Annotated in this window: 95 protein-coding genes and 3 tRNA genes (2 of these 98 running past the window's edge); 39 read left to right on the top strand and 59 right to left on the bottom strand. The window is 44.3% G+C overall.

Annotated elements, in window-relative coordinates; genetic code table 11:
* The 6 genes from FTD44_RS13655 to FTD44_RS13630 form a co-directional block, all read right to left on the bottom strand.
* Window positions 1-35 carry the 5' end (the start) of a PhoH family protein gene (locus FTD44_RS13655; protein WP_222166961.1) on the bottom strand. The gene continues 1051 nt to the left of window position 1, outside the view, so only the first 35 of its 1086 coding nucleotides appear in the window; its start codon is at window positions 33-35; the stop codon falls past the left edge of the window.
* Between the two features lie 132 nt (window positions 36-167).
* A complete protein-coding gene (locus tag FTD44_RS13650; RefSeq protein WP_222166960.1) occupies window positions 168-419 on the bottom strand; it encodes a hypothetical protein in 252 nt (83 codons plus the stop codon).
* A 52-nt stretch (window positions 420-471) separates the two neighbouring features.
* Entirely contained in the window at window positions 472-708 is a 237-nt protein-coding gene (locus FTD44_RS13645) for a hypothetical protein (protein ID WP_222166959.1), read from the bottom strand.
* A gap of 54 nt (window positions 709-762) precedes the next feature.
* Entirely contained in the window at window positions 763-1539 is a 777-nt protein-coding gene (locus tag FTD44_RS13640) for a (Fe-S)-binding protein (protein ID WP_222166958.1), read from the bottom strand.
* Between the two features lie 41 nt (window positions 1540-1580).
* Window positions 1581-2042, bottom strand: coding sequence for a DinB family protein (locus FTD44_RS13635; RefSeq protein WP_222166957.1), 462 nt, complete (start codon window positions 2040-2042; stop codon window positions 1581-1583).
* A gap of 24 nt (window positions 2043-2066) precedes the next feature.
* Entirely contained in the window at window positions 2067-3389 is a 1323-nt protein-coding gene (locus FTD44_RS13630; RefSeq protein ID WP_222166956.1) for a (Fe-S)-binding protein, read from the bottom strand.
* Window positions 3390-3595: 206 nt separating this feature from the next.
* Between FTD44_RS13630 and FTD44_RS13625 the strand changes: the two genes are divergently transcribed.
* Both FTD44_RS13625 and FTD44_RS13620 read left to right on the top strand, forming a co-directional pair.
* Window positions 3596-5527 (top strand): KUP/HAK/KT family potassium transporter, encoded by a 1932-nt coding sequence (locus FTD44_RS13625; RefSeq protein WP_222166955.1) that lies wholly within the window; start codon window positions 3596-3598, stop codon window positions 5525-5527.
* Between the two features lie 21 nt (window positions 5528-5548).
* Entirely contained in the window at window positions 5549-6472 is a 924-nt protein-coding gene (locus tag FTD44_RS13620; protein ID WP_222166954.1) for a bifunctional riboflavin kinase/FAD synthetase, read from the top strand.
* Here the strand turns inward: FTD44_RS13620 and FTD44_RS13615 are convergent, their stop codons facing one another.
* The 10 genes from FTD44_RS13615 to lysS form a co-directional block, all read right to left on the bottom strand.
* Window positions 6473-7426 (bottom strand): hypothetical protein, encoded by a 954-nt coding sequence (locus tag FTD44_RS13615; RefSeq protein WP_222166953.1) that lies wholly within the window; start codon window positions 7424-7426, stop codon window positions 6473-6475. It lies immediately after the preceding gene.
* 12 nt (window positions 7427-7438) lie between these two features.
* Window positions 7439-9250, bottom strand: a complete 1812-nt coding sequence (gene dnaX / locus FTD44_RS13610; protein WP_222166952.1) for a DNA polymerase III subunit gamma/tau — start codon at window positions 9248-9250, stop codon at window positions 7439-7441.
* Window positions 9251-9403: 153 nt separating this feature from the next.
* A complete protein-coding gene (locus tag FTD44_RS13605) occupies window positions 9404-10126 on the bottom strand; it encodes a hypothetical protein (protein WP_222166951.1) in 723 nt (240 codons plus the stop codon).
* A 27-nt stretch (window positions 10127-10153) separates the two neighbouring features.
* Window positions 10154-10639, bottom strand: coding sequence for a hypothetical protein (locus FTD44_RS13600; protein WP_222166950.1), 486 nt, complete (start codon window positions 10637-10639; stop codon window positions 10154-10156).
* A 122-nt stretch (window positions 10640-10761) separates the two neighbouring features.
* Window positions 10762-13014 carry a T9SS type A sorting domain-containing protein gene (locus FTD44_RS13595; protein WP_222166949.1) on the bottom strand — a complete coding sequence of 751 codons (2253 nt, stop codon included), beginning with the start codon at window positions 13012-13014 and terminating at the stop codon, window positions 10762-10764.
* 167 nt (window positions 13015-13181) lie between these two features.
* Complete coding sequence (locus FTD44_RS13590) at window positions 13182-13697, bottom strand: response regulator (RefSeq protein WP_129019678.1); 516 nt, start codon at window positions 13695-13697, stop codon at window positions 13182-13184.
* A 95-nt stretch (window positions 13698-13792) separates the two neighbouring features.
* The gene (locus tag FTD44_RS13585; RefSeq protein ID WP_222166948.1) at window positions 13793-15103 is read right to left on the bottom strand and encodes a methylmalonyl-CoA mutase family protein; all 1311 of its coding nucleotides are present in this window, start codon (window positions 15101-15103) and stop codon (window positions 13793-13795) included.
* 15 nt (window positions 15104-15118) lie between these two features.
* Window positions 15119-15526 (bottom strand): thiol-disulfide oxidoreductase DCC family protein, encoded by a 408-nt coding sequence (locus FTD44_RS13580; RefSeq protein WP_222166947.1) that lies wholly within the window; start codon window positions 15524-15526, stop codon window positions 15119-15121.
* A 1-nt stretch (window position 15527) separates the two neighbouring features.
* Window positions 15528-16556, bottom strand: a complete 1029-nt coding sequence (gene galE, locus FTD44_RS13575) for a UDP-glucose 4-epimerase GalE (protein ID WP_222166946.1) — start codon at window positions 16554-16556, stop codon at window positions 15528-15530.
* A 681-nt stretch (window positions 16557-17237) separates the two neighbouring features.
* Entirely contained in the window at window positions 17238-18959 is a 1722-nt protein-coding gene (gene lysS / locus FTD44_RS13570) for a lysine--tRNA ligase (RefSeq protein ID WP_222166945.1), read from the bottom strand.
* Window positions 18960-19203: 244 nt separating this feature from the next.
* Here lysS and FTD44_RS13565 point away from each other — a divergent pair, with 244 nt between their 5' ends.
* Window positions 19204-19527 (top strand): hypothetical protein, encoded by a 324-nt coding sequence (locus FTD44_RS13565; RefSeq protein WP_222166944.1) that lies wholly within the window; start codon window positions 19204-19206, stop codon window positions 19525-19527.
* Window positions 19528-19597: 70 nt separating this feature from the next.
* Here the strand turns inward: FTD44_RS13565 and frr are convergent, their stop codons facing one another.
* From frr to FTD44_RS13540, 5 genes are all read right to left on the bottom strand, one after another.
* Entirely contained in the window at window positions 19598-20161 is a 564-nt protein-coding gene (frr, locus tag FTD44_RS13560; protein WP_246625439.1) for a ribosome recycling factor, read from the bottom strand.
* A gap of 80 nt (window positions 20162-20241) precedes the next feature.
* Window positions 20242-21096, bottom strand: a complete 855-nt coding sequence (gene prmC / locus FTD44_RS13555) for a peptide chain release factor N(5)-glutamine methyltransferase (protein WP_222166943.1) — start codon at window positions 21094-21096, stop codon at window positions 20242-20244.
* Entirely contained in the window at window positions 21086-22090 is a 1005-nt protein-coding gene (locus FTD44_RS13550; RefSeq protein ID WP_222166942.1) for a cation diffusion facilitator family transporter, read from the bottom strand. The genes prmC and FTD44_RS13550 overlap by 11 nt, the downstream gene beginning before the upstream one ends.
* A 1-nt stretch (window position 22091) precedes the next feature.
* Window positions 22092-22454: a hypothetical protein gene (locus FTD44_RS13545; protein ID WP_222166941.1), complete on the bottom strand. Its 363-nt coding sequence runs from the start codon at window positions 22452-22454 to the stop codon at window positions 22092-22094.
* A 24-nt stretch (window positions 22455-22478) separates the two neighbouring features.
* Window positions 22479-24872: a penicillin acylase family protein gene (locus FTD44_RS13540; protein ID WP_222166940.1), complete on the bottom strand. Its 2394-nt coding sequence runs from the start codon at window positions 24870-24872 to the stop codon at window positions 22479-22481.
* A 192-nt stretch (window positions 24873-25064) separates the two neighbouring features.
* Here FTD44_RS13540 and FTD44_RS13535 point away from each other — a divergent pair, with 192 nt between their 5' ends.
* The 4 genes from FTD44_RS13535 to FTD44_RS13520 are packed head-to-tail and all read left to right on the top strand — an operon-like array spanning window position 25065 to window position 29069.
* Window positions 25065-25517, top strand: coding sequence for a MarR family winged helix-turn-helix transcriptional regulator (locus tag FTD44_RS13535; protein WP_222166939.1), 453 nt, complete (start codon window positions 25065-25067; stop codon window positions 25515-25517).
* Between the two features lie 3 nt (window positions 25518-25520).
* Entirely contained in the window at window positions 25521-26933 is a 1413-nt protein-coding gene (locus FTD44_RS13530; RefSeq protein WP_222166938.1) for a TolC family protein, read from the top strand.
* A gap of 3 nt (window positions 26934-26936) precedes the next feature.
* A complete protein-coding gene (locus FTD44_RS13525; RefSeq protein ID WP_222166937.1) occupies window positions 26937-27896 on the top strand; it encodes an HlyD family secretion protein in 960 nt (319 codons plus the stop codon).
* A gap of 3 nt (window positions 27897-27899) precedes the next feature.
* Window positions 27900-29069 (top strand): ABC transporter permease, encoded by a 1170-nt coding sequence (locus FTD44_RS13520; RefSeq protein WP_222166936.1) that lies wholly within the window; start codon window positions 27900-27902, stop codon window positions 29067-29069.
* Window positions 29070-29140: 71 nt separating this feature from the next.
* On the opposite strand, the gene FTD44_RS13515 is transcribed toward FTD44_RS13520, so the two are convergent.
* The 4 genes from FTD44_RS13515 to FTD44_RS13500 all read right to left on the bottom strand — a co-directional run bounded on the left by FTD44_RS13515 (window position 29141) and on the right by FTD44_RS13500 (window position 36059).
* Window positions 29141-30796 (bottom strand): T9SS type B sorting domain-containing protein, encoded by a 1656-nt coding sequence (locus FTD44_RS13515; protein ID WP_222166935.1) that lies wholly within the window; start codon window positions 30794-30796, stop codon window positions 29141-29143.
* Between the two features lie 393 nt (window positions 30797-31189).
* Window positions 31190-32458, bottom strand: a complete 1269-nt coding sequence (locus FTD44_RS13510) for an adenylosuccinate synthase (protein WP_129019694.1) — start codon at window positions 32456-32458, stop codon at window positions 31190-31192.
* Window positions 32459-32678: 220 nt separating this feature from the next.
* Window positions 32679-33332, bottom strand: coding sequence for a response regulator transcription factor (locus FTD44_RS16180; protein ID WP_222166934.1), 654 nt, complete (start codon window positions 33330-33332; stop codon window positions 32679-32681).
* 690 nt (window positions 33333-34022) lie between these two features.
* Window positions 34023-36059, bottom strand: coding sequence for an ATP-binding protein (locus FTD44_RS13500; protein WP_222166933.1), 2037 nt, complete (start codon window positions 36057-36059; stop codon window positions 34023-34025).
* 678 nt (window positions 36060-36737) lie between these two features.
* On the opposite strand from FTD44_RS13500, the gene FTD44_RS13495 reads away from it, so the two are divergent.
* Window positions 36738-39833 (top strand): T9SS type A sorting domain-containing protein, encoded by a 3096-nt coding sequence (locus FTD44_RS13495; protein ID WP_222166932.1) that lies wholly within the window; start codon window positions 36738-36740, stop codon window positions 39831-39833.
* Between the two features lie 173 nt (window positions 39834-40006).
* On the opposite strand, the gene FTD44_RS13490 is transcribed toward FTD44_RS13495, so the two are convergent.
* The 3 genes from FTD44_RS13490 to FTD44_RS13480 form a co-directional block, all read right to left on the bottom strand.
* Window positions 40007-40078 (bottom strand) — tRNA-Glu (locus FTD44_RS13490).
* Between the two features lie 27 nt (window positions 40079-40105).
* Window positions 40106-40180: transfer RNA gene (locus FTD44_RS13485), tRNA-Glu, on the bottom strand.
* A gap of 62 nt (window positions 40181-40242) precedes the next feature.
* Window positions 40243-40914 carry a toxin-antitoxin system YwqK family antitoxin gene (locus FTD44_RS13480; protein WP_222166931.1) on the bottom strand — a complete coding sequence of 224 codons (672 nt, stop codon included), beginning with the start codon at window positions 40912-40914 and terminating at the stop codon, window positions 40243-40245.
* Window positions 40915-41017: 103 nt separating this feature from the next.
* On the opposite strand from FTD44_RS13480, the gene FTD44_RS13475 reads away from it, so the two are divergent.
* From FTD44_RS13475 to FTD44_RS13450, 6 genes are all read left to right on the top strand, one after another.
* Window positions 41018-41824, top strand: a complete 807-nt coding sequence (locus tag FTD44_RS13475) for an NHL repeat-containing protein (RefSeq protein WP_222166930.1) — start codon at window positions 41018-41020, stop codon at window positions 41822-41824.
* Window positions 41825-41842: 18 nt separating this feature from the next.
* Window positions 41843-42427 carry a MarC family protein gene (locus FTD44_RS13470; RefSeq protein ID WP_129019697.1) on the top strand — a complete coding sequence of 195 codons (585 nt, stop codon included), beginning with the start codon at window positions 41843-41845 and terminating at the stop codon, window positions 42425-42427.
* Between the two features lie 20 nt (window positions 42428-42447).
* A complete protein-coding gene (locus FTD44_RS13465; RefSeq protein WP_222166929.1) occupies window positions 42448-42957 on the top strand; it encodes a hypothetical protein in 510 nt (169 codons plus the stop codon).
* A gap of 154 nt (window positions 42958-43111) precedes the next feature.
* Window positions 43112-44269 carry a cystathionine gamma-synthase gene (locus FTD44_RS13460; protein ID WP_222166928.1) on the top strand — a complete coding sequence of 386 codons (1158 nt, stop codon included), beginning with the start codon at window positions 43112-43114 and terminating at the stop codon, window positions 44267-44269.
* Complete coding sequence (locus tag FTD44_RS13455) at window positions 44262-46400, top strand: OstA-like protein (protein WP_222166927.1); 2139 nt, start codon at window positions 44262-44264, stop codon at window positions 46398-46400. The genes FTD44_RS13460 and FTD44_RS13455 overlap by 8 nt, the downstream gene beginning before the upstream one ends.
* 348 nt (window positions 46401-46748) lie before the next feature.
* Window positions 46749-48155 (top strand): KAP family P-loop NTPase fold protein, encoded by a 1407-nt coding sequence (locus FTD44_RS13450; protein WP_222166926.1) that lies wholly within the window; start codon window positions 46749-46751, stop codon window positions 48153-48155.
* A gap of 152 nt (window positions 48156-48307) precedes the next feature.
* Here the strand turns inward: FTD44_RS13450 and FTD44_RS13445 are convergent, their stop codons facing one another.
* From FTD44_RS13445 to FTD44_RS13430, 4 genes are all read right to left on the bottom strand, one after another.
* Window positions 48308-49633, bottom strand: a complete 1326-nt coding sequence (locus FTD44_RS13445) for a T9SS type A sorting domain-containing protein (protein WP_222166925.1) — start codon at window positions 49631-49633, stop codon at window positions 48308-48310.
* Window positions 49634-49734: 101 nt separating this feature from the next.
* Window positions 49735-51555, bottom strand: a complete 1821-nt coding sequence (locus tag FTD44_RS13440) for a PorT family protein (RefSeq protein WP_222166924.1) — start codon at window positions 51553-51555, stop codon at window positions 49735-49737.
* 3 nt (window positions 51556-51558) lie between these two features.
* Window positions 51559-52149 carry an RNA polymerase sigma factor gene (locus FTD44_RS13435; RefSeq protein ID WP_222166923.1) on the bottom strand — a complete coding sequence of 197 codons (591 nt, stop codon included), beginning with the start codon at window positions 52147-52149 and terminating at the stop codon, window positions 51559-51561.
* A 259-nt stretch (window positions 52150-52408) separates the two neighbouring features.
* Window positions 52409-56491: a choice-of-anchor I family protein gene (locus FTD44_RS13430; RefSeq protein WP_222166922.1), complete on the bottom strand. Its 4083-nt coding sequence runs from the start codon at window positions 56489-56491 to the stop codon at window positions 52409-52411.
* 182 nt (window positions 56492-56673) lie between these two features.
* On the opposite strand from FTD44_RS13430, the gene FTD44_RS13425 reads away from it, so the two are divergent.
* Genes FTD44_RS13425 through FTD44_RS13415 form a run of 3 tightly spaced genes read left to right on the top strand, consistent with a single transcriptional unit; the run spans window position 56674 to window position 63026 of the window.
* On the top strand, window positions 56674-58752 hold the full coding sequence (locus FTD44_RS13425; protein WP_222166921.1) for a gliding motility-associated C-terminal domain-containing protein: 2079 nt from the start codon (window positions 56674-56676) through the stop codon (window positions 58750-58752).
* Window positions 58753-58790: 38 nt separating this feature from the next.
* Window positions 58791-60920: a gliding motility-associated C-terminal domain-containing protein gene (locus FTD44_RS13420; RefSeq protein WP_222166920.1), complete on the top strand. Its 2130-nt coding sequence runs from the start codon at window positions 58791-58793 to the stop codon at window positions 60918-60920.
* Window positions 60921-60950: 30 nt separating this feature from the next.
* Entirely contained in the window at window positions 60951-63026 is a 2076-nt protein-coding gene (locus FTD44_RS13415; protein WP_222166919.1) for a gliding motility-associated C-terminal domain-containing protein, read from the top strand.
* Between the two features lie 58 nt (window positions 63027-63084).
* On the opposite strand, the gene hppD is transcribed toward FTD44_RS13415, so the two are convergent.
* The 3 genes from hppD to FTD44_RS13400 form a co-directional block, all read right to left on the bottom strand.
* Window positions 63085-64215: a 4-hydroxyphenylpyruvate dioxygenase gene (gene hppD, locus FTD44_RS13410; protein WP_129019705.1), complete on the bottom strand. Its 1131-nt coding sequence runs from the start codon at window positions 64213-64215 to the stop codon at window positions 63085-63087.
* 68 nt (window positions 64216-64283) lie between these two features.
* A complete protein-coding gene (locus FTD44_RS13405; RefSeq protein WP_129019706.1) occupies window positions 64284-64793 on the bottom strand; it encodes a tetratricopeptide repeat protein in 510 nt (169 codons plus the stop codon).
* Window positions 64794-64859: 66 nt separating this feature from the next.
* Window positions 64860-66338 carry a carboxypeptidase-like regulatory domain-containing protein gene (locus FTD44_RS13400; RefSeq protein WP_222166918.1) on the bottom strand — a complete coding sequence of 493 codons (1479 nt, stop codon included), beginning with the start codon at window positions 66336-66338 and terminating at the stop codon, window positions 64860-64862.
* 147 nt (window positions 66339-66485) lie between these two features.
* Here FTD44_RS13400 and FTD44_RS13395 point away from each other — a divergent pair, with 147 nt between their 5' ends.
* The 8 genes from FTD44_RS13395 to FTD44_RS13360 all read left to right on the top strand — a co-directional run bounded on the left by FTD44_RS13395 (window position 66486) and on the right by FTD44_RS13360 (window position 72830).
* The gene (locus tag FTD44_RS13395) at window positions 66486-67475 is read left to right on the top strand and encodes a D-alanine--D-alanine ligase (protein WP_222166917.1); all 990 of its coding nucleotides are present in this window, start codon (window positions 66486-66488) and stop codon (window positions 67473-67475) included.
* Window positions 67476-67516: 41 nt separating this feature from the next.
* The gene (locus tag FTD44_RS13390) at window positions 67517-68308 is read left to right on the top strand and encodes a PASTA domain-containing protein (protein WP_222166916.1); all 792 of its coding nucleotides are present in this window, start codon (window positions 67517-67519) and stop codon (window positions 68306-68308) included.
* A gap of 58 nt (window positions 68309-68366) precedes the next feature.
* Window positions 68367-68846, top strand: a complete 480-nt coding sequence (locus FTD44_RS13385) for a hypothetical protein (RefSeq protein WP_222166915.1) — start codon at window positions 68367-68369, stop codon at window positions 68844-68846.
* Between the two features lie 95 nt (window positions 68847-68941).
* Window positions 68942-69835, top strand: a complete 894-nt coding sequence (locus tag FTD44_RS13380; protein WP_222166914.1) for an alpha/beta fold hydrolase — start codon at window positions 68942-68944, stop codon at window positions 69833-69835.
* Between the two features lie 54 nt (window positions 69836-69889).
* Window positions 69890-70636: an ABC transporter ATP-binding protein gene (locus tag FTD44_RS13375; RefSeq protein WP_222166913.1), complete on the top strand. Its 747-nt coding sequence runs from the start codon at window positions 69890-69892 to the stop codon at window positions 70634-70636.
* On the top strand, window positions 70637-71200 hold the full coding sequence (locus FTD44_RS13370) for a Crp/Fnr family transcriptional regulator (protein WP_222166912.1): 564 nt from the start codon (window positions 70637-70639) through the stop codon (window positions 71198-71200). It begins immediately after the preceding gene.
* A 73-nt stretch (window positions 71201-71273) separates the two neighbouring features.
* Window positions 71274-71600, top strand: a complete 327-nt coding sequence (locus FTD44_RS13365; RefSeq protein WP_129019714.1) for a DMT family transporter — start codon at window positions 71274-71276, stop codon at window positions 71598-71600.
* 336 nt (window positions 71601-71936) lie between these two features.
* Window positions 71937-72830 carry a YihY/virulence factor BrkB family protein gene (locus FTD44_RS13360; protein ID WP_222166911.1) on the top strand — a complete coding sequence of 298 codons (894 nt, stop codon included), beginning with the start codon at window positions 71937-71939 and terminating at the stop codon, window positions 72828-72830.
* Here the strand turns inward: FTD44_RS13360 and FTD44_RS13355 are convergent.
* Together FTD44_RS13355 and FTD44_RS13350 are read right to left on the bottom strand one after the other, a co-directional pair.
* Complete coding sequence (locus FTD44_RS13355; RefSeq protein ID WP_222166910.1) at window positions 72817-74211, bottom strand: dicarboxylate/amino acid:cation symporter; 1395 nt, start codon at window positions 74209-74211, stop codon at window positions 72817-72819. The genes FTD44_RS13360 and FTD44_RS13355 overlap by 14 nt on opposite strands.
* An 889-nt stretch (window positions 74212-75100) precedes the next feature.
* Window positions 75101-75595, bottom strand: a complete 495-nt coding sequence (locus FTD44_RS13350; RefSeq protein WP_222166909.1) for a rhomboid family intramembrane serine protease — start codon at window positions 75593-75595, stop codon at window positions 75101-75103.
* Window positions 75596-75923: 328 nt separating this feature from the next.
* On the opposite strand from FTD44_RS13350, the gene FTD44_RS13345 reads away from it, so the two are divergent.
* The 4 genes from FTD44_RS13345 to FTD44_RS13330 all read left to right on the top strand — a co-directional run bounded on the left by FTD44_RS13345 (window position 75924) and on the right by FTD44_RS13330 (window position 81881).
* Window positions 75924-77087: a DUF4856 domain-containing protein gene (locus tag FTD44_RS13345; protein WP_222166908.1), complete on the top strand. Its 1164-nt coding sequence runs from the start codon at window positions 75924-75926 to the stop codon at window positions 77085-77087.
* 133 nt (window positions 77088-77220) lie between these two features.
* Window positions 77221-78282, top strand: a complete 1062-nt coding sequence (locus tag FTD44_RS13340; RefSeq protein ID WP_222166907.1) for an imelysin family protein — start codon at window positions 77221-77223, stop codon at window positions 78280-78282.
* Between the two features lie 37 nt (window positions 78283-78319).
* Entirely contained in the window at window positions 78320-79696 is a 1377-nt protein-coding gene (locus tag FTD44_RS13335) for an HTTM domain-containing protein (RefSeq protein ID WP_222166906.1), read from the top strand.
* A complete protein-coding gene (locus tag FTD44_RS13330; protein ID WP_222166905.1) occupies window positions 79686-81881 on the top strand; it encodes a TonB-dependent receptor family protein in 2196 nt (731 codons plus the stop codon). Before FTD44_RS13335 ends, FTD44_RS13330 begins: the two co-directional genes overlap by 11 nt.
* A 563-nt stretch (window positions 81882-82444) precedes the next feature.
* Here FTD44_RS13330 and FTD44_RS13325 read toward each other — a convergent pair.
* The 6 genes from FTD44_RS13325 to FTD44_RS13300 form a co-directional block, all read right to left on the bottom strand.
* Complete coding sequence (locus FTD44_RS13325; protein WP_222166904.1) at window positions 82445-84262, bottom strand: PspC domain-containing protein; 1818 nt, start codon at window positions 84260-84262, stop codon at window positions 82445-82447.
* Window positions 84259-84600, bottom strand: coding sequence for a PadR family transcriptional regulator (locus tag FTD44_RS13320; protein WP_129019722.1), 342 nt, complete (start codon window positions 84598-84600; stop codon window positions 84259-84261). Before FTD44_RS13320 ends, FTD44_RS13325 begins: the two co-directional genes overlap by 4 nt.
* Window positions 84597-84935, bottom strand: a complete 339-nt coding sequence (locus tag FTD44_RS13315) for a DUF2752 domain-containing protein (RefSeq protein ID WP_222166903.1) — start codon at window positions 84933-84935, stop codon at window positions 84597-84599. The genes FTD44_RS13320 and FTD44_RS13315 overlap by 4 nt, the downstream gene beginning before the upstream one ends.
* The gene (locus FTD44_RS13310) at window positions 84916-85242 is read right to left on the bottom strand and encodes a TM2 domain-containing protein (RefSeq protein WP_129019724.1); all 327 of its coding nucleotides are present in this window, start codon (window positions 85240-85242) and stop codon (window positions 84916-84918) included. Before FTD44_RS13310 ends, FTD44_RS13315 begins: the two co-directional genes overlap by 20 nt.
* Window positions 85243-85411: 169 nt before the next feature.
* Entirely contained in the window at window positions 85412-86728 is a 1317-nt protein-coding gene (locus FTD44_RS13305; protein WP_222166902.1) for a dihydrolipoamide acetyltransferase family protein, read from the bottom strand.
* 365 nt (window positions 86729-87093) lie between these two features.
* Entirely contained in the window at window positions 87094-87954 is an 861-nt protein-coding gene (locus FTD44_RS13300; protein ID WP_222166901.1) for a mechanosensitive ion channel family protein, read from the bottom strand.
* A gap of 484 nt (window positions 87955-88438) precedes the next feature.
* Between FTD44_RS13300 and FTD44_RS13295 the strand changes: the two genes are divergently transcribed.
* Together FTD44_RS13295 and FTD44_RS13290 are read left to right on the top strand one after the other, a co-directional pair.
* Entirely contained in the window at window positions 88439-89833 is a 1395-nt protein-coding gene (locus tag FTD44_RS13295) for a sigma-54-dependent transcriptional regulator (protein ID WP_222166900.1), read from the top strand.
* Between the two features lie 193 nt (window positions 89834-90026).
* The gene (locus FTD44_RS13290) at window positions 90027-90896 is read left to right on the top strand and encodes an SDR family oxidoreductase (protein WP_222166899.1); all 870 of its coding nucleotides are present in this window, start codon (window positions 90027-90029) and stop codon (window positions 90894-90896) included.
* Between the two features lie 379 nt (window positions 90897-91275).
* On the opposite strand, the gene FTD44_RS13285 is transcribed toward FTD44_RS13290, so the two are convergent.
* Window positions 91276-91359 (bottom strand) — tRNA-Leu (locus FTD44_RS13285).
* Window positions 91360-91451: 92 nt separating this feature from the next.
* Between FTD44_RS13285 and FTD44_RS13280 the strand changes: the two genes are divergently transcribed.
* Complete coding sequence (locus FTD44_RS13280; RefSeq protein WP_222166898.1) at window positions 91452-92276, top strand: outer membrane protein assembly factor BamD; 825 nt, start codon at window positions 91452-91454, stop codon at window positions 92274-92276.
* Window positions 92263-92586, top strand: coding sequence for a DNA-directed RNA polymerase subunit omega (locus tag FTD44_RS13275; RefSeq protein ID WP_129019729.1), 324 nt, complete (start codon window positions 92263-92265; stop codon window positions 92584-92586). The genes FTD44_RS13280 and FTD44_RS13275 overlap by 14 nt, the downstream gene beginning before the upstream one ends.
* Window positions 92587-92663: 77 nt before the next feature.
* Here the strand turns inward: FTD44_RS13275 and FTD44_RS13270 are convergent, their stop codons facing one another.
* The 4 genes from FTD44_RS13270 to FTD44_RS13255 all read right to left on the bottom strand — a co-directional run bounded on the left by FTD44_RS13270 (window position 92664) and on the right by FTD44_RS13255 (window position 95143).
* Window positions 92664-93011: a hypothetical protein gene (locus FTD44_RS13270; protein ID WP_222166897.1), complete on the bottom strand. Its 348-nt coding sequence runs from the start codon at window positions 93009-93011 to the stop codon at window positions 92664-92666.
* Window positions 93004-93576, bottom strand: coding sequence for an RNA polymerase sigma factor (locus tag FTD44_RS13265; protein WP_222166896.1), 573 nt, complete (start codon window positions 93574-93576; stop codon window positions 93004-93006). Before FTD44_RS13265 ends, FTD44_RS13270 begins: the two co-directional genes overlap by 8 nt.
* A 671-nt stretch (window positions 93577-94247) precedes the next feature.
* Window positions 94248-94481 (bottom strand): hypothetical protein, encoded by a 234-nt coding sequence (locus FTD44_RS13260; RefSeq protein WP_222166895.1) that lies wholly within the window; start codon window positions 94479-94481, stop codon window positions 94248-94250.
* Between the two features lie 110 nt (window positions 94482-94591).
* Window positions 94592-95143, bottom strand: coding sequence for a helix-turn-helix domain-containing protein (locus FTD44_RS13255; RefSeq protein WP_222166894.1), 552 nt, complete (start codon window positions 95141-95143; stop codon window positions 94592-94594).
* 857 nt (window positions 95144-96000) lie between these two features.
* Here FTD44_RS13255 and FTD44_RS13250 point away from each other — a divergent pair.
* Window positions 96001-96639 (top strand): response regulator, encoded by a 639-nt coding sequence (locus FTD44_RS13250; protein WP_222166893.1) that lies wholly within the window; start codon window positions 96001-96003, stop codon window positions 96637-96639.
* 657 nt (window positions 96640-97296) lie between these two features.
* Here the strand turns inward: FTD44_RS13250 and FTD44_RS13245 are convergent.
* The 4 genes from FTD44_RS13245 to FTD44_RS13230 all read right to left on the bottom strand — a co-directional run bounded on the left by FTD44_RS13245 (window position 97297) and on the right by FTD44_RS13230 (window position 104516).
* On the bottom strand, window positions 97297-97884 hold the full coding sequence (locus FTD44_RS13245; RefSeq protein WP_222166892.1) for a thioredoxin family protein: 588 nt from the start codon (window positions 97882-97884) through the stop codon (window positions 97297-97299).
* Window positions 97885-97994: 110 nt separating this feature from the next.
* Window positions 97995-99146: a PQQ-binding-like beta-propeller repeat protein gene (locus FTD44_RS13240; protein WP_222166891.1), complete on the bottom strand. Its 1152-nt coding sequence runs from the start codon at window positions 99144-99146 to the stop codon at window positions 97995-97997.
* An 86-nt stretch (window positions 99147-99232) separates the two neighbouring features.
* Window positions 99233-101731 carry a PKD domain-containing protein gene (locus FTD44_RS13235; RefSeq protein WP_222166890.1) on the bottom strand — a complete coding sequence of 833 codons (2499 nt, stop codon included), beginning with the start codon at window positions 101729-101731 and terminating at the stop codon, window positions 99233-99235.
* Window positions 101732-101972: 241 nt separating this feature from the next.
* Window positions 101973-104516, bottom strand: a complete 2544-nt coding sequence (locus FTD44_RS13230) for a T9SS type B sorting domain-containing protein (RefSeq protein ID WP_222166889.1) — start codon at window positions 104514-104516, stop codon at window positions 101973-101975.
* A 256-nt stretch (window positions 104517-104772) separates the two neighbouring features.
* Here FTD44_RS13230 and FTD44_RS13225 point away from each other — a divergent pair, with 256 nt between their 5' ends.
* Together FTD44_RS13225 and FTD44_RS13220 are read left to right on the top strand one after the other, a co-directional pair.
* The gene (locus FTD44_RS13225; RefSeq protein WP_222166888.1) at window positions 104773-105372 is read left to right on the top strand and encodes a hypothetical protein; all 600 of its coding nucleotides are present in this window, start codon (window positions 104773-104775) and stop codon (window positions 105370-105372) included.
* Window positions 105369-106451 (top strand): cytochrome-c peroxidase, encoded by a 1083-nt coding sequence (locus FTD44_RS13220; protein WP_129019739.1) that lies wholly within the window; start codon window positions 105369-105371, stop codon window positions 106449-106451. Before FTD44_RS13225 ends, FTD44_RS13220 begins: the two co-directional genes overlap by 4 nt.
* On the opposite strand, the gene FTD44_RS13215 is transcribed toward FTD44_RS13220, so the two are convergent.
* The 3 genes from FTD44_RS13215 to FTD44_RS13205 are packed head-to-tail and all read right to left on the bottom strand — an operon-like array spanning window position 106430 to window position 109072.
* Window positions 106430-107272 carry an ion transporter gene (locus FTD44_RS13215; protein ID WP_317196840.1) on the bottom strand — a complete coding sequence of 281 codons (843 nt, stop codon included), beginning with the start codon at window positions 107270-107272 and terminating at the stop codon, window positions 106430-106432. The genes FTD44_RS13220 and FTD44_RS13215 overlap by 22 nt on opposite strands.
* Window positions 107273-107299: 27 nt before the next feature.
* Window positions 107300-108343: a uroporphyrinogen decarboxylase gene (gene hemE / locus FTD44_RS13210; RefSeq protein WP_222166887.1), complete on the bottom strand. Its 1044-nt coding sequence runs from the start codon at window positions 108341-108343 to the stop codon at window positions 107300-107302.
* A 24-nt stretch (window positions 108344-108367) separates the two neighbouring features.
* Window positions 108368-109072, bottom strand: coding sequence for a uroporphyrinogen-III synthase (locus FTD44_RS13205; protein WP_222166886.1), 705 nt, complete (start codon window positions 109070-109072; stop codon window positions 108368-108370).
* Window positions 109073-109161: 89 nt separating this feature from the next.
* Here FTD44_RS13205 and FTD44_RS13200 point away from each other — a divergent pair, with 89 nt between their 5' ends.
* A complete protein-coding gene (locus FTD44_RS13200; protein WP_129019743.1) occupies window positions 109162-109527 on the top strand; it encodes a CoA-binding protein in 366 nt (121 codons plus the stop codon).
* Between the two features lie 61 nt (window positions 109528-109588).
* Here the strand turns inward: FTD44_RS13200 and FTD44_RS13195 are convergent, their stop codons facing one another.
* From FTD44_RS13195 to FTD44_RS13185, 3 genes are all read right to left on the bottom strand, one after another.
* Window positions 109589-110194, bottom strand: coding sequence for a hypothetical protein (locus FTD44_RS13195; RefSeq protein ID WP_222166885.1), 606 nt, complete (start codon window positions 110192-110194; stop codon window positions 109589-109591).
* 92 nt (window positions 110195-110286) lie between these two features.
* Complete coding sequence (locus FTD44_RS13190) at window positions 110287-110955, bottom strand: hypothetical protein (protein ID WP_222166884.1); 669 nt, start codon at window positions 110953-110955, stop codon at window positions 110287-110289.
* Window positions 110956-111013: 58 nt separating this feature from the next.
* Entirely contained in the window at window positions 111014-111670 is a 657-nt protein-coding gene (locus FTD44_RS13185) for a hypothetical protein (RefSeq protein WP_222166883.1), read from the bottom strand.
* 61 nt (window positions 111671-111731) lie between these two features.
* On the opposite strand from FTD44_RS13185, the gene scpA reads away from it, so the two are divergent.
* Window positions 111732-113858: a methylmalonyl-CoA mutase gene (scpA, locus tag FTD44_RS13180; RefSeq protein ID WP_222166882.1), complete on the top strand. Its 2127-nt coding sequence runs from the start codon at window positions 111732-111734 to the stop codon at window positions 113856-113858.
* A 77-nt stretch (window positions 113859-113935) separates the two neighbouring features.
* Here scpA and FTD44_RS13175 read toward each other — a convergent pair whose 3' ends face one another.
* Window positions 113936-114754, bottom strand: coding sequence for a hypothetical protein (locus FTD44_RS13175; protein ID WP_222166881.1), 819 nt, complete (start codon window positions 114752-114754; stop codon window positions 113936-113938).
* 113 nt (window positions 114755-114867) lie between these two features.
* Here FTD44_RS13175 and pheS point away from each other — a divergent pair, with 113 nt between their 5' ends.
* Window positions 114868-115343, top strand: the beginning of a protein-coding gene (pheS, locus tag FTD44_RS13170) for a phenylalanine--tRNA ligase subunit alpha (RefSeq protein WP_222166880.1). It continues 556 nt past the right edge of the window; 476 of the gene's 1032 nt are visible here — the first part of the coding sequence; the start codon lies at window positions 114868-114870; its stop codon lies off the right edge, out of view.

The following is a 115343-nucleotide window of genomic DNA, read 5'->3' as shown; positions in this document are numbered from 1 at the left end:
TTTACGGATTCTAAGTTGATGATTTGTTCTGTCAAAATCGTGATGTTTAGTTGTACTAAAAATACGCTTTTTTTCGAACTATACCATTAAGGAAATAATAAATTTAGAAGGGCATTCTCGTAGAGAATGCCCTTCTAAATTTATATGCTTTTTAGTATTTTTAAAACTTAACTTTTATTGAGATTGCAGTATTTAACGGTGTCTTTACTGTCATTTTCAATATAGTCTTTCTGCTTCTGACCTTCGATCAGATTGCAATTAAATATGGCATCTGCTTTTGTAGCATTCTCAATGGCCGTATCTTTTGTACTATACTCACCGTTATTTAAACTCACGCAAGAGCAGGTATAATCTCTTTTACAAGACTGCAGCAGGAGAATTGATGCCACCGCCGTTACATACAATACTTTCTTTTTCATGGCCTAAAGTTACGGAAAAATGAATTCCCAATTTACAAGTTTGCGGTAAACACTATTTCAGCGAGCAGGAAACATCGGAGAAGCTGGACTTCAGACCGATCTCGATTGCATCGCAGGAAGCTTTGGCATCTACACGGGTATATCCTGCCAGAGTAGAGTTGTTGGTTTGTTTAGTACCGCTTCCATCGTCATATGAACATTCACATTCATAGCTTTTAGAGCAGGATACCAGACCAATTGTAGTGCAGATTGCTACTGCACCCAGAGCTGTAAAAATTACTTTTTTCATGTTGAATTTTGTTTTTAGGGTGAATGAATATAGAGCCCTAAGGCCTGTATTTGGTTAAATGCTTTGTGCAATCATTTCGGCAATGTCCAGTACCTGTACACTGTCCTCTTTTTCCTGGTTTTTCACCCCATCCATCAGCATGGTAGTACAGAAAGGACAGTTTGCTGCGATGATCGATGCACCGGTTGCTACCGCCTCTTTTGTACGTTCAAAATTCACACGGGTTGTTCCCTGTTCTTCTTCCTTAAACATCTGTGCTCCACCGGCACCACAGCAAAGGCCATTGGTACGGCAACGCTTCATCTCTACCAGTTCTACATCCATCGCTTCCAGTACGGCTCTCGGTGCTTCATAGATATTATTGGCACGCCCAAGGTAACAGCTGTCATGGTAGGTGATTTTTTTACCTTTAAAGGTACCACCCTCTTTCATAACAATGCGGCCATCATTGATGAGCTGCTGCAGGAAGGTCGCGTGGTGAATCACTTCATACTCGCCACCCAGTGCAGGGTACTCATTTTTAAGCGTATTAAAACAGTGCGGGCAGGCAGTTACGATCTTTTTGATACCGTAGCCATTCAACACCTGTATATTATTATAAGCCATCATCTGGAACAGGAATTCGTTACCGGATCTGCGGGCAGGATCTCCCGTACACCCTTCTTCCTGACCCAGGATTGCGAACTGTATACCTACTTTATTCAGAATCTGTACAAAGGCTTTGGTAATTCTTTGCGCGCGCTGATCGAAACTTCCTGCACATCCAACCCAAAACAATACTTCTGGTTCCGTTCCTTCAGCCATATATTCGGCCATTGTTTTTACCGTCATGCTCTAGCGTAATTTTATGTAAAATTATTTCTTTTTATATTCTATACCAGTTTACTCATGGCACCGGCTTGCCCCAGGTGCAGGAGGTCATGGTGTGTACAGCACTGCAGTACTGTATCTATATTATCCATATCAAAACCGAAAGTCATCGTCTGGAACGGCGTTATTGTGGCAAAACGACCGGCAGCATAATCTGCACTGATCTCTTCCAGCGATACCACCAGGCGGTCTTTCAGGCGTGTAATTTCTTCGGCAGGGATATAGGCTTCCGGCCTGGTACCATGACGGTATTTTTCCACTCCCTCGATTACCCTTTCAGGATCTACACCTGTTTTGTAATAACACAGTATTTCCGTACTGACTACAATATGTCCCAGGTGCCAGGCTATATTGTTTTTAAAGTGCTCCGGTATGGTATTCAGCTGATCTGTACTTAACTCCTCTACCCATTGTGCAAATTTTCTGCGGGCGGTGAGGGCAAAGGCAAACTGATCATTCATCATAATATGTTGTATTGAGGCTGTGGATTAGCTATGTGCCCAGGCATCACGATCGCTAGGACTCATTTTCCACGGAGCCATGTTATTTTCAATATTGTTTGACATCTGCATCCATTCCTGCGGCACATTACTTTCTTCCATATACAGGTTACGGCGCAGCTCCAGGATAATGTTCAACGGATTAATACTTACCGGACAGGCTTCTACACAGGCATTACAGCTGGTACAGGCTCTTAATTCTTCAGTAGTAATATAATCATGCAGCAGCGATTTGTTATCGTCTACAAATTCTTTATTGGCATCAATGTTCTTACCTACTTCCTCCAGGCGATCGCGGGTATCCATCATGATCTTGCGCGGAGACAGTTTTTTACCGGTAATATTAGCCGGACAGCTGGCGGTACAACGACCACATTCTGTACAGGCATAGGCATCCAGCAGGCTTTTCCAGCTCAGGTCCATCACGTCTTTGGCACCGAACTTAGGCATCGCTGCATCTGCAGGTACTTCTGTAGGTGCTTTATCCGGTTCCATAGCATATAACACTTCGTTCTGGATATCTTTCATATTGTTCATTTCGCCAACCGGCTCCAGTGATACATAATAGGCATTAGGGAAGGCCAGTACAATATGTAAGTGCTTAGAATAAGGAAGATAGTTCAGGAAGGCCAGGATACCGATAATGTGGATCCACCAGGCACCACGCTCAACAGCCAGCAGGCTGCTTTCGCTCAGTCCGGAGAATAATGGTGCAATGTATTGAGAGATCAGGAATGGTCCGGTTTGTGCATAATGTTCTGCATGCAGCTGCTGCAGGTTATAGTCACAGGCATTCATGATCAGCAGTAAAGACATGAGTACGATCTCTGTAACCAGGATCAGGTTTGCATCTGTTTTAGGCCATCCTCCGCTCAGTTCGCCTGTAGTCAGGCGTTTCAGCTTCAGTACGTTTCTTCTGATCAGGAAGATCACACAGGATACCAGTACCGTCAGTGCCAGTATCTCGAACATACCTAAGAGTACAGGATATACAACACCCAGGAACGGGGAGAATAAACGGTGGGTACCTAATATACCATCCAGCACAATCTCCAGCATTTCTGCATTGATAATGATGAACCCTGCATATACAAAGAAGTGCAGGATAGCCGGTGTCATGCGTTTAAACATTTTTTTCTGTCCGAAGGCCAGCAGCAAGACATTTTTCCAGCGCAGGCCAGCGTCGCCTCCGAAAACTTCCTCTTTACCGAGGTTGATATTCCGGCGGATGGACATGATCTTTTTATAGAAAACAAACGATGCAAAACCCAGAACGAGAATAAAAAGGACTTGTTGTATAATATGTAGCATACGTGGTATTGAATATATTATTTACAGCGTGCAAGGTACTGATTTCCGGTCGGTAACCGCGTTACAGGACACACCCTGCGAAAATACATCAGTTTTTGCAACTACAAAAGCCTTTGTCATGTTTCTGTAAAAGATTTTACATAGAACAATAATTTTGTAGTTTGGAATTTCCGTATACCTTTGTCGTCTAAAATCTTTTTTAAGCCGTGAGTGCACAGTCTAAAAAGTTATCCTTAGCCGGTATTATTATCGCATTAGGAATTGTCTACGGAGATATCGGTACCTCTCCGCTCTACACTATGAGTGCCATTGTCAGAGACCGCGTGATTGATGAACTGCTCGTTGTGGGTGGTGTATCCCTGATCATCTGGACCCTGACCCTTCAGACCACTATTAAATATGTATGGCTCACTTTGCGGGCAGACAACAATGGTGAAGGTGGCATTTTCTCCCTTTATGCACTGGTAAGGCGGCATTCCAAATGGATTGTAATCATTGGTATGATCGGTGGTGCGGCATTACTGGCCGATGGTCTGATCACGCCCCCCATTACCATCACCTCGGCTATCGAGGGACTGAAGCAATCGCGGAGTACCACTATTTCTATCGTAATCGCAATCCTGGCTGTAGTATTCTTCATGCAGCAGTTCGGTACCAAATCGATCGGTAAACTGTTCGGTCCGGTTATGTTGCTGTGGTTCCTGATGATGGCAGGCATTGGCCTGATCCACATCGGTGATGATGCCGCTATTTTCAAAGCAATCAATCCTTATTACGGTATTCAATTACTGATCACAGAGCCTAAAGGTTTCTGGATATTAGGTGCGGTATTCCTCTGTACTACGGGGGCTGAAGCGCTCTACTCCGACCTGGGTCACTGTGGCCGTGCCAATATACGCATGTCCTGGATCTTTGTTAAGGTCTGCCTGATCCTGAACTACATCGGTCAGGGTGCCTGGATCCTGCATCATTATAATGGTAAGGTAATGCCGAGAGAGGTGAATCCTTTCTTCCAGATTATTCCGGAGCAGTACCGTACTATCGGTATCGTAGTGGCTACTTTTGCGGCGATTATTGCCTCTCAGGCACTGATTTCCGGAGCTTTCTCCCTGGTAAGTGAGGCTATTAAAATGAACTTATGGCCTAAGCTGAAGATCAATTACCCGACTACAGAACGCGGGCAGTTATATATTCCGGCGATCAACTGGTTCCTGTTTGCCGGTTGTTGTATGATCGTATTCTATTTCGGCAGTTCAGAGCATATGGAAGGTGCTTATGGTTTATCCATTACCCTGACGATGATCATGACCTCTACCCTGTTTGCCTTCTATCTGTATACCCGACGCATTTCTAAAATGCTGATCGTGTTATACCTGTTGGTATACCTGACTATTGAGATATCTTTCCTGATCGCCAACCTGGATAAGTTTGAGCATGGCGGTAAGGTGACCCTGGTGATTGCGGTAGTGCTGTTTGCCATTATGTATGTATGGTATCGTGCCCGCAAGATCAAGAACCGTTATGTGGAATTTGTACGCCTGGAAGATTATGTGCCGATTATACAGGATCTGTCCAATGACCGTTCTATTCCAAAATATGCTACCCACCTGGTATACCTGACCAGTGCAGATGACCATAAGGAGCTGGAACATAAAATCATTTACTCTATCCTGTACAAAAAGCCGAAGCGTGCCGACATCTATTGGTTTGTACACGTGCATGTACTGGATGAGCCTTATACTACAGAGTATTCTGTACATACCATTATCCCGAATGAGATCATCCGTATCGAATTCAGACTGGGCTTCCGTGTAGAACAAAAGGTACAACTGATGTTCCGTAAGGTAGTTGAAGACCTAGTGGCCAATAAAGAGGTGAATATCGTGAGCCGATATGAGTCTCTGAGCAGCCATAATGTACGCGGTGATTTCCGCTTCATTGTACTGGAGAAATTCCTGTCAAGAGATAATGAACTGTCTTTATTTGAGAAAATGGTGATGCGCGGATATTTCATCCTGAAAAATATCAGCTTATCTGAAGAGAAAGGCTTCGGACTGGACCCTTCTGATGTAACGATAGAGAAGTTCCCCCTGGTGGTATCTCCAAGTACTACGATCAATTTAAAACGAATCGATTAATCCTGAATAAAAGCGACTAAAGTGAGTGTATTTTTTGCGACCCATGATCTTCCTGCATTCCGTAATCCTGTACTGACGATCGGCTCTTTCGACGGGGTACATGAGGGGCATCAGAAGATCATCAAGCATGTGGTGGACAGGGCGAAGAGTGTAGCGGGAGAAAGCATCCTGCTTACTTTTGAACCGCACCCGCGCAAAATTATACAACCCGACCAGCCGCTGGGCCTGTTATCTTCCCTGGAAGAAAAAATAGCCCGTATTACTGCCGAGGGTATTGATCATATTATCGTCATTCCGTTCTCCCGCGATTTTTCGATGTTGAGTGCAGAGGATTATGTAATCGATTTCTTATACAATACATTCAAACCACATACCATAATAATTGGCTATGACCATCATTTCGGGCATAACCGCTCAGGTAATATCCATACTTTAAAGGAAATGCTGCCGGCTTCTGTACAGGTCATTGAGATTGCAGAACACCTGATCCACGAAGCAGATGTAAGTTCTACCAAGATCCGTAAAGCGATCATGCAGGGCAACATTGCAACTGCTACGGAGATGCTGGGGCGCACTTATGGTTTCGAAGCGGTAGTGGTGCATGGCAATAAAATAGGCCGTACCATCGGCTACCCTACAGCTAACCTGCAACCGACTTATGGTGATATACTGGTGCCGGGTATCGGTATCTATGCCGTAAAGGTACAACACAAGGACCGTGTGTATAAAGGTATGATGAGCATAGGCAAGCGCCCTACAGTAACAGACGACAACATTGTGACGCTGGAAGTAAATATCCTGGACTTCAATGAAGATATTTACGGAGAGAAGTTATATGTGGAGTTTATTGCTTATGTGCGCGGGGAGGAAAAATTCTCCGGCCTGGAAGAGCTGAAAGCACGCATTGCACAGGATGAACTGGAGATACGTGCTATACTTTCCTGATTATTCTACTTTTGAGGTGCCGATGGCTCCACCACCCCATTCTACTAATACAAAACCCTTTCTTACCGTTTGCGGCAATTGCTGCTCCGGAAGCTTTGGCGTTTTGCCATCGTAGGCTTTGTATTCCATAAACACACGGATTACCGTTTCTGGCTTGGGTTCCACCTCCAGCTTTGAGGAATGATCTATATCGTCATTCACCCAGAAGTGGATGAAATTGGTTTCATTTTTGTTTAGTGCTGGTAACCAATACACGATAAAATCATTGATCTCTGTTTCGTTCAGACCCATCTGTGCCAGGCGCTGCTGCAGGAAAGGAATAATCTCTTTGCGCGATACGTAAAAACCGTCTTTGTACGCAAAGTGTTGTTTACCGAAATGGGCTGAACCATCCCAGAACAGGTAATTATAACTGCGCCCGTCAGCCTTGTTTTTAAGCTTGCCATCCGGGCTAGCGACTACATTCCAGCCGTCTTTGTATTCGGGGAAGGTATTGAGCACCGTACCCTTGAAAGTATGCTTTATGGAAACAGCTGTTTCCTGTTCGGGATAGAGGTAGATGGCGGGTTTGTACACATGTACTTCTCCATCATCCTCATAATTAAGCCTCCGTAGGATAACATCTATCGAATCCGGGCCTATTTCCTTTATTTTCAATACACGGTACGTAGCGCCCCAAAAAGACCCAAACTCTATGAACTTATATTTTCGTAGCTGTTCTTTAGTCAGGGTAAATTCAAAAGCTGCTGTATCGCTACCGGCAATTCTTAAACCTTCTTCACTGAATCTATGCTTTCTTAGTACTACATCGTAATAGCGAGCCTCTACAAATTCCTTATTATCTCCTAGAGAGTTTTCTTCGTCCGGCTCATACACCTTTCCCTTAATCGTTTTCTGTGCCATAGCCATATTGGCCAGGCTCAGAAGACAAAGCATTACTACTATTTTCCTCATTGTGTTTATGAATTATCCTATATCCAGGCGCAGCTGGTCTTTCAGTTGTTTTAAAAGTGGATTTTGTCTGACCATCAGATCAAACTGATCTGATTTGGAGATGGATTGTACTTTAGGTGCCTGGCTTACTGCTGTAGGATCAAGGATAGCAATTACCCTCAGGTCTTTATTATTGGTTTCCTGCTTGCAGAAATCACGGATGGCATCTGTATTACCAGAAGCATAGATCAGCCCGATATTACTGTTGCAGACCAGTATGATCTCATCCGGTTCATTGATGCGCACCGAGGCACTGGCCAGGTTTGTGGCCTGCAATACTTTCTCTGAATCATGCTTCAGGCGATCAATATAGCGGGCATACAAATCCTTCGCAATATCCAGTGTCAGGGCTATTGTTTCCTGTGGAACAACGGCCTGTGAGGCCTGCTCTTGTATCTGTTGCAGGAAGTTCTTACCGAATTTAGGCTTAGGAGGGCCGGAAGGTCCTGCCGGTGGCGCAGCCGAAGGGCCAGAGGCCTGTGGAGGAGCACTTACCGGAGCCTGTGCCTGTACTGGTGGCGGCGCTACCGATGGAGGCGGTGCATATACCGGAGCAGGTGCCTGGTAGGCCTCCTGTTGCACTGGTGCTGCCAGAGCTGATGTTGCTACCGCAGCGGCCGGTGCCGGATTATTTACAGGCTGGCTATATTTTTTTTTTGCATCTTCTGCAATAGAAGATGTATCCAGCACATTATTCAGATAACAGAGTTTAATAAAGGTGACTTCGAGATGCAATCTCTTGTTCAGCGTAGTCTTATAATTGATTTCTGCTTCATTAAGGATATTCAGTGCCGACACAATATATTCTGTGGCGATCATCTGTGCTTTTTCGAAGAACATGCGTTTATGTGCTTCGGGAATATCCAGCAGCATAGTCATCTTAGGATCCTTACACAGTAAGAGGTCGCGCAGGTGCTCGGCAAAGCCATTAATGATAGCATCCCCTTCAAACCCACGCTGGTACACCGATTCCAGCTGCAGTAATACACTGGCAATATCGGTACTCATAACTGCATCCAATTGTTTGAAATAGAAACTGGCATCGAGCAGGTTCAGGTGCTCTACAGTCTGATCATAGGTCAGGTGTCCGTTACTGAAGCTGGAGATACGGTCCATTATGGACAGTGCATCGCGCATACAGCCCTCACTCTTCTGAGCAATGATGTGCAGCCCTGCCTCTTCTGCCACCAGGTTTTCTTTGATACAGATACCATTCAGGTGAGCTACAATATCATTGGTCTGGATACGCTTAAAGTCAAATATCTGGCAACGGGACAGGATCGTAGGCAGGATCTTGTGCTTCTCCGTTGTAGCCAGGATAAATATGGCATAAGAAGGCGGTTCCTCCAGTGTCTTCAGGAAGGCATTGAAGGCCGCTGTACTGAGCATGTGTACCTCATCTATGATATACACTTTGTACTTTCCTACCTGCGGGGCAAAGCGCACCTGCTCGGTAAGGGCACGGATATCATCTACAGAGTTGTTAGAGGCCGCATCGAGTTCAAATACGTTGAAAGAGCTGTTTTCATTAAATGTCAGACAGGTATCACAGGTGCCACAGGCTTCTGTTTCTGCAGTGGGACGCTCACAGTTGATCGTCTTGGCCAGGATACGGGCACAGGTCGTCTTCCCTACTCCGCGGGGACCGCAGAAGAGGTAAGCATGTGCCAGATGCTCGGTTTTGATCGCATTTTTCAATGTGGTCGTGATATGCGATTGCCCTACTACCGTTTCAAAGGTTTGGGGGCGGTATTTACGTGCAGAAACTAAGTATTGTGCAGACATCTAATTACAACAGATCAAAATATCAACAGGAGAAACGAAAATGTTCCTTATTATCCCTGCAATTTCTGTCATTTTGAGCAATTTACAAAATAGGGTTTCCCCTATTAAAAAAGAGGGCTGCAATTGCAGCCCTCTTCCTGTATGATCTTTGTTTTACGCTTTAAATGGTATGGCCGTCGGTACACGCAGATGGGGGTATTTCTGCCCCAGTACATATAAGAAATGATTGGCCACTACAATGTTCTCTACCTGTTTATGCGGACTCATGGTCAGTGCATTACCGCCACTAGTGGCAAAATTGAACAGGAGCATGTTGTAAATGTCCATAATTACCTCACCGTCTTCTGTAGGTAAATATAATTTATACAGTTTCAGGTCGAACTTACCGAATTTGGCCTGTGCCTTGGCCATTCCGCTCAAGGGTTTCTCCTCTATGCGGGCCTGTTGCAGGCGGAACGGTTCAAAAACGATGTGCTTGGTAATGTCGCCATCGGTATCGGTATCCATCAGGTGCAGCGCTCCCCCGCTTAATACAAGGTATTTGGGTGTTTGTACTGTTCTGAATTTTACCGTGCCCAGTGTAGCCAGCCCTTTCAGGGTATCTTTGGCAATATCTTTGGCCTGGTCTTTGCCCGTATACTGTGTATTGGCATAGGTAAATGCATCTGCAGGCTGATCGCCCAGTTGCTTTTTCACAAAAGCATACTCTGTTTCTAACAGGCGGTCTTTATAGGACGGTGCCTGCCTTGCCTCTTCATCCATATCCAGGTGTTCCATTACATTCAGCAGCTTTCTGCGGCGCTGATAAGTGATGTAGAAAAAGGCTCCGTAAATGACAGCCATAATGACCACAACATATAAAATAGTATTGTACATATGCGTCCTTTAATTAAAGATAAGAAATTAAGCTGATTGCGGGGTAACCGGAGTTTTTTTAGATGGTATCAGTCCCCAGATAATGAATAGAATAATGAGTACTGCAACAAGCTTTCCGCCATAACGTGTGTAAAATCCCAGTTTATTCAGTTTATTTTTATCCAGTTTATTTTCGTCAAGTATGGTCTGCAGTTCCTGGTCAGATAATTCGTAAAAGCTCTGATCAGCCTCGTTATATCCTACCAGTTTAGGCTCCTGGGTTACCCATAATGGCAATAACCAGGCTATATTAAATTCTTTGTGAAAAGTTGCAAGGTCGAGGTACTGGCTTTTAGTGTTCATCATTTTAGAACCTTCTTTGATCAGGTATTCGTCCGTGTCGGGCAGGTCAGCGACTTTAGTCAGCGCCTCACGCTCTCCGAAAGGTATACGCGCACGGGCTTCGGATTTCTGTACACAACCAAAGATAGCAAGGGATAAGGTCAGGGCAATAGGGATTAAGCGTTTCTTCATGATTTCTTGTTTGAGTTTAGTTATTGATTGGTTATATTTCACGAAGATAAGAGCAAAGCATTAAAAAAATACACCCCAGCTTAAATCTTAAGCTGGGGTGTATTGATTACACTATCAATTAATTATAATTTAACAAATTTAACAGTTTGTACTGTTCCTGCCTCTATACGGATGATATAATTACCCGCAGTCAGGGCACTTACATCCAGGTTATACACCTTGTCGGTAGCCTTGCTTCTGATCAGTTCCTTACCGCTAAGGTCAGTAACAATGATCGTAGCCATGGCATCCGTTCCAAGGTTAATGGTAATATTATCCTGCCCTGAAGGATTAGGATATACCGAAATCTGAGTTGCGCTGGTATTGTTGATCAGTACAATTCCGGAAGTTTTGCTGCTGCCGTCAAAGTCTGTCTGTACCAGTTTGTAATAATGCTTTGCCGCACCTGCATGCTTATGGATAAACTGGTATGCCAGCGCTGCATGGCTGTTGCCCTCTGTAGCCAGAGAAGATACAAAACCGATTTTGCTGAAGTTTTTACCATCTGTTGCGTGCATAATGTCAAAGCCACGGTTATTTTGCTCCATTGCTGTAGACCAGTTCAGGATGTTATTCCCCTGCTGAGCATATCCTTCAAAAGCAGTAAGCTGCACCGGCAGTGGAACAGAGCTGCTTCCGATCGTGAACGGACTGAAGGCTGCTACACCGAATGCCGTTACCGTACCATCGCTGGCCGTACCTGTAACTGTTTCGCCTAAAGGCTCCCAGGCATTAGCAGTGCTGTTGAAGTGCGCCAGACGTACATCTGCCGGATTGATTACATTAGAACTGCTACCCCAGGTCAGGGTCACATTAGCATCGGCTGTACCGCTGCGGTTGATATTCCAGTACTCGCTGTTGGTCACCGCGTCTAAACGTCCGCTTACGGTAGTATTGCCATAACCGGCATTAAAGTATTCGGCAGTATAGGTTGTCGCTGCAGTAGAAACCGGCTTAATGATCACCGGGCGGTATACACCGGCCTTACCTACCGGCAGGGTAAATGTTGTAACGGTATTGCTGCTCTTAGCCACCGGACCATCGATATATGCAGTTGCACTACCACCGGTAATTTGCGCGTCATTGCCCAGTTGTAATAATTCTGTAGCAGTAGTATGCAGGATACCACCCAGGCTTACTGTACCATTAACGGTTACATTACCTGGCAGTTGTTTTTCACCACCGGAAATAACCAGGTTGTTATAGGTCATATCGGAAATAAACTGGGTAACGGTAGCATTATACTCGATCGTAGAGGCATTGTTGATGGTTACATCTGACATACGGAAGGTGCTTATAGTACTGCCGGAAAGACCGTATTCATTGGTGCTTTTTACAGAACCGTTCAGGATAACTGGTTTAGTGGTAGCCAGTACATGATCTGCTGCTACCAGTACACCATCAACCTTCAGTGTATCGGCACTTTCATCAGCAGTCATAGTAACCGTATGTGCAGACTGGATGGTCACTACATTGCCGGAACCCGGTTTCTGTGTTGCATCGGACCAGGTAGGCGGAGTTGTTACAGAAAGATATTGCCAGGTAGCTGCAGTATTGTAATCACCGCTCGCTTTAGATCTGAACGGAGCTGTTCCGATCGGATTGGTTGCTGCCGGTACTGTCCAGTTGATGGTTACATCATCAATAGACAATCCGTGATCATTACCGGAGTGATCCGGATCATCCCATTTCAGCATAATATACTGTCCCGGGGCCAGGCTTAAGCCGGTTAAGGCTGTGGCAGAAATGACCGTTCTGTTAGCAGCCGTATTACCATTAATTGCATTGGCAGTGTTATTGGCACTCGGACCATTTGTCTGTGGACTGGTAAAATTCAGTGCCGAAACCGCTGTCCAACCGCTGGTAGTGGTCGGCTGCAGATCATTGATCACACCGCTAGCTGTTTTGTAATAAAAAGATACGGTTTGCGCACCGGCACTGGCTGCGTTTCTCCATTGCTCTCCTGTATAGGCAACCGTTATATTGGTAATGGTCTGCGTTGAATTATTGCGCAGCAATACACCATAAGCAAAGTCTCCTGCTGCGGCATTGCCGGAACCCAGAGAACCCAGGGCACGGTCACTGTTACTGGTTGTACCGTAACTGTAAAGCCCGCCAGAATTTAATCCTCCGTCAGAAACCATGATACTTGTACCATTACCGGTACGTTGCGCATACCAGCTGGAGATCGTACTGTTGTCCGCCCAGGTACCGTTAGAACTGGCCGGAAGTGTGTTAAAGGCTTGCGTATAGCTGTTTGTGGCAGTCATACTCACTTGTGCAAAACCTGCATTACCGGCCAAAGCCAGTAAAACTAAACTGTAAATCCTCTTCATACAAATTATAATTTTAATATATATTTGCAAAACTAGAAGAGTTATATCACCTTAGAATGTCCATATAATTAATAAATTGTAAAGTATGTTTATAACAAAAAAGAAGCCTTATCTGCGGGCTGCAGATAAGGCTTCTTTTTTGTTATAAATTAATTCCGGCGGTGCGTTTATTGCGCGTCCAGGATAGGCTTCAGGAACATGAAGAATACGGCTCCTAAAACGATCAGTCCGATCACGATGGTCAGCAGGGTGATGGTACGTTTGTATCCTTCATTTACAATTTTCAGCTTATGTATTTCGCTGGCATTGTTAATTACATTTTCAATGCGCGGGAAAGCACTCTCTCCTTTTACAATGTAATCGAAGGCTCCGTACTTCATCGTATCTACAGCCACATCAATTTTATCCTGTCCGGACAGGATGATCACCTGTGTCTCCGGGTTTTTGTCCTTGATTTCTTTAAGTACGTCTACCCCGTTCTTTGCATTTTGCAAATGAGCGTTCAGATGGTAGTCCAGTACAACGATCTCGGGGTTCAGGTGCATTTGCGCCATAGCCTCTTCTCCGTTATCGAATACTTTGATCTCGTAAGTGTATCGTTCTGTTAAAAAGTCTTTCAACATTTCGTTTTGGATAGGCTCGTCGTCTACCAAGAATACGTAACGTTTGTCTGAAAGTGCCATATGAGTGATTGTTTTGTTGTAATTCCCCCGAATATATAACGCATTTTTTTAAAATGCAAGTTTATACTACAATAATTTTATCACGATATAGTGAATTATATTATTGTAGCCAGGCTTAACGGGTATATACCCGGCTGCTTGTGTTGCGGTACCGGTGCCGGTTGTGGCATATCTACCTGATTAGGATACTTGTTCATCCCGATCCATACCAGGCTTCCATTACGGTAACGCTCCAGCAGATCTGCCGCCTGTGCTGCTACCTTTTCGGTCAGTATACCCTCATTAAATGATTGTATAAATCCTCCTGCAGCCTCAATCTCTTTAAAGACATCCCAGCCTTTAGTACCCATCTCAGCAGTTAGTGTCTCCAGGTAATAACTACCATTGGCGACATCGGCAATATGGTGCAGGTAACTTTCTTCTTTAAACAGCAATTGTGTGTTTACACTCATCCTTCTGCTGAAGGCTTCTTTACCTTTAGAATGCCCTTCATCGAACGGGAGAATGTACACGGCATCGCTACCACCCATTACAGCGGCCATACCGGCCAGTGTATCGCGCAGCAGGTTGTTGTATGCATCATATGGTGCTTTATATAAAGTACCGGTTACCGCCTGTATGGCTATTTCCGGATTGATATCGTATTGTGCAGTAAGCAATTGCAACAGCTGTCTTAAAGCGCGTACTTTGGCAATCTCTTCAAAGAATGCAGTACCGGTAGCCACAGTCACATGCAATTGTTTTACTGTATTCAAGGCATTGCGATCGGCCAGTGCCTGCAGGTATTCATTCACCTGCGCAGTAATCAGCCCCAGCTGATATACCGACGGTGATCCGGCATTATAGTACAGGCTGCCATCAACGACCAGCTGCCCTGTACTTTGCGTGATGCGGTTTACCGCTGTGGCAAAGGTCTCGGCTGTAGCCTTAGCCTGTATATAATCAGATAAAGTATCGTGACCTATTGTGGTCTGCATGGCATTATGCGCTTTCAGGTACGCCGTTAATGCCTCTACAGATGCATCTGTTGCATTATGCAGGTTAAAGAAGGTATGGATATAGGCTACCTCTACCCCATTGAGTAGTGCCGCCCAGTCTGTATTTTCGGCAGCCACTTCAAAAATCAGTCCGCTGGCGCCGGTAGCCAGTGTTTGTAAAGCCAGTTTATTGGCTTCCTGCTCCTGGTTTACGACGATGCGCTCCATAATATTCCAGTCGGTATGGGCAAATACAGGTTTGGTATCATGATCTGCAACATCTTCAATCGTATAGAACGGCTCTATAGTGATGCCATTATCATCGATTCTGCTCAGCTGCTCAAAGGTAATTCCTTTCAGATCTTTGGTCAGTTGTGCCTTCCAGTCTGCAGCACCTGCGGGGTCGAACCCTGCTAAAATATCTTCCATTATATATGTAAACTATTATGCAATAAATTTATTTTTCAGCTCGGGAGTTGGTATCCAGCAAGCCTCTTTTTTGCCAAACCAGCGATAGCGGTTGCGGGCAATCCAGCCATACACCGTATTCCTGATCATTCGTGGCAGGATCATAAACCCATACAGTAAAGGATATGCTCCATTAAGTCTGCGGGCGATCATCAATGCTGCGGAAGATTGTGTATATACATTCCCGTCTTCGACCAGCACGATACTGTCTGCAGTTATGTTATGTTGCTTTTTCAGTGCCACGCCCAGATCAGATTGCAGTGAAGCGAAGCGGAAATAATCTTTTCGGTCGTTCTTAATGATCAGCTGCACGCTGTTGCTGCAGAGATTACATACTCCGTCAAAGAGTACCAGGGCGTGATCAGTAGGAATGCCGTTTGTCATATTATTGTGCTGTTTCTTTGGCCAGAGCCTGTTGCCAGTTCCAGGCGGTCTGCATCATCGTGGTTATATCATAACCAGGCTGCCAGCCCAACAGGGTTTTTGCTTTGGTATTGTCTGCATATACTTTAATCACATCGCCTGCTCTGCGCGGACCGATGTTATAATTCAGTTTAAGACCGGATACGGATTCAAAAGCTTTGATCAGTTCCAGTACGGTTACGCCCTCACCCGTTCCCAGGTTAAAGACCTCACAGCCTGATGGCAGTGCATTTTCTATAGATTTCTGCAGGGCCAGTGTATGGGCATGGGCAATATCCATTACATGTATATAATCCCTCACACAAGAGCCATCGCGGGTATCATAATCATCACCAAATACCGTCATTCCGGAACGAATACCGATGGCTGTTTGGGTAACGATAGGCACCAGGTTTTCCGGACGCTGGTTCATCTCACCAATCAGGGTAGACTCATGTGCTCCTACCGGGTTGAAGTAGCGCAGCAGTACGATTTTGAAACCGGGATTACCTTTTACAAAATCAGCACAGATCTGCTCTCCCATTTGTTTTGTAGCAGCGTATGGAGATTCTGCCTCTTTTAAGGGTGCCGTTTCGGTAACCGGCAGCGTATCTGCATTGCCGTATACGGAACAGGAAGAGGAGAATACGACATTCTTCACGCCAAATTCCTTAGCACACTCCAGTATATTGATCAGTGATCCGATATTGTTTTTATAATACATCAGCGGAGCATCTACTGATTCCGGCACCGATTTGTATGCTGCAAAGTGAATGATCCCTTCGATATCAGGATTTGCTTCGAAAATGGTACGGGTAGCTGCAGCATCGCTCAGGTCTACTGCGTAGTTATGAATAGATTTGCCTAATAATTTAGATACTTTATCATTCATCTCACCGAAGCCACGGGAAAGATTGTCTGCAGAGATTACCTCAAAACCATGATCTACCAGGTCTACAATGGTATGGCTGCCGATATAACCGCAACCGCCGGTCACTAATATTTTGCTCATGTAGATGTATTGTAATTTAACAGCACAAATATACAGCATAAAAAAGTCCTGCGCAAAGTCATGGCTGATGTTGACATAATATTAAAACTGACTATCCGCATTTAGGTAACTATTTTATTCGTCCTTTTGTCCGGCAACAAAAGGACCAAAAATGCCTTTGTTTTCATCAAGGCGATTGCATAGCACCGCCATTTTGTACCGTTGCGTGCACTGATCGTCTGAGCTTAACGTGTAATCGGTTCGGTGCTCAACGATCGCAGCTCCAACCAAAATGGCTATCGCTGTGATGAAAACAATAAGCGATCCGTACCATACAGATCGCTAAAAATGGCCTTATAAATCCGGCGTTCATAAAATCATTGGCTCGGTCGATAGAGTTGCAAACCACTGTCTGAACGAAGTGAGTCTGGTTTGCGACCGGCCGACACATTGATTTTTAGCCAGGGATTTATACAGCCTTGATTTTTTGGCGCTACCTTTTGCATCAAGGCAAAAGGTAGCAATAGATATATAAGCTACTTAAATCATAATGCTAGACGTTGTTTCCTTTAAGCGGACACCCAATATATTAAAATACAATTGCTCTTTTGTTCTCTATCAGAATAGTAATGAACATAAACTACATAATAAAAGATAAGGGCTGCAAATTGCAGCCCTTATCTTTTATTATGTTTTGTAAAATTAGTCTCTGTTCAGTACAAAAACGCCTTCTTCATTCTTCTCGATTTTAGCGAGATTGGCAGAAGTCAGTTCTTTAATACCTTTATCCCATTTCTTACCGGACAGTTTACTTTCTGCTTTTAAGGCATCCAGTACTATTTTATCGGCCTGTTGAGATAAAATATCTTTAATAGCTTTAGCCTCATCGCTCAATGGAACGCCACTGTCAAACTTCTCCGGTCTCATCTGAGGGAAGAACAGTACATCCTGGATAGACGGCTGATTGGTCAGCAGCATACACAGACGGTCGATACCGATACCGATACCTGAGGTTGGCGGCATACCGTATTCCAGTGCACGCAGGAAGTCATGGTCGATAAACATGGCTTCATCATCGCCACGCTCCATCAGTGCCATCTGATCCTCAAAACGCTGGCGCTGATCGATCGGATCATTCAGCTCAGAATATGCATTTGCAATCTCTTTACCATTGATCATTAACTCAAAACGCTCTACCAGACCTTCTTTACTACGGTGTTTCTTCGTCAGCGGAGACATCTCTACAGGATAGTCTATGATGAATGTCGGTTGCAGGTAAGTATGTTCAGATGTTTCTCCAAAGATCTCATCGATCAGTTTGCCTTTACCAATGTTAGGGGCAACTTCGATATTCAGGTCTTTACATACCTGGCGCAGACCTTCTTCGTTCATTTCACTTACATCAATACCGGTATTTTCTTTGATAGAATCGAAGATAGAAATACGTTTGAACGGTGCTTTGAAACTGATGATCTTATCGCCTACCGGTACGTCGGTAGTACCATGTACCGCCATGGCCATTTTCTCAAACAGCTGCTCGGTAATGTCCATCATCCAGAAATAATCTTTGTATGCGGTATACCATTCCAGCACGGTAAATTCCGGGTTGTGTGTACGGTCCATACCCTCGTTACGGAAGTTACGGCTGAACTCATATACCCAGTCAAAACCACCTACGATCAGTCGTTTCAGGTATAATTCATTAGCAATACGCAGGTAATAAGGTACATCCAGTGCATTGTGATGGGTAATGAACGGACGTGCCGCTGCCCCACCCGGGATGTTCTGTAATACCGGTGTATCTACTTCTATTGCGCCCTGTCCGTTCAGGAAATCACGAATGGTATTCATGATTTTGGTACGTTTCAGGAATGTTTCTTTAATATGCGGATTCACGATCAGGTCGGCATAGCGCTGACGGTAGCGGAATTCAGGATCGGTAACTTCGTCAAATACATTACCCTCTTCGTCTCTTTTCACTACAGGTAATGGTTTCAGGCATTTCGACAACAGGGTAAACTCTTGTGCATGTACAGAGATCTCACCTTTCATGGTTGCGAATACATAACCTTTAATACCAATGATATCGCCCAGGTCAATGCCTTTGATCGCTACATCCCAAAGGGTGCTGTCTTCTTCAGTAGACAGTTCTTCTTTCTTTACATATATCTGTATGATGCCTTTACTGTCCTGTATCTTCAGGAAGCCTGCCTTACCTTTGTTATTCACGCTCATTACACGGCCGGCCACACATACTGCTGCAAACTCATCCTTCTTCTCCTCTGTATACTGCTTCTTTATGTCTTCTGAATAATGAGATACAGGATACAGTGGCGCAGGATAGGCTTCTATCCCGGCCTGCGTTAGTGCGTTTAATTTCTCTCTGCGCACTAATTCTTGTTCGGATAAGTGTTGAACTTGCATATTTTTTGAATACGTTAAAAAATTTAAGACTGCAAATATAGCGCTAATTTGCTAATACGTCGGTGGCAAGTGGCCTGTAATTTGGTCGCAACTATAAAATACAGCGAATAATCTATAGAAATGCCCGGGTATTCCTGTCCGGGAATACTAATTCCTGTCCGACCCGAAGGATATATTATGTGTCCTATTTGGAGTTTATAACAAAAAAACTACATTTGTATCCGAAAGTAAAACAAACCCCAACATGGATCAATTAAGACAGCAAGCCCTGGCTGTAGATATTCAGAAGCAGATAGACTTAGGCTTCTCGGCTAAGGAAATAAAAGAAAACCTGGTGGCCAATGGCTATTCTAACGAAGAACTGTCGCAGGTAAATACGCTGATGCAAAAAAGCGAACAGGTCGAAAAACAAACTAAATCCAGCCCCTGGACCATCATTATCTCTATTATATTTATCCTGAGAGGGGTAATGTACCTCTCTAAAGGCCAGACGGGTCTTGGTGTACTGATGCTGAGTGTTGGCTTTATAGGCCTTATCATCAAACTGACGGTGGGCCGGAAATTTTAAGATTACAACACCATATATAAAAGAAGAGGGCTAACCGTTGGTTAGCCCTCTTCTTTTATATATGGTATACTTAGATCGTCATGATCTCTTTGTCTTTGTCTTTGCAAGCCTGGTCTACTTTCTCGATATTCTTATCGGTCAGTCCCTGTACGCGGCTCTCTGCTTCTTTCGCAGCATCTTCGCTTACGCCGTCTTTCTGCAGTTTTTTGATTGTTTCAAATGCATCACGACGATTGCTTCTGATCGCAATTTTCGCGGTTTCACCTTCTGCATTCACGCGTTTTACCAGTTCTTTACGACGCTCTTCGGTAAGTGGTGGCAGGAACAGACGAATTACTTCACCATCATTCTGCGGGTTCATACCAATATTAGCCATCATGATTGAACGCTCAATCGGGCTGATCATGTTTTTTTCCCAAGGCTGGATAGAGATCGTTCTTGCATCAGGAGTAGTTACATTGGCTACCTGGCTGATCAGCGTAGGAGAACCGTAATACTCAACGGTAATACCGTCGATCATTGCAGGAGATGCTTTACCAGCGCGTATTTTCAACAATTCAGCATCCAGATGTGCCAGGGCTTTTTTCATACCTGAAGCAGCACTGTCTACTGCCTCGTCTAATAGTTCAATCATCGTTTTCGTTTTGTAAATGAGTTCTGAATCACTTTCAATAGGCACAAAAATAGAAAAATGTGCCACAAAAATGAAATTTTTTATCGGGTGCAGCGCAGCATACGGTCATTATCGTTCAGGTCCCGGAGCAGATCTGCCTGCCAGCCGGCGGCACTATACAGGGCCTTTGTATCTACTGCAAAATACTGGTTCAGCTCCAGGAAAACGGCCCCACCCGCCTGCAAATGAGTCTCTGCAAAATGAGCGATCTTGCGGTAAAACTGCTGCGGATCGCCATCGGTCACAAAAAGTGCCGTATGTGGTTCCTGATCCAGTACATGTACCTGCATGGCTTCCTGCTCCTGCGCTGTAATATAAGGCGGATTACTGACAATGATGTCAAAAGTTCCCAATCCGGGCCATTGTGCCCCATCCAGAAAATCACATTCTATAAAGTTGACTTCAGCCTGCAGACCTGCTGCATTCTGCCGTGCAATAGCCAGTGCATCGGTGGCAATATCTACTGCGGTAATATCCAGCTGAGGCGCCTGCTTCTTTAAAGCGATGCTGATGCAGCCGCTACCTGCTCCGACCTCCAGCACACGCAAAGGCGCTCCGGCACGATGGCGTACATATTGCAATACGAGGTCTACCAGCTCTTCGGTCTCCGGCCGCGGAATCAATACCGCAGGACTTACCACAAAGGTATATCCAAAGAAATAACTTTTACCCAGCACATATTGTACAGGGATATATTGCCGCAGTTGCTGCAGACAGGCTTCCATACGATCAAGCTGTGTTTGCGTAAGCGTATCTTCCCGCTGCATTCTTAAGGAAAGTGTATCCAGACCCGTAAGGTCTTCTATAACCCAGCCTGCAATGGCCTGTGCCTCCCCTGCTTCGTACAGATCGGCTAACTGGTCTGCTATATATTGTGAGGCTGATTTAATTGTCATGGGTCAGACGGTCTCCCTCCAGGAGGTGTTTACTATTCTTCATTACATTATCTATATCCCATTCTATCCTGTAGCGGAATGGGGCTTTGCGTACGGTGCAATGCTCTATGGTACACAAGGGACAGGAAAAGGGCTCGCAGGGATCGAGGTGTATAAACAACTCTACGGTAGTCCCGTATTTATCCACAACCAGGTCTTCCAGGGCCTTCATCTCTTCGTGTGCCTGCACTACAGTATAGTACCAGGGTACGGTAAGGTGTCCGTCCAGGTGTAAAATATTGCCATAGCGTATGATGCGCAGGTTATGCAGATCGATCCAGGCCTGGCGGCGGTGCTCATTTATATAAGTAATCACCTCTTCCAGCAGGCTCATATCGGCCTCATCCATAATGCCCGAAATCGAATTGCGTAATACCCGGTACCCGGTGACTAATATAATAATAGCAAAAACAATGGCCACCACTGCATCCAGCCACAACCAGCCGGTAAACCGGATCAACACCAGCCCGACAACAATACCTATGGTAGAATAGGTATCGGTACGCAGATGACGGCCACTGGCCTCCATTGTGACAGAGCGATTCTTCTTACCGGTATTGACGGCATAGGTGCCCACAATATAATTGACTACTGCTGTAAAGGCCACCAGTACCAGCCCTATATCCAGTTTCTGTAAGGTATGTGGCTTACCTAAGCCTTTTATCGACTCGATGATGATGACCAGCCCGGCTATGGAGATCAGGGTACCTTCTATAGCTGCCGAGATAAACTCGACCTTACCATGACCATAAGGATGATTGGCATCTCGGGGCTTGGCGGCAAGCCAGAGGCTGTACCAGCCGAAGAGGCCGGCAACTACATTGACAATACTCTCCAGTGCATCGGTAAAAATGGCTACAGAACCCGTCAGTAACCAGGCGACCATTTTGAAGGCTAGTAAAAATATAGCGAGGAAGGCTATATTGCGTTGTATACGCACCGGATTATTATTCATATTAATGATTACTTGTTGTACGCGGAGCCATTTGCCCCGGACGTAAAATACGGTTTAGTGCGCTGGCTGTAAATCCACCCAGGGCACCGGAAATAAAGCCTATAAGGCCGGTAATGCATACGACAAAGAGGTATGAGGGTACGCCCATCAATACCGCAATCTGCCGGCTGAGGATATGCTCGTTACCGATATCACGGAACAGGGCGATTACCAGCCAGCAAAGCCCCACGCCCAGAGCTGCCGACAAAATAGCCGGTCCCATGCGTAAAGGCAAGAGCAATACCATCAGGAAGGCAATCACCATCGATACCCACCAGGGGAGAAAATGTAATAACAGGGCTGATGCCAGCGCTGTTATCAGCATAATGATAAAAAACCGCATAATATCTTATTTACTGTTTTTAGGATAGAAGGTCAGCTGGTTATAGGTTCCGTCTGCCCATTGTTGCATATAAGCGCTATAAAACTTACTGCCGGGATGCCCGCTTTGCCCACCGGGATATATACCATAGGCCTTGATGCCGTTCGGATCCATATCCACAACCATTCTCCAGCTGGGACCTTTACGCCCCTGCATCGCATTCAGCGTATTATAATCACCGCCGGTAGCCAGGTTGGTAAAGCTGAAAGCTGCCTGCTCGCTCAGGTGCTTCACTGTAGTCTGTTTAGACAGGTACCAGGCACCACCATTTGCGGCTTTTATTTTTTCAAAACTATCTGTAGCCTGCTTATAGCTTTCCTGTACCAGGGCGCCCATTGCCTTACCCGCGATGGTTTCCAGTATAGGCTTATTCGCAGCTACAGTATCATGCAGCAGCAACTGCAATGTTACGGCATCGTCCGGTCGCACCAGTGCAGGATAGCGCCCCAGGCTGCTCTGCCATATATTGCGTCCTAAAGTATACCAGAGTATATGAAAGAAGGTAGCGTCTTTACTATCCTTACTCAGGAGATAAGGATGTTGCTGATCTTCCCATTTCAGTTGTGGTACATACAATTGCATGGCCGGGTATAGCTGCTCTGCCAGCATAGAGTATGCGCTGTTCTGCAGCTGCATCATATCTTCGACACCGATGCTGCGCGCAGAGTCGGACAGCCATTGCTGTAGTGTACGATTCAGGTACCAGCCCCGCCACTCTGCAAAATCGCCGTTGTACCAGTAGGGATAAGTATTGTCCGTAACATTCTGATTCGCACTGGCTACATAACCCTGCTCCGGGTTCCATACGTGCGGGTTATCCTTCATAGGAATATCATTACCCCAGATCGTTTTGCTGACACTTCCGTTCATCACATATTTACCCTGGTCTTTCCATTTATTAATGAAACGGCCCTGTGCCCAAAGGGCAATATTTCCATGTCTGTCTGCATAGGCAAAGTTCTGTGCCGGACAGGTAAAATTATTGATGGCACTGGTAAAGGCTTCATAATTCTCTGCACGGTTCAGACCATAAAAAGCCTTGAGCTCATTGGAAGGGCGATGCGCCATCCATTGCATGGCCAGTAATTTGCCGGAATGCATAGGATCGGGAAAGCTGCTGTCATACTGCACCGGTCCCTGTATGGTGTACCGCACCGAATCTATGTATGCATTGTCTTCGTCGCGGATATAAATCTCTTCGCGACTGAAATTATATGGCACTTCCTGCTCATCGTAGATATAATAACGCGGATCGGCGGCCTGCTTTATTTCATAATAATCTTTTACATCACGGGCATTGTTGGTAAAGCCCCAGGCTATGCTGTCATTGAATCCTATAACCACAGAGGGGATACCCGGAAAGCTAACCCCATAGCTATTGATACCCGGAGCTGTCAGCTGCACTTCGTACCATAAAGAAGGCAGATTGAGCTGCAGGTGCGGGTCATTGCACAGGATGGCGCCACCAGATTTGGTACGCTGCCCGCTGATCGCCCAGTTATTGGACCCGATACCGGTATTACGTTCGTCCTGGTAGCCGGCACTGGCAACCAAAGAATCTTTAAGGGTAAAGGTCGCCCATAACTTAGCTGCGGGAGTGATGGCCGGCATCTGTGAAGGGGCCGGAAAATGAGTACCTGCGGGAATGACCGGGCTGCTGCCCTGTACCTTCTCCGGGTACAGCAGATCGAACTGCTCCTGCGGAAAGATCTTTTTCAGGTAAGAATAGGCAATATCGTCGGAGTAGCCGGTCAGCTTATCAGCCATAAACTTGATGATGAGTACCGATTTCAGGTTAGTCCATTCTTCCGGCTTAAAATCCATCATTTTATATTCGAAGGGATAATCCATCAGCCTCAGCGAAGCGATGTAGGTGTTTACTCCCCTGGTATAATTATCCAGCATGGCTTTGGTCTGTGCATCCTGCTCCATCATTTTGAGGGCATTCTTAGCGGCAAAGACCATTCCTTTCCTGCGCTGCAGGCGATCATATTCCAGTGTTTTCCGTCCTGCTACCTCGCTCAGGCGGCCTCCGGCAGCCCGGGCCTGCATATCCATCTGCCATAAACGATAATACGCATGAACGTAACCCATCGCAAAGTACAGGTCTGCATCATTCTGTGCTGCTATATGCGGTACCAGCCGCTGATCAAAAGTAACATCAACATTACTGCGTAACTCTTGCTGGGGGATGTGCATTTCCCGGCCATCTTCCGTAACGGCAACAGCATTCTTCCAGAAACCTTTTACCGGTCCGAAGAATTTGCCTAATGGCGGGGTGCTACCCCAGTGATTGTTCAGGAAAAAGATCCATGCAGCACTCAGCAACAGTGCTATTGCAGCCAGTAGTATACGACGCATAGGATATAGTTTGCTTATGCACAAAGATAATGATTGGGCACAGCTTTCACAGTTTTTATTTATCCTGTTCCGCATTTGTATTCCGGCCCTTTCGATCTGCTCCAAAAATGGCTTTAACATTATTTTAAACAAATAGTTGTCTATGCAATCATTTTTATCTCTAATTTTGTAGTTGCATAAACAACTATAATTATGGATACCAAACATATCATCTCGACAGAAGACCGTCATAACCTGCTCACCGGGCGCATATTCATGCATGTGAGCCGCTTTCTTGGACAGCAGTTCAAAGCGAATGATATAGGGCTGACCCGGGAACAATGGACGATACTGGTGGTTTTATGGAAACAGGATGGTGTATCGCAGCAGACAATTGCAGATGAAACCGGAAGGGACAAACCCAGCACTACCCGCCTGATCGATAACCTGGAGAAGGATGGTTATATCAGCCGTCAGCCGGATGCCAAAGACCGCCGCCTGAATATTATCGTCCTTACCGAAAAAGGCAAAGCTCTTGAGGATAAGATTATGCCGGTGGCCAATAAAACCCTGGAAACCCTTACCCATGGCCTGACTGAAGCACAATTACTTACGGTGAAAGAGGTATTTGCTACTATTTACGAAAATATAGATGCACATAAATAAATTATGAAAAAGTATTTATTAAGCAGTATGATCATTGCCGGTATAAGCATGAATACTGCACAGGCACAACCGGTATTAAGTCCTTCCCTGCAGGAGGCTGTTCATGCAGCCCTGAGCCTGAGTACAGACTTAAACACGGAGCGCCTGGAACTGGAGAAGATGGAACTGGAACGCAAGGGCGTATGGAACAAATACATTCCCCGTGTTGAGGCCAGTGCCTTGTACAGCTACCTGGACAATGATCTGACTATTGATATTCCTGCGGCTACCCTGCCCCTGACAGGCAATACCATTTTCGATGGCAAACAAACGTTCCAAAACCAGGGACAGGTGTTTTACGGTGGTGTTACGGCCAAAGCGGTTCTTTTCAGCGGCGGACAGATATATAATGGTGCCAAAGCTATGGAGGCCAAGGCCAAAGGCAGCACTTACCTGCTGGAACCGAAGAAAGATGCGGTGATTAAAGAAGTAATCTTTGTATTTGACCAATTACGCTTACTGGATGAGGCTGATCAGCTGATTGCGGAAAGCCGTAAAAGACTGGACAAGGAACAGGAACGGGTGGAGAAAGCCATATCGCTGGGACTGGCCATTCCTTATGACCGGGACAAAATAAAACTGGCCGGCCTGGAACTGGAAACGCGCCAGGTGGAACTCTCAGGCAAACGAAAAGTGCTGATGCAGAAGATCGGTGACCTGTGTGGTTATGATGAGGCACAGATTGCTGCGGTGGTGTACGAGGTGCATCCGATCATGATTCCGGACCTGGCTGCGCTGAGTACAGAAAACAGGGCAGAGGCCAAAGCGCTATCTTCTTTCCGTGAGGCATATACCTATGCATTGAAAAAGGAAAAAGGATCTCTGCTCCCTACCCTGGGTGCCTTCGGATCGTACAGTTATGCCTCTTTATTTAACGGCAGCACGTCCGCAACAATTCCTTTAACAGCCCTGAATGGTACGGCTTATAACTATAATATGAACCTGCGATTGAATGAGGCTACTTTAAGTCCGAACTGGATGGTGGGTCTGGCTTTTAAATGGGAACTGTTTGGCGGATTTGAACGCAAACATAAAATTGAAGCGGCCAAAATCAATATCGACCAGGTAGACCTGAAGCTTAATGATACAAAGCAGAAAATGAAACTGCAACTCGAAAACAATAAGGCCCGTTATGAGACTTTACTTCGCCAGATTGACCTTGCCGACCAGAGAGAAAAGGTTGCAAGCAACAACCTTACTATGGCGGAGAAACAATACAAAGCAGGCCTGATCAATGTTACCGAACGCCTCTCTGCCGAAACAGATATGTATCAATCCCGCCTGAACAAGATCAATACCCTGATCGAGGAACGTCAGGCAGCACTGGATACGTATGCTGCAACCGGTACTTTACAATCATCTCTTCAAACAAAATAAATCATGAAACAATATATTTTATACATAGCAGGTGCGCTGACCCTGGCCTCCTGTGGCAATAATAAGGATACTGTAAAACCGGTACAAGGCAAGGTAGAACGGGACCAGGTAGCAGTGGTGAGCAAGATCGCCGGACGCATATCGGTACTGAAGGTTCAGGAAGGTGATTTTGTACACAAGGGCGATACCCTGGCAATACTGGATATACCGGAAGTGGCGGCTAAAAAAGCGCAGGCCGAAGGTGCGGTGACCTCTGCGGAGGCGCAGTACCAGATGACGGTACACGGGGCGACCGGCAATCAGCTGAAACAATTACAGGCCAAGAAACAGGCTTTAAAAGAGCAATACGATTTTGCACAGAAATCTATTGATCGTCTGGGGGCTATGGTGAAAGACTCTTTGATTCCGCAACAACAGTATGATGAGGTCTATGCCAAATACCAGGGTGCAAAGGCGCAGCTGATTGCTGTAGATGCAGAAATTGCAGATGTACAGAATGGTGTGCGCATCGAACAGCAGACCATGGCGCTGGGCCAGCAGGACCGTGCCCTGGGTGCCTTGCAGGAAGTGGCTGTTGCTGATAAGGAACGGTATATTATAGCGCCTCAGGATATGCGCATAGAGGGCATTACCCTGAAGACGGGAGAGCTGGCCTTGCCGGGTTATACACTGGTTACGGGTTCACTGCTGGAATCTACTTACTTCCGCTTTACCATACCGGAAAAACAACTGAAAATATACCAGACCGGAAGTACAATTAAAGTAACCGTACCCTACCTGGACAACAAGAGCATTACCGGGACCATCAAACAGGTAAAACAGATCGGGGCCTATGCTAATATCGCTACGGCTTATCCCGACTATGATATGCAGGAATCGCTGTATGAGGTGATCGTTAAGCCGCAGCAGCCCGAAGATGCTGCAAAACTATACACAAAATCTACTGTAATCTTAGCTCCATAAATCATGAAGACATTTTTGAAATTATTACGCAGAGAGTTCGGCATGTTCTGGCAGAACAAGGTACTGCGTATGCTGTTTATCGGTGCGCCATTAATGTATGGTCTCCTGCTGGGCTATGTGTACAGCAAGGGTAAGGTGACCGATCTGCCGATCATCGTGGTAGACCATGATCAGAGCCGTATGAGCCGTAAGGCTATAGAAATGATGGAAGATAACGAGGTATTGCACATCGCTTCACTACAGTTTGATGAAAACCAGCTGAACCGTCTGGCGATTGAAAAAGAAGCGGCCTGTATTGTGATTATTCCAGAAGGTTTTGAGAATGGTGTACTGACCAAACGATACCCCGAGATCACTACTATTGTGAATACGTCTAACGTACTTACGGCCAACTATGCTTCTACGGCCATACAGGTATGTCTGGGTACATTGAAAGCTGGCATGCAGATGGAAACCTTAAGAAAGCAAGGCACGCCGGAGCAATTACTGCTGAGCCAATACGAACCGTTCCGCACTACGTTCATCAAAAAGTTCAACCGCTCGACCAATTATATGTACTTTCTGTGGCCGGGTATCCTGGCTACGGTACTACAACAGGTGTTGCTATTAGGACTAGCCCTTTCTTTCGCCGCCGAGTTTGAGAAAGGTACCTTTATCGACCTGGTGAAACAATCGAAATCCACGTTTATGCTGCTTTGGGTAAAGGTGATTCCTTACCTGGTCATGAGTTTCGGAATATGGATGATGTACTGGGGCTTTACCAAATGGTTCCGTATCCCTTTCGATCATAACCTGGGTACACTGACCCTTATTGCAGGTGTATTTGTACTGGCGGTATGTTTTATGGGTATCCTGTTCAGTATACTGATCCCGAATCAGCTTAAGGCAACGGAGATCCTTATGGTTGTAGCCACGCCGAGCTTTATCCTCTCCGGTTTTACCTGGCCCCTGAGCCAGATGCCCGGCTGGATACAGGCTATTGCAGACATCATTCCCCTGACCCATTTCCTGCCTGCCTTCCGTATCCTGATCATTGAAAACGGTGCAGCAGACCTGACTTATCCATACATCGGTAAACTAGCCCTGATTGCGGTGATCGGTTTTGTATTATCCTTTATCGCACTGCACATCAAGAAGCGCAAAGTGCTGAAAGCGGAGGTGGTTAAAAAATAAAAGAGTGCTAAAAACAAAACAAAAAAAGGCTATACATATTGTATAGCCTTTCCTTTTTGATCTTAAAAAATCTATCTGAATAAAGTAACTTCTCCTTTAAACTCTTCTACACCATCTCTGGTACGCATGCGTGCATAATAGTAATACACACCTGCATCAGTCACTTTACCATTGAAGGTTCCGTCCCATCCGCTTTGTGCTTTAGATCCGTAAGCGCTGTACACCAGTTGACCCCATCTGTTGAAGATATCAAACTCTTCAATAGTGATCAGGTTAGGATAATTGCTCAGTGGTGCAAAGTAATCGTTACGTCCGTCGCCGTTTGGCGTAAAGGCATTCGGGAACATTGTCTTTTTATCTTTGTAATCTACGGTCAGGTTAATGGTAACGGTACTGTCACAACCCAGTGAAGACAGGAAGCTTCCTTTATAAGTACCCGGATCCATCAGCTCCATATCACCAAACTTATAGCTTTCGCCTTCATTGATGGTGATGTTCAGTGTTTTATTATAGCTAGGTATAACTTTAACGGTCATGATACCGGTATCCTTACAACCCTGCGGCGTAGTGCCGATGGCACGATAAGTAGTACTTTGTACCGGATTAGCCACAACAGAAGCACCAGTAGTAGCACTTAACCCATCAGGAGGCGTCCAGGTAATATTAGGGGCACCTACTGCAGTCAGTAATAATGGTGTTCCTTTACAGATCTCTGCATATGCAGGGCTTATAGACATTTCAGGGGCAGGATTAACCGTAACGGTAATCGGCACACGCTGGCTCTCAATAGCACAACCTGCAGCACTTTGCGTTACCCACCATGTAGTGGTACCTGATGTACTGGTATTTGGTGTAGGAGCAGTGCTGCTGCTGGTACCACCGGAAGAGGTCGTATACCAGTGAATATTAGCACCTGGTAAGGTATTAGAAACGGTTAATGGTGCTGAAGTGGCGCCAACACAATAGCTCAGGTCTGCAACCGTAACAGGATCAGGTTGCTGACCACCGGAGATGATTACATTCTTAACAGCATGTGTTTCATAAAGCGCACCGGTAGAAGCGGAGAAACCGAAATAACCTACGTTATTGTTTAAAGCCAGGGCTCCTGTAATGATTGGCGTAGCCGCACCATCCAGGTACACGCTCATCACCCCGCTTTGATAGATCATAGTACAGGTATGCCAGTTACCATTGATCAATGTAGACTGGTTGTATACTTCAGATCCGATAAGGCCGTTATATACGCCCTCTGTATATCCCGTATTTGTAAACTTCCTGAGGGTAATCAGTGGGTTATTGGGTGGATTTACATTGTTATCATTACTGTATACATCGAAGATCAGGGCAAAGCCATTCATATTGGCCGGCATACCCAAACCTGCACCCAGTACGGTACCGGAAGGAGGATTTGCAATATACCAGAATGCAAGGCCATCTGCAGGATCTACACCCGGCGTAACCGTAAATTTAAAATCGAATGATACGCTGAAATAGTCGCAGGCACTGCTCAGGTTCTGGGGGGTGCCATAATAGATACTTCCGTTCTGACTTGTTGTGGCATTATTCAGCATAATGTCTGTAACGTTGTTAAACGCTGTTCCGGTCAGTGTCCATCCGGTAGTATTAATAGGATTGCCATTTAACGTATATGTGTAACTCTGAGCAAAAGCTCCGGGCACGATAGTAGTTAAAAAGCAAGCAATAATGAGTAGAAATTTGCTCTTCATAATGAAAGTGATTTTTTGTTGTCCGTAACAATAAAGACACTAAAATACACTGCTTTGGTTGGATTTCATAGCAATTTGCCCAAATTATGCAAAAAATGAGGTCGAACAATAAGCTGATAATTAGGCCACCATCATTCAAATTTAGAATAAAACAAATATGTAAATAGTTTATTTAACAGAAACGACAATACATTAGACAAATAAATCATTTGACATTTTGCCTGTTCCTGTGCCGGAAAATATCTTTTTACAATACACACAATACCAAAATCACATACTATAATTAAACAATGTGTACTCAAAAAAATACCCTGCTGAGCATAGGCATATAATAAATATAGCCCGGCATATTGCCGGGCTATATTTATTATATATTGTATGTAATTGCTGTTTTTAGAAAAACTTCATCAGGTTATCTCTACCGGTACCATTAGATACATATTGTACTCTGGTGCCCAGGTAGTTCTCGATGAACTTGCAATACTCGGTAAAGGTTTCCGGTAAGTGCTCCAGGCTGGTACATGCACTGATCTTTTGTGCAGTCCATCCAGGGAAAGATTGGTATACCGGCTCGATAGCCATATCGCAGATATCAAAAGGCATTTCTTCCGTAACGGTTTCGCCTACTTTATAAGCAGTCGCCATTTTGATTTCTTCAAATTCATCCATAACGTCTGCCTTAGTAATGATCAGACGGGTAACGCCGCTCAGCATAATAGTATAGCGTAAAGCGACCAGGTCGATCCAGCCACAACGTCTAGGACGTTTAGTCACCGCGCCAAACTCGTTACCGGCTTTGCGTAACGCTTCTCCGGTCTCATCGTGCAGTTCTGTAGGGAAAGGACCACTACCTACGCGGGTACAGTATGCTTTGGTAATACCATATACCTCACCGATTTGGGAAGGGGCAATACCCAGACCTGTACATACGCCGGCTGTAATGGTATTGGAAGAAGTAACGAACGGGTAAGTACCGTAGTCTACATCCAGCATAGAGCCTTGTGCACCTTCAGCCAGTACTTTTTTGCCATTGGCAATATGATTATTCAACCAGTACTCGCCATTCACAATATTTAATTGCTGCAGGTAAGCCACTGCTTCAAAGAAGGCTGCTTCCCATTCCTGCCATTCGACTTCGGTCTGGTACATACGCAGCATTTCTACATGCTTAGCTTTTAATTTTTCATAACGCTGCTTCCAGTCAGAAGCCATTAAATCGCCTACTCTCAGGCCGTTTCTGCCGGTCTTATCCATATAAGCCGGACCGATACCTTTTAAAGTAGAACCGATCTTTTCAGAACCTTTTGCATGCTCAGAAGCGGCATCGAGCGCTCTGTGCGTAGGCAGGATGATGTGTGCTTTATGAGAGATGAAGAGGTTTTCTTCAACAGGAACGCCCAGTGCTTTCAACCCTTCGATTTCTTCTTTTAAAGTTACCGGGTCAATTACCACACCGTTACCGATAAGGTTCAGTTTGTTTTCCTGGAATACGCCGGAAGGAATGGTACGCAGTACAACCTTCTGTCCGTTTACGTAAAGAGTATGGCCTGCATTCGGGCCACCTTGAAAGCGTGCAATAATTTCGTACTGAGCTGCAAGGTAATCTACGATTTTACCTTTACCCTCATCGCCCCATTGCAAACCTATTAATACATCTACCATAGCTTATTAAAGTAAAGCGCAAAATTAAGGAAACTTTTGGGGTAAAAAAGTATTTTTATCAACAAGATCATAAGGTTTCCTTTGAAACACAGCAAAATGCGCTCGTAGCCTGAACCCGCAAAAGTGGCAAGAGCAGACACGGCCGCATCTTCAGGTTATAAGCATCGCATCGGGCAATCCTGTTTTGTGCCCTGGTATTTCCAGAATGAAGATTTTATCCTTAAATACGCTCAATAATGCCCATATCGGAAGCAAAAGCCAGTAACTCGATCACCGAATTACAAGATGCTTTCTTCATCATATTGCGGCGATGAACGACTACGGTATGTGTGCTGATAAATAAGGTCTCGGCTGTTTTAGCAATGCTATAGCCCTTTACGATACACTCCAGCACCTGGAATTCTCTTGAGGTGAAATCGATGTCCTGTACAAGAGCATCTGCACGGAGTTTGCCGGCCAGGTCATCGGAGATATAAAACCTGCCTTCCGAAACAGTACGGATGCAGTTGGCCAGCTCTGTCAGACCTGCTGTTTTACTCATAAAACCGTGTAGCTTCCCTTTAATTAATTTATCTATGAGTTTTGAGTGAGACAGGCTACTCACTATTATGATCCGGATATTGCTGTACAGGTTTAGTAAATCACTTATTAAATGGTTTACATTAACACCTGGAATATAATAATCAAGAAATATATAGGTAACTCCTTTTCCTGTAGAACGGAATAGACTCAATTTCAATTCTTTCTCATTATCCGCGACCGATACGGATTCGAATACTTCTAATTTTTGCAAGATCCCTGCAAATGCCTCTGCAAATAATTTATGATCATCAAATACTATAGCAGTATTATTCGTGTGTTTTAAAATCTTCATATCCGGCCGATCATTTCCTACAAGATACCAAGATATTTCCAAACCACAACGACATAGGGCCATATTTGCGAACTGCTCATTGTCTGTATAATGAAATAATAAAAACTGACTATCCGCATTTAGGTAACTATTTTATTCGTCCTTTTGTCCGGCAACAAAAGGACCAAAAATGCCTGTTTTCATCAAGGCGATTGCGGGGCACCGCCATTTTGTACCGTTGCGTGCATTGATCGTCTGAGCTTAATGTATGATGCGTTCGGTGCTCAACGATCGCAGCTCCACTCCAAAATGGCTATCGCTGTGATGAAAACAATACGCGATCCGTACTGTACAGATCGCTCGAAAGGCCTTATAAATCCGGCGTTAATAAAATCATTGGCTCGGTCGATAAAGTCGGAAACCATTGTCTGAGCGCAGTGAGTCTGGTTTGCGACCGACCGACACATTGATTTTTGGCCAGGGATTTATACAGCCTTGATTTTTTGGCGGTACCTTTTGCATCAAGGCAAAAGGTAGCAAAAGATATAAATAGACTATTTAAATCATAATATTAGTTCTTGTTTCCTTTAAGCGGATACTCAGTTAATAAAAATTGAATATATCCTTTCGGAACACAAAGACTTCCGCTGCCAGGCGATCTGTTCTGTACGAATCACTTGGTCGTATCGACCGAATTGAAGATATCCATTTTTACTGCGAAGTACATGGCAACATGGGCAGTATAACCTCCAGGGTGGTGCCTATATTATTGGGAGAAAATAATTTGTAGTTGCCACCATGTTTGTTAACCCGCTCTTCTATAGAGCGCAAGCCGATTCCTCTTTTGGTTGCCGGTGCATAAATACCCTTGCCATTATCTTTGATCTGTACCACTAACATGCTTTCATCTTCATATATAAGGATATCGACATTTTGTGCACGGGAATGCTTAATAATATTGGTAATCGCTTCTTTAACAATAAAAAACAAGGAAATCTGCAGTTCCGGATCCAGGCCGGAGGACAGGTCATCAATATAAACGCTGGACTTTATTTTGCTGCCGTTAAAAAAGAGGTGAATATTGTTTGTCAATATCTGTTGGAAATTATCCGTTAGAATAGTGTGGTAGGTATTATGTGCAGTCATCCTTGCCCTGCTGTAGGCAGCCTCTACTTCGGTGTAAATAGCGCTGAGATGGGTTTTCTTCTCCAGGTCGCTTTCCTCCTCCTCCCTTATTTTCAGAAGATGAACGATGCCTGCCAGACTGCCCGCAAAATCATCATGTAATTCCTGACCGAAGCGCCTGCGCTCTTCTTCCTTTACCTTATGTACACTCTGTTCGATTCTCATCACCTGGAATTCGGTTTGCTCTTCGATCTGGCGTAGCAGCAGCACTTTTTCTTTTTTATTATTGCGATAACGAAAATAGAATGCAGATATAATCAGCAGGGCAAAAAACAAGATGGCTCCCATAATCCAGCGATTCAGCTTCTGCTCGGCATTCAGGTGATGGATTACGGCATCCCGGGCAGCAACATTGTATTTTCTGGAGATCTGAAAAAGCTCACCCTGATATTTTTGCGTCAATACAGTATTTTTATATCTCAAAAGCATTGTATAATATTCATTGCTTTTAGCATAATTACCTTCAGCCTTATAGTGAGTGGCCAGTAATTCCAGAATTATACCCATAATGGGTGCCGTATTAGAATCTACCCGAAAATCAATACTCTCCAGGACCTTACGTCCCAGAATATGATTCCCCATCTTTAATAAGCTCAAGCCCTTGAATGCTTTAGCACTGTTTATCTGGTGTTCCGGTACATTTATATTGGTAAATGACAGTGCTGCATCTGCATGAGCAACAGACTCGTCATAGCACCCGTTCCAGTAGGCAAGTCCAGCCTCTATGCAATAAAGCCCTGGTTTTATATAAGTATATATATCGTTGGTATCTATAGACCGGATTAAAGAAGCGACGGAATCGGCATAGACAGCCTTATTTGTTTCCAGTAATTTGGTAAAGTAGAGTTTTGCTTTTATAATAATGAGACTGGGTTTGTTTGTCTGCCTTATTACCGGTATAGAGAGGTCAAGGGTTGCTAAAGCCCTATCAACATACGCTATACTTTCATCATGTAACAACAGAGATGAGTACATTGCTGCCAATAAGGTATAATTATTAGATATAAATGACAGGTCCGATGCTCCCTTTGCCTCTTTAAATATGTCCAGAGACTTTTGATGGGACTCATAACTTTCCATATACTTATTATCCTCTGCATATAAGCCCCCTTTGAGCATATAGCAAATTCCCAGTTTTCCTTCTTTATCCAGATGTAGATCTGGTGCAGATTGTACTTCACTAATCAACGTATCAATATATTGATAGATCAGCGTTCTTTGCTCGGGTATATCATACCGTTGATTAAATAGCCAGTATACCGAAACAAAAAGAAAATCAGAACGCTTGCTTCTATCCAAAATCGTAGCATAAAACGGTATTTTCTGCAGGCACAGTGCCGTTAAATCTTTAGTCACCTTACTATCATCCGTCCTGAAATCATTTAAAATCTTCGTCAGTTCATTAAATGTAACCAATGATCTGTGCTGGGGCTTTAAAACCGGTGGCAGGGCATCGTAAGTAGCCTGACTTAATTGTGCAGATGCTGGTATCGGCGGCAGGAATAATGCGGAACATAAAATACCAGCAAGTACTGTTAAACAGAAGCGAAGCAATAAATTCATAAGCACACTTTGATTCTAAAGTAAACCTTAATTTAATATATTTCAATACCGATACATATTGATAAGCGTTATTGTGCACCTCACATCAAACCAGCCAGGTATAAAAAAGTTCCCTGAGGAATCAGGAAACTTATGAACCTCTACTAAAAACAAACACTCTACTCTAGGAATCGACTATTATTCAATATACTTCCTGACTTATCTGTAGTTATGCAACAGCAGGTATGCTCCCTTTCCTTATGTCAATGCGGGTATTAAACATTCGGCTTTTAAAAGGTTTCCTGAAGATTCAGGAAACCTGACTGTACATGAAGAGCACTACTTACTTTAAATAGTAGTACAAAAGTGGATCATTTTATAGTCGGGTCTAATACCAATAATTAGGTATTTTCTGAACAATACAATAGTAATTACCATTACTGCATAGGCTAATACAGTTTCCTCATCTGGTGCAGGACCCGGACGATACCGTTATCCTCACACGCGACCTGCTCACTGGTTTATACCTATTTCTTGTTATAATCCTTATCAAATCTTCCCAATAATAGCTAGACGGGCGGCCACTGGCCGTTCGTTCCTTTGCATATAAAGAAGAGCAAACTGTATCTATTGCTACACTCCGGCTCTTCGAATACCTGTAACGCAACCTTATTGAATAATCATCAAACAATAACAGATATGACAAAACACAAACACATTTATTTTAAGGCATTTGCCTTGCTGCTGTCGCTTTTTATGGCACAGGCTACAGCACAGGCACAATGTACCACCCCGACGGGGATTACGGTAAACACCAGCCCTGCACTATGCCTTGGCGAGGGGAAAGTAACGGTAAGTAATATCCAGGGAGGCACCTCTGGCGATACATATCAGTATCAGCTGCGCTATGACTCGGCAGGCAATACCTCGGTGGTAAAACCCTGGCAGAGTGATAGTATATTTACACAGGTGGCCGTTGCAAAATATAAGGTTGAGGTCCGTAAAATTTGCACGTCCTCCATTTCCGGTGAATTTACAGAACCAAATATTATCGTTAGTGGAAATACTACACCATTATTTATCCAGTCCATCCAGACAACTGATGGCAATTGCCTATCCCCTACAGGAAGTTTAACGATAAATGCGATCGGAGGCAACACAAATGCCGCATACCGGTATGCTTTAGTACCCAGTTTAAACGCTCCGGAACCTACCACATATGTAGCACCAAAACAGGTAAGCAATACCTTTTCAAACCTCGGAGCAGGTACTTATTATATCAGGGTATATGATACCTGCGAAGCATACTCTACAGCTCAGTCTACAGTTACAGTAAGTACAGAAAGCGGTTCCGTAACGATAAACCCTTTTCAATTCTATTGCGACTCCTTACAGATTAGCTTTTCAGCGTTCAAAAGTCCAGCCTCGTCCAATGTTCAGATTGGCAGCATTGAGCGGTTCTGGATAACGATTAACGGCGTAACAGATACGCTTACACCAGCCCCTGGTCAGCAATTCACTCAAAACACGCCAACAAATTCTATATCATTCTCCAGGTTCTACAGCGGAATTTCTTATCCTGCAAACATCACCTGCGGATTTAAAACTCAGTGCGGTAATGTATATCAGTCCAGTAATAATATAGGAAGCACACCCAACTTATCAGTGCAGGCTATTTCCAACGGAGGAAACTGCAGTCAGCGAAACTATTCCGTAAATGTAGGCGCCAGCGCCGGTGCAAGCAACTATCATAATACACGTTACTCTTTAAATAACGGTGCCACCTGGTCTTCAGTACAAACAGCGGGCAGTTATAGTATCGGTACGTTCAGCACCAATACTACCCATACCGTAATGGTAGCCAGCGATTGTGATACGGCGACCACAACTTTTACCCCTCCAGCCAACCAGCCCTTCACTTCTTCAGCAGTACTTAACAATCAGAGCTCTTGTACAACAGTGAATTACAGTATTAATAATTCTGTTGTGAACACCCGCTATTCCTTGAATAATGGTGTTACGTGGTCTGCGCTGCAAAGCTCCGGCAGCTATAGCATAGGAGATTTCAATATCGGTGCAACCCAGCAAGTAAAAGTGGCCAGAGATTGTGATACGAATACACTAAGCTTCACCCCGCAAGCAGGTAATATGACTCTTAGTTTCTCCAGCTCTACCCTTCCGCCCTGCAGCGGCAATAGCGCTCTAAGCTTATCTATTTCAGGAACTCCATATCAAATAGACAGTACATTATTTAGGGTAATTAATCAACCGGCAACGGCACAGCTCCCTGATTCTTTTTATTACTGGCAACTGAACAGCGGTATAATCGTCTCTAGTTACAATACAGCGCCGGGAAGCTACATCATCAGTGCTACAGACTATTGCCATCAAAATGTTGATACGATTTCTCCTACGCTAAACGCTTTGGTAAACAGTATTGGTACAATTACTCCGATATACTCCTGCAATCCTACAAATACAGGTTTCAAAGTGCCTGTATCTAAAAGCGCTTCAAGCATACTTTCAGAAATAAAGGTTATTGTCACTAATGTAGCAACAGGGATCAGCGATACTTCTCAAACAACATTGTTCATGGGAAATGGTACTGCCGCCTTTCCTAACAGACCTAATGGATCATATATCATTAAACTGTTACCGATACAGCCCAATGGCTATCCGACTCCGACTTGTGTCGTATCCAAAACGTATGAGCATACTGCAGGTCAGCCTTTGTCTTTACAGCAATCTACCTTCACCTCTTCATGCACCAATGGCACTGCAACGGTAGCAGCATTGGCTACTGGCGGTGGTGGTGGCTACCAGTACTCACTTGACATACAGGGTACGGGAGGAGCATGGTCATCGGTAGCCGGGCCTCAGGCAAGTCCTATATTTAACGGGCTTCTGGTAAACAATGTATATAGAGTGCGCGCCGTGGATACCTGCGGAAACGGAACATTGTACTCAACTTCCTTCAGCAATGCACCTGTTCCTCTAAACTATTCAAGCAGCGTTGCCCCTTGTCCGGGTCAGTCATTTACAATGTCTGTTCCACAAAGTAATCTCGCCACATACAGCTGGCAGAAAAATCATCAGTCTATCTCCGGGGCTACGAATGCTGCATATACCATCAATACGGTGCAGGCCTCTGGGGTTGATACATACAGTGTTCAGATCAATTACGGAACCTGTGCAGTATTGTCCAATATATTCGTTGTTGATCCGACAGCATGCGGAGCACCGCTCCCGATACACCTGCGCAGCTTTAATGGCTATCTGAATACAATGGGCAATGCAGTATTGCAATGGGAGCTTTCTGATGTTGATGATGTGCGGCACTTTGAACTGGAATACAGTAACGATGCCAGGAACTTTACAAAAATAGCAAGCCTCAAAGCCACTGACCTGACTGGTTATAGCTATACCGATAGTAAACGCAATAGCGCTTCTCTCTACTATCGATTAAAGATTGCCGGCAAAGATGCAGTTGATGTATATTCTGAAATTATCAGGTTGAACAGGAAAGAAACAAAAGAGCGCAATGTGCTCATTTACCCTACTGTGTTTAGTGAACAGCTACAAATCCAGTATAATACAAATATCGACGAGCAGCTTGACTGGAGTATAGTAAACATTCAGGGTACAGTAAAGCAAAGCGGCTCCCTGGATATGAAGCGCGGCACAACACTTACTGCGCTTAATGTCTCAGCAACACTACCGGAGGGTATATATATGCTGATCCTAAAAAACAAAACAGGCTTCAGCTATACTCAAAAGGTACTCTATAGAAAATAAAGAAAATCAGTACCTGTAAAAGATAACTGCCCCGGGGAAAAAACCCCAGGGCAGTTATCTTTTATATTAGTTTAGTTTCCGGATCAATCGACGACAAGAATATCAGTGCATTACTGGTCGAAAAAGTAAGGACATAAAAAAACGCAAAAGAAATAAATTTCTTTTGCGTGATGTACCACGTACGGGAATCGAACCCGTGATTCCTCCGTGAAAGGGAGGCGTCTTAACCCCTTGACCAACGCGGCAAAAACGATTAACAATTTAAAAAACTCTGGTACCACGTACGGGAATCGAACCCGTGATTCCTCCGTGAAAGGGAGGCGTCTTAACCCCTTGACCAACGCGGCAATTGTTGTTGTTTAATCGTTTTGGGATTGCAAAGGTAGAACCCTTTTTTTGATTTACCAAATTATTTTATCAAAGATTTTTTTGAGCTTGCTTTTCCGGCATCCCAACCCTTGTGTTTACCGCCTTCATGCGGTAGTTTAGGTCGCTCAGGAGTGGCTCTGGGAGCGGGTTCTGTAAACTCTTCTTCTCTTAATAACAAATCGACCTGGTACTCTTCTTCTTTTACCAGATGACCGGTTACAGGATTGTAATAACGCCATAATCCATGCTTGGTATATCCCCTGTCGGATGAAATGATCACCATCGTATCATTCAGGGTAACCGGGTTGGTCACCATAAAAGTATCGTATGCATACTTGGAATATATACCTCTGTAATGTCCGATGCAGTACAACCTGCCTTCGTCAAAATACTGTGCCTGTCCATCCAGCACGCCTTGTTTAAATGTTTCAATAGAGATCAGCTGACGCTCCTGGCTGAGTTTATACCACAGTCCGCTCTTCAGATCATCTTTATAAGTACCGAACTCCATATAGGAGGGATCACCAAACTGTTCCGGCATATTAAAAAACCACATGCCTTGCTTCTTACCCAGTTTATCTTTCTTGTTCAGGTTATCTTCACTAGTCGTCTTCGTCTCTTTGGTCTGTTGTGCATTCAGGGACAGTGGCAGTGCGTTCAAACCAATCATCATCAGTACTGTACCCAGTAATATTTGTTGCGCTTTTTTCATGCTCTAATTTGTAAATTCACTTTATTCTTATGCCAAAATAACGTAATTTTAGGTTATGCTGTGTATAAGCTATTGTGAAACCTTATTTTTACGGCCTTTCTCTATGCGCATGTACCTTTTCTGCATTTGCTTTTTACTGCTGTTCGTTTCCGGCATCTCATCTGCCCAGGAGCTTTTGTACCAAAAGCCGCTGAACAGTGCCGCAAAGAGTATGACTACCGATGAACTGGGTAATGTATACATCATCTTCAAAGACAACAGCCTTGTAAAATATAGCCTCAACGGAGACAGCCTGGGCAATTACCGCAGCATACAGAATGGTGATCTGGCCACTGTTGATGCCAGTAACCCCCTCAAACTCCTGCTTTTCTATCCCGAATATGGTAAAATAACCTTCCTGGACCGTATGCTCAGCCCTAAGAATGAGATGGACCTGAAGAAACTGAACCTTTTTCAGCCCACCGCTGCCGGCATGGCCAGGGATGGCAATATATGGGTATATGATGTGCAACTGGCGAAGCTGCAAAAAATTGACGAGCAGCTGAATGTAATGCAGCAAAGCGATGACCTGCGCTCTGCCACCGGAGATGTACTCTTTCCGGTACAGATACTGGACCGTGACCGTAAGATCTATACCGTAGACACTGCAAAGGGTATTTTTGTCTTTGACCAGTATGCTACCATACTTACAAATATGGATTTGTTCCATGTGAAACAATTACAGGTATTCGATCATACATTGGTATACAGCACCCAACAAAAATGGATTAGTTATGATCTGAATATCATGAAGGAGCAGACCCTTCCCCTACCCGATGATCCGGAATTTATCATGGCCCGGATCGAAAAAGAGCGGATTTACTACTTATTTACCCACAAACTTCAAATATTCAGGACAATACACAATTAAAATCATCATTTTTGCGCTATGAACGAATTCGGCCAGATTAATATCAATGAAATTGTCACCATATCGATTACGCTATTTGCCGTGATCGATATACTCGGATCTATACCGGTACTGATCGGTATTAAGAAAAAGATGGGCGATATCAGTGCATTGACGGCAACGGTTGTCTCCGGTGCATTAATGATTCTTTTCTTCCTGGCGGGCAATGATATCCTGAAGTTTATGGGACTGGATGTCTCTTCTTTCGCGATAGCGGGTTCGATCATTATCTTTATCCTGGGTCTGGAGATGATCCTGGGTATAGAATTCTTCAAACCGGACGGCGGCTCGGCCAAGACCGGTAGTATTGTCCCTATTGCCTTTCCCCTGATTGCAGGATCGGGCACCTTAACCACTATTCTTTCTCTGAAATCTGCATATCACCAGTATAATGTCCTGATCGGCATCCTGGTGAACCTGGTGATTATTTTTGTCATTATCCGTTCACTCAATGCTATGGAAAAACTGCTGGGACCTGCGGGTATCCTGGTGATCCGTAAATTCTTTGGGGTAATCCTGATTGCTATTGCCGTGAAGATATTCAGAGAAAACATGCATTTATAAACAAAATACCTGGCTACCGTATGAATATCCTCTTCCATACCGGCGCTGCTATAGGAATTATTGCTCTATGTGCCCAGCATATACCCCGTAACCCCCGACCTGTACAACAGGCCGGCTTCGGTCTGTTATGTCTCTCACTGGGCATCATCACACATGGTATCCTGGATTATATACCTCACTGCTACCCCGTACCGGCAGCACTGGACGCGAGTCTGGGTCTGATCATTATTTTACTCAATCTTTTGTTCGCCAGCGGCCGCTATCGCTTCATCATCTTTTCGGCCTTCCTCGGCAGCGTACTACCCGACCTGATCGACCTGGCTCCGCAGATCATCAACAAGCGTACACATATCGGTATGCCTACACACAGCCCTTACTTTCCCTGGCACTGGAAAGAATTTTCCGGATCTATATACAATGGTCATTGCCTGGTGTCTGATATTAACCATATTACCCTGATGGCCTGTGTCCTGCTTGTATGCCTGGTATATCGCCGGCACCTCAAAAGGCTATACCTGCAACGCAGATAAGGCACTTGTATGAAGAACACAACATAATTTTAGCCCCTCTTATTTTTCCATCATAATCATTTGGCCTAATTTTGGGCTGCTTTCGCATTCCTGTATCAGGAAATACGGAGTTTTTACGTTTATTCATCTGATTAAAATACTTATCTGAAATTATATGAGCAATCATACTTCTTATGGTATCGGTACTAACCTGATCCATGCCGGCGTAGAACCGGACCCGAGCACCGGAGCTATTATGACCCCGATCTTCCAGACCTCAACTTATGTACAGGATGCTCCTGATGAGCATAAAGGATTTGACTATTCACGTGCAGGTAATCCGACCCGTCAGGCGCTGGAAAATGCACTGGCCGGTATCGAACACGGACAGTACGGCCTGGCATTCGGTAGCGGTGTTGCGGCAACAGATGCGGTTATACGCCTGCTCAATCCCGGTGATGAAGTAATTGCGGCAAACGATATGTACGGTGGTACCTATCGTTTATTTGAAAAGCTGTTTGTCAAATTCGGCATCCGCTTTCATTATGTAGATATGAAGGACCCGGAGAATATCCGCAAAGCCATCAACAGCAATACCAAACTGATCTGGACCGAAACTCCGACCAATCCACTGATGAACATTACCGACATTGCGGCGATAGCAGCGATATCCAAAGCGGCTAATGTTTTATTATGTGTAGACAATACTTTTGCCTCTCCTTACCTGCAGAATCCTCTGGATCTGGGTGCTGATATCGTGATGCACTCTGCAACCAAATACCTGGGTGGTCACAGTGATGTAATCCTGGGTGCGCTGATCGTGAATGATAAGCAACTGAGAGATGATCTGTTCTTTATCCAGAAGAGTGCGGGTGCCGTACCGGGACCGCAGGACTGTTTCCTGGTGTTGAGAGGGATCAAAACCCTGCACGTACGCATGGATCGCCACTGTGAGAACGGCGCGAAAGTAGCACACTTCCTGCGCAACCATCCTAAGGTAGCTAAGGTGTACTGGGCCGGATTTGAAGACCATCCGGGACATGAGGTTGCAAAAAAACAAATGCGCAATTTCGGCGGCATGATCAGTTTCGAACTGAAAGATGACAGCGCTGAAAACGTAAAACGTATGCTGACCTCGACAAAACTGATCGCCCTGGCAGAAAGCCTTGGTGGTGTAGAATCACTGATCAACCATCCGGCTACGATGACACATGCTTCTATTCCTCGTGAAGAGCGCATCAAGAATGGTCTTTCCGACGGACTGATCCGCCTGAGCACGGGTATTGAAGATGTGGAAGATATTATCAATGACTTAAACCAGGCTATTGGATAAACATAATTTATGGTACCGGCACATGACCGGTACCTTCTGTTTTCAGATAAAGAGGCTGCAGACCGTGGCCTTATGCTGTCTGCTGCTGCTTACAAGCAATGCCTTTGCGCAGCAACAGGTACCGGCCGCTGATACGACCAAGAATAGCAATACAGCCTTTATCGAGATCCTGAATTCGACCTATACTGATATTGTAAAGCAAGGCACAGAACAGATCACCCGCATAGTGGGCGATGTAAAACTGCGTAACGGCAGTGATATCCTGTATTGTGACAGTGCAGTCCTGTACCAGAACCAAAAGGTGGCAGAAGCGTTCGGTAATGTATCGATAGAACAGGCCGATGGCACACAGGCATTCGCCGATTACCTGAAATATACCGGTGGTACCAAGATCGTGTATATGAAGGGTGATGTGGTATTGAATGACAGCAAAGGCAATAGTTTATGGTCTGATGAGGTAGATTATAACCTGGCCACTAAAGTGGGCAAATACTACCATAACGGTACTTTACAGAATGAAGCTACCCTGCTCTCCAGCAAATCGGGCGAGTATAACCTGAAAACAAAAGATGCACGCTTTAAAGGGGATGTTGTGGTGAATGATCCGGAGTATACGGTTACCTCTGAGGACATCGGCTATAATACCGATACCCGTGTGGTAAAATTCTTTGCTCCATCCATTGTACAGAATGACAATACTTACCTGGTTGCCAAAGCCGGGACCTATGATGCAGAGCATAAAATAGCGAAGTTCAAAGGGCGCTCCAACATCATCCATAATGCACAGTTTATTGAGGCCGATGACCTGAAGTATAACCGTATCTCTGGCTGGGCTGTAGCCACCGGGAATGTTGTTGCGATCGATACTTCCATGAAAACAACCTTATACAGCGGCTTTGCCATGTATAATGAACTTACAGAGAAAATGACGGCGACGGACCATCCGATCATGAAACGGAAAGATGGTGCGGACAGTATATTTATCATTGCAGATACGGTGTTCAGCGAACCGATTGCCAACCTGCAAAGACCTGATGCCGGGCCTATAGACACGGCAAAACTGCAGCTGGACAAACTGATCAATGCCCTGCAGCAAGGTGTGGAAGTGGACAGTACTAAATTACTATTCCACCCTTCCGGTAAGGATAGTATTGTATCCTTAACAGGAAAGGACAGCACTGCTCACTTGAAAGGGAAAGGCAGTCTGCTGGTACAACCTGTAACAGACAGCCTGAACATACCGGAAGAGCCTGCATTGGAATTGCCACAGATGAATGTGGCTGCTGATGACTCTTTACTGGTAGATACCGATACGGTGGTCGCTGCAGCAGATAGTCTGAAAACCTCATCTGAACGGCCGGAAAGACCTAAGCAGCGTATCGGAGAAAATGCTTCACAAAAGGTTTTTGAAAACGGAGATGGTAAAGAGGGCGATAAGCCGAGGTATTTTATTGCCTACCGTCATGTGAAAGTATATGCCGATTCGGCTCAGGCCAAATGTGACAGCTTACGCTATGCACAGTCTGATTCATTAATGATCCTCTACAAAAATCCAGTGGTATGGGGTCGCAAGAGCCAGATACTGGGCGATACGATTTATGCCCTGCTGGACAGCAGCAAGATACAAGAAGTCTATGTGCCCAAAAATGCGATTGTGATCCAGCAGAATGGTCCGGAAAAAGCGGGTATGTATGACCAGATCCAGGGTAACCGGATTCATGCTTTTTTTGTAAACAACGAACTGGACTCTGCTGTAGCCTACCCTAATGCAGAAACGATTTATTTCCCTAAAGATGATGAAGAGGCTTATATAGGAGCTTCCAGGGCATCAAGCAACAGGTTGCGGATACAGTTTAAAGAGCGTAAGGTGAAAATGATCTATTACCTGACCGATTTCAAACAAACGATGACCCCAATGATGCAGGTGGATCCGCAAAGTCTGCGCCTGAGCAGGTTCAAATGGCGGGAAGCCGAAAGACCGAAATCACTGGAAGAGTTACTGGAACATGCTACTCCATTCCAAAGGGAACAGATACTGGGCAAAAAGGCCGACAAAGAACCGGATGCTACAGATACCAAACCCAAACCAGAGCAAGTGAATAAACCCAAAAAGAAAACAAAGAGAAAATAATCATAGAAAAAGGAGCCCATTGGGCTCCTCTTATGTTTATGCAAACGACAGACATACGACAGTCTCAATCATTTCGGATAAAACGCAGCAATTACGGGAAGATCGCAGTTCAATTGATCCTGTATAATTTCGACGGGGCACTCAAGCCTGCACCATTCCTGCCACGATTGCAGGGGGCAGGAGTAATATACATCCCGATACAATCGGGATAAACTAAATAGTCTTAGTGGCCCTACGGAACACTAAGACCAGAAAGATTTGATTAACTTGTAAAAATTGTAAAGTGAGAAATTTATATCTTCATAGAAATGCGTGCTACTTTAGAAAATACACAAATCACGAAATATCATGAAAATCAAGCATCAAACTCCGGATATTCCGAAAGATAATCCTTTCCAAAACTGTAAACTTAAACGGGAACAATATGCAATAGTATTGACAGATATAGTAAAGGTCTATTCTGATGGATTTGTATTAGCCGTTAACAATGAATGGGGCGCGGGCAAAACTACCTTTGTAAAGATGTGGCAGCAGTCCCTTATCAATGAAGAGTTTGATACTTTATACTTTAATGCATGGGAAAACGATTTTGACAGCAATCCTCTGGTTGCAATTATGTCTGAATTGAATAAGCTAACTAATAAAGATAATAAGGCTATTTTTAAGAACGTTCTGGAAAAGGGCGCCATATTGGCTAAAAATGTTTTACCGGCAGCATTAAAAGCATTTTTAAAAAGATATATGGATACAGATGAAATGTTGGATGCCCTTGAAAATACAACAAAAGGAGCAACTGAAATTTTTGAGGAGGAGATTAAGGAATATACTCAAAAAAAAGAATCTATTATAGACTTCAGGACGCAATTGGAAAATTTCATCGATAAAACAGGTAATCCTCGTCCCATAGTATTTTTTATAGATGAATTAGATAGATGTAGGCCTCACTATGCAGTAGAGGTATTAGAACAGATGAAACATTTCTTCTCTGTACCAGGAATCACATTTGTATTATCAATTGACAAAACTCATTTAGCTGCTTCGGTAAGAGGTTTTTATGGCAGTGAGCAAATCAACACAGATGAGTATTTAAGAAGGTTTATTGATTTAGAATATAATATTCCTAAACCATCATGCAGTGAGTATGTAAAGTATTTATATGAATACTATTCCTTCGATGAATTCTTTGCATCTACTGAGCGTAAAACAATTAGGGATTTGGAATATGAAAGTCTGCAATTTCAGAAAATGGCCGACTTTCTATTTACAAGCAGTAAGGCAACATTAAGGCAACAAGAAAAAATACTGGGACAGACAAGATTGATTTTAAAATCATTCAATGAGAAGGCTTATACCTTTTCTGGTTTGCTTCTTTTTCTCATCTTTATTAAAACCTTGAATAATGATTTATTTAAAAGAATAGAAGACCAATTGTTCACACTTCAAGAGTTAAGTGATGCTTTTTCCGATGTAATGGTTGATTATAAAGGTGGAATTTCAGGCTTAAATCTTGTATATATTCAAGCGCTTTTACTTCAATTTTACAATAATAATAAGGAATATGAGACCAGAGAAAAAATTTTCATTGATGATGGAGAAAGATTTGAAAGGGTTGAAATTACGTCTAAGATAGAGCAATATTCATATAATTCCACACTAACATCTTGTTTAGATGATATAAGACGTCATTATGCATATTCAGGGACACAGTTGAAATACCTTCTCAATAGAATAAATTTGATTCAAGGAATTGTTTAATCAAAGTATTGCATAGATGGCATACATTCTAGGTTTAATATTACATTCGATATGACGAGCATATCATCGCCAATGTAACCCGCTTAAGCAAAAAACAATAAAGGAGACCCTTTCGGCGTCTCCTTTTCTACTCATATATAATTAAGATATACCTATTGCTTACTGATACGCAAAGTTTGTACTGCATCACCAGCAGTGATTTTGAGTACATATACTCCTTTAGCTAAATGATGCATATCTATTCCTGTTACAGGTTTTGCCGCGCTGTATACTTCCTCACCAATGATATTGTACATTTTTACGGTTGCATTGTTTACCTGTGTTTTCCAGCTGATATTCAGTTTATCGGTAACCGGATTAGGATACACGCCTGCTAATGCTACTGTAACGTTTGTCAGTGCAGTAGGACTGGTTGGTTTCACTTTTGTTGCCGTCTGGGTGAAGTTTCTGTTGCCGATGGCACTACCGGAACCATTTACGGCTATATGCTCGTCTGCAATGGTTTCAAAATTAAGGGCATCAGGGAAGATTGTATATGATCCTGCAGGCAGGTTTGCAAAAGAGTAATGGCCTTGTGCATCTGTAGTGGTATGTGCCACTACTTTATCCGTTGCCTCATCTTTCAGGTAAATATCCATGTTGCTTACAGGATCTCCCACAGCCAGGGTTTGCCCTGCACCAGGTCGATTGGCCCCCTGGGTCACATTACCCCCGATAAAGCCAGGACCGGTAGTCTGCGCACCGCTAAGCATCAATATGTTTTGGGCATAAACAGGCATGGCATTCGTATGATTAATGGTAGCAGCACTGTACCAGTATATAGAGTTAGTATGATAGGTAGGTACCATATACAAGCCGCCATTATTAATATTCAGTAAGTCCTGAGCCTTTACGAGATAATCGCCATTAGGCTTACCTGCAAAGTTGTACGCTACATAAATGGCATTGGTGGCACTTACGATCTGGGAGTCAACAGCAGTCAGCATATTGGTGTTTGCATCGTGCTGAATGAGCCATACTTTAAAGGACAGGTTAGGGTAAACATAATTAGGGTTTGCAAAGCTATCATATGGTGCCAAGATGTTACCATAGAGATTGGCATTGGGAGCAGGAGGACCTGTAACCACAACGGTTTGCGTATCGTTTGCATTACAAGAGCCCAAAACGGAAGAATCTGACATGGAAAGGATCACCTTATACACACCCGGAGCGTTAAAGGTATATTGTGCGGTACTGCCATTACCCCCGATGGAATTCATGTACGTCAGATAGGAATTGTTTGTCAGCATCAGCAGTGCATAAGACTGATACGAGGTGCTGCTGGCCACAGTCGTATTGGTAAATGTGTACGTTAACGTGTTGGAACCCGTTTGCGCATAAGTAAAGTCAGGATTACAGGAAGGCTGCTGTGCATTTGCAGGACCCGATAGCAGCCATCCGGCCGCCAGGATAACAATAGATAAAAATGTGCTTTTCATAATGATCATTTAAGGTTACAGAATAAAGGGGGATTTAAAAATTAGTTGTCGTCATTATAATGACGATTGGTCAAAATAGTTCGTTAGTATGCTGATCATTATTATTTGCGGGTACCGAACAGTTTGTACCCTACAGACAATCTAAAATAGGCCTGGGAAAATATTTGTCGTATACCTGGTTCTGTGAGACTACTATAACCGGAAAGGTTTTGCTGCATCAGCAGATCGATCATTAATTGCTCGCGGAGCGTATAACTAAGACCAAGACTATAACCAAAGCGCATGGGGCTTGTATTGGCGGGTAATGTCAATGGCTTGTACTCAGCGAATGATGTACTGCCGGGATGAGCAAATTTTGCAGATGCGGCGGGTGCCACAGAGTCTGCAGTATTCAGCACAGTATCGGTAATCGTAAGGCCCGATATTGTCTGTAGTTTATTATTCCACAGTACAAGCTTGCCAAAAGTAAAATTCACCCCTGCCATAACCGAAAACTGCTGGTTTATTTTATAGCGGAGGAAAAGCGGTAATTCCAGTTCCGTAAAGTTCTTTTTCATTTCTACAGAAGCGATTATTGAATCATACGTTTGCCGGTATGCATAATCATATGTATACCCGGCACTATCATCTCCCCGGACATTGAACATCCTGGAAGTAGTTGCTCCGGCCTGGAAATAGTTACCGGCCTGTATCAGCGTACGATTCAACTGCGCCACTTTGATGCCGGGCTGCAATAAAAAGCTCCACCGGTCTGAAAGTTGTACTTCTCCGAATACAGAACCTACATATTTACCTGATGTAAAACTACTGAAACCGGTTTCATACCCGGCTTTAATACCCAGAAAGAGGTTCAGGGATTTTCTGATTTTCTGCTCTTCCGCAACGGTCATTTTTTGCGCAGGTGGTAGTTTAACTGCCACCTGTTGCTGCATTTTCTTTTCCGACAGGCGGGCCACTTTACCGCGCGTTTCCTTTTCTCCGGATGCTTTTACTACGGTTGCTACGGCAGGTTCTATGCTTTCTATTGTATAGTTTGCTGCAGCATTTTGCTCCGGAATGTATTTTCCTTGCGCTGCATTGGAGGTGTCTGACGAGCCTTTAAACGCAACTTTATGAAACACGATAGCCTCCGACGATTGGTCTATAATATCCGGTATCTCCGGTGCATGATCCTGCGCGGTATGGTCTGATGTAATCCTATCTTTATTGAGTTCCGGTACTTCAGCAGTACTTCGGTCATTCGCTATTTTTTCACCTGTAACCATAGGCTCAACAGGCGTATTGAATGCCCGTTCCGGTTGTACGGGGTTCCCCGTAAATGGTATACGCTTACCTGCCTTCACGGCTACACTTCCTTTTAATGATCTGTCCCCGATAGTACTACTATGGTGAGCAGGAACAGGGGTAATATGACTGTTTACAGCCTTCGCTGTGCTCCTACGATCCGAAGGTATTTCCGGAACTGATGATACTGTACGCTTAGCCTTATTATGCTGCTCCACAGCAGAGGCTCCTGTATTAGCGGCAATGCGGGCCACTTCCTCCTGATGTTCAATGTGCTGTTGTGCTGCTTTTCCGGCCTCTGGCGCTGTGTCCAAAATAACCGCTTCAGGCACTGCTGTATGATGTTCAGCTGCATCATATAGCCCAGAGATACTGCTCCCCTTGCTCGCTACCAATGCCGGTCCGGCCTGATGTTGTCCCGGTAAAGAGCCACCACTCCACAAATAGGCAATGCCCCCTACTGCAACGATCAGTAGTGCGATCGATGCAATAAATCCTTTGCCGGAAGCCCGGCGTTCAGGAGGATGCTCTTTCAATTTTTCCTCCAGACGCTCCCATACCGATGCCGGGGGCTGTTCACGGGCACCCGCCAGCTGCTCCAGGAAAAATTGATCAATATTTTTTTTATTCTTATCCATTGCTCACATTAAAGCGTCAATCTTTTCTTTTAATCTGCGTCGGGCATCGCTTAAATGCCACCTGCTGTTGTTTTCAGTTATACCCAGCAGCTGTCCTATTTCTTTATGAGAGAAATCGTCAAATACAAATAAGTTAAATACACTTCTCTGGACATCGGGTAAACTATGAATGAGGGCGATCAGTTCATTATAAGCCAGTTTACCAATACTCGTTTCGGGGATAGGAATCTCCTGCTCTGTCAGCTCTGTTCGTACAATCTGGTCCTGCTTTATCTTTTTGCGTAAAAAATCCATTGTGGCATTGACCGCAATCCGGTACATCCAGCCTTCAAAGGAACCTGTACAGGTATATTGCCCGATATGGGTCAGAATCTTAAAGAAGGCTTCATTCAGAATTTCTCCCGCATGGGTTACATCATACACATACCTGCGGATGGTTGCATACAATTCGGGGGCATAGTGATCATACAACTTCTTTTGCGCACGTTTATCTTTCGCAATACATTGCTCAATAAGCATAGCCAACGGCGCTTCAATACCTGAAACGCTGTTGTCCATTTGTATGATTGCGGGTTGTTTTTCGTCGAGTTTCAAAATGCCTTTTGGGATCTGGTGTACACATGCAAAGGGTACTCCTTAGCAATGACGTTCCAAAATAATCAAACGTTAGGATTTATTTTACTATTTATAAAATAGTATCACACGGTAGTGATATCCGTGTTAATGCGGTATCAGATTAAAGCCTGAAAAGCCTGAATCTATACGTAAATGCTCCATACACAAAATCCGGTTATACCTATAAAAAGAAGAGCGGCACCAGGGTGCCGCTCTTCTTTTTATCATCAGGAAACTGTTACAGCTTCTGTACTTTAACCGTTCCGCTGCGTTGTGCATCTTTATACTGGATAAAGTATGCTCCGGCAGGAACAGATTGCAGGTTCAGCGTTTTCAGGTTACCGTTCATATGGTCTTCCAGGATCACTTTACCGGTAATATCCATTACCTGTATAGTCGCATTTTTTACTGCTCCTTCAACCAGCAGATTAACCTCTGCGGTAGCCGGATTAGGGAATGCATAACAGAACGTTGCTGCTGCCACAGATCCGGTAGTAGTGGGCAGGAATGGTTTTACTTCGTAAATACTTAAGGAAGAAGAAACTTCATTGGCCAGGATCACATAAGGTTTTCCGGTCGGAGAGCTTACAGAATCGATATAGATAATGCCTTCTGCACCATTGTCTCCGCCATAGGTAGCAAGGTTGCGGGTATTTTTATAATCTACAAATACCGGTGCGGCAGGATTGGTAATATCATAGGCCATACAACCACCGGTTCTTTCCAGGGCGATAAATGCATAGTGCTTATCTCCGATCTTCGCTACAGCAATGCCTTCCGGCTCAGGGCCTTTATCATCACTGCGATTTTTGAACGTATTATTACTGTTGCTCGCATTGAATACTGCATGGTATTGCGGATGCTGCGCTGTGATCAGTTCAAAATCCTGTCCGTTATCAGAAACCAGCGCACCGGTTGTTCCGTTCCAGATAGAGAAAGAACGGCTACCGAATGCATGGATTTCATCAAAGTCACCATCACCATCTGTATCTCCAGAAGCAGTAGTCACATTCAGGCGACCCAGGTTTGCTTTCAGGAAGGCAGCATTAGGGAACGCCACCGGATCCAGTGTATAAGTAGCCGCACCTAAACGTACCACTTCTGCGTAAGCATTGTACTCGCGGGCATCACCTTCATTGGCCGTAACCAGGTATGTTTGTCCGTTAACGGAATAAGAAGCAATCGCATCCGGCATATATAAACCCTTGATCGGCCAGTTAGCCAGCGCAATGCTGTCGCTCTGGTCATTCACATCCAGTGCATTATTAGTCAGGCTATGATCTTTCGTTCCTAAAGGCAGTACATCAGTAATCGTACTGGTAGCCAGGTCTATTACCGCAATAGCATTATTTTCCTGGCAGGTAACCCATGCCTTAGAATTGTCGGCCGCAATGGTAATGTACTCCGGCTCCATATCCTGTGCTACAGTAGCATTAGGTCCGAAGATGCGCACTCCGGCAGCTTTCAGTGTGGCCGCCTGTGCATTGAAGGCCTGGAAGTCAGCAGTAGATACATTGCTCTGTGTCAGATTGGCTACGCCACCGCTGATATCAATGATCGATACAGAACCTTCCGGATCGATAGTATAGTCAGACTTAGGTTGTCCTTCATTTGCCGTCAGTACTTTATTACCATCGTGGGTGAAGGTAATCATATCCGGCATAGCACCTACAGTTACCGATTTAATGAAGACCCCATTAGTATCGAAGAATACAGCCTTACCCGGATTTTCCGGAACCAGGTCTTCTACTGCCGCTACTACAATACCATTCTTTGTGGCTACAGAATTGATGTTGCCATAAGTCGGATTGATCGAGATAGAATTAACCGCTACAGGATTTGCCGGATTATGAAAATCTACGATATCAATTTTACCACCGATGGAGTTTGCAATGAACAGGCGTTTAGATTGCTTGTCATAGGCAACGATCTCAGCCGAGTTATCGCCTGCAGTATGGTTCTGATAGGAAGTAACATGGTTCAGGAAATCAGATTTTGTCGCTACCGGTGCATGCTTATCATCATCCAGGATAAAGGCCGTGAAGAGATTAGCACTTGCAGCTGGCAAGGTTACATTTACCGGGTTGGCAAAACGTACGGCAAAGTATTCTGCATTTTCAGGAATATTGTCATTGGCGATGGTGACCGTAATGGTATCATTTACATTATTGGCACCAGCCGGCCAGTTAAAGGTCAGGTTAGCCGGCATCGTAAAGTCTGTGCCGCTGGTAGCTGTACCACCAGGAATCAGTTCGATATCTACCGCAGCAGGATTGGCAATGCCTCCTACTATATTCGCTACAATTTTCAGTTCCAGTTGCTGCTCATTTACTGCAACGGCGCTACCTACAAAATTGATGATACCGCTTACAGGCGTAACTGCAGGAGCAGGATATACACCCGGTGTGGCTCTTACGGTTCCACCAGCTGGAGCCGGATTCACTTCATTTACCGGAACGATCCAGTTTGCACCCACATTATTGTCAAGCGTAGCAACAGTCAGTTCGTAAGAGAAACCATACAGACCAGCAGGACTCGCAGGCCAGCCGTTTGTACCGGCATAATAGTGTACAGAGTCTACTGTCTGGTTCAATGAGTTACGGATTACCAGGATATCGTCAGAAGAGCTTAAACCCGCGCCCAGCATATAGATAACTGGTACATTCAGGATTGTATCTGCGGTATTAGGGCTGGTAGAGAAAACTACATTAGCACCCGCAGGCAGGTTCATTACCGGGAAGTTACCGCTGGTACCCTCGGCCCATTTCAGACCACCTAATGCAGCAGTTGTAGTACCGGCATTATATACCTCTATCATCTCCATATTATTCGGAGAGTGAATGATTTCTGTAATAACAAGGTTAGGGGAAGACTGGTTCCAGATAAGGTCTGCAGTATCAGCCACATTCGCAATACCATTGGCGTTCACTACACCATTAATAGCCAGTGTATAAGCAGTACCATCAACCAGCGGAGCATGGGTCAGCACTACAGAATCGGTACCCGACAGTGTAGCTGCTGTTACCGCCAGGGCTGGGTTCAGTACATAATGACTGGTATTGGTTGCAGAAGCAGCAGTCACCGCCTGGTTGAACTTTACAGAGGTGCTGGTTGCACTGTTTTGTCTGAATGAGGTCACTACCGGTGCCGGATTCGGAGCCGGTGGCGGGTATACACCCGGTGTAGCCCAGATAGGACCGGAAGCAGAGGAAACAATATTTTGTGTGGTTGCAGTCCAGTTAGCCCCTACATTATTATCCAGTGCGGCATTATTCAGCTCTATAGAATAGCCGTAATAAGTACCGGCCGGTGTTGCAGGCCAGCCTGCTGTACCCACTTGATAGGCAACAGAATCAACAATAGCGCCGCTGGCATTTTTGATCACCAGGATATCGGAGGTAGACCCTAAACCCGCACCCAGCAGGTTATACGTACCTCCGCCTAAAAGGCTGGCCGCTGAAGTCGTATTGGTTGCAAACATCACCTTACCTCCTGCCGGCAGCATCTGCGCCGGGAAGTTGCCGGTTGTACCATTGGTAAAGTACAGCCCTGTAAGGTCTGCGGCAGTAGTACCTGCATTATACACTTCGATCATCTCAATATCATTCGGAGAGTGAATGATCTCGGTGATCACCAGGTTTGGTAAAGGACTGGTCGTAACCGGGTCACCTTTAACGGTAACCATATCGAAACGCCAGGTACCGCCTGTACCGTAGGTACCGGTCGAAGAGCTGGCATTATATGCAGTGGAAGAAGGTGCAAAAGCCGCTACTACCCTGAATCCTGCAGTAGCATTATTGTTCAGACCGGTAATAGCCGAAAGGTTAAAAGAACGGCTGTTCCATACATCGCCCGATTGTGCAGATGCAGTGTCCACATCTACCCATACCGGATTAGCTACGCTGGCATTCAGTGTATACTGCAGCTGCATATGTGCCGGACCGGTATTACTGTGTCGCTGATCGAACGTAAGGCGTATATTCTGATAACCTGCGGTAGAGGCAGAAAATGTGATACCGGCAGTTTTATTGGCTGTGCCTTGTGTCGGGAAGGTGGTCAGGCCCAAACCAGAGTTATCGGCGGTAGCCGGATCTGATGAGCCTCCGTTAGACGCTCCGCTGGCAAAGGAGGCTGCTGTACCCCCTGTGGCGGCCATTGTGCCTGTACCCAGCGAAGGACTCATGGTTCCCGTACCGGTATTATTGTCCGGCGTCGGAGAGTTAAAGTTCCATTGGGTAATGTTGGTCTGTGCAAACAGTGACACTCCGCTCATACAGCTCACTGCAGCCAGCACTACTGATCTGGTCAAAATCTTATTCATGGTTACAAAATTGATAATCCGCAAATATGCCAGTACAGTGTTACATCAATATGTACTCAGAATTATGTTATTATGAATATTCTGAAAACAAATACATAAAGCATATTTTCTCTCTGAATTGAGTCCTATTCTTGCAGACATGAAATATATATATTATATTTAAGCACCCTAATTAACTCACAATGAACCGTATTATCAGAATTAAGTCCCTTATTCTGCTTTTCTTGCTTTGCGGTATATATACTGCAAATGCCCAGGGAGAGAATAACCACTGGCATTTTGGCTATGGCCATCATATTAATTTCAACATGAGCCCACCGGCTTATGCGGGCAACTCTAATATATCTACTTTCGAGAGTTCGACCGCAGTAAGTGATGCTCAGGGCAACTTGTTGTTTTATACCATCGGCTGTCGTATATGGGATCGTAACGGCAATGAAATGCCTAATGCAACTAACTTATTGGGCAATTACTCTATAGCTGCGCTGCCTCAGTACAAAGGTTCCGGTTCTGATTGTGTACAAACCCTGCCCAATCCGGCCAATCCTAATCAGTATTATATATTCTCTGTCAAATCAGCGGAAGAAGATTGTGATAAGGTATATTACCATATGGTCGATATGACCCTAAACGGGGGGCTAGGTGATGTAATACCAGCGACCAAAAACACCTTGCTTTTCCAGACGGTACAAAACGGCCTGAAAGAACACACTACAGTAACATACGGTGCCTGTAACAGCTACTGGTTTATTGCAACCGGGGGGCAACCGAACAATTTTGCTCATTATGCCTTTAAGATAGATGCCAGCGGGATCTCGGCAACTCCGGTCATTTCAACGCCTAGTCTTACGGTAAATTCTGCCCATTTGTTAGGCCAGATCAAAATACTCCCCCAGAGTCAGGTATCCTATATGACAACGAACAATGGTCTTATACGCGCCAACTTCAATAAAGTGACCGGTGTCTTCAGCAATTTTGAGCTCATACCCAATACGGAGGGCTACCGGTTTGAATATGCGCCCAATGAGCAGTTAATGTATGTAAAGAATGTGGATGCAATAAAACAATACAACCTGTCCTTATACCCCAACCTGGTTGCTATAGGCGCCTCCGCTACGACTGTAGGCCCAGGTAGTCAATACCCCGATATGAGGCTGGCTCCGGATGGAAAGATATATGTAGTCGATCTGGGCACCGGAACACTGGCCAGGATTGAGCAACCCAACCTATCGGGCACAGCCTGTACCTACACTCCGGCGTACATTACCCTGCAAACGCCACCAACAAATGTGATGCGCTTAGGCGCTGCCTGCCTTAGCCGGAAAATCATGGATACGGTATATACCAGCACACAGACGGTATTGCAGCTTTGCCCTTTAGATACGATTACCCTGCACAGCACGCGACAAAACATGCAGGCTTATGAATGGTCCGATGGCAGTACCGGCCCGGACAAGGAGGTCTCTATACCGGGTGTTTACTGGGTTAAGTATATCAATAATTTTTGTGAATCATTCAGAGATTCCTTTGTTGTAAAGAAAAGGATCATGCCGGCCTTACTGAATAAGGATACTGCTATTTGTGCCGGAAAGGCATTGACCTTAAATGCCTACCAACCAGAACTGGATCATTACCTCTGGAGCGATGGCAGTACAGGGCCGTCACTTATCGTATACAATGCAGGTACCTATATAGTAAAAGCATGGACTGGGCACTGCCAGTTTACAGACACGATACAGATAACGACCATCAAGGCAAGTATACTGGCTACACCTCAAGATACCATCATCTGTTCTGGCAGCGCATTACAGCTCTTTGCCACAACCAATATGGGCAGCACGATACGCTGGAACACCGGACAAACGGGTCCGTCTATAACGATTAATCGTGCAGGCGTATACCAGGCCTATACTGAAAACGAATGTGGAACGCAGGCCGATTCTGTACATATAGAAGAGATGAATTGTAACTGCAAACCCATCACCCCCAATGCCTTTACCCCCAATGGTGACGGCCGCAATGATATTTTCTTGCCGGTATTTAATCCGGATTGTGATGCATTGTATTATGAACTGAAGATTTATAACCGTTACGGGCAACTGGTATACATGACGAACAGAAAAGGCACCGGATGGGATGGCACTTACAGCAATAACAGACTGGCCGATGCTGGTGTATATTTCTACACCATAAGCCTTACAGATCGATACGGAGATACAGACAAGCAATTACTGAAAGGAGATATTACCCTGGTGCGATAAATATATTTTGCTCCTCTTTACTACACATTAGTTATGCTATGGATTACAGATACTGCATTTACCTTATTTTAATCATTACCTCCCTGTTTCATACCGGCAAAGGTTTTGCCCAGGGCGAGAATAATCATTGGGTGTTCGGCGCAGGCGATCATATTGACTTTAATGCCAATCCCCCGACTTATCTGCAAAACACAAACATGCAGACGATAGAAAGTGCGGCTACGGTAAGCGATGCTCAGGGTAACCTGCTGTTCTATACCATAGGGTGCCGTATCTGGGACAGGAACGGTAATGAAATGCCCAATGCCACGGGACTGAAAGGAAACGGCCCTTATTTTAACGGCCAAGGATATGGCTCCGGACAGGACTGTGTACAGACATTGCCCAATCCTGCAAACCCGGACCAGTATTATGTATTTTCAGGAAGTCCGATTGAAGACGGCTCAGATACCATTTTCTACCATATTGTAGACATGACCCTCAACAATGGCCTGGGAGATGTTGTCGCATCCTCCAAAAACAGTGTTCTATATGGTTCCGGTAACCTGCTGGAGATGTCGGCTATTACATACGGGCCCTGTAACAGCTACTGGTTTGTTTTTGCTACCAGTACGCAAAATAATTGCCAGCTCCATGCCTGCCTTGTGAGTGAAACAGGTATAGGCACACCGGTCTCCTCCCCTATGATTATAGGATTCTCCTATATACGCTCGCTTAAAATAAGCGATAATAACCCTTTAGCTTACGGTGTAGTGCTTGGTAATATCATACGGGCTGCTTTCGATCATAACTCCGGGCAGTTCAGCAACTTTGGGATCATTCCCAATGCGCCCAGCGGTTTTGCACTGGAGCTTTCTCCAGACTGGAACTCTTTGTACTTGTCAGGTATTTCAAATCAGGCCATCAGGCAATATAATGTACAGCTATACCCCAACCTGGCCGCCATAGGCTCGTCTGCTGTGCCTTTACTGACCGGAATTACCAACCCCTCTGTTGCGGGCAATGCTGCTTATGACATCCGTCTGGGGCCGGATAACAAAGTATATTTCGTCAATTACGTGTATAATCCGGCTACCGGCTACAGCGAGTATCTGGCCCGTATAGAGCAGCCCAACCTCCCGGGTATGGCTGCTACACTCAATCCCACCTATACTCCATTTTTAAGCGGACTGGCTAATTATCAAAATTTCAAACTGAGTACGCAATCCCTTACCAGACGCAACAGGGATACCATAACCAGTAACGATTCTACGATACACAGACTGGCCCTGTACTGTGCCGGAGACAGCCTGGTCTTAAGCGGTACTCATTCCAATATTGTTTATTCTGAATGGGACAACGGAGATACCACTGCCCAGAATACGGTATATCAGCCGGGTGTATACTGGCTGCGCTCTTATTCCAGCAACTGCCTTTTGTATATCGACACCTTTATTGTAACGATGAAAGAAGCTCCTCAGCTGCTGGGCGCAGACACCACTATCTGCTATGGTGATCTCTATACCTTAAAGACAAAAGATCTCCATGCTGATGCTTACTTATGGAGCAATGGCAGTACTGCTCCGTCCATTACCATAACCGAGGCCGGATCTTACCATGTAAGGGTACAGATACGTAACTGCTTTTTTTCCGATACCATCAATATCAGTACGATAAATCCGGAGATTGATCTGCTGCATGAGGATACCCTTATTTGCAAAGGCAGTAATGTGCTGTTGGACGCTGTAAGTACTATCGGGGATGTCATCCACTGGAGTACAGGACAAACCGGGCCATCGATTTATATCAACAGTGCAGGCATATATAAAGCCTATACGGAAAACAAATGTGGTATACAGGCCGATTCGGTACGGATCACGGATATGGACTGTGATTGCAGACCGATTGTTCCCAATGCGTTTACACCCAACGGCGATGGCCGCAATGATATTTTCATGCCGGTGTTTAATCCCGATTGTGATGCTTTGTATTATGAACTGAAGGTCTATAACCGTTACGGGCAGCTGGTATACATGACCAACCGGAAGGGCACGGGCTGGGATGGCACTTATGCCAGCGACCTGAGACCGGCCGATGCCGGTGTGTACTTCTATACCGTAAAACTATCGAACCGATATGGCGATACGGATGCGAAATTCCTCAAAGGGGATATTTTACTGGTTCGCTAATCTGATTTTCAAACGCTCAACAGGTGCATCATGAACAATAAATACAGCATTTACCTCTTTTTATTGTGTATGTGTCTATCGGGGACAACCGGTTACACACAGGGAGAGAATAATCATTGGCATTTCGGTAATGGGCATCACCTGGATTTCAACTCCAGCCCGCCGACCTATAGTTCCAACTCCGGCATGCTCACTTTTGAAAGCAGTGCTGCGGTGAGCGATGCACAAGGTAATCTGCTGTTTTATACCATCGGCTGTCGTATCTGGGACCGGAATGGCAACGATATGCCCAATGCAACAGGTCTGAAAGGTAATAATGCCACTGCGGGCATTCCCACCAGTTATGGCTCCGGACAGGACTGTGTACAGACTGTACCCAATCCGGCTAACCCCAATCAATATTATGTATTCTCTGCCAGGTCCATAGAGGAAAATTCCGATTCGATATACTACCATATCGTGGATATGAGCCTGAATGGCGGACTGGGAGATGTGGTACCTTCTTCCAAAAATACGGTACTGTTCGGAGGCCCGGACTTTTCCCTGTCAGAGTTCATGACGGTTACCTATGGAGATTGCAACAGCTATTGGTACATTGTGACTATGGATGTGCCGTATAACTGTGCATATTATGCCTATAAAATAGATGACAATGGGGTCAGTACGACACCCGTCATTTCTACACCTGGCTTTAATACAGCGTATATCAGTCTTACAGGATTGACCAAAATACTTCCGCTTTCGCAAACGGCTTACCGGACCACACTCAACGGGCTTTTACGGTCTGAATTTAATAAATATACAGGGCAGTTTACCAACTTTGAGCTGATACCGGGTATCACTACTTTCCGCTTTGAATGTTCGCCGGATGAGCAATTAATGTATATAACGAACAACAATGGTTTGCAGCAGCTGAACCTGCAATTATACCCCAATCTGGCAGCCATTGCGTCCTCAGCCACTCTTATCGCTCCCGGCAATACCTACTCTGATTTAAGACTGGCCCCGGACGGTAAGATTTATCGTACCGCTCCTGTAACCAGTAGTCTGGCACGGATAGAACAGCCGAATGTGCTTGGAGCCGGCTGCACATATACCCCATTGTATACCAATACTCAGTCCCAGACTACCTTAATGAGACTAGGCGCTACCGCACTAAGGATAACGAAGGTCGACACCATCAGCAATCCCGATCTTATACCTGTAGCACTGCTGTGTCCGGATGATAGTGTAATGATCAACAATCCGCATCAGAATATGGTGTCTTATAATTGGGATAATGGCAGTGCGGTCGCCGGCAGGACTATATATCAGCCAGGAGACTATTGGGTACAATCGCTCTCCCTGGATTGTCACTTATATACCGATACTTTCCGTGCAACGGTCATTCCTCCACCCCGGTTATTACAGGGTGATACCAGTATCTGCCAGGGCGATGCCATTACTATTAATGCTCATGATCCCAGATTAGATACTTATCTCTGGAACAATGGCAGTACTACTGCTGCAATAACTATCCATACGGCTGGTACTTATTATGTAGTGGCTTCCAATGGTCCCTGTACCTTTACCGATACTATTGAGCTTAGTCTCATTACACCGGAAATACATGTACTGCAGGAAGATACCATTATCTGTGCAGGCAGTCCGCTCCTTTTAGAAGCCACAACCAATATGAACAGTACCATACGCTGGAACACGGGCCAGACCGGGGCTTCCATCACCATAAACAATGCCGGAGTCTATACTGCCTATACCGAAAATAAATGCGGACTGCAGACGGACTCTGTACGGATCGGAGCGATAAACTGTAACTGCAGGCCTATAGCTCCAAATGCCTTTACTCCTAATGGCGATGGCCGTAATGATATATTTATGCCGGTATTTAACCCCGATTGTGATGCTTTGTATTATGAACTCAAGATCTACAACCGTTACGGACAACTGGTATACATGACCAACCGCAAAGGAACCGGATGGGACGGCACTTACAGTAATAACCGTCCGGCCGATGCCGGTGTGTATTTCTATACCATAAGCCTATCAAACCGGTATGGTGATACCGACAAGCAATGGCTGAAAGGAGATATTACACTGGTACGATAAAACGAAAAAATCCCCGGAAATGATCCGGGGATTTTTTATTGTATGTTTAAGATAAAGATTACAGGTTACCTCTTTTCGCCTGCTCTCTTTCGATGCTTTCAAATAATGCTTTGAAGTTACCTGCACCGAAGCTTTGCGCTCCGTGACGCTCGATAATTTCGAAGAACAGTGTAGGACGGTCTTCTACCGGTTTGGTGAAGATCTGTAACAGATATCCTTCTTCATCGCGGTCTACCAGGATGCCTAAAGACTGTAATTTTTTGATATCCTCGTCGATTGATCCTACGCGCTCAGGCAGCATTTCATAATATGCTTCCGGCGGTGCACTCAGGAATTCTACACCTCTTGCTTTCAGATCAGTAACTGTTTTTACGATGTCTTTAGTCGCAACAGCAATGTGTTGTACACCTTCGCCTTCGTAATAATCCAGGTACTCTTCGATCTGAGATTTTTTCTTACCTTCTGCAGGCTCGTTGATCGGGAATTTTGCAAAACCGTTACCATTGCTCATTACTTTACTCATCAGCGCAGAGTATTCGGTATTGATTTGTTTATCATCGAAAGACAGGATGTTTACAAATCCCATTACTTCTTCGTACCATTTTACGGTAGGCAGCATTCTGTTCCAGTCTACATTACCTACGCAGTGGTCTACGTATAATAAACCAGCATCTTCCGGTTTATAAGCGCTTTCCCATGCTTCGTAACCCGGCATGAATGTACCTTTATAATTTTTACGCTCGATGAACATGTGTACGGTCTCACCATAAGTGTAGATACCGCTCATGCGCACTTCGCCATGCTCATCGGTCAGTGTGATCGGCTCCTGATAAGGACGAGCACCTCTTTTTGTAGTTTCTTCAAATGCGCTGTATGCATCATCTACCCACAGGGCCAGTACTTTTACACCATCTCCGTGTTTTTTTACATGCTCAGAGATCGGGTGATCCGATTTCAGGGCAGTAGTCAGCACCAGGCGTATTTTACCCTGCTGTAATACATAAGAAGCTCTGTCGCGTACACCGGTTTCAGGACCAGCATAGGCTACGGACTGAAAACCGAAAGCTGTTTTATAATAGTGGGCAGCCTGCTTGGCATTACCTACATAAAACTCGATATAATCTGTACCGTTGATCGGTAAGAAATCCTGCGCTTTGGCAATTTTCTGTGCAAATGTTTCTGTGGACATGATATATGTATATAATTTATTATTTAATCTGATTTTATGCTCCAAATGTAGCATTTTTTTACAAATGCTTATGCAAGAAGCTGCTGCATCTTCTGTATTTCCGGCATCAGTTGTGGTTGTACTTTAAGGCCTTTCATCCGTTGCAGGTAACTGCGGGCCTGCTCTTTATTGCCATTGATCACTGCCATATCTGCCAGGGCCAGCAGGGATACAGCCTTATCATGCTCTACGCTTAAGCCCAGGTCCAGCGCCATTTCGAATAGATTTCTGGCTGTACCGAAATCATCCTTCTCTCTTGCCAGGTAAGCTTGTATATAATAATAGTAAGCCTTTCTGCTTTTCAGGAGGCGCTCCGGCTTTTTGGTCATAGCCAGTATCTGCTCTGCCTCTTCCAGCTGTCCCTTACGCATACGGTTCAGTGCAAGGAATACTGTGCCCATCATATAATAACCCCAAAGTAAGGCAAGGGAAATTAATGTGGCCAGCACCAGCAGGAGCTTGATATTAAAAACAGACGCAATGATGGCAACAATCACGCAAAGCAGCAGCAATGCAAACCGGACAACGGGTGTAAACACAGTAAAATAAAATTTGGGCTACAAAGATAATGATATTTATAAAGTTTGTCATTAAAATACGACAGTCTAAGGTTCGTAATCCAATGGTAATTGTTTATCCAGCTTTTCGTAAGACCAGTACCCTTCCAGGAATAAGGCATAAGGCGGATAGTAATTGCCATTCTCCTGTATCAGCACTTCATCAGCATCGCGCAGAGAGAGTACACTTCTTTGTTCTTTGGGCTCCAGTGGTGCAAATGGCGATTTACGTTTCAGGTAGGGCAGTTCTTCTTTTTCCAACAGGTAGGTTACCTGCAGGTATTTTTTGAATGAAAGCGCTATTTCAGGGCTATCGACAGCGATACGGAAAGAATCAATGGGTAAGGGCATGTTATATACAATATCCATCATGTTGGAGACCGCTTTAACCGGCTTCTGGAAAATACCGGGATTGCCGACCAGGTTCATTTCGGACATCTCAAACTTCCTCATGCTGTCCTGCGGCGATAAACGGCTATAGTCATAATACTTAACGGTAAACCGTTCCGGCCTGGCTGTTCTTTCTATGAAATAGTGATGATTGGTGGTCTTCACCGTATCTTTCAGCGGCAGGGGAAAATGTATAACACTTTGCTGCGTATCCTTATCCATCCATTGTTTCAAAGCGATGAAGAACGGGACAATACGTTGTGTATCTACCCCAGGGTGAGACAGCATACTCGTTGCCAGCCTTTTGACATCGCCGGTATTTTTGGTATCAATGGTATCTGTCCATAAAGAAACGTAACGTCCGTAATCTTTCCCGTCTATACGCACCATAGCATTCACAACAAAGCCTTCTTCCCGGCATTTGCGCTGGTATACGGCACGCATAAAATGATTTATAGATCCATAGTATGATTCCAGTCTGTTTTTAGTTACCCTCGCCTGTTTCTTTTTGCTCTTCAGCACCATTGGCTCATAGCGGGCCGATCCGGTAAAGTATATAGCATGATCTTTATAATTCCTGGAGAAATCCATCAGGTCATAATTAATAATATAGCCCAGCTGGTTGTGTTTAATGATCAGGGGTGCCGAAGCATGTACATATAATGTCTGCAGTTCTTTATCAAAGCGAAAGGTGAGGACTTCTTTATTGACCAGCACACATTGCTCGCTCCAGTCTGAATAGCCCAGAAATGCTTCCAGGAAGTCTTTGCCGAAACGGGCCCATCCTTTTTCTATAGGGGCCAGTACTTTTACCTCCTGCAGTTCATTATCCCTGACTGCCAAAGAAATATTGATCTCCTCCGGGCTGGTGGCCGTAATATTGACCATCCTGGATTCATAACCTACAGACTGAAAAGCCAGATCTGCGGGCAAGGTCCCGTTATATTGAAGTGTAAAACGCCCGTCTTTACCGGTTGTAGTGCCGATAGTCGAGTAATTGATGTAGACGGCACAGCCGGCAACCGGTGCTCCATCCTTCGCATCCACTACTCTGCCGTATAATTGTTTGGCCCAGATATGATTACTAAATAGGAAACATAAAAGAATGAGTGGCAAAAACTTAAATTGTTTTTTCATAAAGAGAAGCGTCTTTTTTCAGGCAAATTCAAATATACAATATTATATCACGAATTAATGAGTACGACTTCCGGATTAGTTAGCAAAAAGTAGGATCAATTTAATTACCTTTGGCATTCTTATTACACACACGATCTATTGAGTATAATGAAAAAAAATATTGCCCTTGTAGCCGGCGGCTATAGTGAAGAACATATCATTTCTATCGGCTCTGCCGCAACAATTGAAAAGCACCTGAATGCAGATAAATACGCTGTATACAAGATCATCATTACCAAAGAAAGCTGGTATCATGAATATAATGGTCAGCAGGTTTCTGTAGACAAGAACGATTTTTCACTGAACCTGGATGGTCAGAAGATCAGCTTTGATGCGGTCTTTATCGCTATTCACGGTACGCCAGGTGAGGATGGTAAGCTGCAGGGCTACTTCGATATGATCGGTCTCCCTTATACAACCTGCAATGCGATTGTATCTGCGGTAACTTTTAATAAGAGCTTCTGCAATAAAGTAGTTAATGATTTCGGTATCGTAAAGATTGCCAAATCGGTACACTTATTTAAAGAAGATTCGTATTCGCTTGGTTCTATCCTGGAGAAGGTACAATTACCGGTATTCGTAAAACCTAATGAAGGCGGTTCGAGCATTGCCACGACCAAAGTATCTAAAGTGGAAGACTTACAAGGTGCTATAGAAGCGGTATTTAAAGTAGATACACAGGCCCTGATCGAAGAATATATCGAAGGCCGTGAGCTGACTATGGGTGTATACCGCGTAGGCAACGATATCTCGACCCTGCCTCCTACCGAGATCATTTCCAAAAATGAATTCTTTGACTATGCAGCAAAGTATAATAATGAAAGTGATGAGATCACACCGGCACAGATTACCGATGATATCCTGACTACATTGCAGGATAAGGCCAAAGTGATTTTCCTGCGACTGAACTGTAAAGGTTTTGTACGCATGGACTTTATCCTGAACAAGCACAACCAGGAATTGTACTTCCTGGAGGTTAATACAATGCCGGGACAAAGTGAGCGCAGCCTGATTCCACAACAGGTACGTGCTGCCGGAATGGAACTCAGCGACTTCTATGAGCAAATGCTGGAGGAGTGCCTGCGCAATAAAAAATAATTTACCTTAGCACTCGCATTATAAGATCAAAAATATAATTGATGAAAAAACTGTTTCGTTCGTTCTGGTTCAATCTGCTGGTGATCATCGGTATAGGCTTCGCGCTGTACTTTGCATTTTTTGCATCGCTCAGCTTGATGACCAAACACGGAGACTCTACTACTGTACCGAACCTGAAAGGGAAAAATGCTGCAGAGGCAATAAAAGTGCTGGAACAGCAGGGCTTTAAAATAAATATTGACTCAATCTTCGATCCTACTAAAAAAGCACTGGAGATACTGGATGTACAACCGGTTCAGGGATCTACTGTAAAACCGGGCCGTACTATATTCCTGCTGGTGAATAAAACATATGCACCGGAAGTGGAGATGCCTAACCTGGTTAATCTTTCTTTCCGTAGTGCGGTGCTGATCCTGGAAAGCAATAAGCTGGTGCTGGGAGATACGCTCTTTAAACCGGATATGGCTAAGGATGCCGTATTACAGCAACTGATCAATGGTGTTGCGATCAAACCAGGGCAAAAAGTACGCCAGGGTTCCCGTATCGACCTGGTAGTAGGCTCGGGCCTCAGCAATGTCAGTGTCAATGTACCGAACCTGATCAATGTTCCGTACCGTGATGCAATCAAAATACTGCAGGAAAATAATATTTTCATTACTGAAGTATGGGATGGTGCCATTTCCGATTCCAATACAGCTGTTGTCTACTTCCAGATGCCTACTGCACGTAACGAGCAGGGCTACCCTAATACGATCCTGGAAGGAGAAAATATGGATATCCGTATCCGTCAGCAACCACTGGAAATAGAGGCGCAAAACGAAAATCCTGAATAAGTTAGGATTGCTCAGAATTATCATTATATTTACACTGTTAATTATTTTTTTAAGAGATATGAAAAAGATTTTACTTGCTACAATAGGTGCAGCTTTGTTTCTGACTTCCTGTGAAGATGAGCCAAAGATTAACATTTCTTACGAAAAGGCATTGATGGACAAGCACTGGATCCTTACTGACGTCAAAGTAAACTCTAATGTAAAAGTTCCTACTAATACCTGGACCAGCACTTTCGGCAGTATTCCTCCATGTGTAAAGGATAATAAGTGGTATTTCCCTTCTACATCAGATCTCTCTGTTTTCGAGCACTGGACCAAATGTACTCCTTCAGATCCGGATCTGAGAAGCTTGTTCTATAACATTCAGAATGAGAATTATATTAAGATATATTCCAACAAAGCTAATGTAGATGGTTCTATAGTAGTAAAGGGAGATTTCAAACTGGTTGATATCAAAACCTTCACTATTGATGAGCGTAAAGACGTAAGCTCTACGGTTACGACAAGTACGATCTACACTTATTCTAAAGAAGAGTAAGCTGGTAATGGTTTAAAATATTTATATTTGAATAAGGGTTTGTCTGTAATAAGATAAACCCTTATTCAATAGTGCGAATTCCAAGATTTCCAGACATGCAACAGAGCTCTGCCAGGTTTTACCCCTACACCGTACACTACTGCCCTATCCTGTTCAATTCAGTTACCATTGCCTATTGCGATGAAGGTCCTGCAGATGCCCCTGTACTCCTGTTCATTCACGGACTGGGACATAATTTTTCAGCATGGCAGCGCAATATTTCTTATCTGAAACAGTATTATCGCTGTATCGCTATAGACCTTCCCGGCAATGGAAGCTCGTCCCGCGCGATGGACTACCCTTACAGTATGCACTTTTTTGCATCCTGTATCAAAGAGTTCATCCATGAACTGGGACTGGAGCGGGTATACCTTTGCGGCCATTCCATGGGCGGACAGGTAGCGTTTACCCTGGCCGCACAGAACATGCCACAGGTCAAAGGCCTGGTGCAATGCGCACCGGCCGGTATAGAAACCTTTAATGACTGGGAGCGGTCTTTATACAAAAGCACTATGGCGCTGGTAGATATGCTGAGCTCGGAAGAGAATAGCTTACGCAAGGCGATTCAGAATAGTTTTTACATTCTTTCTGCAGATATTCAACCATTTATTCATAACCTCCTGGAGCAGTTGCAACTGCATCCGAAAGAGCATTACCGTAAAATGATGGAAGCCTGTATAGGTGCTATGCTGGACGAACCGGTCAGTGATCGGTTTGCTGATATAGCAGTACCGGTATATATTTTATTCGGAGAGAAAGACGGGCTCATTCCCAACCGGTTTATTCATCCGGTCTCTGTACGGCAGCTGTTATTGTCGGCACAGCCTTCTTTCCGTGCTTTGCAGTATGAAATTATACCCCGCTGCGGGCATTTTGTTCAATGGGAGAAAGCTACAGATGTCAACCATTATATCCACAGCTTTATTAAAGAACAGGAGCAGAAAAGCTAAATAAACTATATTTGCCCATTCTAAATTGCTATCAATACCCGCCCCCGAAGGTTTATGGAGTACGCTATAAATATTGCAGACCTGTTTAAACGATATCCGCATGCAGAGTTCAACTCTCTGGATGGCTTAACCCTGCGTTTTCCCAAAGGCAAAATATCAGGTTTACTGGGGCCGAACGGCGCTGGTAAAACCACCACCATATCTATTATGTGCGGTTTGGTGATGCCGGATACCGGTACTGTAGAGGTAATGGGCCTCAATGCCCGTACCCAGATGCACCAGATCCTGCAGAAAACGGGTATTGTTACACAACAGATTGCATTATATCCCCTGCTTACTGCCTGGGAAAACCTCTCATACATCGGCGGACTATACAATATCCCCCAGCCGCAGCTGCAGGATAAGATTACCTTCCTGCTGGAGCGCTTCGGTCTGCAAAACAGTGCCCACAAGAAAGTAAAGCATTACAGCGGCGGTATGAAAAGGCGCTGCAATATTATTGCGTCCCTGCTGCATGACCCGGAGCTGCTGATCCTGGACGAACCTACAGCCGGGGTAGATATCCACTCCCGGGCTATGATCCTGGATTTCCTGCAAGCCTATAATGAAGAAGGGCATACCATACTCTATACCTCCCATTTGCTGGAAGAAGCAGAAAGACTCTGCCATGAAATTGCCATCGTAGACAATGGCAGATTGGTCGTACAGGGTACCATCGATGAGCTGAAGCACCAGGTAGCCGATGTGCATACGCTGGAAGAATTATTCCTTCACTACACCGGCCGTTCCTTAAGAGAATAAATGACGATCCGCGAATCCATATTGCATATTTATCCCTTACCGGAAGCCAGCCTCCTGCTCCTGACGGAGCTGCTCGAACCGGTACAGCTGCGCAAAGGACATATACTCCTGCAGGCCGATAAGGTAGAAAAAGAAGTATACTTTATAGAAAAAGGCATCGTACGCGCCTATGCCGAAAGGGAGGATAGTGATATTACTTTCTGGTTCGGACAGGAAGGCGATATTGTGATCTCTATGCGCAGCTATGTAGATCAGCAGGCCGGTTATGAATCTATCGAACTGCTGGAAGACTGTAACCTGTACCGGGTACACAGTCATACATTGCAGCAATTATTCGAAACCGATATTGCTATAGCAAACTGGGGACGCCGCTTTGCAGAAAAAGAACTGATCAAAACAGAAGAACGACTTATCTCCCGCCAGTTCCGCACCGCCACAGAACGATACCAGGAACTGATGCAGCACCAACCGGGTTTGCTGCAACGTGTATCACTGGGGCACATTGCTTCCTATTTAGGCATTACCCAGGTAAGCCTCAGCCGTATCCGGGCCGACATCCGCTAACCGCATTTTTTATCATTTGTAAAATGATATTTCGCAGCGCTTCACGAACTTTGCCGCAAACAATCAACATAAAATGAACTGGATCATATTGATTATTGCCGGATTTTTTGAAGTCGCCTTTACCTCCTGCCTGGGCAAAGCACAGCAGAGCACAGGTACCACTGCCTACCTCTGGTATACTGCATTTGTCATCACCTGCTCTATCAGTATGCTATTGCTGATCAAAGCCACACAGACCCTTCCATTGGGTACCGCTTATGCTGTATGGACCGGAATCGGTGCCGTAGGTACCGTACTGATCGGGATATTTGTATTTAAAGATCCTACCAATTTCTGGCGCTTATTTTTCATCTTTACCCTGATTGGTTCTATTGTGGGACTGAAAATGGTCAGCCATTAAGCTGAAAGGGAAAGCCCATTAGCCGTAATGAAACGATTAATGGGCCGGTTTGATGGTGATAGAAGTATGAAACGTATAGGGGTTTACAGGGCTTGGTTTCCGCTGAAAAAGTTGCCCAACCTGATAGATGTATCAGGAAGGTTCCTCTTTCCTGCTTGGTATAATAATAGACGAGGTATTGTTGGAAAAGGTTGGGACAAACCAGGGAAAAAATTTATTATAAGGTATTATACTTCAAAAGGCAGCGCAGGCATAATGTCAAAAATGTCCTATTTTTGAGCCCTCAACCTGATTGGACAGACCTATATGCAGCGACCGAAAACGAAACTACCTTCTATGACTTTATCTGAAAAACCGGCCGGTAAATGGAAAAACTTTACGCTGCCCGGCTTCGAAGGCTTTCCGGTATCGCTGATCATTAATGATATTATTAAGAGTAACCGCGATCTCCGACTGTTTGAGCGGGCTGCAGCCATCTCCTTCAATATGCTGATGGCGATACCGCCGACACTGATATTCCTGGCCTCGCTGGTCCCTTTCCTGCCGCTGACCGATGCTGAGCCAGGTATACTGGAAGCGCTCAAATTACTATCTCCCAACCAGGGAATTTATGACAATATATCGGGTATTGTGCTCGACTTCCTGCATACCAAACGCAGGGATTTATTGTCAATAGGTATCTTATTTACCATATTTTATTCTTCCAACGGACTTATGGGACTGATGCGGGCATTTGACCGCGTATCGGAAGCGACCAAGTTCAGGACCGGCATCAACCGCCGGGTGAATGCCATATGGCTCACTGTCATACTGATGATCTTATCGCTCCTGATTGGTGCCTTTCTGATCTTTCAGAGTAATATGCTCAGTTATTTTCTGCAGTCTTTTGAGAATGACTGGGGGCTGATCCGTATGACCAGCCGGGTAAGTATGCTCTTAATTATGTTCCTGATGATGTGCCTGATCTATAAATTCTGCCCTTCATTATATGAACGCAGTAAATTTTTCTCTCCGGGTGCCTGGTTTGCGACCATCATGACTACCCTGGTATCTTATGTATTTGTATTCATTGCCACCAATATTATCCATTACAGTAAGGTGTACGGTTCATTAGGCTCCCTGCTCATGTTTCTGGCCTGGCTGTCGATCAGCAGTGTTATCATTATCCTGGGCTTTGAGCTCAATATTGCCATCTATCTGCGCAAAAAACAGCTGGTTAAGCAGCCGTAACTTCCTGCTTATCCCATACCGCTTCATTCATTTTCTTATCATCCAGCTCGCCTTCCCAGCGGGCTACTACCGCACTGGCCAGGCAATTTCCGATCACATTTACGGAAGTACGGGCCATATCCATCAATTCATCTATTCCTAAAATCGCCATAACCGGCAGCATAGGCAGGTCAAATGAGGTGACAACACCCATCAGGATCACCAGTGAGGCACGTGGTACACCGGCCACCCCTTTGCTTGTCAGCATCAGCGTCAGACCGATCAGTAATTGCTCGCCAATAGGCAGATCCTTACCGGCAACCTGGGCTACAAATATGCTCGCCAGCGAGAGATACAGCGTGGTTCCATCCAGGTTAAACGTATAACCCGTAGGCAAAACAAAAGCCACTACTTTACGCGGTACTCCAATTTTTTCCATGTTTTCCATAGCCAGCGGAAGGGCCGATTCTGAGCTCGTCGTCGCAAAGGCAATCGACACCGGCTCGGCCACCGCACGTATAAACTGGCGGATGTTGATGCGGGCAATAAGCGCGATCGGCACCAGGACAACCAGTATAAATACCACTAAAGTTATATATAAAGTAATCAGCAATTTCAGCAAAGAAATGAGCATATCGATACCCATATGGGCAGTCGTATAGGCAATGGCACCACCTACCCCGAGCGGGGCAAACTTCATAATGATGTTGGTAAACCGGAACATCGTATCTGCCAAACTTTCAGTAAAGTTCAGCAGGGGCTCTTTCTTATGAATGGGTAAATGCGCCAGGGCAATCCCGAAAATGATGCTGAACACCACGATCGGCAACACCTCTCCGTGATAGATAGATTTAATAAAATTCTCAGGGAATATATTAATAATATGATCCTGCCAGGTCATCGGGTCAGCCTTAGGCAACTCCTCATGTAATCCCGGTGGAATGATTACCCCATGACCCGCCTGAGAAATGTTGATCGCGATAAGTCCGATGAATAAAGCAAGGGTCGTTACCACCTCAAAGTACAAAAGAGACTTCCATCCCATCCTGCCCAATTGCTTCATATTGGAGTGAGAAGCGATCCCGACCACCAGGGTAGCGAAGAGAATCGGGGCGATAATGGTTTTAATAAGCCTTAAAAATATCTTACTCAGGAATTGCAATTTAAAGGCGATTTCCGGGAAGATCAGGCCGATCTGGATCCCAACTATCATCGCAAAAATAATCCAGCTTGTGAGGGATTTTTTATGAATTGAGTAAAATAAATATATGACCGTAAAAATGCCCCAAATTGCTTCGAGAATTTTCACATCAAAAGAGACAATATTTTTTACATATAAAAAAGATACAATACTAAAAAGAACAAAAGAGGCAAGCGTTATTAGTTTAAGATTATTTTTCATGTATAATTTATATATATTATAAATATTTTAAAGAAGTGATTATGTAAATATACGAAATATTAGCCTTTTAACAAATAATATTATAACACTTTAAGTTATACATATCGAAATAAAATAATATTATAGCAAAAAATGAAATATAGAACTGTATAATCTATATTTCACTTCATTTATAGTGCATAAATAATTATAATTCAGTATTATAATTTAAACTTTAAATACTAAAATAAATAAAATTGACATTATGTCATAAAATAATATAAATACATAACCAAAAAGCTCATAGTTAATTTTATATAGACTATATATAAACTAAATTATAGAATACACTTATCATATTATATAAAATAGTAATTAAAAAAATGAAAAAATAAATTACACAATATCATTATATATAAATTAAAATACGAAATCACTGCTTCCAGGAAGGAGTGATTTAACCAGTCACAAAATTGCCTGCTTCAAAAAATGGATAAATTTATATAACATTAATTTCATATAACACAATAATTAAATAAGTGTAGAGCATTCACAAAGGCCACACCCTACCCGATCACGATTGATCGGGATAAATCTCATTTTTTCAGAAAAATTGCATGCAGAAATTACTAATATTACAATTATTTATAATTATAATATATCTTAATATAATTGGGATACACCCCTCATTTTTAGCCTGTCTTCATTAAGGAGTCGAAGAGTCACATTACACTATTTAATCATTATTTTTATAGTTAATATAAAGCGCAAAAACACTTTATGTAATTTTAAAATATAATGCATACAAAAAATGGCTGCTCAAAGAGCAGCCATTTCAGGAATCAAAATATATCAATTATATCGCATGGAAACAAACAACAAATTAAATTATTATCGAATTAAACATGCACTATATACTTACCTGTAAAATTCTTTCTATGAATTTTGCCCCATGACTTGGATCAAGAATAATCACATATAAAAATCCGTATACAGATCCCCAGAAGTGTGCCGTATGGTTTACGGTCTGGCGATCCTGCCGGCTCATGTACGCGGAATAAATGAGGTACCCTACCGCCAGTAAAATAGATGGGATGGGAATGACGTAGAAGAGGTAAATTTTATCCCAGGGGAAAAAGTAGATTACTGCAAAAATGACAGCCGCTACTCCACCCGATGCGCCCAGGCTTGCAAAGGAGGGGTTGTGCATATGCTTGTAAAAAGAAGGCAGGTTGGCGACCAGGATACCACTCAGATAGAGCAATATAAAATGTTCTGCACCGATCACCCTTTCCAGTAATGGACCGAAAAAGTACAGAGAAATCATATTAAAAATAAGGTGCATGGTATCGACATGCACAAAGCCGGAGGTGATCAGGCGATAACTCTGCAAGGGATGTCTCATGACCACAGGATAAAGCAAAAGCTTGTGGCGGACCGATTCATTATTAAAAGCATACCAGGAGACCAGAACGGTAATTCCTATAATAAAATAGGTAACGGGCATAATACTGCAATATTTTGGATGAACTGTAAACTTACAGAAAAGCCCTAAGAAGCCGAAGGCAGGAATGATTAAATAATGTATAAATTGAACTTCTCCCTCTTTTTCACTTGCTGGTCATATTCCGACACGCGTCGAGATATGACAATTACACGACATTTATTTGCCGGGAGGCAGATACTTTTGCATCCTACTCAAAAAACACTTTTTTTAACTATTTAAACAAAACATGAGAAAGCAACTACTACTCTCTGCCGGGGCTTTAGCCTTATTATTTGCATCCTGTAAAAAGGACAACAAAAATGATGACCTGAAGGTACCTTACAGCGGTTTAACTACTACTACTAACTACTTCACTACATTTAAAGATAACGCCGGTACAACTACCGTTAATTTCGACGGACAGACTACCCGCATCAAAATGCTGACGGAACTGGATGGCTACCTGAAAAAAGGTACTACCATGACCCTGGATCTGACGAAGATCGAGAACATGTTCCGCAATACAAATGCTCCTTTTGCTGATGCAGCATTAAATACCGCTACCGATAAAACGATCATTTCTAAAACGGCTCAGTCTTTTACTACTGCCAATGCTGAAATTGAACGCCAACGTTTCCTGGGTTATTTTGCTAAAATCAAAACGGCTAGTGAAAACTTCTCGCAAACTGCGGTTAGTGGTACGGCCGGTTTATTAGACAGCAAATACCTGGTAGATGCTAAAGGTATCGAATATGCTCAACTGGTACAGAAAGGTTTAATGGGCGCAATGCTTTTAGACCAGATTTCTAATATCTACCTGGGCGAAGAGAAAATGAATGCTGATAATATCGCTACAGTTGATGGTAAAAACTATACTGCCCTGGCACACCACTGGGACGAGGCATATGGCTACCTGACTGCTAACGAGTTCTACCCTAAGCAAAACCCTGCTGATCCGACCAAATGGCTGGAAGTATTCCTGGGTAGCTATGTGCGCCAGGTAGGTACCAGCGTTGGTGGAGATCCTTCTGCCCTGTACCTGTCTTTCCTGAAAGGTAGAGCTGCTATCGTAAATAATGACCTGACTACCCGCAATCAGCAAATCGCAAGCATCCGTACGGCTATGGAGAAAGCAATCGCCACTATCGCGATCAGCTACCTGAACAAAACCAAAACAGCTACAAGCGATGGTGCAAGAATGCACTCTCTGGCTGAAGGTGTAGGATTTGTATACTCTCTGCGTTATGCATACAATGCTAAAGTAAATGCAGCTAAATCTCAGGAGCTGCTGGATAACCTGATGAACAAACCAAACGGTTTCTGGGATCTGACTAATGCTGATATTGATGCAGTAAGAGACCAGATTGCTACCCTGACCGGTGTAGACAAAAATGTTGTGGTTAACCACTAATACCAGTATTACCTCATTTTAATCATACCAACCGGTACCGTATCTGCGGCTATCGGTTGGTATTCACATAAAGGATATGTTATACCGTAAAACAATAACTTATTTAAGTCTGCTGCTTTTATCCCTCTGTGGCATGTACGCTTGTTCAAAAGGCAACGGAACAGATAACAATGCAGACAAGCTGGACCGCAAGCCCATGCTTACCCACTATGCGGATGAGTATGTGCTGCCGGGCTATAACGCTTTACTGCAAGATCTGAATGCTTTAAAAGACAAAGCAACGGCCTTTACCGCAAACCCTTCTGCAACTACCCTTGCAGCAACCAAAAGCGCCTGGCAGGAGGCTTACCTCACCTGGCAGACGGTAGATATGTTGGAATTCGGACCAGCTGAAGACATCAGCCTGCGTTCTTATATGAATACCTACCCGGCTACAGAAAGCAAAATCGAAGGCAATATCGCCTCGGGAAGTTATAACCTGGAGACGTTTGGCAATAAAGATGCACAAGGCTTCCCGGCACTGGACTACCTGTTGAACAGCCAGAGCAGCACAGCCATCATTGACCTGTACACAACAAATGCACAGTCAGCTGCTTACAAAACCTACCTGAATAACGTCATTAATAAAATGATCGAAAAGGTAACTGCTGTAAAAACAGCCTGGGGTACAAACCGTGATGCCTTTATCGGCGCTACGGGTACTGATGCTGCCGGCAGTTTGTCTAAAATGACGAATGCAGTGGTATTATATTATGAACGTTTTCTGCGCTCCGGCAAGATCGGTTACCCTGTAGGTGCGATGACCGGTACTCCATTACCGGGACATGTCGAGGCTGCATACAGCCCGGAACTGTCTAAGGCTTTAGCTGTTAAAGCACTGGAAAGCTATATTGCTTTTTATGAAGGCAAGCAATACAATGGCACTGCCGGTACCAATGGTATGAAAGACTACCTGGCCGGTATCGGTACCAAAGACAATGGTGTACTGATGGCTGATATCATCAGTCAATCCCTGCACGAAGGACTGACGGCCCTCAACGGATTAAACGGTACGCTGAAAGACGGCGTAAGCAATAACCGTGTAGCCGTACTGGATGTTTATGATAAATTGCAGGGCTCTGTGGCTTTATTAAAAGTAGATATGGTTTCTGCATTTGGTATTTCCATCACTTATGTCGATAATGACGGAGACTAAGCTTCTATAGCCTTTTCTGTATAATTTTTTTGATCCTATGTCGCATCGGTTTACATACCATGCCCTGACCCAAACGCTAAGGAAGCCGGTATACTCGGCTTCCTTAGCCACTTTCAGGATACTCTTCGGGCTCATGATCCTGGCCAGTATGATCCGCTTTTTCACAAAGGGCTGGATCGAAGAGCTGTATATCAAACCGATTTTCTTTTTCAAATACTATGGTTTTGAATGGGTGCATAACTGGGGGCCTTATACCTACCTGCTCTTTATCATCTGCGCAGTCAGTGCCCTTACCTTTGCACTGGGTTACCGGTACCGGCTATCAGCTATAGTACTCTTTTGCAGCTTTACCTATATTGAACTGCTGGACAAAACCAATTACCTGAACCATTACTACTTCGTAAGCCTGGCCCTCTTCCTGATGATATGGCTGCCGGCGCATTGCAACTGCTCGGTCGATTGCCGGCGCAATCCTGCTCTTAAGCGACGTATGGTCCCCCTATGGACAGTCGCCTCTATACGATTATTGTTAGGCATTGTATATGTCTATGCCGGCCTGGCCAAGCTCAACACGGACTGGTTGCTGGAGGCTATGCCGCTGCGGTTGTGGTTACCTGCACAAAATGACCTGCCGCTGGTGGGTTCATTACTCAGCCAGACCTGGGTAGCCTATGCTTTCAGCTGGTTTGGTGCGGTATATGATCTTAGCATTCCTTTTTTCCTGCTATACAGAACTACCCGCCCCTGGGCTTATGCTACAGTCATCATCTTCCATATGGCTACATCGATCCTGTTTCCCATAGGTATGTTCCCTTATGTGATGATCCTGGTGACGCTGATCTTCTTCCCTTCGGCAACTGCCGATGCGGTATGGATGAGAATACAAAGGTGGATACCGGGTATACCGCTGGCCGCTGATCAATCGGTATATACGTTTAAAAGAACGCATTCCCGGCTGCTGGCAGGGTTATTTATCCCGTTCCTCCTGTTCCAGCTACTGTTTCCATGGAGGTACCTCTTGTATCGCGATGAGCTGTTCTGGACCGAAGAGGGATTCCGGTTCTCCTGGAGGGTGATGCTGATGGAAAAACTGGGCTATGCACAGTTTATAATAGAAGATAGTAAAACGGGAAAGCGTACCGTAGTCAACAATGATCTCTTCCTGACCGACAACCAGGAAAAAATGATGAGTACACAACCCGACTTTATCCTGCAATATGCCCATATGCTGGCACAGCACTATAAAGCGGAAGGATGGCATGAACCAAAGGTCTTCGCCACTATTTATGTGAGCCTGAACGGCAGGCGCAGTACATTATATATAGATCCGGCTGCCGATCTCAGTAAAGAAAAAGATAAATTTGCACACAAAAAATGGATCATTCCATTTAAAGATAAAATATATGGTCTCTAAATTTACCCTGCTTTCCGGACTGCTGTGCAGCATTACTGCACCGGTATGGGCACAGCAGGATAGTACCCGCAGCAAACAGCTGCGCGAAGTGGAGGTACTGGACAGGACAAACAGTGATTTCGACCACCTGCGCAAAGTAGATGGTATGAAGGTTACCGTGGGTAAGAAGACGGAGGTGATCAACGTAGAGCAACTGACGATCAATAAATCGAACAATAATACCCGACAACTCTATGCAAAAGTTACGGGTTTGAATATTTTTGAAAATGACGGCTCCGGCCTGCAACTCAGCATCGGAGGTCGAGGACTGGACCCTAACCGTACGGCCAATTTCAATGTGCGGCAGAATGGTTATGATATCAGTGCCGATGCACTCGGCTACCCGGAAAGTTATTATACCCCGCCCGCTGATGCCCTGCAACGGATTGAAGTGATTAAAGGAGCGGCCAGCTTACAGTTCGGTACGCAATTCGGCGGACTGGTCAACTTCAAGATGAAACCGGCAGGAGGAGAAAAACCCTTTTCTTTCTATTCCAAACAGACAGTTGGTTCCTGGAATTTTCTGGGATCCTTTAACAGCATTAACGGACATGTAGGCAAACTGGATTACCGGGCTTATGTGCATTATAAACGTGGTGATGGCTGGAGACCCAACAGCGGATTTAATTCGCTCAACGTCTATGCAGACATTGGGTACCATATCAACGAAAATCATAAACTGAACCTGCAGATCACGCACCTGCACTACCTGGCACAGCAACCGGGAGGACTGGATGACCGTATGTTTGAAACCGATGCCCGTCAGAGCAACCGGGACCGTAACTGGTTTTATGTAAACTGGAACCTCCTGAGCCTGGAATGGATGGCCCGCTTCAGCGACCAGACGTATCTGCAAACGATTCTCTATGGCCTGATGGCGGACCGTAAAGCCATAGGCTTTCGCCCTAACCGTCCGGGACAACCGGATAACGGGGGCAAAAGAGACTTACTGCTCGGCAATTTCCAGAACTATGCAATGGAGTCACGGTTGATGCACCATTATAACATAGGCAACCGCAGGCAAAGTGCGCTGATCGGCATCAGGGCATATCGCGGCAACACCTATAGTAAACAGGGCAATGTGAACAATGGCAGCGGCGCTGATTTTACCTTTGCCCATGAAGCAGATGAACTGACCAGTGATTACCACTTCCCTAACCTGAACCTTGCCGCCTTTGCGGAACATATCTTCCGATTATCAGACAAATGGAGTGTAACTCCGGGCCTGCGCTATGAATGGATACGCACCGCATCGGAGGGCATGTTTAACGATATTGTGTACGATCTGCGCGATAGCATTATCAGTAAAAAAACGATAAATGAATCCCGCTCTCTAAATCGTAGTTTTCTCCTTGCCGGTATCGGCAGCAGCTATCAGGCAGGCATCAATACAGAACTGTATGGCAACATCTCACAGAACTACCGCTCTGTGACTTTCAGCGATATTCAATTGGTGAATGCCTCGCTGGAGATCGATCCTGCGATACAGGATGAGAAAGGCTGGAGTGCCGACCTGGGCATAAGAGGTATGCTTAAGGAATACCTGCGCTACGACATCAGCGGCTTTCACCTGTATTATGGCAACAAAATCGGCGAGTATTTCTTTGCCCGTCCCAATGGACAGGTAATCCGTAAGAGAGGTAATATAGGGGTGGCACAAATCTCCGGACTGGAAACCCTGCTGGAACTGGATCTGCTGAAGGCTTTAGGGCAAAATCCCAAACAGTTTAACCTGAGTATTTATTCTAACCTGGCCTATACACACTCCCGCATTACCGATAGTAAGATTGCCAATGTAGTAGGCAAAAGAGTTGAGTATGTACCGGTATGGAACTGGAAAGCCGGCCTGCAGGCTAAGTACCGTAACCTTAAAGCAACCCTGCAGATGAGCCACCTGAGCGATCAGTATACCGATGCAACCAATGCCCCTTCAGGCAATTACAGCGGTGTCATTGGCTTACTTCCGGACTATACTTTATGGGATTTCTCTGCTGCATGGCAAAGAAAATGGCTGATGGTGGAGCTTTCTGTCAATAACCTTAGCAATACAACCTATACCACCCGCCGCGCTACCGGTTATCCCGGACCGGGCATCATTCCCGGAGAAGGACGTGCCGTATACCTGACACTGGGGGTGCAGTTATAAAAATAATCTTAATTGATTATCCACTTACAGGAAACAAAGATTTACCTTTTCCTCGAGTTCCTTTTTATGATTACCTTTTGCCTTGATGCAAAAGGTACCGCCAAAAAATCAAGGCTGTATACATCCCTGGCTAAAAATCAATGTGTCGGTCAGTCGCAAACCAGAACGCTGCGTTCAGACAGTGGTTTCCGACTTTATCGACCGAGCCAATGATTTTAGGAACGCCGGATTTATAAGGCCTTTCGAGCGATCTGTACGGTACGGATCGCTTATTGTTTTCATCACAGCGATAGCCATTTTGGAGTGGAGCTGCGATCGTTGAGCAGTGAACGGATCACATGTTAAGCTCAAACGATCAATGCACGCAACGGTACAAAATGGCGGTGCTATGCAATCGCCTTGATGAAAACAAAGGCATTTTTGGTCCTTTTGTTGCCGGACAAAAGGACGAATAAAATAGTTGCCTACATGCAGATAGTCCGTTTATATTATATAAAAAAGAGGGCTGCCATGCGAGAACGCAGGCAGCCTATTTTGTCCGTAAACAAAACTATAGACCGAATTTAGGGTACCGAAACGATACTACCATTTTCTTCTACTTTATAGACAGTATTTGGACTCCATCTAGGATGTTGTTTGATATTGATTGTATAACCGCCACCGGTTCTCAGATGCCATTGCTGTGAGAATGACTTCGGAATAGCGCCCATACGGAATGTTTTACCTTTGGGTACCTGTACCTCGGCAGTCATCAACTGCCCGCGGAATACTTTGATACCACCCAGGCTCAGATATCTCGGGAAACGGATCACATTATTGTCCTGTGTATAATTGAACGGTACTGCTGCTGCATAGCGTTGTGCGGTACGGATATCCCGGCCATTACTTTTACGGATCAGGTTCAGATGATACATACTGTCGGGGCTGGGCACCACATTTACGCTCATGATCTCAAACTCATGACCACCATTCACCGTTTCCCGTACAAAGCTGAATTGCCCTAACCCGCCGGTAACCACCGAATCGAAACTAGATTCTATACGCAGGGTATCAGTAGGCTGTTGTACCAGCACCTTCGCTTCTGTAACGGAATATTCACGCTTGATATCGGAAAGCACATCGCTGATCACGTAAAACAGGGTAAATACACTGGCAAGAAATATAATCCCCAGGCTATATCCCACCCATTTATTGGTACGCTGTGGTTTTCTTGCAATGTGTACCAGCCAGCGCACAATAAAGATAATCGGGATCAGTACGGCCAGCGTAGCAGAGATGTATAACACTACCGGCTGCCAGGATTGTTCAAATATAATATCTGCAAAAGGCATGACTACCGCTCCGGCAGTAGAGAAACCGAACAATAAGCCCAGTAAGCCCGCCAGGATACTTAAGAGTACGATAGCGAAAATGCCCAGTACAAAAAACAGGATACCATATGCAATGATCTTCATTAATATAGTTACAATATTGTCCTGTCTTGGTTTTACAGCCGTACTACTGTTTTCTGTTTTCAGTGCGGCACTCAGGTTTTGTACATCTATTTTCTCCCCGCGCAATTCCATTTTTTCGGTCAGCGTAGAGGCCTTAGGCAATATCGCCCACAGCACGATGTATAATATAATGAGCGTCGGGAACATAGCTGCACAAAAGGAAGCCAGATCATCTTCATTAATAATATTGAAGAATATAATGCCCATCAGAGGGAAAACAAAAAACAGGCGCACCCAGTTAACCGATACATTCACATAAGAAGACAGTCCTTTACACACCCCACCCAGCAACTTACCGTCAAGATCGCGATACAATCTGCGTTTCAGCTGTGTTGTAGGTATCGCGTATTGAGGCAGTGCAATCCATAACAACAGGTATAATAAGATACTGCTACCATAGAAAAGTGTAAACAGCAGGAATACTATACGAACGATGGTCACATCCAGGTTCAGATAAGACGCTGCACCGCTACATACACCACCCAGTAACTTATCATTGGTATTGCGTACAAAACGCTTGCCAGAAGGACTGGTTAAGTTGGTACGCTCTTCAGCAGGACCATTACCGGTTTGCTGCTGTGCAGTAGTACCGGCTTCTTCAGCCATTATATATTCATCAGAAGTCTCCATTACAATCTGCTCCGGGCTGCCCATAATCTTGATTACAGACTGCACATCGTTGGCAGAGATGGAAATGTTATCCTTCTTTAGTTTATCATGAAAAAGTTCTGCTATACGATCTTCCATATCACTGTAGATCTCCATGCCCCCCTTTTCTTTTCCAAAATATTGTTTCAGCCAGTTCAGATAGTTCGTCAGCTGGCTATATGCTTCTTCATCAATCGGGAGTAACCTCCCGGCTAAGCTGATGTTGATTACCTTGTTCATAATTCGGGTTCGTTAGCGTTAATAATATTGTTTACGGCAGTACTTAACTGGTTCCAGGTGGTGGCCAGCTCCTGGTAGAATACCTCCCCTTCATCTGTAAGGGAGAAATATTTACGCGGAGGCCCTGACAGACTTTCTTCCCAGCGATAGTTAAGCAAAGATGCATTTTTGAGTCGCGTAAGAAGCGGGTATAAAGTACCCTCCAGGATATTAAGGCCGGCCAGTTTCATCTTATCTGATATCTCGGACGGATACACTTCTCCGTTTCGGATAATGGACAAGATACAAAATTCCAGGACCCCTTTTCGCATCTGCGACTGTGTGTTATCTACATTCATGGCACTGAATTAGTGTGAACAATTTGATGATATATGCTGCGCCACTGGTATACCAGTGAGGCAATGAGTATGGGTATGATAAAGAACAGCTGCGGATTGTACTGCCAGGCTTCCTGTACATTTCCCTGAAACAATGCGCCGATCGCTCTGGTGATACCACAACCGGGACAACTGATTCCGAACAATGTTTTAAACAGGCAGGGAATATGGAAACTATTGTTTATCCCGGGATCTGCGACTATCGTCAGCAGGTACAGCCCCCCCAATATAATATACCATTTATACCGTTTCAGCATCCGGACAAAAACCAGTCCGTTAGCCTTTATTGGTGACATAGTTACCGTCGTTGTCTTTAAAACTGCCGGTCAGGATCATGATCAGATCTACCAATGCCCAGATACCACAACCACCCAGGGTAAGGATCTGCAATACCCCAATCGTGATCTTACGGTTGTAAAAGCTATGCAACCCGATCGTACCACCGAAGAAGCACAATAACAGGGTTATCAGCCAGCGGTTATCTTCGCTCTGAGCAGACATTGGCGGCGCCATTTGTCTTACGCCACATTTAGGACAGATTTCGGCATTAACATTGATCACTGCTCCGCAGTCATTACAATATTTCTCTTTAACGTTGGTCATATAGTTTGTTTTTAGAGGATTAACTATTTTACAATACAAAGATATGTAGTTTAGTAGGTACTATGCAATACATAATACTATATTTTGCATTTATTTAACAAATAGCGCAGGCATAAAAAAGAGCGACATTCTATGAATGTCGCTCTGGTATTGTATTTCGGTTAAAATATTAGATTGCTCTGTTGCTATCGAATGCTTCTAATTCATTCGCTACAGCAGTCAGGAAGCTGGCACCCAGGGAACCATCAACGATTCTATGGTCATAGCTCAGCGATAAATACATCATCTGGCGGATCGCAATTACATCACCATGTTCTGTTTCCATAACCATAGGACGCTTTTTAATGCTGCCTACAGCCAGGATAGCCACTTGTGGCTGGTTGATGATTGGTGTACCCATCAGGCTTCCGAAAGTACCTACGTTAGTCAAGGTGAATGTACCACCTTGTGTATCGTCTGCTTTCAGTTTACCGTTACGTGCTGCATTAGCCAGACCGTTTACATCTTTAGCGATGCCGAACAGGTTTTTGGTTTCTGCATTTTTGATCACCGGAACGATCAGGTTACCGCTTGGTAATGCAGTAGCCATACCGATGTTGATATCTTTTTTAATGATGATTCTGTCGCCGTCAATGCTGCTGTTGATCATCGGGAATTTCTTGATACAGTTTACAATCGCTTCGATGAAGATCGGGGTAAAGGTGATCTTCTCGCCGTATTGTTTCTGGAATGCATTTTTATTTTTATCTCTCCACTGTACCAGGTTAGTTACATCACACTCGGTGAAGCTGGTTACGTGCGGAGAAGTAGACTTACTGCGTACCATATGATCAGCGATCAGTTTACGCATTCTGTCCATTTCGATGATCTCTACATTACCACCAGGGTTGCTTACCGCAGCAGGTGCAGCAGCAGCCGGAGCCGCTACAGGAGCAGCTTGTGGCGCAGCGGCAGGAGCCGGAGCAGCAACAACAGGGGCAGCGCCTCTGTTGGCAACATAAGTCAGGATATCTTTTTTGGTTACGCGACCTTCATTACCAGTACCCGGAATATTTTCCAGTTCAGCCATACCGATACCTTCTTTGGCAGCGATATTCAGTACTAAAGGAGAGTAGAAACGGTTACCACCGGTTACACCTGCAGGAGCAGCGCTTACCTGAGGAGCCGGAGCAGCTTGTACAGCAGCCGGGGCCGGAGCGGCAGCAGGAGCAGCGGCTGCCTGTGGTGCAGCTGCAGCAGTTCCGTTGCCGGTATCGATGCGGGCAATAACCGTACCGATAGGTACTACATCATTCTCTTTAAATAAAATTTCAACGATTGTTCCGGCTGCAGTAGAAGGAACCTCACTGTCCACCTTATCAGTGGCAATTTCCAGTACGGTTTCGTCCATCTTAACGGAATCTCCCGGATTTTTGTGCCATTTCAGTACAGTGGCTTCCATAATACTTTCGCCCATTTTAGGCATAATCAAATCTACTACAGACATGTTTTCGGATTTTATTTAAAAAATTCTCGGCAAATGTAACGCATTGCTGCATAGTTTCAAAAAAATTATGCGATACAGCCTTTGCAGGTCTCTATAACTTATATGCCTCAGAACCTGAATCCGATGTGCAGATCACCATTCCGTTGTGCCTCAAAGCCTTGATCATACAGCATCGCCAAACCGGTGCCGGCATAGGCATTTTTTTAGAAATGACATGAAGAGAGTGCGGTGCGAAGCCAGGCAAGTAAAGGGTATAATTGATTTCATAATAGAATGGTGTTTCCCAATAGCAGACAGCGTGAAAAACAAAAAGCCAGTATATATACACATACTGGCTTTTCCGTCTATTAAATAAAGTAAAGAGATTATACCTGTTTGTTTATGATTACATGTGTTGGCGTAGGGCCGACAATGCCATTGGCTTCAAACGCCTTTTTCACCAGCTCGGTAACCCCGAAATACACATCCCAGTAATCGCCCTGAGTGGTATACGGACGTATAGCGATCTTGGTCATAAAATCGGACACGCTGCTCACAACAAATTCCGGAGCCGGTGTACTGAGTACTTTAGGATGCGAGGCAATCGCCTTCATCGCAATATCTCTGGCCTTATCTACATCCTGGTCATTGGCAATAGCCATATTGATATCAACCCTCAGGTTGCCATGTGTATTGAAGTTAGTGATCACACCGGTAGACAGTGGTCCGTTCGGCAGAATTACCGTCTTATTTTCAGGGGTCAGGATGATCGTACTGAAAATACCCAGCTCCTGTACTACGCCTGCACTACCCTGCGCTTCTATAATATCACCTACCTTAAACGGACGGAAGATCATGAGCATGACCCCACCGGCCAGGTTACCCAAAGAGCCGTTCAGTGCGGCACCGATCCCTACAGCTGCACCGGCCAGTATCGCAGAGAAGCCCATAATATTAACCCCCAGTATACCTGCGATAGACAGGAATAAGACCAGCAGTAAACTTACTTTGGCCAGCGACAAAAGGAAGGTAGACAGAGAGGCATCGAATTTCCGATGTGCGATGGCTCTACGGAACAGGGAGATCAAACGGTTGATGATCCACTGGCCGATAATATATACCAGTATGGCCCCTACTACCTTTGGCCCGTAATCAAATAAGAAATCTTTGGCCTTGGAAGCCCATGTTTCGCCGATCTTTAATGCTTCATCGGCCTGCGCAGGAATAACCTGTAAGAAAATACTCATAGTACAGTTTTTTAGATTTAGACCAAATGTAGGGAATCATACTATAAAAAAATCATCTATAAAGAGGGTTTACAATTCATTAAAAAATGGCATTTACCGCGCTGACGGCAGATCCATAATACTATACTATTTAGCCTACTCATACTGAACCCGTTACCGGCAAACTTTCGTAATGCCATAGAAAAAGAACAGTATGTTAATAACAACTGAATGATTTTACCCATTACCACCCGATTAATATTCTTGATACTATTGCATTCTAGCCGGTGCTTTTGAGGAGTGGTGGGGCAGGTACCACATAGATGCAGGGGATTCTGTATTAAACAATCACAGCATACAATGCTGATAAGCAGGCAATTCCTATTATATCTCCACTTATTAAACTTTCTATTATTTAACATAATAAAGACAAATTTTTCAGATAAGAAGAGTAAATTTACTTACCCTTAACCAGTTATTAACTGACCCTTAAAACGACAATCTGATGAAAGTTCTTCTTATTTCCGATGACCGGGCTTATAGCAGCTATTTAAAACGTAACCTTATTGCAGAGCAAATTGAGACTGAAGAGATATTTGCTTTACAAAGTGCTGTACCCCTCATCAAGAAACATCATTATGATGCTGTTGTGTGCTGTGTTCCGATTCTAAATGCCCGCTGCCCACATGAGATCCTGGCGACCCTGAAGGAGGCGGCACCGGATACAGGCGTGATTTTTATTACAGAGAATGTACAGATTTATAAGGCGATCGAACTGGTGCGCCAGGGGCTGTTTACCTGCCTGAACAGACCAGTGTTTATAGAAGAGCTGATCGCTAATCTTACGCAATTGAAGTCCCATCAGAAAGAGAAAGCTTCTGTACAGCCGAAAGAGCAGCTTGCAGCGCCCTTACAGACAAGGGAGCGTAAAGGCATGCAAAAGTATGTTTCAGGAATCAGCAAGATCGCGACCCGGATGTATGAGCAGATCGACCTGGTTGCCCCTACTTCTTTCAGTGTGATTATTTATGGTGAAACCGGTACCGGTAAAGAATCTGTCGCGCATCGCCTGGCCAAAACCAACGATAGCAAAAACCCATATATTGCAGTAGACTGTGGTTGCCTCTCCAAAGAGCTTGCCCTAAGCGAACTGTTCGGTCATGAAAAAGGCAGTTTTACGGGAGCACAGAGTACCAAAACCGGCGCGTTTGAGCTGGCGCATAAAGGTACCCTGTTCCTGGATGAAATTGCCAACCTGAACTATGATGTGCAAAGCTATCTGCTGCGTGCCTTGCAGGAACGCAAGATCCGCAGAGTTGGCGGTACGGAAGATATTCCTGTCGAAGTACGGGTCATTGCTGCATCAAACGAAGACCTGGCCCTGGCTGTAAAAGCCGGTAAATTCCGTGAAGATCTGTTCCACAGGTTGAATGAATTTGAGATTGCGATACCTCCGCTGAGGGAGCGGAAAGAAGACCTGAACATATTCATTGAGCATTTTATGCAGGAGACCAATATAGAACTGCATAAAATGGTGATGGGTATAGATGCCGAAACAGAACAGCTGTTGCGACAGTATGAATGGCCGGGAAACATCAGGGAATTGAAAAATGTGATCAGGAGAGCCTGCCTGCTTACAGATGACGGGTGTCTTGTGACCCGCCAGGTATTGCCCCGCGAAATCCTGTACCCTATATCTGCGCTGACAGGAGATAATCATGAGCTGCAGCAAGTAGAAAGCCCTGCTAAAAAGGCTTCCCGCAGGATAGGTATTAAAGAAATTGAAGAAGCTTTAAAATGCGCCAATTATAATAAATCCAAAGCGGCCAGCCTGCTGAGGATAGACCGTAAAACTTTGTACAATAAGCTTAAGAGCTTTGCCCTTGTTGGAACTACCTGATAATTGCGCAAACCATTAGGCAGAGCTGTAATCAACAACAGGTTTCCCTTGCCGTTGCCACATTATGTAACGGCAAGGGATATCCGGTTTTGGGGACCGTAATCCTCCCTGAACAAGCCTATTTTTCCTGGTAGGCCTTTCCTACTGATCAGTGTTTTATTTTATCCATCAGTTTTATTTTAAATGAAAGACTATGAAAAATAAAAAGGATGTAATCGAAACTATTCCCCCTCAGACCCAGGACCACCAGCCCGGTGTAGAGACCGAAATGGTACCCCAGCCGGTATCTCAGCCCAAACTGGATGCCCGGACAGGCCGCCTGCAGCATAAGGTAGCCATCATTACCGGTGGTGACAGTGGTATTGGTAAGGCTGTAGCCCTTGATTTTGCCAAAGAAGGGGCCACAGTGGCCATTGTATATCTCGAAGAAGATGCTGATGCTGCAGCTACCGAAAAAGAGATTCTTGCCCTTGGCGGCAAAGTCCGGCTGTTCAAAGGAGATGTGCGCGAGGAATCTTTCTGTAAACAGGTGGCGGTAAGCACCCTGGAGCAGTTTGGTGCTATAGATATTGTGGTCAATAATGCTGCGGTGCAGTTTGAGCAAACTGAACCTACGGATATTACGGCTGCACAATTACGCCTCACCTTTGAAACCAATGTATTTGCCGCATTTTACCTGAGTCTGGCTTGTCTGCCGCATATGCAGAAAGGCAGCAGCATCATTAATACAACCTCCGTAACCGCCTACAGAGGCAGTGATCACCTTATCGACTACGCTTCGACCAAAGCAGCGCTGGTAGGGTTTACCCGCTCCTTATCCAGTGCCCTTGCAGAAAAGGGCATTCGGGTTAATGCTGTGGCACCCGGTCCGATCTGGACACCCCTGATCCCGGCCAGCTTTTCGGAAAAAGAAGTGGCTGAATTCGGAAAAAACACGCCGATGAAGCGCCCGGGGCAGCCCAATGAAGTGGCCCCCTGCTACACCTTCCTGGCTTCGGAAGAAGCTTCCTACATCACCGGGCAGGTGCTGCACCCTAATGGTGGTGAAATTATTAATGGGTAATAATGATAACGGTTAGCAGCAAAATAAAAAACTGATTGCCCACTTAAGAGGAAACAAAGACTAGCATTAAGATTTAAATAATCTATTTATATCTATTGGTACCTTTTGTTCTGTACGGATCGCTTATTGTTTTCATCACAGCGATAGTCATTTTGGAGTGGAGATGCGATCGTTGAGCACCGAACGCATCATACGTTAAGCTCAGACGATCAATGCACGCAACGGTACAAAATGGCGGTGCCCCGCAATCGCCTTGAGGAAAACAAAGGCATTTTTGGTCCTTTTGTTGCCGGACAAAAGGACGGATAAAATAGTTATCTACATGCGGTTAGAAACATAATAAAAAAGAGACCCGTTGCGGGTCTCTTTTACAATTCAGTGCGGCAGAGGAGATTCGAACTCCCAAGTCCTTGCGGACACAACGACCTCAACGTTGCGCGTCTACCAATTTCGCCACCGCCGCTGATTTTTTGAAGTTCGCAAATATATATACAATTTCGGAGATAATCTGCGTTTCTATCATAAATTAATATCTTTAATAAAAAAATCGTACTTTTGCACACGACTATGCGTAAACTGCTGCTGCTTGCTTCCCTGTCCGGTCTCCTCTTATCCTCCTGTGGGGGTGTGGATACTTATTTAAAAAATAAGGATGCCAATGTGAGACTGACTAAAGCGAATGAATACTACGAAAAGAGAACCTGGTATAAAGCTAATGAACTATATGCGTCTTTAATTCCTGTGGTGCGTGGCACCAAGAACCATGAAGAGCTGCAATACCGTTATGCTTATTCATTTTACAACATGAAGGACTATCTCAGTTCTTCTTACCAGTTCCGGACTTTTGTAGATAATTTCCCATCCAGCAAGCGTGCAGAAGAATGTGAATTTATGTATGCAGTGAGCCTGTTCAAAGATGCGCCGAAGTTTACCCTGGACCAGTCCAGCACAGTAAAAGCTATGGCAGCGCTGTACACGTTTACCTCTCTGTACAAAGATTCAAAATTCACCGCAGAGGCGAATAAGTACCTGGACATCTGCCGCGAGAAATTAGAGCAGAAAGAAGCCGGTGCAGCTAAGCTGTATTTCGACATGGATCAGTATAAAGCGGCGATTGTGGCATACAAATCTGCCCTGGATGAGTATCCTGATTCTGAAAATGCAGATTACTATCAGTATATGATTATCCGCTCCAGTTATCACTATGCGACACACAGCAGACCAGATAAGCAGGAAGAGCGTTTTGCAGAGGTAGTTTCTGCCTTTAACATGCTTAAAGAGCAATACCCGCAATCGACATTTATAAAAAATGCAGAAGGCTTACATGCTGATGCAACTGTAAAAATTAATAAATTACGTAAAAATAATGAGCACAACTAAAAAACTCGTTTCATCTTTGAATCCCCTGATCGAAACACGCGATGTAGCCGCAATGAAGGAAAAAACGGGCAATATTTATGAGACCATTTCTGTCATTGCCAAACGTGCCAACCAGATCAATGTTACGATGAAAGAAGAACTGCATCGTAAGCTGGAAGATTTTGCGAACCATACCGATACGCTGGAAGAAGTTCACGAGAACAAAGAGCAGATCGAAATTTCCCGTTTTTACGAGCGTATGGCTAACCCTGTACTGCAATCGATCAACGAATTCAACAACGATAAGATCTATTATCGCAAAAAAGATTAATTCATTATCTGAATACTGTATAAAGACAAAGCCTGATCAAATGATCAGGCTTTGTCTTTATACAGTATCGTCATGTTTTATTTTGCACCGAAATGAAAGAAGCAATAGCATACCAGTAAGAGCAGCAGGATGAGTACGGTAATGAGTATATTATGCTGCTGATGGCGCTGCATGCTCTTTTTCCTATCCTTACTGCCTGCGGTTTTATGCGCCTGTTGCTTCAGCTGTGCCGTCACCTTACGGATCTTCTGGCTGTCGCCCAGTTGCTGCAATCCTTCTACGGCATCATTCCAGAAAGGATCATCTACCTTATCTGCTTCCAGTAAATGCGCTTTCTCAGGAGGCAGATCACCGGACACATACTGCCACAGCGCCTCCTCTTCATTCGGCTTGGGTTGCTGATATGGTTGTTTCCGGTTAGACATATTTAGCGTCCTTTTTTATTTGTTCAATCAGTATTTTCAGATTACGCTTACCGTTCTGAATATTACTTTTTACTTCTTTAAGTGTATAATCGGTACTGTCCGCGATCTCCTGGTAACTCTTTTTATGCAGGTAAAACAGCTCTACACACACCTTCTGATCCTCTTTTAAAGAGGCCAGCGCCTGTTGCAGGTGTTCATAATGCTGCTCCACCTTCCAGTGTTCGGCTTCATCCAGCGCCTCATCGGCCGGTGTATACTTCAGTGCCATATCTTCTACAAAATGCTTCTTAGCCCTTATGTAAGAGATACAGGCATTCTGAGCTATACGGTACAGCCATCCGCCAAAATTATCGATTTTATACTTCCCTATTTCCTGCAGGGCTTTTACAAATACCTGCTGTACCATATCCTGTGCTTCATCTTCATCCTTCAGGTACTTCATGCTTACCCCTAAAAGGCGCATGGTATACCGGCTCAACAATTCTCCTACATACCGGCTGTCGCCTTCTTTGTAATACAAAGATAGCAGGTACTCTTCAGAAATATGTGCTAATGGACCAGTCAAAGTGTATATGATTAAGGTGCTGTACAGTTATGACGCGCAGCGGGTATTATTTCCATAAAATTATGATGCCTATGTTGCAGATGGGCAAGATAATACTAAAGATACTTAAGTACACCTTAATGACGCTTTTTATATATTCTGCAGGAAAGCTTCCGGAGCTAAATTAATTGAATACTACCCTTCTTTGTATTGACTTTGCTGTATAAAAAGATGCCGCTAATCATGAAATAGTGCATACCTTTATAGAAATATTTTAATATGTATCGTCTAACATATACTATTGACTATTCGGGACAATACAAGGGTAAGGTCGAACATGCAGATATATACAATCGGCTATGCCGCCTATTAGACAGTATCCCTTCTAAAATAACAAAGTATCATACTAAGTTTAATGATACGGATAAAAACAAGCCTCATTCGGATGCGCTGTTTAAAATGTGCTTATACTTACCAGATGTAGATACGCTTCAAGCGGCAATAATCTTTCTGAATCAATATTGTACCTTAAATCATCTTCCTTTGGATGAACATCCGGACATCATAACCATGACAGATGATGACAGCTATTAGTTGTAATATATCATTGCTGTTGCCTTATAAAAAAAGACAGAACCCATAAGGTCCTGTCTTTTTTTATTTTATGTTCAAGCTTTCAGTTTAGTTCAATTTTATTGGGCCTTACCCTGTTCAGGCTGCCCTTTTTTGATGATATTAATCACCTCTTCTCTACCTTTGTTCAGGCGATCCTGTACTCTGGTAAGCATTTCACTTTCCTTTCCTTGTTCAAATTTAAGGTCAGCCATAGTTAACTGCGGAAATTTTTCTTTCAATGCATTGGATTGTTTATCCCAGTTTCCAATAATTTTGAAATCTTCTCTGGCACTATTTTTATTATTTTCCATTTTACTAGCATTAAGATTGTGAAATCATTTTCACTTAGTAAAGGTGGCACATAACACGCATTTAATCGTTACATAAATGTGTTTAAATCTTACACAAATCACACATCTCCTCATTGGCTTATTCTCATTTTCCTAATCCTCTTAAAAAAGGTGGGTGTAAGCCCCGTTACTTTTTTAAATTGATAGGACAAATGCGCTACACTGCTGTAATTCAGAAGATATGAGATTTCAGTCAGGGTCAGTTCATCATACAGTAATAACTCTTTAACCCTTTCTATTTTGTGGAGAATGATAAAGTGCTGGATGGTGATTCCGGTTACCTCAGAAAAAATATTGGCCAGGTACGTATAATCATAATGCAATTCAGAAGCGATATATACCGAATAGTTGACTTGTAAGGGATCTATATTCTCTTTATAAATCATTTCTACAATAGTATTCTTGATGCGCTCTATCAATATACTCCTTTTATCATCCAATATTTCAAGTCCCGACTTTTTAAGATTCGCCCCTAATGTTTGTAGCGTGCTTTCTGAAAGAGGATTGTCCATTTCAATGCTCCCCAACTCAACAGACCTATACCTTATCGAGAGTTGTTCAAGCTCTTCTATCACCTTTAATTTGCACCGCTGACTCACCATATATTTTACATAAATAAACATTACAAATAGCGTTAAAAGATTAAATAGAATTCTTTAAATCTGTCAGATGATACTATGTCATTTTTATATGCTGTAGCATATTCACGATAATATATAAGCCAAAGGTAGTTTCACGTTAATATTGGTAATCAATGAAATGAACAAAAAATGGCACACGATTTGTGTGCCATTTCTATATTTCCTCTACTAAGATGTGGTTTTAGATGTCCATCAAATATTGAAAAATAAGAGTACTAAGGAAGAAAAAAAAAGAAGTCCGAATATGATCATATTGAATATGACGGTATCTTCTTTTGCGTAATGGCTATATTTAAGTTTGCTTCTATATTGTTGTTTATCCATGATTATTGTTTGACTATTAATTGGATTCATGGAATAGATAATACTATATGGTACGTTCAAGGTACATATTAATAAGATGAGATAAATCTCAGATAAATAAACCGCAAAAAATTGGAGTGATCAAGTTTATACAGTAATCCTTAGATACAAGTAAAGAGAAGGTTATTACTAAGGACAATTTTTCCTATTCCGGGAAGTGATATATGCAAATATAGGCAATTTATTTATTAAAACAATAATTAATATTACCGGCAATAAATTAGCCCCTCAAAAAAAAGGGGCCTATGTACAATTTAAATAAAACTTGTTCCGGGTTTGATTGTAGTCGTTCAGTACCGTCGTAAGGTAAGCTTATTATTCTCAGGAACAACGATTTATTTTTAATGTATTGCCCTAATACAAACCCGAACGCTATTATGCCCATATGGCATTATACCATCATAATGGGCAAAAAACAGTACAAAAGTTAGTTGTTCTGATTTTCATCAAACAGGAATTTGCATGACCTTTACATCATGATAACCGTAATAATTGTTGAGGATCAACCTGAGCATCAATACAACTTTAAAACCATTATAAACAACAGCCCTTTATTTGACTGCATTGGTATTTATGGCAATGGAAAAGACGCTATTGAAGGTATTCTTCAACATAAACCCGATGCTGTTATAATGGATATCGGGCTACCTGATATATCAGGGGTAGAATGCATTCGGGAGTTAAAGCCATTAGTGGAAAATGTCAAATTTATGGTCTGCACTGTTTTTGAAGATGATGAAAATATATTTGAAGCGTTAAAAGCAGGTGCCAGTTCATATATCCTTAAAAGAGGCAAACCGTATCAATTAACCGATGCCCTTTTAGAAATGCATAATGGTGAAATGCCGGTCAGCAGTTGTATTGCTACAAAATTGCTGAATTATTTACCCCAGGCCGAGGAGAAGCCATTAGAAGAAAAGAAAGATTATACAATTACAAAGCAAGAAGCTACTATTCTTGAGCTCCTTTCAAAGGGTTGTAGTTATCAGGAAATTGCAGATAAGCTAACGATAAAAATTGCTACGCTCAAATGGCATATCTATAATATATTCTTTAAAATGAAGGTAAAGAATAGAACAAGTGCCATCAATAAATACTTCTCAAATGGGAAGTAAATAAGGCAAATACCGTTTAAATGGATCGCATACTGCGATCCATTTTTATTACTGCCTAATATATTAGTGGATTAGATTCCGGACTAAATCTGTAAGATCATTTTCACAATATAGTGTTGCAGTCAATTACCATGCCATTGTATTATTAAAAAAAGCATAACAGTACTAAAGTTTGTTTGCCATACCTATAACACCTTTCCTCATATAGTTGATTATCAATATAATGATGAGGTAATTGTTACTAAGATGTTTTTACCGTTTCGTGAGTAGCAACCTCTGTAACAACCGGTTATGAATAAACCGTACATAAGTTAGGTTGTACGTTACCGCAGCACGTCAAGTTTTATATAATTTTGAACAAAATCAAAAACCGGATTTTATGAGCAAGCCATTACTTGCACTTATGTGATCAGGAGCCTAATTGTCGATTAAGCAATAAAGTATTCTTTCGTAAATATACCTGATTCCTACGCCTATTTAAGAGCTTTCATGTTTCTACTTGAGAGCTCTCTTTATGTACAGTCATTACTGCAAACCGTGCAAATGATTCCGTGCACAGGTGATGAAATAACAAAAAGCACCAAATATGATGCTTTTTGTTCTCGCAATGCGTATGATTATTTGTATTTCTTAACTATTCTGTGGTATGGACAGGTCTTAATTAACCCAGCAATGCTGCAATTCTTCCTGCGGTTCTTTTCCTTTATGGTGGTTATACCACTGATGCATTTCCAGTTCAAAGGCTTCAAAATCTCTTCCATTAGGATTGGATTTCCAGTCCAGCATCAGTGCCTGTGCTCCTGCCGGTCTTGGTCCCCAACGAAACAACTGATTATCTTCTTCATCAAAAGCAACCAGGATCGGAATACTTCTGGTCCCGTTAGTCAGATAAGCATCAATAATAGCCTCATTTTCGTCACGAAGCACGATACGCAACTCAATACCTGCCGCTGCAGCTACAGCCGCAATTATGGGCAGATTCTGCGCACTATCCCCACACCAGGCTTCGGTGATCACCCACCAGCTTTGCTGTGGCTGCGCTTTCAGTTTTGTAATCAATGCTGCATCCGGAGTAAATGTTTTATTCCAGCGTTTCATACGCTGAAAATTCAATTTGGTATAAAATGCATATTTATCATTCGCAACCAGTTCCGGATTCGCTTCATTTTTTGCAATCACCCCCTCTGCATATTGCAGGAATGAGGCATAATCGTATGATTGTACGGCTGTCTTAAAGATATTCATATATCTATTTTAATATCAATGTTTTGAGAGGCCAAAGATAGTACTAATTACCAAAACAGACAGAGGCCGCAGCATGATATGCTGCGGCCTCTGTATAAAGATCTGTATGCTTAGTAAGGATAATTACCGCTGATGGACGGTACTACGCTACCGGAGATAGTATCCAGGATCATAGATGCGTTCATGGTTGCATTGGTGTTATAGCTCCATTTCTGGCTGCCATCTTCACTATTCAGCGCATATACATTCTTATCAAAAGAGTTGAAGTATAAAGTATTGTTATACGCAAACGGAGAGCTGCTGATAACACTGAAGGTCAGGAACTTCCATTTCAAAGTACCATCAATGATGTTGATCGCATACAGGTTGTAATCGTTAGATCCGAAGTATACATTCTGATTGTATACAAAAGGAGAAGAAGCGATACGATCTGAAGCTGTATATTTCCAGCGCAGCAGACCTGTTGCCGAATCTACGGAGTAGAGGTTACGGTCATCACTGCCCACGATAATATTACCACCTACAGAGATAGGAGAACTCTTGATTGCAGAACCGGTAGGATAAGACCAGTAGGTACTGCCGTCATTGGAATTCAGGGCATATAAACTACCGTTATCATTTCCTACATACAGGTAGTTGCGATTTGCCGCACTTACCGAAGATGCGAAATTACCCGCGCCGGAAACGGAAGTCTGCCACATCTGCGCACCATTATCGGCCTGCAGCGCGTATACTTTAGTTCCCGCAGCAAAGAAGACTACTTTTTTGTTGGTATCTGTTTTACTAACATTGAGTGCTGGAGAGGTCCTCACCTGGTCTGTTGCGGTATAGCTCCAAACAGTAGTAAAGTTGCCCGTTGGGTCAATCATTTTCACGGTATTGCCAACCGGGATAATCAGTTTACGATCGTAAGAAAGTGGCGTGCCATAAACCGCTCCTCCCAGTGAAGAAGAGGCCTCGATTTTACCGTTTTTCGGATCTATTCTGTAGATCTTCCCGGTAATATCAACCACGTACAATTTACGGGAGATCACTACAGGAGTAGCATATACATCACTACCTACCTTTGTTTCCCATCGTTTTGCACCTGTTGCAGGGTCTAATGCCAGTACACTTCTATTACTATTTACAGCATATACAGAAGACACATAAGGAGAAGTCTCCGGACCGTCAACACTATAGGATTTCTTACACGATGTAACGCTGAACGCTAAAGAAAGCACTGCTGCTGATCCTAGAACTATTTGCTTCAATGTTGTCATTAATTGTCGTTTTTCAATTGTTTATTTACATGTAAACCAGATATTGTTGCGCGCCACAGGCGCGCAACAATATCTGGCACTCTATTTTATCTGATTAAAGTTACATTACCTTGGTAACGCTCTTCAGTACCATCTTTAAACTTAACACTGATATCGTAGATGTAGACACCGGCAGGTTGTACTTTGCCGCTGTACAGACCATCCCAGCCACGGCCGTCGATCTTCTGAGTCAGGAATACTTTCTCTCCCCAACGGTTGTATACAGACATCTCGAAGCTGCTTACACCTCTTGATAACAGGCTTCTTGGGAAGAAGTAATCACTAACTCCATCTCCGTTCGGAGAGAACGCATTCGGAATATCTACATAACAATCTTTACGGATCGTTACACTGTCCGTTGTAGAACAATCTGCACTATTGGTTGCCGTCAGGCTGTATACGCCAGGACCGGTTGCCTGAATGCTTGATGTTGTTGCTCCCGTATTCCAGTGATACAGTACACCCGTATTCACAACCTGGTTAGCCAGTGTGATAGGCGCACCACGGTAACATAAAGCAGTATCATTACCCAGGTCTACCAGAGGATAGCTGCTGATCGTAATGTTCTTAGTATAAGTAATATCTGGACAGCTTCTGTAAGATACAGTCATAGCCACCGGATAAGTACCAGGCGTAGTATAAGCATAAGTCATACCAGTAACCGCTCCGGTTTGCAGCGTACCGCCATCACCGAAATCCCATGATACACCGGTAGGGTTCAGGCCATAATCAGGAGTAACATGAACTTGCTCACCAGCACAAAGTGTGTTGCGATCCAGAACGAACTCAGGTGTCATTACAGAATCTACAGTTACCCATTGCTGGAAAGAATCAATACAACCCAGAGAGGTAACACCAATCATTTTGATCAGGTAATGACCGCTGTAAGGGTACTGATGAGTAGGTGTTTGCATATTAGAGGTAACACCGTTACCGAAATCCCAGCTCCAGCTTACAAAATCATTATTCGGGAAGTTAGGGTTAAAGGTCAGGTTAGTGTTCACACAGATGATGCTGTCTACTTCAAATTTAGCTTTATAAGTAGGCGTATCTACGATCACATCAAATTTACGTTTACAACCACGGTAGTTTTCTACTTCAACTACATAGTTACCTGAAGCAATATTTTTGAAAGTATCACCCTGATCAGTGAAGTTCACAGCGCGCAGTACATTGAACGCAGGATCCATCCAGGTAATTTTATATTTAGCCGTATCTGTTGCTGATTGAGTGATCCAGGCTTTACCATTGATCATATCGCGGCACGGAGGCTGAGAACCGGTCTGGAAATCTCCGTTGAACGGCAGTACATAAACAGTATAGGTCACCGTCTTAATACTCGACAGCGGACAACCATCATCTTTATAAGTAATAAAGAACTGGTATGTACCCGCAGCTACAGTATTCAGAATCCAGGAGAAGTGTGCTGTAGGGTTAGGAGTACCATTGTTGGTTACATTAAACACTGCACCGGAAGGAATATTAGTGGCTGTAATGGTTACATTATCACCCTGAGCATCTGTTACCGGTACATCAAAGGCAAATGTTGATGTTTGTGCCTCACAGGTTTCGAATTGAACACTGCTCGGTGTACTTGGCAGCAGGTCTCCGTTCTGTGCACCGGATACCGGTGTAGACGGCGAGGTATTCGCACAGTTCTGTAACATTACGAATAACATCTCACGACAACAGCTACCTACTTCTACCCCATTGCGGGTCTCGGTTACTTTATTTACAACCACACAATTGACCAGTGCATTAGGCGTAAAGTCTGTCTGACCGGTAGTACCGGAAAACAGGAAAGTACCCGGCGCTGCAGGTAATGGAGTCGTAGCGGTATAACCAGCTACATAAGTCATATTGGTTGTACCAACAGCATTGGTATTGGCACCAACAAGGCTGTAAGCTAAACCGTCACCTTCTGTTTCTACCGCACCCAGGCTATAGCTCTGAGGAATGTTCAGACAGAAAAACGGTGAAGGATCGGATGTAAAGGTAGGGGTCGTATTCGGACCGTTTACATTATTCAGGGTAGCGCCAATGTACATAGTTGTACCGCTTGCACCTACAGTATTTTGAATCAGGGCACTTCTACCCGCAGTAGAACTTACCAGGTCTCCGTTAAACGCAAAGCGCCAGTCGTTGGACGTACCGGCAATTACAATGTTACCACGGAAAGTAAATTTTTTCACCCCTACGATCGTTCCACCTGGGGAACAGGTTGTACTGCTCAGCTGAGTAGCACATACAGGAGAAATCAGGATGTCACTTTCAGCATTAATGCGCGGCAGGTTGACCGCTGCACCTTGCTGTACACCAGCTTTGTATATATTAAGACCAGCAGAGGTAGAGCCCGTAAAGGACGGGAAAGAACCACCGCTACAATCACCATAAATGATAACCTGTACCTGGTAGGTATGATTGGTCCCTGTAGTAGAAATAAATTTATAGGTGATCTCACCTCCTACAATGTGAGATGCAAATGCATTTATACCTCCAAAGAGACATAGTATCGTGCATAGTAATTGAGCGTATGCTTTTCTCATAAAATGGATTTATATTGATAGAATTGGTAAGCATGGTGAAGCACAAACCAATGAATGCAATGAGTAAAAGTAAAAAAAATGTTGCGCAAATCATAATATCAGGCATTTTTTTTTAACATCTAACCGGATCATACTTCTCCCTTTTATTAAGACAAGGTTAAAATGCCTTTGGTTGGTATATAAAAAACAAGAGCGCGGGATATTAAATCCCGCGCTCTTGTTTTTTATATTAAAATTGCAATTATCTGATTAAGGTTACATTACCTTGGTAACGCTCTTCAGTACCATCTTTAAACTTAACACTGATATCGTAGATGTAGACACCGGCAGGTTGTACTTTGCCGCTGTACAGACCATCCCAGCCACGGCCGTCGATCTTCTGAGTCAGGAATACTTTCTCTCCCCAACGGTTGTATACAGACATCTCGAAGCTGCTTACACCTCTTGATAACAGGCTTCTTGGGAAGAAGTAATCACTAACTCCATCTCCGTTCGGAGAGAACGCATTCGGAATATCTACATAACAATCTTTACGGATCGTTACACTGTCCGTTGTAGAACAATCTGCACTATTGGTTGCCGTCAGGCTGTATACGCCAGGACCGGTTGCCTGAATGCTTGATGTTGTTGCTCCCGTATTCCAGTGATACAGTACACCCGTATTCACAACCTGGTTAGCCAGTGTGATAGGCGCACCACGGTAACATAAAGCAGTATCATTACCCAGGTCTACCAGAGGATAGCTGCTGATCGTAATGTTCTTAGTATAAGTAATATCTGGACAGCTTCTGTAAGATACAGTCATAGCCACCGGATAAGTACCAGGCGTAGTATAAGCATAAGTCATACCAGTAACCGCTCCGGTTTGCAGCGTACCGCCATCACCGAAATCCCATGATACACCGGTAGGGTTCAGGCCATAATCAGGAGTAACATGAACTTGCTCACCAGCACAAAGTGTGTTGCGATCCAGAACGAACTCAGGTGTCATTACAGAATCTACAGTTACCCATTGCTGGAAAGAATCAATACAACCCAGAGAGGTAACACCAATCATTTTGATCAGGTAATGACCGCTGTAAGGGTACTGATGAGTAGGTGTTTGCATATTAGAGGTAACACCGTTACCGAAATCCCAGCTCCAGCTTACAAAATCATTATTCGGGAAGTTAGGGTTAAAGGTCAGGTTAGTGTTCACACAGATGATGCTGTCTACTTCAAATTTAGCTTTATAAGTAGGCGTATCTACGATCACATCGAATTTACGTTTACAACCACGGTAGTTTTCTACTTCAACTACATAGTTACCTGAAGCAATATTTTTGAAAGTATCACCCTGGTTTGTGAAGTTCACAGCGCGCAGTACATTGAACGCAGGATCCATCCAGGTAATTTTATACTTGGCCGTATCGGATGCCGGCTGAGTGATCCAGGCTTTACCATTGATCATATCGCGGCACGGTGGCTGAGAACCCGTCTGGAAGTTTCCGTTGAACGGCAGTACATAAACAGTATAAGTTACTGTTTTGATGCTGGAAATCGGACAACCATCGTCTTTATAAGTAATAAAGAACTGGTATGTACCCGCAGCTACAGTATTTAGAATCCAGGAGAAGTGTGCTGTAGGGTTAGGAGTACCATTGTTGGTTACATTAAACACTGCACCGGCAGGAATATTAGTAGCCGTAATGGTAACATTATCACCCTGAGCATCTGTTACCGGTACATCAAAGGCAAATGTTGCCGTTTGTGCCTCACAGGTTTCGAATTGAACACTGCTCGGTGTGCTTGGCAGCAGGTCTCCGTTCTGTGCACCGGATACCGGTGTAGACGGAGCTGTATTGCTACAGTTCGTTAATAATACGAACATCATTTCACGATAAGTAGTACCTACTTCTACCCCATTGCGGGTTTCGGTTACTTTGTTTACCACCGTACACTCACGGATGTTGGCACCGCTGGTGCTTGAGGTCATCGCTGCAGGCGTAAAGTCCAGCTGACCGGTAGTACCGGAAAACAGGAAAGTACCCGGTACAGCAGGTAACGGAGTCGTAATAGTGAACGGACCAGTACCACCTGTAGGTGTTACATTATACGTTACAGTAGTTGCACCTAAAGGATCATTGATTGCCGGTGCCAGGCTGTAAGTCAGCACATCACCTTCTGTCTCTACCGCACCCAGGCCATAAGAACTCGCAATACCGATACAGAAGAACGGTGTAGGATCGGCAGTAAATGTCGGTGAGTTATTCTGTCCCCCAACATTGTTCAGTGTAGCACCGATATACATGGTACCAATATTGGTCACGTTATCGATGATAGACGTTCTACCAGCAGAAGAACCGTTTACCAGGTTACCATTGAAGGCAAATCTCCAGTTAGCAGAAGTACCTGCAATGACGATATTGCCACGGAAGGTATATTTTTTCACCCCTACAATCGTTCCACCAGGAGAACAGGTCGTACTGGTCAGCTGGGTAGCACATACAGGGGAGATCAGGATATCACTTTCTGAATTGATACGTGGCAGGTCAATAGTAGCGCCCTGCTGTACACCATTGTTGTAGATATTAATACCTGCTGCAGTAGTTGAGGCAAAGGAGCTGTAAGCAGCTCCGCTACAGTCACCGTACACGATGAACTGCAGCTGATAAGTGTGATTGGTTCCGGAAGAAGATATATACTTATAAGTAAGTTCTCCTCCCACAACGTGAGATGCAAATGCATTTATGCCTGCTATACAACATAAGACAGCACATAATAATAGGGAATAAATTTTGTTCATAATCAAAATTTATGTTTTTAAGTTATCAATGGTTTTCACGTGACAGTAATCCGGCATACAATTCGCCGAAAGCGTAAAAATAGTAAAGAGATTACACAAAAAAGACTTATTGCCGTAATATTTAATATATATACCCGATCGAGATAATGCACCCCATTCTTTTGTAGACGGCTTTATGAATCAATTCGTTGGCAAAAAGCAACACTATTTTTCATTGCTTGATATCTCGTACGAAAAGTCTTATTTTTGTAATATCATGAAAAAATATATAAGCCTTTTTTCACTCCTGTTGGCTGTTTCCTTCAGTAATACAGTACTGGCGCAGGATTACGAGCAGAAGGAAGAAGACCATACGCATAACTTTTCCATTCCGGAATCGACTATTTACAATACTAAAAACTGGGTAAATACAAATGTGCTTAACCAGCAGAAGGTAGAGTTATGGAATATGCTGGACAGCGGCTATGTAATTATACATGAGTATTTCATGATCGACTGCCGCCCCTGCATCACCGCAGGCAAGGGCCTGGAAAAGGTGGTTGCCTCATTGAAAGCCAAATATCCCGGTAAGATCAAGTACTACCAGACGGTATACGAAAATGAGTCTACAGAGAAAATGGCGAAGAAATGGGTAAAGGAAAACAAATTCAACCCCGATGCGCTTTTTATCAATGGAGCAGATGAGGTAGCCTTTTACGGTGGTATGGGCATGCCTACTATCGTAGTTGTAGGCGATGGCAGAAGACATAAAGGATTTTATAAAAAACAAGGTTATACCCCTTTAGAAAACGGTAAGATCATTAAAGCGGTACGACATGCTGTAGAAGTATCGAAAAGTAAATTTGAGGCGGAATGAAACGGCATAAATTAACCATTGCGGTCCTGTTCCTGACAGGGCTGACCATTTTACTGAGTGCAACGCAGAAAGAGAAAGCTACTCCTTACAAACCAACGCCCTTCCAACCGGCATTACCAGAGTTTGTAACGGACTACTTTGAACCTATGCCCATGCCTAAGGAAAACCCAATGACCAGGGAGGGTGTAGAGCTGGGTCGTTACCTTTTTTATGATGGTATCCTCAGCGAAAACCGTACCATGAGCTGTGCGGCCTGCCATCAGCAGGCTTATGCATTTTCCGATCCCAGACAATTCAGTTTCGGAGTGCGTGGCGACCTAGGTGTAAAGCAATCCATGTCTGTGGTAAACCTGGCCTGGAGTAATTTCCTGTTCTGGGATGGCCGTGCCAAAACACTGGAGGCACAGGCCAATGATCCTATTACCAATCCTATAGAAATGGCGAGCAGCTGGGCGATCATACTGCCCCGCCTGCAATCACATGCAGATTATCCCAAACGCTTTTACAAAGCCTTTGGCACTACTAAAATCGACAGCAGCCTGGTGCTGAAAGCTCTGGCACAATTCGAGCGCAGCATCGTCTCTTTCAATTCCCGCTTTGACCGCTACTTCTTCGGCGGCGATGCCAGTGTGTTTACCAAAGAAGAAGAACGTGGCCTGGACCTGTTCTTCAGCGATGGAGCATCCTGCAATCACTGCCATAGTGATGTATTACTGACCGATAATTTTTTCCGTAATAACGGACTGGATATGAAGCCGGACTCCGGCATCGCCAAGACGACAAAGCTGTCTAAAGATGTAGGCAAAATGAGGGTCCCTACCCTGCGTAACATTGCCCTGACGGCACCATATATGCATGACGGACGCTTCAAAACACTGGAAGAGGTGGTTAATTTCTATTTCGATAAGGTGAATGGCGGTTCTCCCAACCTGGATGACCATATGATGATGCTGACCAACAGGGTGTATTTCGGGGAGAGTGACCGTAAAGCCCTCGTAGCATTTCTCAAAACCATGACCGACTCTACCCTCATCAGAAATAAAGCCTACAGCGATCCTTATCCATTTGAGGCTGACTGATCCACCATTTTTTCTCCGCATATTTTACAATAACGGGCATCTCCGTCATTATCGCGGTTACCGCAGCGGGAGCAAGGCTTACCGGCTCGCTGCTTTCTGCGCAGCTCCTGGCTTACAATACCGGTTGGCACCGCTATAATACTGTAGCCGCAAAGCATGAGTACAATGGCAAAGAACTTACCTATCGGGGTCACCGGAGAGATATCTCCGTAACCGACAGTAGTAATAGTCACTATTGCCCAGTAAATGCTTTCGGGTATACTCTTAAAGCCGTTCTCCCCCTGCTCGACCACATACATCAGCGCACCGACAATTACAGATATTATACTGATAAAAAACAGGAAAATAAAGATTTTACGATAACTGTTACGCAGGGCTTCAAGAATATAAGACGCATCTTTAAGATACTCCATCAGCCGGAAGATGCGGAATACGCGCAGCAAGCGCAATAGCCGTATGAGCAACAGGAAATGTGCCCCGGGAAAAAGAAGGCTCAGGTAAAAAGGAATCAGTGCCAGCAGATCTATAACACCCAGCGGACTGAGCACATAGGCACGGTTATTTTTAATACACATCAGGCGCAACATATACTCCAGCGTGAAGAATATCGTCAGCACCCATTCAGCGGTATAGAATACATTGAAATTGCGGCTGTAATTGCCCGGTAGTGATTCCAGGATGATGAGCACAGCACTCAGCAGGATAGCACATAATAAAACAATATCGAATAATTTACCAGCCGGGGTGTCCGAGTAGTAAATTATCCGATATACTTTTTTACGCCAACCTTCTTCAGGTATCAGTCTTTCTCTTGTAAACACAAGACAAATATAAAATATTTATCTCTGCTATGCGTGTCTGAAATTCTTAACCGTATCAACAAATGCCTTAGCATGGTCTACCGGTACATTTGGCAATATACCGTGACCCAGGTTGGCAATATGTCTGCCCGGACCGAATGCTTTCAGCATCGCAGTAACTTCTTTTTCAATTACCGGGATCGGTGATAATAATTTAGCCGGGTCGAAATTACCTTGCAGGGTAATGTCAGCACCTGCAAACTGGCGGGCCATATGCGGCTCTATACACCAGTCGATACCCAGACCATGTGCTCCGGTATCGGCCATTTCTTTCAGAGAACCCCATGCTCCTTTCGCGAACACAATCGTAGGCACCTCATCTTTCAGCGCAGCAACAATCTGGCGGATATAGTATAAAGAATAGGTTTCAAAATCCTGTTTGCTCAGCAGACCACCCCAGCTGTCAAATATCTGTAAGGTATCGGCACCCGCAGCTACCTGGCCTTTCAGATAAGCGATAGTGGTATCCGTAATCATCTGCAATAACTGGTGTGCCACTTCCGGTTGCTGATAACAGAATGCTTTAGCTTCATCAAAAGTCTTGCTGCCCTTACCCTGCACCATATAGCACAGTAAAGTCCATGGCGCTCCGGCAAAGCCAATCAGCGGCACTCGACCATTCAGCTCTTGCTTGATCAGTTTAATAGCATCAAATACATAAGAAAGCGTCTCATCTACATCCGCTACACGCACGCGTTCCAGGTCTTTAGCCGTCTTGATCGGGTCTGGCAACAGTGGTCCTTGCTTTTCGATCAGCTGCACCTCCAGCCCCATTGCCTGTGGTACTACCAGGATGTCAGAAAACAGGATAGCAGCATCAACACCAACAATATCTACCGGCTGTAAGGTAATCTCACAAGCCAGCTCAGGATTCTGACAACGCTCGAAGAAAGAGTATTTATTACGCAGGGCAATATATTCCGGCAGGTAACGTCCGGCCTGACGCATCATCCATACCGGTGTGCGCTCTACAGCTTCTCCCATCAGGGTGCGGATAATCAGGTCGTTCTTTATGTTTTGATCTCTTTTCATTTATCAATGATTATATAAAATAATTTACTTTTTTATCTCTTTACAGTATTCAATAGCATAAGCGACCAATACTTCTTCGTCGGGTTGCGGCGCAGTGGCTACACGATCGGTATATTGCTGCAAGGCCCCCGCTGTGGTATTTCCGATGGCAAAGGCTATTGTCTGCTCCGGCAGCGCATTAAGGCTGAAAAAGCTATGCACAGCACTGGGACTGAAAAACAGTATTCCCTCATAAACCATATCAATCTTTTCCGGGCAGGCAATGGTATGGTATACCACCTGCTCTGCAAAAGGAATACCCGCCTGTGTCAAGCCCTCCGGTATAGTCGGCATACGCTGGTCTCCGCAATAGAAATGCAAGGAAGACCATGAAGCCTTATACTGTTGTGCAATATCCCTGACCAGTTCTGCTGCATAAGGCCTGGATGCCAGTACAGGTACATTGGGCAATACACTGTGCACTTCCCGTTCCGTAGCACCTGCAATACAGCATACTGCCTTTATCTCTGGCCGGATAGCCACATCCATGCCCATATAAGCCTTTACGGCATGTACGCTGGTAAAGATGGCAGTGATACAGCTCTTTGGCGCAGCAAAGAGTTCAGGCACATTACTATACTCAATACGGATAAAAGGCAGCATCTCCAGTCGGATGCCCTCCTGTGCAGCCCTGTCCTGCGATGCAGTACGCAGGGCTTTTGTACTAAGTATGTGTATAGGACGATGCATCGGTCAAATTGCCTGCGAATTTACAATAATTTTAAGTGGAGCCATCGAAAAAGAATGCGTATTTTAGTAGAAACAAAACAGATCAGCTCATGGCACAGAAGAAAACACTGGTTTTAGGCGCCTCCGAAAACCTGGGAAGATATAGCAACAAAGCCATTCGCATGCTGCGCGAATTCGGTCATGAAGTCGTAGCCATCGGTAAGGAAACCGGCCAGGTACTGGATGTACCTTTCAGTAAAGAAAGACCTGATTTTACGGATATAGATACCGTAACCTTATACCTGAATCCGGCTAATCAGCAATCTTATTACGACTATATTTTATCACTCCATCCTAAACGTATTGTGTTTAATCCAGGCACGGAAAACCCGCAACTGGAAGAAATGGCTCGTGCAGCAGGCATTATACCACAGGAAGCCTGTACACTGGTACTGCTCAGTACAGGGCAATATTAATATATAAGCAAAGGCAGAGATATATCTCTGCCTTTGCTTATATGAAAAATGAGTATCAATTTTATTCAAAAATACGGTAGTAAATACCTCCGAAGATAATACCCCTTGTACCTAAAGCGACTTCGGTATACCCTCCGAACCGCTTGCCCCAGCTGGCACCGAATACGGTTAACTGGGCTACCGGGTAAAAGTAATTGCTGCGGTCATACTCCTGACCGGATACCGTTCCTGAAGCCTGATAAAAAGAGCCCCCTCCACCTACAAGAAAACCACTGTATAAGGCTATTGAGTTGCGTAAAAACCAACGATAATTGGCCCCCAGTGCCAGGCTGGCAAAACTGCGGTGGTGGTCAATCTCGCCATTACCCTGCTCATACGCCATTTGTTCAAATGAGCCATGCAACAGAAACTGCAGGCGCTTGCTTGCACCATAGGTATATCCGATCTGCATGGGTGGCAATACAGGATTACCGGCATTTAATGGCAATGGTTTGCTGTACCAGAGATCATCCCTGGCTGCTACACTGTTCGGCACGCCTATGCCGATATGCAGCTGATGATACCGCTCCAACTCCCTGGGCTGGCGGGCATTACGTATAGACACTTTACTGTAGCGCTGTGCTGACAGAGACAGCGAGCCACATAATAATAGAAAAATTAAAGTCAATCGGGTTATAAACATCGGTATAACAGGGTTTGATACTGCAAGATAAGACGATAAAACATAGGATACAAGTAGATTTCAGGCTGCCCTGCGCATCACCTCGACTGGAAACGATAATTGACCCCGGCTTTGGCTATAAACAGGGTTCCATAACCCAATTCTCCAACAAAGCGAAAATTAGCTAGACCTCCGATCATGCCCAACACAACAACCTGGTATTGAAAGTTACTTTTATATTTCCAATCCTGAAAATCCTCAGCAAGCGGATCATAACTGGCACCCCTGATGATCGTTTGAGTAGTAGATGCACCAACCCCCGCACCAGAATACAGCCAATAATTTTCATCACCGGGATCACCTGGCTTATACCAATAATAACGAACCTGCAGTAAAGCACTCAACATATCTTTATGTACAGATTGAAGCCTATTATTTTGATCAATTTCAGCCCGTTTATTTACATCATAATACAGCTCCATGCCAAAGGAATATTTGCTGCCGGGTGAGGCATAATAAGCCACGTTAGCACCCGTAAAATAGGTAGTATAATCGTTCAGGTTGGACTTTGAAAACCAGGGTGAATGGCTTACACCGCGGGCGTTCGGAAATTTTACCGCAACCTGTACTTCATGCGTCCAGTGTGCGGGATCTTTATGCTGCTTTGTCTTTCCATTCCGGATACTCACACCCTGGTAGCGTTGTGCAGCAAGCGACAGTGGGCCACATAATAATGCAAATAATAAAATCAATCGGGTTACAAACATAGATACAACAGATTTTGAAACAATAATTAAGACAATAGCATGATCATTTATCAGGGTTTTATGGTGCCGTTAAACTGTAATTCAGCCCTATTTTCGCAAGCCACAGGGTTCCATATCCCAGCTCACCTGTAAATCTGAATTTTCCGGAGCCACAGAGTATACCTAATACTGTGGCCTGATATTGCCATAACCCTTCATAGCGCCAATTGCCGGAATCGCCATAATGTAAACCGTCCATCGACTGGTTTACGTACCTATTATAGCTCAATCCCGCGCCAAGCGCACTATACAATCGATATGTGCTACTGCTTAATACGCTCCAGTAATACTTTACCTGCAGGAGGGCGGTAATCATTTCTTTCCTTTCCGCATAAAGAGCAGTGTTCCTTTCAACAGCCCTGACATTACCATCCCAATATATATCTATACCGAAAGCATACCTGCCGGGTGGAGTGGCATAATATGAAGCAGCGCAACCGGCTGCATAGTTTGAGTAAACAGTATGCAGATTCCGGGAAGAAAGCCACGGGGCCAGGCTTACACCCCGGGCATTGGGAAACTTAGCGGAGCACTGTACTTCATGCCTCCAGCCAGTACGGCCTTTATCCTTTTGAGCCCGCGCATTCCGTATGCTCACACCCTGGTAGCGTTGTGCCATGGCAGGAGTTGCAGCCATGCAAAGCAGCAGTAAACCGGGCAAAACGGGATTCTTCATGGGATAAGCTCTTTTTTTAATTAACTTTGTTCCCGATTCATTTATTATCTATAGTCAAAGAATGCGTAAAAAATTTTCTGATATTCCCTTTGTTCCTGCCGGCAAAGAAACATCTGCTCCTAAAGCCTCCTTTACAACGGCCGAGGGCATTCCGGTACAGAACAATTACTCCTTATCGGATATAAAGAATAAAAAACAACTGCACTTCGCAGCCGGAATTGCTCCGTTTTTAAGAGGACCATATACCAGTATGTACGTGCAGAAACCATGGACCATACGCCAGTATGCAGGTTTCAGTACTGCGGAAGAAAGTAATGCCTTCTACCGCCGAAACCTTGCTGCAGGTCAGAAAGGACTTTCTGTAGCCTTCGACCTGGCTACACACCGCGGCTACGACAGTGATCACGACCGTGTGGTAGGCGATGTGGGTAAAGCAGGTGTGGCCATCGATTCTATCCTGGATATGAAGATTCTGTTTGATCAGATTCCGCTGGATGAAATGAGTGTATCCATGACCATGAATGGCGCGGTACTGCCGATCCTGGCTTTCTATATTGTTGCGGCCGAGGAACAGGGCGTAGCCATGGAGAAACTGAGCGGTACCATACAGAACGATATCCTGAAAGAGTTCATGGTGCGTAATACCTATGTATACCCGCCGGAACACTCCATGAAGATTATTGCGGACATATTTGAGTTTACCTCTCAGAATATGCCCAAATTCAACTCTATTTCCATCAGCGGCTACCACATGCAGGAAGCCGGTGCTACGGCCGATATTGAACTGGCCTACACCCTGGCTGATGGTCTGGAATATATCCGTACAGGTATCAGTGCCGGTCTGAAAATTGATGACTTTGCACCGCGCCTGTCCTTCTTCTGGGCGATAGGCATGAACCACTTTATGGAGATTGCCAAAATGCGTGCAGCACGCATGCTCTGGGCCAAAATCGTAAAACAGTTCAACCCGCTTAAAGAAAAGAGTATGGCTTTGCGCACGCACTGTCAGACCAGCGGATGGAGCCTCACGGAACAGGACCCGTTCAACAATGTGGCCCGTACCGCTATTGAAGCACTGGCAGCAGCGATGGGACATACCCAAAGCCTGCATACCAATGCCCTGGATGAGGCTATTGCCTTACCTACAGACTTCAGTGCGCGTATTGCCCGTAATACACAGATCATTTTACAACAGGAAACCGACATCTGCCGCACGGTAGACCCTTGGGGCGGTTCGCATTATATAGAATACCTTACCGAGCAGATTGCAGAAAAAGCATGGACCCTGATCGAAGAGGTAGAAGCACTGGGCGGTATGGCTAAAGCCATCGAAACCGGTGTGCCTAAAATGCGTATCGAAGAAGCTGCAGCCAAGAAACAGGCCCGTATTGATGGCGGACTGGATATCATTGTAGGGGTAAATAACTATACTACCGATGAGCAGTCTGATATCGAAATCCTGGAAGTAGATAATACCAAAGTACGTATCCAGCAGCTGGCACGCTTAAAAGAACTGAAAGAAAACCGCGACAATACTAAAGTAGAGGCTGCACTGGAAGCGCTTACCGAAGCGGCTACTTCCGGCAAAGGCAACCTGCTGGCACTGGCCATTGAAGCCGCACGCTTAAGAGCGACTTTAGGGGAGATTTCCTTTGCCCTGGAGAAAGTATTCGGCCGTTACCAGGCCAGGATCAGAAGTATTTCCGGTGTATATTCTAAAGAGATTGCTATGGATGAAAGTTTTCAGCAGGCTCGTAAACTAGCCGATGAATTTGCAGTACTGGAGGGTCGTCGTCCCCGTATTATGGTGGCGAAGATGGGACAGGACGGTCATGATCGCGGAGCCAAGGTAATTGCGACCAGCTTTGCCGATCTGGGTTTTGATGTGGATATCGGACCTTTATTCCAGACACCTGCCGAGGCGGCCAAACAAGCCGTTGAGAATGATGTGCATGTACTGGGTGTATCCAGCCTGGCTGCCGGTCATAAAACACTGGTACCTCAGGTAATCGAGGAATTGAAGAAATATGGCCGTGAAGATATTATGGTGGTAGCAGGCGGCGTAATCCCGCAGCAGGACTACGATTTCCTGTTTGCTGCCGGTGTAAGCTTTGTATTCGGACCGGGTACGATTATTGCTAAAAGTGCCATTGACATCCTGAAAAAGCTAATGGCTGCCGAAGCTTAAGCGAACGGATTATTTATAAAATTAAACCGGGTCAGATGCTATCATCTGACCCGGTTTAATTTTATAATACAATATGGCTATATCGACGTACAATCATTACGGTTACTCTTATTCACCCGCACACCGCCTTTTAGTCGGCCAAAATACAGGTGCAGTCCGGCAGCAAAGTTAGCGTACCGTACACGGCTGTTGAATCCATACTCCCTGCTCACGCTTTCCTGACTGTTCTCGTAAGTGATTGCTGCCTGGCCGGGCGTATTGGCGATCAGGTTCTGAATGTACAAAAGGCTTACAGATAAGCGCTGGTCCTGCCCTAATGGAAAAATTTCTACTCCTAGCTCTACTGCGGGCATAATAGTGGCCGAATGCAGGAATCGTCTGCTGTTTTCTGTATTATGGGTAACACTTACCGCTGATGTAGTGCCGGAACCGCTTATCCTATACATGTAGCCATCCTGTACGCCGACAGAGAGACCCGCTGTAAACGCGGTTGACAAATAATAAGTCCAATCTACTCTATGCCCATACCTGGCTACCAGTGACCAGGTGCCCCAGCCATACTCCAGCTCTTCTTTTCCCGTTTGGTTAAATGAAGCAATGGGCTCGGGGGTAACAGAGCGGATGCTATGCTGCACCAAATAACGGCCTCCCAGGTATACAAATTGCTTCGTGCTCAACCAGGGATAAGTCTTCACGCCCAGATCGATCCCTAAATTGGAGGAACCATTATCAGCCTTCCAGTCTCCGATTTTACGGGCATACGCATCATTACCCCAGCTATAGTTATACAATACCCCTACAGTAAACCGGTAATCCTGTGCGTGTAACAGGTTACCTGTACACAACAGGATTAGCAGACCGATACTCCATTTCTTCAGACAAATATTCAAATGCATATATATGATATATTGCCGCGCAAGATAATAACAATATACGGCTATTAAAAATTCTCAATACATTCGGCTAGCTATTACCTAAAACAGTGGCAATTATTTATATTTGCAGTCTTATGGAATTTTTGAAGCAAAAAGTTGAGGCACTCCAGCAGGAAATTGCCAATATACAGCCCGGTAATGCAGACGAACTGGAAGCGTTTCGTATTAAATTTTTAGGCACTAAAGGTTTAGTAAAAGACGTTTTCGGCGCAATGAAAGATGTAGCCCCTGCCGATAAAAAGGATGCGGGTCAGTTATTGAATGCGTTCAAACAGTTTGCAGAAGGGCATTACGAAAAATTCAAGCATTTACAGGGCGGCTCCGGCCAGGCTAAGCAGGCAGGTATAGATTTATCCCTGCCGGGCACACATATGCCGGTAGGCACCCGTCACCCGCTGAGGGTAACTGAAAATGAGATTGTAAGCATCTTTAACAAAATCGGGTTTACCGTAGCGGAAGGACCGGAAATCGAAGATGACTGGCATAACTTCACCTCGCTGAATATGCCGGCAGACCATACGGCAAGGGATATGCAGGATACATTCTATGT

The sequence above is a fragment of the Edaphocola aurantiacus genome, assembly GCF_019797745.1.
Classification (GTDB): domain Bacteria; phylum Bacteroidota; class Bacteroidia; order Chitinophagales; family Chitinophagaceae; genus Edaphocola; species Edaphocola aurantiacus.
The sequence above is the reverse complement of the archived record's forward strand: the minus strand, read 5'-3'. Positions and strand labels throughout refer to the sequence as shown.

Coding starts and splice junctions, on each gene's coding strand:
- FTD44_RS13185 (WP_222166883.1), bottom strand. CDS start 111,670: ATGAAGAATCCCGTTTTGCCCGGTTTACTGCTGCTTTGCATGGCTGCA.
- FTD44_RS13425 (WP_222166921.1), top strand. CDS start 56,674: ATGAACCGTATTATCAGAATTAAGTCCCTTATTCTGCTTTTCTTGCTT.
- FTD44_RS13295 (WP_222166900.1), top strand. CDS start 88,439: ATGAAAGTTCTTCTTATTTCCGATGACCGGGCTTATAGCAGCTATTTA.
- FTD44_RS13385 (WP_222166915.1), top strand. CDS start 68,367: ATGAAAAAGATTTTACTTGCTACAATAGGTGCAGCTTTGTTTCTGACT.
- FTD44_RS13460 (WP_222166928.1), top strand. CDS start 43,112: ATGAGCAATCATACTTCTTATGGTATCGGTACTAACCTGATCCATGCC.
- FTD44_RS13525 (WP_222166937.1), top strand. CDS start 26,937: ATGAAACAATATATTTTATACATAGCAGGTGCGCTGACCCTGGCCTCC.
- FTD44_RS13370 (WP_222166912.1), top strand. CDS start 70,637: ATGACGATCCGCGAATCCATATTGCATATTTATCCCTTACCGGAAGCC.
- FTD44_RS13515 (WP_222166935.1), bottom strand. CDS start 30,796: ATGAAGAGCAAATTTCTACTCATTATTGCTTGCTTTTTAACTACTATC.
- FTD44_RS13225 (WP_222166888.1), top strand. CDS start 104,773: ATGAAAAAATATATAAGCCTTTTTTCACTCCTGTTGGCTGTTTCCTTC.
- FTD44_RS13335 (WP_222166906.1), top strand. CDS start 78,320: ATGTCGCATCGGTTTACATACCATGCCCTGACCCAAACGCTAAGGAAG.
- FTD44_RS13205 (WP_222166886.1), bottom strand. CDS start 109,072: ATGCATCGTCCTATACACATACTTAGTACAAAAGCCCTGCGTACTGCA.
- FTD44_RS13440 (WP_222166924.1), bottom strand. CDS start 51,555: ATGGATAAGAATAAAAAAAATATTGATCAATTTTTCCTGGAGCAGCTG.
- FTD44_RS13500 (WP_222166933.1), bottom strand. CDS start 36,059: ATGAATTTATTGCTTCGCTTCTGTTTAACAGTACTTGCTGGTATTTTA.
- FTD44_RS13250 (WP_222166893.1), top strand. CDS start 96,001: ATGATAACCGTAATAATTGTTGAGGATCAACCTGAGCATCAATACAAC.
- hppD (WP_129019705.1), bottom strand. CDS start 64,215: ATGTCCACAGAAACATTTGCACAGAAAATTGCCAAAGCGCAGGATTTC.
- FTD44_RS13315 (WP_222166903.1), bottom strand. CDS start 84,935: ATGTCACCAATAAAGGCTAACGGACTGGTTTTTGTCCGGATGCTGAAA.
- FTD44_RS13465 (WP_222166929.1), top strand. CDS start 42,448: ATGAATATCCTCTTCCATACCGGCGCTGCTATAGGAATTATTGCTCTA.
- FTD44_RS13375 (WP_222166913.1), top strand. CDS start 69,890: ATGGAGTACGCTATAAATATTGCAGACCTGTTTAAACGATATCCGCAT.
- FTD44_RS13615 (WP_222166953.1), bottom strand. CDS start 7,426: ATGAGGAAAATAGTAGTAATGCTTTGTCTTCTGAGCCTGGCCAATATG.
- FTD44_RS13420 (WP_222166920.1), top strand. CDS start 58,791: ATGGATTACAGATACTGCATTTACCTTATTTTAATCATTACCTCCCTG.
- FTD44_RS13530 (WP_222166938.1), top strand. CDS start 25,521: ATGAAAAAGTATTTATTAAGCAGTATGATCATTGCCGGTATAAGCATG.
- FTD44_RS13630 (WP_222166956.1), bottom strand. CDS start 3,389: ATGCTACATATTATACAACAAGTCCTTTTTATTCTCGTTCTGGGTTTT.
- FTD44_RS13235 (WP_222166890.1), bottom strand. CDS start 101,731: ATGAGAAAAGCATACGCTCAATTACTATGCACGATACTATGTCTCTTT.
- FTD44_RS13220 (WP_129019739.1), top strand. CDS start 105,369: ATGAAACGGCATAAATTAACCATTGCGGTCCTGTTCCTGACAGGGCTG.
- FTD44_RS13645 (WP_222166959.1), bottom strand. CDS start 708: ATGAAAAAAGTAATTTTTACAGCTCTGGGTGCAGTAGCAATCTGCACT.
- FTD44_RS13175 (WP_222166881.1), bottom strand. CDS start 114,754: ATGCATTTGAATATTTGTCTGAAGAAATGGAGTATCGGTCTGCTAATC.
- FTD44_RS13275 (WP_129019729.1), top strand. CDS start 92,263: ATGAGCACAACTAAAAAACTCGTTTCATCTTTGAATCCCCTGATCGAA.
- FTD44_RS13190 (WP_222166884.1), bottom strand. CDS start 110,955: ATGTTTGTAACCCGATTGATTTTATTATTTGCATTATTATGTGGCCCA.
- FTD44_RS13345 (WP_222166908.1), top strand. CDS start 75,924: ATGAGAAAGCAACTACTACTCTCTGCCGGGGCTTTAGCCTTATTATTT.
- FTD44_RS13395 (WP_222166917.1), top strand. CDS start 66,486: ATGAAAAAAAATATTGCCCTTGTAGCCGGCGGCTATAGTGAAGAACAT.
- FTD44_RS13600 (WP_222166950.1), bottom strand. CDS start 10,639: ATGAAGAAACGCTTAATCCCTATTGCCCTGACCTTATCCCTTGCTATC.
- FTD44_RS13445 (WP_222166925.1), bottom strand. CDS start 49,633: ATGAAAAGCACATTTTTATCTATTGTTATCCTGGCGGCCGGATGGCTG.
- FTD44_RS13240 (WP_222166891.1), bottom strand. CDS start 99,146: ATGACAACATTGAAGCAAATAGTTCTAGGATCAGCAGCAGTGCTTTCT.
- galE (WP_222166946.1), bottom strand. CDS start 16,556: ATGAGCAAAATATTAGTGACCGGCGGTTGCGGTTATATCGGCAGCCAT.
- FTD44_RS13550 (WP_222166942.1), bottom strand. CDS start 22,090: ATGAATAATAATCCGGTGCGTATACAACGCAATATAGCCTTCCTCGCT.
- FTD44_RS13450 (WP_222166926.1), top strand. CDS start 46,749: ATGAAAATCAAGCATCAAACTCCGGATATTCCGAAAGATAATCCTTTC.
- FTD44_RS13290 (WP_222166899.1), top strand. CDS start 90,027: ATGAAAAATAAAAAGGATGTAATCGAAACTATTCCCCCTCAGACCCAG.
- FTD44_RS13355 (WP_222166910.1), bottom strand. CDS start 74,211: ATGAAAAATAATCTTAAACTAATAACGCTTGCCTCTTTTGTTCTTTTT.
- FTD44_RS13535 (WP_222166939.1), top strand. CDS start 25,065: ATGGATACCAAACATATCATCTCGACAGAAGACCGTCATAACCTGCTC.
- frr (WP_246625439.1), bottom strand. CDS start 20,161: ATGATTGAACTATTAGACGAGGCAGTAGACAGTGCTGCTTCAGGTATG.
- FTD44_RS13650 (WP_222166960.1), bottom strand. CDS start 419: ATGAAAAAGAAAGTATTGTATGTAACGGCGGTGGCATCAATTCTCCTG.
- FTD44_RS13400 (WP_222166918.1), bottom strand. CDS start 66,338: ATGAAAAAACAATTTAAGTTTTTGCCACTCATTCTTTTATGTTTCCTA.
- hemE (WP_222166887.1), bottom strand. CDS start 108,343: ATGAAAAGAGATCAAAACATAAAGAACGACCTGATTATCCGCACCCTG.
- FTD44_RS13540 (WP_222166940.1), bottom strand. CDS start 24,872: ATGCGTCGTATACTACTGGCTGCAATAGCACTGTTGCTGAGTGCTGCA.
- scpA (WP_222166882.1), top strand. CDS start 111,732: ATGCGTAAAAAATTTTCTGATATTCCCTTTGTTCCTGCCGGCAAAGAA.
- FTD44_RS13415 (WP_222166919.1), top strand. CDS start 60,951: ATGAACAATAAATACAGCATTTACCTCTTTTTATTGTGTATGTGTCTA.
- FTD44_RS13255 (WP_222166894.1), bottom strand. CDS start 95,143: ATGTTTATTTATGTAAAATATATGGTGAGTCAGCGGTGCAAATTAAAG.
- FTD44_RS13360 (WP_222166911.1), top strand. CDS start 71,937: ATGACTTTATCTGAAAAACCGGCCGGTAAATGGAAAAACTTTACGCTG.
- FTD44_RS13430 (WP_222166922.1), bottom strand. CDS start 56,491: ATGAATAAGATTTTGACCAGATCAGTAGTGCTGGCTGCAGTGAGCTGT.
- dnaX (WP_222166952.1), bottom strand. CDS start 9,250: ATGTCTGCACAATACTTAGTTTCTGCACGTAAATACCGCCCCCAAACC.
- FTD44_RS13340 (WP_222166907.1), top strand. CDS start 77,221: ATGTACGCTTGTTCAAAAGGCAACGGAACAGATAACAATGCAGACAAG.
- FTD44_RS13350 (WP_222166909.1), bottom strand. CDS start 75,595: ATGAGACATCCCTTGCAGAGTTATCGCCTGATCACCTCCGGCTTTGTG.
- FTD44_RS13320 (WP_129019722.1), bottom strand. CDS start 84,600: ATGAATGTAGATAACACACAGTCGCAGATGCGAAAAGGGGTCCTGGAA.
- FTD44_RS13480 (WP_222166931.1), bottom strand. CDS start 40,914: ATGAAAAAAGCGCAACAAATATTACTGGGTACAGTACTGATGATGATT.
- FTD44_RS13245 (WP_222166892.1), bottom strand. CDS start 97,884: ATGAATATCTTTAAGACAGCCGTACAATCATACGATTATGCCTCATTC.
- FTD44_RS13590 (WP_129019678.1), bottom strand. CDS start 13,697: ATGGCACTTTCAGACAAACGTTACGTATTCTTGGTAGACGACGAGCCT.
- FTD44_RS16180 (WP_222166934.1), bottom strand. CDS start 33,332: ATGAAGATTTTAAAACACACGAATAATACTGCTATAGTATTTGATGAT.
- prmC (WP_222166943.1), bottom strand. CDS start 21,096: ATGACAATTAAATCAGCCTCACAATATATAGCAGACCAGTTAGCCGAT.
- FTD44_RS13380 (WP_222166914.1), top strand. CDS start 68,942: ATGCAACAGAGCTCTGCCAGGTTTTACCCCTACACCGTACACTACTGC.
- FTD44_RS13330 (WP_222166905.1), top strand. CDS start 79,686: ATGGTCTCTAAATTTACCCTGCTTTCCGGACTGCTGTGCAGCATTACT.
- FTD44_RS13635 (WP_222166957.1), bottom strand. CDS start 2,042: ATGATGAATGATCAGTTTGCCTTTGCCCTCACCGCCCGCAGAAAATTT.
- FTD44_RS13580 (WP_222166947.1), bottom strand. CDS start 15,526: ATGACAAACGGCATTCCTACTGATCACGCCCTGGTACTCTTTGACGGA.
- FTD44_RS13325 (WP_222166904.1), bottom strand. CDS start 84,262: ATGAACAAGGTAATCAACATCAGCTTAGCCGGGAGGTTACTCCCGATT.
- FTD44_RS13640 (WP_222166958.1), bottom strand. CDS start 1,539: ATGACGGTAAAAACAATGGCCGAATATATGGCTGAAGGAACGGAACCA.
- FTD44_RS13545 (WP_222166941.1), bottom strand. CDS start 22,454: ATGCTGATAACAGCGCTGGCATCAGCCCTGTTATTACATTTTCTCCCC.
- FTD44_RS13520 (WP_222166936.1), top strand. CDS start 27,900: ATGAAGACATTTTTGAAATTATTACGCAGAGAGTTCGGCATGTTCTGG.
- FTD44_RS13270 (WP_222166897.1), bottom strand. CDS start 93,011: ATGTCTAACCGGAAACAACCATATCAGCAACCCAAGCCGAATGAAGAG.
- FTD44_RS13470 (WP_129019697.1), top strand. CDS start 41,843: ATGAACGAATTCGGCCAGATTAATATCAATGAAATTGTCACCATATCG.
- FTD44_RS13200 (WP_129019743.1), top strand. CDS start 109,162: ATGGCACAGAAGAAAACACTGGTTTTAGGCGCCTCCGAAAACCTGGGA.
- lysS (WP_222166945.1), bottom strand. CDS start 18,959: ATGCAAGTTCAACACTTATCCGAACAAGAATTAGTGCGCAGAGAGAAA.
- FTD44_RS13310 (WP_129019724.1), bottom strand. CDS start 85,242: ATGACCAACGTTAAAGAGAAATATTGTAATGACTGCGGAGCAGTGATC.
- FTD44_RS13390 (WP_222166916.1), top strand. CDS start 67,517: ATGAAAAAACTGTTTCGTTCGTTCTGGTTCAATCTGCTGGTGATCATC.
- FTD44_RS13595 (WP_222166949.1), bottom strand. CDS start 13,014: ATGAAGAGGATTTACAGTTTAGTTTTACTGGCTTTGGCCGGTAATGCA.
- FTD44_RS13260 (WP_222166895.1), bottom strand. CDS start 94,481: ATGGAAAATAATAAAAATAGTGCCAGAGAAGATTTCAAAATTATTGGA.
- FTD44_RS13475 (WP_222166930.1), top strand. CDS start 41,018: ATGCGCATGTACCTTTTCTGCATTTGCTTTTTACTGCTGTTCGTTTCC.
- FTD44_RS13300 (WP_222166901.1), bottom strand. CDS start 87,954: ATGAGTATTTTCTTACAGGTTATTCCTGCGCAGGCCGATGAAGCATTA.
- FTD44_RS13585 (WP_222166948.1), bottom strand. CDS start 15,103: ATGGAAGATATTTTAGCAGGGTTCGACCCCGCAGGTGCTGCAGACTGG.
- FTD44_RS13565 (WP_222166944.1), top strand. CDS start 19,204: ATGGATCAATTAAGACAGCAAGCCCTGGCTGTAGATATTCAGAAGCAG.
- FTD44_RS13365 (WP_129019714.1), top strand. CDS start 71,274: ATGAACTGGATCATATTGATTATTGCCGGATTTTTTGAAGTCGCCTTT.
- FTD44_RS13305 (WP_222166902.1), bottom strand. CDS start 86,728: ATGTCTGTAGTAGATTTGATTATGCCTAAAATGGGCGAAAGTATTATG.
- FTD44_RS13510 (WP_129019694.1), bottom strand. CDS start 32,458: ATGGTAGATGTATTAATAGGTTTGCAATGGGGCGATGAGGGTAAAGGT.
- FTD44_RS13495 (WP_222166932.1), top strand. CDS start 36,738: ATGACAAAACACAAACACATTTATTTTAAGGCATTTGCCTTGCTGCTG.
- FTD44_RS13605 (WP_222166951.1), bottom strand. CDS start 10,126: ATGTACAATACTATTTTATATGTTGTGGTCATTATGGCTGTCATTTAC.
- FTD44_RS13230 (WP_222166889.1), bottom strand. CDS start 104,516: ATGAACAAAATTTATTCCCTATTATTATGTGCTGTCTTATGTTGTATA.